The sequence below is a fragment of the Ureibacillus chungkukjangi genome (assembly GCF_044795995.1).
GTDB lineage: Bacteria > Bacillota > Bacilli > Bacillales_A > Planococcaceae > Ureibacillus > Ureibacillus chungkukjangi.
In genome coordinates this window covers 418,357-533,699 of sequence record NZ_CP085009.1, presented here as the reverse complement: position 1 = coordinate 533,699, position 115,343 = coordinate 418,357, and the positions used below count along the sequence as shown (strand labels likewise).

108 protein-coding genes, 4 pseudogenes and 1 riboswitch (2 of these 113 only partly in view) are annotated in these 115,343 nt (G+C 37.9%); of the genes and pseudogenes, 29 read left to right on the top strand and 83 right to left on the bottom strand.

Annotation, left to right across the window (positions count from 1 at the left end):
* On the bottom strand, window positions 1-150 hold the start of the coding sequence (locus LG296_RS02690) for a response regulator transcription factor (protein ID WP_404427406.1). It extends 537 nt beyond the left edge of the window; 150 of the gene's 687 nt are visible here — the first part of the coding sequence; its start codon is at window positions 148-150; its stop codon lies off the left edge, out of view.
* A gap of 13 nt (window positions 151-163) precedes the next feature.
* Complete coding sequence (locus tag LG296_RS02685; protein ID WP_404427405.1) at window positions 164-736, bottom strand: VanZ family protein; 573 nt, start codon at window positions 734-736, stop codon at window positions 164-166.
* A 274-nt stretch (window positions 737-1,010) separates the two neighbouring features.
* Here LG296_RS02685 and LG296_RS02680 point away from each other — a divergent pair, with 274 nt between their 5' ends.
* Window positions 1,011-1,865, top strand: coding sequence for a hypothetical protein (locus LG296_RS02680; protein ID WP_404427404.1), 855 nt, complete (start codon window positions 1,011-1,013; stop codon window positions 1,863-1,865).
* 381 nt (window positions 1,866-2,246) lie between these two features.
* On the opposite strand, the gene LG296_RS02675 is transcribed toward LG296_RS02680, so the two are convergent.
* The 20 genes from LG296_RS02675 to LG296_RS02580 form a co-directional block, all read right to left on the bottom strand.
* Window positions 2,247-2,804, bottom strand: coding sequence for an AAA family ATPase (locus LG296_RS02675; RefSeq protein WP_404427403.1), 558 nt, complete (start codon window positions 2,802-2,804; stop codon window positions 2,247-2,249).
* Between the two features lie 41 nt (window positions 2,805-2,845).
* Window positions 2,846-3,190 (bottom strand): DUF6176 family protein, encoded by a 345-nt coding sequence (locus LG296_RS02670; RefSeq protein WP_404427402.1) that lies wholly within the window; start codon window positions 3,188-3,190, stop codon window positions 2,846-2,848.
* 163 nt (window positions 3,191-3,353) lie between these two features.
* Window positions 3,354-3,527: a hypothetical protein gene (locus tag LG296_RS02665; RefSeq protein ID WP_404427401.1), complete on the bottom strand. Its 174-nt coding sequence runs from the start codon at window positions 3,525-3,527 to the stop codon at window positions 3,354-3,356.
* Window positions 3,528-3,919: 392 nt separating this feature from the next.
* Window positions 3,920-6,013, bottom strand: a complete 2,094-nt coding sequence (locus tag LG296_RS02660; protein ID WP_404427400.1) for a methyl-accepting chemotaxis protein — start codon at window positions 6,011-6,013, stop codon at window positions 3,920-3,922.
* 257 nt (window positions 6,014-6,270) lie between these two features.
* Window positions 6,271-7,836, bottom strand: coding sequence for a diguanylate cyclase (locus tag LG296_RS02655; RefSeq protein ID WP_404427399.1), 1,566 nt, complete (start codon window positions 7,834-7,836; stop codon window positions 6,271-6,273).
* A 153-nt stretch (window positions 7,837-7,989) separates the two neighbouring features.
* Window positions 7,990-8,394 carry a general stress protein gene (locus tag LG296_RS02650; RefSeq protein ID WP_404427398.1) on the bottom strand — a complete coding sequence of 135 codons (405 nt, stop codon included), beginning with the start codon at window positions 8,392-8,394 and terminating at the stop codon, window positions 7,990-7,992.
* A 192-nt stretch (window positions 8,395-8,586) separates the two neighbouring features.
* Window positions 8,587-9,003 (bottom strand): general stress protein, encoded by a 417-nt coding sequence (locus tag LG296_RS02645; protein ID WP_251399655.1) that lies wholly within the window; start codon window positions 9,001-9,003, stop codon window positions 8,587-8,589.
* Window positions 9,004-9,952: 949 nt separating this feature from the next.
* Entirely contained in the window at window positions 9,953-10,396 is a 444-nt protein-coding gene (locus LG296_RS02640; protein WP_404427397.1) for a general stress protein, read from the bottom strand.
* 102 nt (window positions 10,397-10,498) lie between these two features.
* Window positions 10,499-11,275, bottom strand: a complete 777-nt coding sequence (locus LG296_RS02635) for an IclR family transcriptional regulator (protein ID WP_404427396.1) — start codon at window positions 11,273-11,275, stop codon at window positions 10,499-10,501.
* A gap of 56 nt (window positions 11,276-11,331) precedes the next feature.
* Window positions 11,332-12,477, bottom strand: a complete 1,146-nt coding sequence (locus LG296_RS02630) for a CaiB/BaiF CoA transferase family protein (RefSeq protein WP_404427395.1) — start codon at window positions 12,475-12,477, stop codon at window positions 11,332-11,334.
* A gap of 12 nt (window positions 12,478-12,489) precedes the next feature.
* Complete coding sequence (locus tag LG296_RS02625; protein ID WP_404427394.1) at window positions 12,490-14,505, bottom strand: TRAP transporter permease; 2,016 nt, start codon at window positions 14,503-14,505, stop codon at window positions 12,490-12,492.
* A gap of 12 nt (window positions 14,506-14,517) precedes the next feature.
* On the bottom strand, window positions 14,518-15,477 hold the full coding sequence (locus LG296_RS02620) for a TAXI family TRAP transporter solute-binding subunit (protein WP_404427393.1): 960 nt from the start codon (window positions 15,475-15,477) through the stop codon (window positions 14,518-14,520).
* Between the two features lie 21 nt (window positions 15,478-15,498).
* Window positions 15,499-16,305: an enoyl-CoA hydratase/isomerase family protein gene (locus LG296_RS02615; protein WP_404427392.1), complete on the bottom strand. Its 807-nt coding sequence runs from the start codon at window positions 16,303-16,305 to the stop codon at window positions 15,499-15,501.
* A 13-nt stretch (window positions 16,306-16,318) separates the two neighbouring features.
* Window positions 16,319-17,371, bottom strand: coding sequence for an acyl-CoA dehydrogenase family protein (locus LG296_RS02610; RefSeq protein ID WP_404427391.1), 1,053 nt, complete (start codon window positions 17,369-17,371; stop codon window positions 16,319-16,321).
* Entirely contained in the window at window positions 17,368-18,510 is a 1,143-nt protein-coding gene (locus LG296_RS02605; protein ID WP_404427390.1) for an acyl-CoA dehydrogenase family protein, read from the bottom strand. The genes LG296_RS02610 and LG296_RS02605 overlap by 4 nt, the downstream gene beginning before the upstream one ends.
* 1,140 nt (window positions 18,511-19,650) lie before the next feature.
* Entirely contained in the window at window positions 19,651-20,034 is a 384-nt protein-coding gene (locus LG296_RS02600) for a VOC family protein (protein WP_404427957.1), read from the bottom strand.
* A gap of 59 nt (window positions 20,035-20,093) precedes the next feature.
* The gene (locus LG296_RS02595) at window positions 20,094-20,366 is read right to left on the bottom strand and encodes a helix-turn-helix transcriptional regulator (RefSeq protein WP_251399893.1); all 273 of its coding nucleotides are present in this window, start codon (window positions 20,364-20,366) and stop codon (window positions 20,094-20,096) included.
* Window positions 20,367-20,482: 116 nt separating this feature from the next.
* Window positions 20,483-20,917 (bottom strand): DUF4362 domain-containing protein, encoded by a 435-nt coding sequence (locus LG296_RS02590; protein ID WP_251399627.1) that lies wholly within the window; start codon window positions 20,915-20,917, stop codon window positions 20,483-20,485.
* Between the two features lie 65 nt (window positions 20,918-20,982).
* Window positions 20,983-21,489 (bottom strand): GNAT family N-acetyltransferase, encoded by a 507-nt coding sequence (locus tag LG296_RS02585; protein WP_404427389.1) that lies wholly within the window; start codon window positions 21,487-21,489, stop codon window positions 20,983-20,985.
* A gap of 299 nt (window positions 21,490-21,788) precedes the next feature.
* Window positions 21,789-22,061 carry a hypothetical protein gene (locus LG296_RS02580; protein ID WP_404427388.1) on the bottom strand — a complete coding sequence of 91 codons (273 nt, stop codon included), beginning with the start codon at window positions 22,059-22,061 and terminating at the stop codon, window positions 21,789-21,791.
* Between the two features lie 175 nt (window positions 22,062-22,236).
* On the opposite strand from LG296_RS02580, the gene LG296_RS02575 reads away from it, so the two are divergent.
* The gene (locus tag LG296_RS02575) at window positions 22,237-22,980 is read left to right on the top strand and encodes a nuclease-related domain-containing protein (protein WP_404427387.1); all 744 of its coding nucleotides are present in this window, start codon (window positions 22,237-22,239) and stop codon (window positions 22,978-22,980) included.
* Window positions 22,981-23,085: 105 nt separating this feature from the next.
* On the opposite strand, the gene LG296_RS02570 is transcribed toward LG296_RS02575, so the two are convergent.
* A complete protein-coding gene (locus LG296_RS02570; RefSeq protein WP_404427386.1) occupies window positions 23,086-23,604 on the bottom strand; it encodes a general stress protein in 519 nt (172 codons plus the stop codon).
* Window positions 23,605-23,782: 178 nt separating this feature from the next.
* Between LG296_RS02570 and mutT the strand changes: the two genes are divergently transcribed.
* The 4 genes from mutT to LG296_RS02550 all read left to right on the top strand — a co-directional run bounded on the left by mutT (window position 23,783) and on the right by LG296_RS02550 (window position 30,430).
* On the top strand, window positions 23,783-24,178 hold the full coding sequence (gene mutT, locus LG296_RS02565; protein ID WP_404427385.1) for an 8-oxo-dGTP diphosphatase MutT: 396 nt from the start codon (window positions 23,783-23,785) through the stop codon (window positions 24,176-24,178).
* Window positions 24,179-24,204: 26 nt separating this feature from the next.
* A complete protein-coding gene (locus LG296_RS02560; protein WP_404427384.1) occupies window positions 24,205-27,084 on the top strand; it encodes a DUF3427 domain-containing protein in 2,880 nt (959 codons plus the stop codon).
* 81 nt (window positions 27,085-27,165) lie between these two features.
* Entirely contained in the window at window positions 27,166-28,005 is an 840-nt protein-coding gene (locus tag LG296_RS02555; RefSeq protein ID WP_404427383.1) for an NERD domain-containing protein, read from the top strand.
* A 736-nt stretch (window positions 28,006-28,741) separates the two neighbouring features.
* On the top strand, window positions 28,742-30,430 hold the full coding sequence (locus LG296_RS02550) for a methyl-accepting chemotaxis protein (protein WP_404427382.1): 1,689 nt from the start codon (window positions 28,742-28,744) through the stop codon (window positions 30,428-30,430).
* Between the two features lie 234 nt (window positions 30,431-30,664).
* Here the strand turns inward: LG296_RS02550 and LG296_RS02545 are convergent, their stop codons facing one another.
* The 4 genes and pseudogenes from LG296_RS02545 to LG296_RS02530 form a co-directional block, all read right to left on the bottom strand.
* Complete coding sequence (locus LG296_RS02545) at window positions 30,665-31,651, bottom strand: GGDEF domain-containing protein (protein ID WP_404427381.1); 987 nt, start codon at window positions 31,649-31,651, stop codon at window positions 30,665-30,667.
* Window positions 31,652-31,924: 273 nt separating this feature from the next.
* Window positions 31,925-32,197 (bottom strand): hypothetical protein, encoded by a 273-nt coding sequence (locus LG296_RS02540; RefSeq protein ID WP_107931685.1) that lies wholly within the window; start codon window positions 32,195-32,197, stop codon window positions 31,925-31,927.
* Window positions 32,198-32,337: 140 nt separating this feature from the next.
* Window positions 32,338-33,663 carry a sensor histidine kinase gene (locus LG296_RS02535; protein WP_404427380.1) on the bottom strand — a complete coding sequence of 442 codons (1,326 nt, stop codon included), beginning with the start codon at window positions 33,661-33,663 and terminating at the stop codon, window positions 32,338-32,340.
* A gap of 1 nt (window position 33,664) precedes the next feature.
* Window positions 33,665-34,351, bottom strand: a pseudogene (locus LG296_RS02530) (response regulator transcription factor).
* A gap of 208 nt (window positions 34,352-34,559) precedes the next feature.
* Between LG296_RS02530 and LG296_RS02525 the strand changes: the two are divergent.
* Window positions 34,560-35,564 carry a DJ-1/PfpI family protein gene (locus tag LG296_RS02525; RefSeq protein WP_404427379.1) on the top strand — a complete coding sequence of 335 codons (1,005 nt, stop codon included), beginning with the start codon at window positions 34,560-34,562 and terminating at the stop codon, window positions 35,562-35,564.
* Window positions 35,565-35,636: 72 nt separating this feature from the next.
* Window positions 35,637-36,251 carry a DUF2306 domain-containing protein gene (locus tag LG296_RS02520; protein WP_404427378.1) on the top strand — a complete coding sequence of 205 codons (615 nt, stop codon included), beginning with the start codon at window positions 35,637-35,639 and terminating at the stop codon, window positions 36,249-36,251.
* Window positions 36,252-36,330: 79 nt separating this feature from the next.
* On the opposite strand, the gene LG296_RS02515 is transcribed toward LG296_RS02520, so the two are convergent.
* Window positions 36,331-37,260, bottom strand: a complete 930-nt coding sequence (locus LG296_RS02515) for a ketopantoate reductase family protein (protein WP_404427377.1) — start codon at window positions 37,258-37,260, stop codon at window positions 36,331-36,333.
* Window positions 37,261-37,517: 257 nt separating this feature from the next.
* Between LG296_RS02515 and LG296_RS02510 the strand changes: the two genes are divergently transcribed.
* A complete protein-coding gene (locus LG296_RS02510; RefSeq protein ID WP_404427376.1) occupies window positions 37,518-38,372 on the top strand; it encodes a dimethylarginine dimethylaminohydrolase family protein in 855 nt (284 codons plus the stop codon).
* Between the two features lie 139 nt (window positions 38,373-38,511).
* Here the strand turns inward: LG296_RS02510 and LG296_RS02505 are convergent, their stop codons facing one another.
* The 4 genes from LG296_RS02505 to LG296_RS02490 all read right to left on the bottom strand — a co-directional run bounded on the left by LG296_RS02505 (window position 38,512) and on the right by LG296_RS02490 (window position 44,374).
* The gene (locus tag LG296_RS02505) at window positions 38,512-41,676 is read right to left on the bottom strand and encodes an ATP-binding cassette domain-containing protein (protein WP_404427375.1); all 3,165 of its coding nucleotides are present in this window, start codon (window positions 41,674-41,676) and stop codon (window positions 38,512-38,514) included.
* 129 nt (window positions 41,677-41,805) lie between these two features.
* Window positions 41,806-42,189: an SRPBCC domain-containing protein gene (locus tag LG296_RS02500; protein ID WP_251400848.1), complete on the bottom strand. Its 384-nt coding sequence runs from the start codon at window positions 42,187-42,189 to the stop codon at window positions 41,806-41,808.
* A 3-nt stretch (window positions 42,190-42,192) separates the two neighbouring features.
* Complete coding sequence (locus LG296_RS02495) at window positions 42,193-42,525, bottom strand: ArsR/SmtB family transcription factor (protein ID WP_404427374.1); 333 nt, start codon at window positions 42,523-42,525, stop codon at window positions 42,193-42,195.
* Between the two features lie 280 nt (window positions 42,526-42,805).
* Window positions 42,806-44,374, bottom strand: coding sequence for an IS1182 family transposase (locus LG296_RS02490; protein WP_404427373.1), 1,569 nt, complete (start codon window positions 44,372-44,374; stop codon window positions 42,806-42,808).
* Between the two features lie 239 nt (window positions 44,375-44,613).
* Between LG296_RS02490 and LG296_RS02485 the strand changes: the two genes are divergently transcribed.
* Window positions 44,614-45,201, top strand: a complete 588-nt coding sequence (locus tag LG296_RS02485; protein ID WP_404427372.1) for a hypothetical protein — start codon at window positions 44,614-44,616, stop codon at window positions 45,199-45,201.
* Between the two features lie 50 nt (window positions 45,202-45,251).
* Here the strand turns inward: LG296_RS02485 and LG296_RS02480 are convergent, their stop codons facing one another.
* The 3 genes and pseudogenes from LG296_RS02480 to LG296_RS02470 all read right to left on the bottom strand — a co-directional run bounded on the left by LG296_RS02480 (window position 45,252) and on the right by LG296_RS02470 (window position 46,619).
* Complete coding sequence (locus LG296_RS02480; protein ID WP_251400845.1) at window positions 45,252-45,977, bottom strand: 3-ketoacyl-ACP reductase; 726 nt, start codon at window positions 45,975-45,977, stop codon at window positions 45,252-45,254.
* 123 nt (window positions 45,978-46,100) lie between these two features.
* Window positions 46,101-46,184: pseudogene (locus LG296_RS02475) on the bottom strand (DUF3885 domain-containing protein); the annotation flags it as partial.
* 15 nt (window positions 46,185-46,199) lie between these two features.
* The gene (locus LG296_RS02470) at window positions 46,200-46,619 is read right to left on the bottom strand and encodes a hypothetical protein (protein WP_404427371.1); all 420 of its coding nucleotides are present in this window, start codon (window positions 46,617-46,619) and stop codon (window positions 46,200-46,202) included.
* A 253-nt stretch (window positions 46,620-46,872) separates the two neighbouring features.
* Between LG296_RS02470 and LG296_RS02465 the strand changes: the two genes are divergently transcribed.
* Window positions 46,873-47,349, top strand: coding sequence for a DUF4188 domain-containing protein (locus LG296_RS02465; RefSeq protein WP_404427370.1), 477 nt, complete (start codon window positions 46,873-46,875; stop codon window positions 47,347-47,349).
* Between the two features lie 42 nt (window positions 47,350-47,391).
* Here LG296_RS02465 and LG296_RS02460 read toward each other — a convergent pair whose 3' ends face one another.
* The 4 genes from LG296_RS02460 to LG296_RS02445 all read right to left on the bottom strand — a co-directional run bounded on the left by LG296_RS02460 (window position 47,392) and on the right by LG296_RS02445 (window position 50,388).
* A complete protein-coding gene (locus LG296_RS02460; RefSeq protein WP_404427369.1) occupies window positions 47,392-48,252 on the bottom strand; it encodes an aminoglycoside phosphotransferase family protein in 861 nt (286 codons plus the stop codon).
* Window positions 48,253-48,385: 133 nt separating this feature from the next.
* The gene (locus tag LG296_RS02455) at window positions 48,386-48,535 is read right to left on the bottom strand and encodes a hypothetical protein (protein WP_251400841.1); all 150 of its coding nucleotides are present in this window, start codon (window positions 48,533-48,535) and stop codon (window positions 48,386-48,388) included.
* Between the two features lie 126 nt (window positions 48,536-48,661).
* Window positions 48,662-48,946, bottom strand: coding sequence for a hypothetical protein (locus LG296_RS02450; protein WP_404427368.1), 285 nt, complete (start codon window positions 48,944-48,946; stop codon window positions 48,662-48,664).
* A 143-nt stretch (window positions 48,947-49,089) separates the two neighbouring features.
* Window positions 49,090-50,388, bottom strand: coding sequence for an S-layer homology domain-containing protein (locus LG296_RS02445; protein WP_404427367.1), 1,299 nt, complete (start codon window positions 50,386-50,388; stop codon window positions 49,090-49,092).
* A gap of 249 nt (window positions 50,389-50,637) precedes the next feature.
* Between LG296_RS02445 and LG296_RS02440 the strand changes: the two genes are divergently transcribed.
* The 3 genes from LG296_RS02440 to LG296_RS02430 all read left to right on the top strand — a co-directional run bounded on the left by LG296_RS02440 (window position 50,638) and on the right by LG296_RS02430 (window position 53,889).
* Window positions 50,638-52,008 carry a VWA domain-containing protein gene (locus tag LG296_RS02440; RefSeq protein ID WP_404427366.1) on the top strand — a complete coding sequence of 457 codons (1,371 nt, stop codon included), beginning with the start codon at window positions 50,638-50,640 and terminating at the stop codon, window positions 52,006-52,008.
* Window positions 52,009-52,071: 63 nt separating this feature from the next.
* Complete coding sequence (locus LG296_RS02435) at window positions 52,072-52,737, top strand: vWA domain-containing protein (protein WP_404427365.1); 666 nt, start codon at window positions 52,072-52,074, stop codon at window positions 52,735-52,737.
* A gap of 522 nt (window positions 52,738-53,259) precedes the next feature.
* On the top strand, window positions 53,260-53,889 hold the full coding sequence (locus LG296_RS02430; protein ID WP_251400836.1) for a CAP domain-containing protein: 630 nt from the start codon (window positions 53,260-53,262) through the stop codon (window positions 53,887-53,889).
* Between the two features lie 43 nt (window positions 53,890-53,932).
* On the opposite strand, the pseudogene LG296_RS02425 reads toward LG296_RS02430, so the two are convergent.
* The 13 genes and pseudogenes from LG296_RS02425 to LG296_RS02365 form a co-directional block, all read right to left on the bottom strand.
* Window positions 53,933-54,556: pseudogene (locus tag LG296_RS02425) on the bottom strand (TerD family protein); the annotation flags it as partial.
* Between the two features lie 103 nt (window positions 54,557-54,659).
* Complete coding sequence (locus tag LG296_RS02420; protein ID WP_251400835.1) at window positions 54,660-55,463, bottom strand: HAD family hydrolase; 804 nt, start codon at window positions 55,461-55,463, stop codon at window positions 54,660-54,662.
* A gap of 12 nt (window positions 55,464-55,475) precedes the next feature.
* Window positions 55,476-56,585: a cysteine protease StiP family protein gene (locus LG296_RS02415; protein WP_404427364.1), complete on the bottom strand. Its 1,110-nt coding sequence runs from the start codon at window positions 56,583-56,585 to the stop codon at window positions 55,476-55,478.
* A 41-nt stretch (window positions 56,586-56,626) separates the two neighbouring features.
* Window positions 56,627-57,943 carry a phosphoribosyltransferase family protein gene (locus LG296_RS02410; protein WP_404427363.1) on the bottom strand — a complete coding sequence of 439 codons (1,317 nt, stop codon included), beginning with the start codon at window positions 57,941-57,943 and terminating at the stop codon, window positions 56,627-56,629.
* Between the two features lie 70 nt (window positions 57,944-58,013).
* Window positions 58,014-59,207 (bottom strand): HpcH/HpaI aldolase/citrate lyase family protein, encoded by a 1,194-nt coding sequence (locus LG296_RS02405; protein ID WP_404427362.1) that lies wholly within the window; start codon window positions 59,205-59,207, stop codon window positions 58,014-58,016.
* A gap of 170 nt (window positions 59,208-59,377) precedes the next feature.
* The gene (locus tag LG296_RS02400; RefSeq protein ID WP_404427361.1) at window positions 59,378-60,142 is read right to left on the bottom strand and encodes a TerC family protein; all 765 of its coding nucleotides are present in this window, start codon (window positions 60,140-60,142) and stop codon (window positions 59,378-59,380) included.
* A 58-nt stretch (window positions 60,143-60,200) separates the two neighbouring features.
* Window positions 60,201-60,779: a TerD family protein gene (locus LG296_RS02395; RefSeq protein ID WP_404427360.1), complete on the bottom strand. Its 579-nt coding sequence runs from the start codon at window positions 60,777-60,779 to the stop codon at window positions 60,201-60,203.
* Window positions 60,780-60,876: 97 nt separating this feature from the next.
* Window positions 60,877-61,458, bottom strand: a complete 582-nt coding sequence (locus tag LG296_RS02390) for a TerD family protein (protein ID WP_251400829.1) — start codon at window positions 61,456-61,458, stop codon at window positions 60,877-60,879.
* A gap of 45 nt (window positions 61,459-61,503) precedes the next feature.
* Window positions 61,504-62,097 carry a TerD family protein gene (locus LG296_RS02385; protein WP_251400828.1) on the bottom strand — a complete coding sequence of 198 codons (594 nt, stop codon included), beginning with the start codon at window positions 62,095-62,097 and terminating at the stop codon, window positions 61,504-61,506.
* A 593-nt stretch (window positions 62,098-62,690) separates the two neighbouring features.
* Window positions 62,691-64,271: a diguanylate cyclase gene (locus LG296_RS02380; protein WP_404427359.1), complete on the bottom strand. Its 1,581-nt coding sequence runs from the start codon at window positions 64,269-64,271 to the stop codon at window positions 62,691-62,693.
* Window positions 64,272-64,380: 109 nt separating this feature from the next.
* Window positions 64,381-64,548: a hypothetical protein gene (locus tag LG296_RS02375; RefSeq protein WP_251400826.1), complete on the bottom strand. Its 168-nt coding sequence runs from the start codon at window positions 64,546-64,548 to the stop codon at window positions 64,381-64,383.
* A 578-nt stretch (window positions 64,549-65,126) separates the two neighbouring features.
* Window positions 65,127-65,624, bottom strand: coding sequence for a hypothetical protein (locus LG296_RS02370; protein ID WP_404427358.1), 498 nt, complete (start codon window positions 65,622-65,624; stop codon window positions 65,127-65,129).
* A gap of 46 nt (window positions 65,625-65,670) precedes the next feature.
* Window positions 65,671-66,126 (bottom strand): hypothetical protein, encoded by a 456-nt coding sequence (locus LG296_RS02365; protein WP_404427357.1) that lies wholly within the window; start codon window positions 66,124-66,126, stop codon window positions 65,671-65,673.
* A 365-nt stretch (window positions 66,127-66,491) separates the two neighbouring features.
* On the opposite strand from LG296_RS02365, the gene LG296_RS02360 reads away from it, so the two are divergent.
* A protein-coding gene (locus LG296_RS02360) for an IS3 family transposase (protein ID WP_235867716.1) occupies window positions 66,492-67,822 on the top strand; the annotation gives its coding sequence in 2 pieces (ribosomal slippage) (window positions 66,492-66,873 and window positions 66,873-67,822; 1,332 coding nt in all).
* Between the two features lie 59 nt (window positions 67,823-67,881).
* Here the strand turns inward: LG296_RS02360 and LG296_RS02355 are convergent.
* The 6 genes from LG296_RS02355 to allC all read right to left on the bottom strand — a co-directional run bounded on the left by LG296_RS02355 (window position 67,882) and on the right by allC (window position 75,324).
* Entirely contained in the window at window positions 67,882-69,192 is a 1,311-nt protein-coding gene (locus tag LG296_RS02355; RefSeq protein ID WP_404427356.1) for a Spo0B domain-containing protein, read from the bottom strand.
* A 152-nt stretch (window positions 69,193-69,344) separates the two neighbouring features.
* Window positions 69,345-69,581, bottom strand: coding sequence for a hypothetical protein (locus LG296_RS02350; protein WP_404427355.1), 237 nt, complete (start codon window positions 69,579-69,581; stop codon window positions 69,345-69,347).
* Window positions 69,582-69,736: 155 nt separating this feature from the next.
* Entirely contained in the window at window positions 69,737-70,588 is an 852-nt protein-coding gene (locus tag LG296_RS02345; protein WP_404427354.1) for a ParA family protein, read from the bottom strand.
* Between the two features lie 767 nt (window positions 70,589-71,355).
* The gene (allB, locus tag LG296_RS02340) at window positions 71,356-72,681 is read right to left on the bottom strand and encodes an allantoinase AllB (RefSeq protein WP_404427353.1); all 1,326 of its coding nucleotides are present in this window, start codon (window positions 72,679-72,681) and stop codon (window positions 71,356-71,358) included.
* A 2-nt stretch (window positions 72,682-72,683) separates the two neighbouring features.
* The gene (locus LG296_RS02335) at window positions 72,684-73,934 is read right to left on the bottom strand and encodes a pyridoxal-phosphate-dependent aminotransferase family protein (RefSeq protein ID WP_404427352.1); all 1,251 of its coding nucleotides are present in this window, start codon (window positions 73,932-73,934) and stop codon (window positions 72,684-72,686) included.
* 13 nt (window positions 73,935-73,947) lie between these two features.
* On the bottom strand, window positions 73,948-75,324 hold the full coding sequence (allC, locus tag LG296_RS02330) for an allantoate deiminase (RefSeq protein WP_404427351.1): 1,377 nt from the start codon (window positions 75,322-75,324) through the stop codon (window positions 73,948-73,950).
* 126 nt (window positions 75,325-75,450) lie between these two features.
* On the opposite strand from allC, the gene LG296_RS02325 reads away from it, so the two are divergent.
* The 5 genes from LG296_RS02325 to LG296_RS02305 all read left to right on the top strand — a co-directional run bounded on the left by LG296_RS02325 (window position 75,451) and on the right by LG296_RS02305 (window position 80,929).
* Window positions 75,451-77,067: a PucR family transcriptional regulator gene (locus LG296_RS02325; protein ID WP_404427350.1), complete on the top strand. Its 1,617-nt coding sequence runs from the start codon at window positions 75,451-75,453 to the stop codon at window positions 77,065-77,067.
* 144 nt (window positions 77,068-77,211) lie between these two features.
* Window positions 77,212-78,537, top strand: a complete 1,326-nt coding sequence (locus LG296_RS02320) for a nucleobase:cation symporter-2 family protein (protein ID WP_404427349.1) — start codon at window positions 77,212-77,214, stop codon at window positions 78,535-78,537.
* Between the two features lie 2 nt (window positions 78,538-78,539).
* Window positions 78,540-79,046: a 2-oxo-4-hydroxy-4-carboxy-5-ureidoimidazoline decarboxylase gene (gene uraD / locus LG296_RS02315; RefSeq protein WP_404427348.1), complete on the top strand. Its 507-nt coding sequence runs from the start codon at window positions 78,540-78,542 to the stop codon at window positions 79,044-79,046.
* A 19-nt stretch (window positions 79,047-79,065) separates the two neighbouring features.
* A complete protein-coding gene (uraH, locus tag LG296_RS02310) occupies window positions 79,066-79,422 on the top strand; it encodes a hydroxyisourate hydrolase (RefSeq protein ID WP_404427347.1) in 357 nt (118 codons plus the stop codon).
* 79 nt (window positions 79,423-79,501) lie between these two features.
* On the top strand, window positions 79,502-80,929 hold the full coding sequence (locus LG296_RS02305) for an NAD(P)-binding domain-containing protein (RefSeq protein ID WP_404427346.1): 1,428 nt from the start codon (window positions 79,502-79,504) through the stop codon (window positions 80,927-80,929).
* Between the two features lie 323 nt (window positions 80,930-81,252).
* Here the strand turns inward: LG296_RS02305 and LG296_RS02300 are convergent, their stop codons facing one another.
* The 11 genes from LG296_RS02300 to LG296_RS02250 form a co-directional block, all read right to left on the bottom strand.
* Window positions 81,253-81,780 (bottom strand): chromate transporter, encoded by a 528-nt coding sequence (locus tag LG296_RS02300; protein ID WP_404427956.1) that lies wholly within the window; start codon window positions 81,778-81,780, stop codon window positions 81,253-81,255.
* Entirely contained in the window at window positions 81,780-82,379 is a 600-nt protein-coding gene (locus LG296_RS02295) for a chromate transporter (protein ID WP_404427345.1), read from the bottom strand. Before LG296_RS02295 ends, LG296_RS02300 begins: the two co-directional genes overlap by 1 nt.
* Complete coding sequence (gene ggt / locus LG296_RS02290; protein WP_404427344.1) at window positions 82,369-84,009, bottom strand: gamma-glutamyltransferase; 1,641 nt, start codon at window positions 84,007-84,009, stop codon at window positions 82,369-82,371. Before ggt ends, LG296_RS02295 begins: the two co-directional genes overlap by 11 nt.
* Before the next feature lie 25 nt (window positions 84,010-84,034).
* Window positions 84,035-84,892, bottom strand: a complete 858-nt coding sequence (locus tag LG296_RS02285; protein WP_404427343.1) for a fumarylacetoacetate hydrolase family protein — start codon at window positions 84,890-84,892, stop codon at window positions 84,035-84,037.
* Window positions 84,873-86,045: an amidase gene (locus LG296_RS02280; protein WP_404427342.1), complete on the bottom strand. Its 1,173-nt coding sequence runs from the start codon at window positions 86,043-86,045 to the stop codon at window positions 84,873-84,875. Before LG296_RS02280 ends, LG296_RS02285 begins: the two co-directional genes overlap by 20 nt.
* A gap of 214 nt (window positions 86,046-86,259) precedes the next feature.
* The gene (locus tag LG296_RS02275) at window positions 86,260-87,303 is read right to left on the bottom strand and encodes an ABC transporter substrate-binding protein (RefSeq protein ID WP_404427341.1); all 1,044 of its coding nucleotides are present in this window, start codon (window positions 87,301-87,303) and stop codon (window positions 86,260-86,262) included.
* A gap of 63 nt (window positions 87,304-87,366) precedes the next feature.
* Complete coding sequence (locus tag LG296_RS02270) at window positions 87,367-88,227, bottom strand: ABC transporter permease (RefSeq protein WP_404427340.1); 861 nt, start codon at window positions 88,225-88,227, stop codon at window positions 87,367-87,369.
* Window positions 88,228-89,007: an ABC transporter ATP-binding protein gene (locus LG296_RS02265; RefSeq protein WP_404427955.1), complete on the bottom strand. Its 780-nt coding sequence runs from the start codon at window positions 89,005-89,007 to the stop codon at window positions 88,228-88,230.
* 297 nt (window positions 89,008-89,304) lie between these two features.
* Window positions 89,305-89,868 carry an NUDIX hydrolase gene (locus LG296_RS02260; protein ID WP_404427339.1) on the bottom strand — a complete coding sequence of 188 codons (564 nt, stop codon included), beginning with the start codon at window positions 89,866-89,868 and terminating at the stop codon, window positions 89,305-89,307.
* A gap of 26 nt (window positions 89,869-89,894) precedes the next feature.
* Entirely contained in the window at window positions 89,895-90,521 is a 627-nt protein-coding gene (locus LG296_RS02255) for a hypothetical protein (RefSeq protein ID WP_404427338.1), read from the bottom strand.
* A gap of 159 nt (window positions 90,522-90,680) precedes the next feature.
* Window positions 90,681-91,034, bottom strand: coding sequence for a GNAT family N-acetyltransferase (locus LG296_RS02250; RefSeq protein ID WP_404427337.1), 354 nt, complete (start codon window positions 91,032-91,034; stop codon window positions 90,681-90,683).
* Between the two features lie 395 nt (window positions 91,035-91,429).
* Between LG296_RS02250 and LG296_RS02245 the strand changes: the two genes are divergently transcribed.
* Window positions 91,430-92,104: an HAD family hydrolase gene (locus LG296_RS02245; protein ID WP_404427336.1), complete on the top strand. Its 675-nt coding sequence runs from the start codon at window positions 91,430-91,432 to the stop codon at window positions 92,102-92,104.
* Between the two features lie 179 nt (window positions 92,105-92,283).
* Window positions 92,284-93,483 (top strand): mannitol-1-phosphate 5-dehydrogenase, encoded by a 1,200-nt coding sequence (locus LG296_RS02240; RefSeq protein WP_235867554.1) that lies wholly within the window; start codon window positions 92,284-92,286, stop codon window positions 93,481-93,483.
* Between the two features lie 455 nt (window positions 93,484-93,938).
* Here the strand turns inward: LG296_RS02240 and LG296_RS02235 are convergent, their stop codons facing one another.
* The 6 genes from LG296_RS02235 to LG296_RS02210 form a co-directional block, all read right to left on the bottom strand.
* Window positions 93,939-95,297, bottom strand: coding sequence for an aspartate aminotransferase family protein (locus tag LG296_RS02235; protein ID WP_107931594.1), 1,359 nt, complete (start codon window positions 95,295-95,297; stop codon window positions 93,939-93,941).
* A gap of 170 nt (window positions 95,298-95,467) precedes the next feature.
* On the bottom strand, window positions 95,468-97,030 hold the full coding sequence (locus LG296_RS02230) for a PucR family transcriptional regulator (protein ID WP_107931592.1): 1,563 nt from the start codon (window positions 97,028-97,030) through the stop codon (window positions 95,468-95,470).
* A gap of 174 nt (window positions 97,031-97,204) precedes the next feature.
* Window positions 97,205-98,731 (bottom strand): CoA-acylating methylmalonate-semialdehyde dehydrogenase, encoded by a 1,527-nt coding sequence (locus LG296_RS02225; protein ID WP_107931590.1) that lies wholly within the window; start codon window positions 98,729-98,731, stop codon window positions 97,205-97,207.
* Between the two features lie 263 nt (window positions 98,732-98,994).
* Complete coding sequence (locus LG296_RS02220; RefSeq protein ID WP_107931588.1) at window positions 98,995-99,513, bottom strand: GNAT family N-acetyltransferase; 519 nt, start codon at window positions 99,511-99,513, stop codon at window positions 98,995-98,997.
* 104 nt (window positions 99,514-99,617) lie between these two features.
* Window positions 99,618-100,214 carry a nitroreductase gene (locus tag LG296_RS02215; protein WP_107931586.1) on the bottom strand — a complete coding sequence of 199 codons (597 nt, stop codon included), beginning with the start codon at window positions 100,212-100,214 and terminating at the stop codon, window positions 99,618-99,620.
* A 143-nt stretch (window positions 100,215-100,357) separates the two neighbouring features.
* Window positions 100,358-100,894, bottom strand: coding sequence for an amidase domain-containing protein (locus LG296_RS02210; RefSeq protein WP_107931584.1), 537 nt, complete (start codon window positions 100,892-100,894; stop codon window positions 100,358-100,360).
* 286 nt (window positions 100,895-101,180) lie between these two features.
* On the opposite strand from LG296_RS02210, the gene LG296_RS02205 reads away from it, so the two are divergent.
* Complete coding sequence (locus tag LG296_RS02205; protein ID WP_107931582.1) at window positions 101,181-102,209, top strand: DUF2804 domain-containing protein; 1,029 nt, start codon at window positions 101,181-101,183, stop codon at window positions 102,207-102,209.
* Window positions 102,210-102,260: 51 nt separating this feature from the next.
* On the opposite strand, the gene LG296_RS02200 is transcribed toward LG296_RS02205, so the two are convergent.
* Entirely contained in the window at window positions 102,261-102,995 is a 735-nt protein-coding gene (locus LG296_RS02200) for a glycerophosphodiester phosphodiesterase (RefSeq protein WP_107931580.1), read from the bottom strand.
* Between the two features lie 319 nt (window positions 102,996-103,314).
* Here LG296_RS02200 and LG296_RS02195 point away from each other — a divergent pair, with 319 nt between their 5' ends.
* From LG296_RS02195 to helD, 3 genes are all read left to right on the top strand, one after another.
* On the top strand, window positions 103,315-103,890 hold the full coding sequence (locus LG296_RS02195; protein ID WP_181417945.1) for a copper resistance CopC family protein: 576 nt from the start codon (window positions 103,315-103,317) through the stop codon (window positions 103,888-103,890).
* A gap of 2 nt (window positions 103,891-103,892) precedes the next feature.
* Complete coding sequence (locus tag LG296_RS02190; RefSeq protein ID WP_107931576.1) at window positions 103,893-104,978, top strand: copper resistance D family protein; 1,086 nt, start codon at window positions 103,893-103,895, stop codon at window positions 104,976-104,978.
* Between the two features lie 259 nt (window positions 104,979-105,237).
* Window positions 105,238-107,433, top strand: coding sequence for an RNA polymerase recycling motor HelD (gene helD / locus LG296_RS02185; protein WP_181417949.1), 2,196 nt, complete (start codon window positions 105,238-105,240; stop codon window positions 107,431-107,433).
* Between the two features lie 362 nt (window positions 107,434-107,795).
* Here helD and LG296_RS02180 read toward each other — a convergent pair whose 3' ends face one another.
* From LG296_RS02180 to LG296_RS02160, 5 genes are all read right to left on the bottom strand, one after another.
* On the bottom strand, window positions 107,796-108,092 hold the full coding sequence (locus LG296_RS02180) for a rhodanese-like domain-containing protein (RefSeq protein WP_107931574.1): 297 nt from the start codon (window positions 108,090-108,092) through the stop codon (window positions 107,796-107,798).
* 1 nt (window position 108,093) lies between these two features.
* Window positions 108,094-108,453 (bottom strand): rhodanese-like domain-containing protein, encoded by a 360-nt coding sequence (locus tag LG296_RS02175; RefSeq protein WP_107931572.1) that lies wholly within the window; start codon window positions 108,451-108,453, stop codon window positions 108,094-108,096.
* 137 nt (window positions 108,454-108,590) lie between these two features.
* A complete protein-coding gene (gene thpR, locus LG296_RS02170; protein ID WP_235867555.1) occupies window positions 108,591-109,151 on the bottom strand; it encodes an RNA 2',3'-cyclic phosphodiesterase in 561 nt (186 codons plus the stop codon).
* Between the two features lie 76 nt (window positions 109,152-109,227).
* On the bottom strand, window positions 109,228-109,542 hold the full coding sequence (locus LG296_RS02165; RefSeq protein WP_107931569.1) for a multidrug efflux SMR transporter: 315 nt from the start codon (window positions 109,540-109,542) through the stop codon (window positions 109,228-109,230).
* Window positions 109,542-109,883, bottom strand: coding sequence for a multidrug efflux SMR transporter (locus tag LG296_RS02160; protein ID WP_107931567.1), 342 nt, complete (start codon window positions 109,881-109,883; stop codon window positions 109,542-109,544). The genes LG296_RS02165 and LG296_RS02160 overlap by 1 nt, the downstream gene beginning before the upstream one ends.
* Window positions 109,884-109,937: 54 nt before the next feature.
* A riboswitch (guanidine-I (ykkC/yxkD leader) is annotated at window positions 109,938-110,033 on the bottom strand.
* A 137-nt stretch (window positions 110,034-110,170) separates the two neighbouring features.
* Between LG296_RS02160 and LG296_RS02155 the strand changes: the two genes are divergently transcribed.
* Complete coding sequence (locus tag LG296_RS02155) at window positions 110,171-110,980, top strand: S1C family serine protease (RefSeq protein ID WP_107931565.1); 810 nt, start codon at window positions 110,171-110,173, stop codon at window positions 110,978-110,980.
* A 161-nt stretch (window positions 110,981-111,141) separates the two neighbouring features.
* On the opposite strand, the pseudogene LG296_RS02150 reads toward LG296_RS02155, so the two are convergent.
* Window positions 111,142-112,134, bottom strand: a pseudogene (locus tag LG296_RS02150) (ABC transporter substrate-binding protein).
* Window positions 112,135-112,264: 130 nt separating this feature from the next.
* Here LG296_RS02150 and LG296_RS02145 point away from each other — a divergent pair.
* Together LG296_RS02145 and LG296_RS02140 are read left to right on the top strand one after the other, a co-directional pair.
* A complete protein-coding gene (locus LG296_RS02145; protein ID WP_107931561.1) occupies window positions 112,265-113,311 on the top strand; it encodes an iron ABC transporter permease in 1,047 nt (348 codons plus the stop codon).
* A 38-nt stretch (window positions 113,312-113,349) separates the two neighbouring features.
* Window positions 113,350-114,330 carry an iron ABC transporter permease gene (locus LG296_RS02140; protein ID WP_107931983.1) on the top strand — a complete coding sequence of 327 codons (981 nt, stop codon included), beginning with the start codon at window positions 113,350-113,352 and terminating at the stop codon, window positions 114,328-114,330.
* A 612-nt stretch (window positions 114,331-114,942) separates the two neighbouring features.
* Here LG296_RS02140 and LG296_RS02135 read toward each other — a convergent pair.
* A protein-coding gene (locus LG296_RS02135; protein WP_107931559.1) for a hypothetical protein crosses the window boundary here: on the bottom strand, window positions 114,943-115,343 show its 3' portion. It continues 10 nt past the right edge of the window; the window shows 401 of its 411 coding nt (coding positions 11-411); its start codon lies off the right edge, out of view; the stop codon is at window positions 114,943-114,945.

The window sequence follows — 115,343 nt, the reverse complement described above, 5'->3', positions numbered from 1 at the left end:
AATGAGGTCAAAAGAAGAGGTTTGCTCCAAGATTTGATAAGCCTCCATACCATCCGAGGCTTTCTCTATTACGTATCCCTCGTTTTTTAAATACACCTCTATTAACTCGGCAATTTGTTGATCATCATCTACAACTAAGATTTTAGTCATTTTTATTGACTCCTCACTTTGGATAGAGCTGTAACCTCTGTAAAATACTTTTAAATAGCTGTATTTTAAACAATTTACTTACAATGAGAAAACCAGTAACAGCACCAGCAGTATTGGCTAATAAGTCATTAATATCTGTACTTCTGCCACTTCCTAACACCATTCGAAAAAGAAGTTGCACTAATTCAAAGGAAAGACTCAAACTAAACCCTATTTTAGCAATTTTCTTAACAGAAGGTTCAACCTTGTTTAGAAAAGGGATATACATGCCTAATGGAATAAGCATAATGACATTTAGTAAGAACGTCTTAAAATCTATTGTTAAGATAGGGATAAAGTTAATTGTTTTATACCAAGGCGTTTGGTTGGCAAAGCGTCCTATATTCACATCAATTGGGAAAAATACTAGGTGAATAACACAAAGTAAGTATATCCCAAATGATGTCAGAACAACAAATTGAGCTGCATTTAACATTCGTTTTTTACGCTTTGTCCAACCTACCATCCATATCAGTCCTAATAGTCCTAGGGGAACTAATACATACCATGATTCTATCGTAAACATAATTGACATTGTCTCTTCCATATAAGTACCTCCTATTCTTTTAAAACAAGAATCAGTTTAGATGGAAATTATAAAGTTTTTATAAAGAGGAAATAAAGGATTTCTAAATTATTCAAAAGAATTTCTTACTTTCCCAAATGAATCATTATCATTAATAAATTTAGAGAACCTTAAAACAATTTTTAACAAATCTTTAGAACTCCTCTATATGCTAAAGACATTCAACTAAGTAACATTTAATCTTAGCTTGAATCGGAAGATGACATCTTCTACTAATTAAAATGGAGGAATGTTTATGCAAAACAAAAATGTGAAGAAAAATGTGAAAGGAAGATTGTTTAAAAGAAGTTTATTAGCTGCGTCCACTGTGTTGGTCATCGGAGCTTCTACGGTGGCAGCTCAAGGTAGTGAATATTTTTCGATGTTTCTTGGACATGAAGGTCAGGATTTAATTGAAAGCCAAAATTCCACTCAAGTATCTAAGATTGTTTCGGGTATAGAGATGGAAGTAGAAGAAACTATCATTGGAGGTAAGAGCGCGCTCATCATTGTGTCATTTGAAAAGGAAGATGGAACAGCCTTCTCTGGCGATATCAAAATTCCTGCACTAGAGTTGGATTGGAAGCAGAATGCAAGTTATATGGTTGAGCAAAAAATGTCAGAAGATAACAAAAAGCTCATTACTATGTTTGACATTGATACAACTAAAAACCTCGATGGGGAGGAAATCACGATTATGGCTGATAGTCTTGTAGAATATAGCACAGATAAGGTGATAGCGAATGGTCCCTTCCTCATTTCCTTTGAAGCAAGTGAAAGCAAAACCTCTAAGAATATAGAAACAGACATAAATTTAACTTCATCCAATGAAAAGTTAGCACTAAAAACTATTAATATTTCAGCAAATGGTATAGGTGTCGAGGGAACACATCAAGATGGGAAGAAGAACGAGTTGCCAGAATATACGCCAAAACTAAAGGTAATAACATTCGATAATACCACGTTTGAACTAAAACCAGGTTCAACGAGCACAACCGAATTAGGCTTTAAGTGGCAATACAATTTAGATGAAACTGGAGAGAGATTCCTATTAAACGACGAAAACATTAAAGGTATTGTGATTGATGGCCATACCATTGATGTTCAATAAAAGTAATAGGTGTAGAGTTCGGAATGCGCATTTACTAGGTTAAATAATATTCAACATAAAAGTCGATTTCCCATTTTAGGAATCGACTTTTCAAATGGTCTATTCATACTTCGCCGAATTGCATCTTTATACAATAAGCAAAAGCAGTTTTTATTGATATTTCACTCCTGTTAGCAGAAGAATATAACTCTTAATCAAAAAAATCCATATATTTTTTCTTGTTTGTAGTAATCAAATCTATCCTATAAAGTACCTGTATGATATTTCGAACTTGTAACCATCTGGATCAGTAAAGTAAATAATTTCTTATCAATTTCATCTCTTGGACGAACTGACAGTATTTTTACATATTTATTGGGCAAGTTCAACGTATTAATAGCGTCACGAAGATTCAGTAATTCGGACAATTTCCTTTATAATAATATACACCTCTGCACTTTCTTTTATGACAAACAAACGATCCGCCTCACCATCGATTGGAGGTGATGCACTTTTTGATGCTTGCTGCCGCTTTAGCACTTCTTCAAAAGAAGTCGCAGCTCCTCTTAAAATATTGGTACTTCGCTTACTTTCAGTCACTCTTTTTAGAAGAACTTCATTCGGGATATCCAGATGAACTAGAATACGATAAAAATCATTTTTCTGAAATAACTCTTCTAGCAAATATTCGCGATCCTTTCGACTTCGATTTGAGTTGCAGATAATAATGTGAAGATTTGTATGTTCTTTTGCATAGTCAACGATTTGCTTTGATAGTGCGTGCTTTAGTATATTCGGCCCTTGGTTGGGCTGAAGATTCTTATAATATGTATTGATAAATTCAGCCTGATTGTCTTGATCCATCACAAAGGAATTAGTCAGCTGTTTTTCTAAAGCTTTTGCAAAAATCGTTTTGCCACTATGGGTTTTCCCTATCGTAATAACCACAAGCCTTTGCATAACCTCAACTCCATTACTTGTTTCAGTCTCAAATTCCTAACTTATTTCATAGAAGCTTTTACTTTGTTTGGTATCATCACTACCTCAATTTTTAAATCTACTGGACGATATGTTTTATCGATACATTCATCCCAATACTCCAGATGTTTTTTGTCAATCCAGTGTTCGGATGCTTCTACGTCTACTCCCCCTGTACCTTGGACTGAATACCAATATAGAAACTCGTCCCCATTTAAGACTTCTCGAAAGATGGTTTCAACAAACATCTTCTCACCTTCTAAAGTAACCAATACATCGTCCAAATGCTCATTTAAGAAGGCTAACCATTCATTTACCTTCATTGTTTTTCCTTGCTTCACGCGAAATCTAGTACATTCAATATTCATACAAGCACTTCCAATCCTTTAATAGTTTGCTACTATCCCCACCACCAAATCAAAACAAATAACGACCAACAAATCGTAAGTAATGCCACGAAACAGCCCATGACATATAGAAATGTCATTAAATTCATATCTATCAGTTTTTGTTTTCTATACAAACGCGTGACTAAAATAAAATACAGATATTTAAACTGATACTTACAAATGTTACAACCGCTAAATAAAATATCGGTGCTACTTCAAAGAAATTTTCATTTAAAAAATAAGCCATATTCTGACCGAATATTCCGATAATAGTTGCTATAGTAAAGCTCAATAATAGCATCACATGATTCTTCACAAAAAACTCCTCCCTTAATTATACAATATTACGCTTTCTAATAGGAAAAAGTTTCCTTAAATGAGAAAAGGCCTCCAAAATTGGAGACCTCTCTACTAATCCTTGCTACCGCATGTAAACCATTGATACATCTTGCATTGATATCTGGTTAGTTTGAGCTTGTGGTCGCGGCGGCAACTTAGGCTCTATAAACATTGTTGAATAATATGCATCCGAAATAGTAACAAAGTAGACTAAAAATAATAGCTTTTTCAGTCAATGATCCAAAGTAAAATCTTTTCTCCTTCTTACACATAAACTCCGGTGAAATCTCACCGTGATTGTACACTTAATATATACGAATGGTAGCTAAATAAGTTTCATGTACATTCGAGTCTACCTGACTTTTTGAATTACGAAAGTTTAAATTTAGATACCTCTTCATTTAATTCCTCTGACATTTTGGCAAGTAAGTTCGAGCTTGAAGTAATTTCTTGAACTGTTGCAGATTGTTGAACAGCTGCTGCTGCTACCTCTTGTGAGGATGCCGCTGATTCCTCAATAATACTTGATATTTCTTCAATCGAAGACAATACTGTTTGTGTATTATTATAAACAGAGCCTAAAATCTCCTTCATATTTTCACTCTTCATTTCCGTATCATGTGTGTTCGTTACAATCTCATTTAAGGATTGCCCCACTAATTCGATATAGCTCATTTGCTTTCTGACAGACTCAAGATTTTGTTCAATAATTTGAACAATCCCTTTTGTTTCATTTTGAATTCCTTCGATTAGGAATGTAATGTTATTTGCAGAATGCGCTGATTGTTCTGCTAGCTTACGCACCTCATCAGCTACTACTGCAAATCCTTTTCCTTGCTCCCCTGCTCTTGCCGCTTCAATAGCAGCATTTAATGCTAGCAGGTTTGTTTGGTTGGCAATATCCGAGATAGCTGTTGTAATACTGCCAATTTCTTCAGAACGTTTTCCTAAGGCTTTTACAGATTCAGCAGAAGATTTCACTTGATCGTTTAATATTCTTAAATGATTAATCGTTGTTTCTGTGACTTTTTGACCTTCTTTAGCAGATGAATTCGATTTCTTAGCTAGCTCCACTGCCTGTAAAGAAGCCTCTTGTCCTTCTTCCACGATTCCCACTGTAGCTTTCATATTATCGAGAATTGTATTTGCATATTCAGATTGACTGACTGTACCGTCTGCAATTTCATTAATTGTCATACTAATCTGCTGTGCTGTTTCACCTGTTTGTGATGCACTACTTGCAAGCTCTTCAGAAGCTGCTGCACCTTGCTCAGAATTCTCTAGAATTTTATATAACATGCTTGATAAACTCGTTTTCATCGTTTCAAAGTTTCTAGCAATATCTCCAATTTCATCTTTGCGGTTTAGGAAATTTGCAGGAACTTCACGTGTAAAGTCACCTTTAGCTAAATCTGTTCCTACTTCCGTGATTGCTTTAATAGGCTTTGTAAAACGATTTGCTAGAACAAGAATGGAAATTGAGATTAGCAATAAGCCGACAATGATTGAAAAGATTGTTATGTTTTGTAAATCGTTTGCATCCTTCATTACTTCTTTTTCAGGTACTACTGCCATCGCATACCATGCGTTTGCACTGTCTCCAAAAGTAATTGGTGAGAATTCATATAAAAGACCCTGCTTTTCATCCATATATGGCTCGCCATTATCAACTAATTTTAAAACTTCTTCGATTGAGCCAATATCATTAAATATCGTGTCTATACCCTGACCAATAACCTCTGCATTAGGATGGGCAACAATTTGCCCTTCAGCAGAAACAATCACGGCATAGCCTGTATCAAAAATTTTATAATCGTTAATGTAATCTTGAATGGCATCTAAATTAGAATCTACCCCAACCACTCCAGATACTGTGTTGTTAACTTTTATGGGAACGACAACTGAGAGATAGGTACTCACTTTCCCATCTACTTCATATGGATATGGCTCTAACACCATTTCCTCTCCGGTTTCTTTCGGAAGTAAGTAGTAAGTTCCTAAAGTGGGGTCATCATAGCCCTCATCGGCATCTATCGTTACTTGACCTGCATCATTTCGATATACGTAAGGGACATAACGCCCCGTGCTGTCATAGAAGTTTGTATTTGCAAATTCTGCATCCTTGTTATCAAATGCATTTGGCTCCCAAATTGTCCAGATTCCTTGAAATGAGTCATTTTTCTCAATAATTGAAACCAGCATCGAGTTTACTTGATCACGGTCTGTTGAATTTGTTTCTTTTAAACCTTGCATAGCATTTACCATCACTCTCGCACTATCAAGTGATTCTTCGATATTAGACCTCACATTTAAGCTTAATTTGTTTGCTTCAGCCTCGAGTATGAGATTCGCATTACCTTCAGACATTGTTTTTGTTTTTAGTATATTAAAGGTGAAAACAATACCAAATATTAGAAAAACAGTTATTAATATAGTTACTAGCATCCTTGCTCTTAATTTCATTTTGTTCCTCCTATTGTAAATCTTGATGTATTTAACATTATAATTTACAAGTAGGGGGAAATTTAGTGGTAATTAACGGGAGAAAGATTTTAATCCAAATCCTGGTCTTCACTTCCCCAAATACCACACTACTAGGCTTTTCTTTCTCCAAGGACATGTATTCTTGGCATATATTCCCGACATCATCTTAGGCTTCTAAGCTATTTCATAAACTTTCTAATTTAGTTAATAATCATCAAATCCAACTAAATTCGCCATTATCCTTGCTTATAAACCGTTACCCGATTCTTCCCTGCCTGTTTTGATTGATAAAGGGCATTGTCCGCTCTTTCGATAATGACTTTTGGTGTGTCATCATTTGGTTGAAGTGTTGTCAAGCCAAGAGATACTGTGATTGGTCTTCCAGTTGGGCTTTCAGTACTGGCAATTTTCACTCTGAATTGTTCGGCAATGTCTCGAGCTTCCTCTTCCTCTTTCTCTCTGAGCAATAACCCGAATTCTTCTCCACCATATCTAAAGCAAAGGTCTCCTTCTCTCGAAAAACTAATGAGGATGGAGGTTAAAAATTTTAGCACATCATCCCCTACTAGATGTCCATAGGTGTCATTGATTTGCTTGAAATTATCAATATCTAGAATGACAAGGGAGAACGGCTGCTTTTGCTCCATCCATTCATTGATAACGATATCGAAAGCTTTTCGATTCGCTACACCGGTTAATCCATCCAGTTGAATTTCTTTGTTTAACCTCAATAATTGAATTCGCATTCGACGGTATAGTTGATTGATTTCGTAAATATTGGAATTAATGATTAGCTCATCATTTGGATGATTTAATTTATTGGTCGTAATTAATCTTTCGGAGTACTCCGCTAATCGTGTTAATGGATTGGTTAATCGCTTTACTAGGAACATTGCAACGACTAATATTATGAGTAAAATCAGTAGTGACTGAGTAATGATTTTAAAAACTAGATTATTTAAGGGTTCATGGATGATTGACGTAGGAGTAAGTAAAACCACTCCCCAGCCTAAAGTTTTAATATGATAATAGCCTGCAAAATACTCATTACCTGCTTCAACTGTTACTTTAGAGCCACTTTCCCCACCTCTTACAGTCTTCACAATTGAATTTCCACTAACATTTTCATAAACTTTATTGGTATCTGGATGGCAGATAATTCGCCCATTTTGATCGACTGCATAGACAAAAGAACCGTCATGATATTTATTTGAGCTTATAACGGTTTTAATAGCATTTTCCTTCTCTAAATAGATTGTCCCTACCATCATTCCTTCAAATATGCCACTCTCATTTAATAATGGTGCTGTAATGAGAATTAGTACTGTTCCCGATGTTGTGATATATGGTTCAGAGATAAACGGCTTTTTAGTTGTTAAAGATTTCTCAACCACATCCGGGTTGATTTTTCTGCCTGCCTGTATTATTACGGGCGTTTCCCTTTCCTTGAAATCGATTACTTCGGGACTCATTAGCTGGATAACACCCTTTTCGTCGGTAATGAAGATGGAATTAAAGTGCCCGTTTTCAGATTTCTTTAAGATATCTAATTGGTTTTGGTCAAAATGTGGCGATTTGGAAAGCTCAGCCATGCCGATGATAGTTTTTTGAAAGTCCCTTGTTACATATTGAATACCTTCAGCCAACTTATTTGCGTAATTGTAATTGTTCTCGAGATAATTGGTTGCTAAGGAATTTTTTAGTGCATTGGTGGAAGAAACTAATTCGATTACAGTTGCAATCATCACAGCAATGACAACTAAAATACTAATAGCAACATTGAGTTTTATTTCCTTTTTCATGATTTAATCTCTCTCATTTTTTAGTTATTCTTGTTCAAATAGGCTACCATACAGACATAATAATAGGAAGTAATATGAGAAGGGTTTGGAGAACCCTAAAAAAGCAGCGCATCCCCATTGGGTTAACGCTACTTTTTTTTAGGTATTTTTAAACTAATAATAGTCACGGCGATTTAAATAAATGTGCTCAGCTTTTAGATCAGCCTCAACCGTTTTTGTTTCTAAATAATCATTTGTTTCATCATCTGCATAAATCAAGATGCCACCGTTTTCTACAACCTCTTTATAGTGATCAAGGTCTGCTTCAGGTATTTCTCGTCCTTTTAGTCCTTCTATAACAGCATCATCACCAGTGAAAAGCGACTTAAATTTGTCCATCATATTCCCCGGACGATGCATATCCACATCGGCATCCCATTTCAGGATTGTAAAGTCATCTAAATTTTTACCAACTAAATGTATTTGACCCATCGGAGTTCCACCTGTCTTCAATCTCTCGACAATTCCCATGGCTTCGTCAACCGTATAAGCCACCTCAATCTTGTTCGATGAATACATGCCTGAATCCCTCCTTTTACTAGTCTATTAACTTACTTCCCAATATGTGATTTTTTAAACCTGTTCCATAGGAAAAAGAGACGCCAACCCCCTCTGGGATCAACGCCTCCTTTTATATCAATAAAGGCTTCAGCCCTCATTAATTATTTGGATACTTCTATTAGAGCCTAATTCCAGCTCTTTTTTATAATTTTAAATTAATGGGTTACGATCATTTGAGTACGTATCCATACCTGTATTCAGGTCACGTTCTACGACTGTCGTATCCATATAGTCATCTCTATAAATTAGGACTCCACCATTTTCAACTACATCTTTATAGTGAATTAGCTGGCTTTCTGGTAGATCCGCATCGCGTAAGCCCTCCATCACGGCATCCTCACCAGTAAAGAGCGATTTAAATTTGTCAGCAAAATTGCCGGCATTGTGGACATCCACATCTGCATCCCATTTTAAATCTGCAAATCCAGATAAATCTTTCCCGATAATATTAATTTGACCCTTTGGAATCCCATCATTTTTCAATCTGTCAATAATCGCCAGTGCTTCATTCCTACTGTGTGCAACTTCAATTTTGTAATTGCTTTCGTTCATATTGTTTGAATACATGTTTGAATTCCTCCTTTTAATAGGTTATTAGTTTTATACCCTGGTGGGATGGTGGTAAACATTTTTTGTGGTGGAAGTTGAGTGGGATGTAAGGTTCGAGCTGGCGGAATCGGCTTTGGCCGAGTTGAAATGAATTCTAGTATTCCTGTTGCTTTTCTCCGAAGTGGCTTTCTTTCACCTGATGAACGCATTTCCACTTATGCTTTTCTCAAAAGTGGCTTTCTTTCACCGGATGAACGCCATTTCACCTCATGCATTTTTCCAAAGTGGCTTTCTTTCACCTGATGAACGCATTTCCACTTATGCTTTTCTCAAAAGTGGCTTTCTTTCACCTGATGAACCCCATTTCACCTCATGCATTTTTCCAAAGTGGCTTTCTTTCACCTGATGAACCCCATTTCCACTTATGCTTTTCTCAAAAGTGGCTTTCTTTCACCTGATGAACGCCATTTCCTCTCATGCTTTTCTCTGAAGTGGCTTTCTTTCACCTGATGAACCCCATTTCCACTTATGCTTTTCTCCGAAGTGGCTTTCATTCCACCCATGAACGCCACTTCACCTCATGCATTTTTCCAAAATGGCTTTCATTCACCTGATGAACGCCATTTCCACTTATGCTTTTCTCCGAAGTGGCTTTCATTCACCTGATGAACTCCATTTCTTCTCTTGCATTTATCCAAAGTGGCTTTCATTCCACCGATGAACGCCATTTCTTCTCTTGCTTTTTCACGAAGTGGCTTTCATTCCACCGATGAACGCCATTTCACCTCATGCATTTTCCCAAAGTGGCTTTCATTCACCTGATGAACGCCATTTCCTCTCATGCATTTCTCCGAAGTGGCTTTCATTCCACTGATGACCGCCATTCCCCCACCAACCCATAACCAAACTGGCTTTCATCACATGAATCCTTTATACTTCCTCTTTTTCATCACTTAGCTTGCTTTCTTTAAGTTCGATTCTCATATCCAGTACCATCATCATAGGTAGTCGGATCATCAATAACATTTGGATCACGCTCCATTTCCTTCACGATTTTGGTTGTGTGCAGGTATTCGTCAGTATAGATTAGGACGCCGCCCTTATCTATAATTTCTTTAAATTGTTGCAGCTTGTCTTCAGGGAGCTTTGAATGCTTTAACCCCTCGATTTCAGAGTCTTCTCCTGTAAAGAAGGATTTAATTTTGTCCCCTGGATTTCCAATTCGGTGGAGATTGATTTCTGCATCCCACTTCAAATTCGCAAACTCATATAATTCCTTCCCTACTACATGGATATCTCCCTTTGGAATACCATCTGCCTTCAAACGCTCAATGATCGCCATTGCCTCCTGTTTTTCGAAGGTCACTGCTATATTTGCTCTACCCGGTGTTCCATTATCTATTGGATTCATGTCGTCTCCTCCTAATGTAAATTAGTAATTTGTACCCTAGAGAATCATCAAATAAACATAAAAAAAACTGCCAGAGCTTATTACCCAGCAGTTAAATTAATCCTATTTCATCGAAAGCTGTCTTTCAATTTCTCTTTTGGCTTCTAATATATACTCAGCATACATTCCTGTTTGTTCATCCTTGAAACGAACGTCCGGGATAATGATGGCGATGGAGGCAATGGGTCTGCCAAGAGACATAATCGGTGTGCTTATTGAGCATGCCCCGATAATTCTTTCGCTCTTTGTTGTCACGTAGCCCTGAAGACGAATTTGCTCTAGTTCAGCCAGGAGCTTCTCCCGATCAACCACCGTGGATTTTGTAATCGGAACTCTTTTCACTCGGTCTAGATATTCCTCAATTTCCGCTTGCGGAAGATAAGCGAGTAACGCCTTTGCCGAAGCCCCTGCATATAAAGGCGAGGTATCCCCTACCTGATTTCGAGCCGTTAGTGAATGTACACTTTCATAATTCAGGATGCATCTCCGTTGGTCGCCATCAAAAATGCTCATCGAAACACTTTCGCCGATTTTCTCGCTTAACGCTTTTAAAATTGGCTCAGCAACTGCTAAAATCGTCGACTCCTGCTCCACCAGCTTACCGAGATAAAACAAGGATAGCCCTAGCTGATACTGTTTTGTTCGTTCATCTTTAATAAGAAACCCTTCATGCACCAAGGTTGCGACAAATCGCTGAAGGCTGGAGATTCCGATGCCTGTCATTTTGTTCAGGTCCGTTAATGTAAGCTTCGGTTCTTCCCTTGTGAACGCCCGTAATATTAAAACTGTTTTTTGAACTGTATTCATCAAATAATTTTTTTCAAATGTTGTTTGATCCATGCAGCATCCCCCTTACAACCATAATAGCAAACCCCTCTATTTTTCGTTAAGTAGTTTCATAGATTGACCTTTAAAGGATTAATGATGTCTGCTGTATGCTCGCCTAATAGTGGTGGGGCCTGGTCATAGGAAATATTCAACCCTGAGTGCTGTAATGGATTTTTTACAAACTTCACCCTTCCGTAGCTCGGATGCTCCATCTCGCCGATCAAATCTCTCGCCTTCGCTTGTGGCTGCTCCAGAGCTTCTGCGATTGTATTTACCCGACCACCAGGGATTTTATATTGTTGCAATAAAGTCAGCCACTCGTCCCGAGTTTTCGTTACAGTTATTTCTTCAAGCAACTCCGTAAGCTCCTGCTCATTTTTCTTTCTTGCTGAATTTGTTTTGAAGCGTTGATCTGTTGCCCATTCCTCTCGTTTAATCATCTGACAGAACCTTTCAAACTGGGCATCCGTACCGACACAAAACATTAAAGGACCATCTGAACAAGGGAATACCTGATATGGCGCTACATTATTATGCTTGTTTCCTAAACGCCTTGATGCAAAGTCTGCATTCAAATAGGCACTTGATACATTTGCTAAGGAGCTCAGCTGCACATCCAATAGTGCAAGATCGATAAATTGACCTTCATTTGTCTGGTCGCGCAAGCGTAACGCTGCCAGAATCCCGATTACTACATAATTAGAGGTTAGAATATCCGCGATCGGAACCCCTACTTTTGTAGCCTCTCCATTCGGATCTCCCGTCACATCCATAAGACCGCTCATTGCTTGAATGACTGGGTCAAAGCCAGGTTCATGTGCAAGTGGTCCTGTTTGACCAAAACCAGTAACAGCACAATGAATAGTCCGAGGATTCACCTTTTTTAGTACTTCATAGCCTAATCCCATTCTTGTCATATCACCGGTTTTAAAGTTTTCTAAAACAACATCTGCATCCTCAACCAAGGCTAGGAATTTCTTTTTATCCTCTTCTTTTTTCAAATCAAGCAAGATCGATTTTTTGTTACGGTTGGCACATAGATAGTAGGTGCTTTGATCATTCACAAATGGACCCCACTCCCGCATGCTATCTGACCCATTTGGATGCTCGATGCGGATGACCTCAGCTCCTAAATCTGCCAACAGCATCGAACCAGCTGGTGCAGCATACACTCTTGATAAATCTAAAACTCGAATCCCATCTAATGGGCGCATAGCTCACCCTCCTTAGTCTTTTACTAATGCCGTTTCCTTTTCACGTTCTTCTTCTTTTTCCAATACTTCCATTTCACTTACCTCTACTTCTGCTGCAATCGCCTTATCTCTAATTAAAGCTTGAGAAGCGACTACTAATCCGACAACAATTAGTGAAATGATATTCACAAGAAGAGTTGTATCCATCAAGCTGATACCAGCTATTAATAATAAAATCCGCTCGACCAAATAAGTCTTCCTAACTAGATAGCCCTTCAACCCAGCAGCTAAAGCTACCCCACCAATGATTGCTGTTATCCCAGCATAGATGTACTCTCCAATAGTTCCACCTGTTAGTAACAAAGTCGGGTTAAAGATGAAGAAGAATGGAACGATAAAGCCGATTAACCCTAGCCGTACCGATTCAACTGCTACTTTATTTGGCGACTCCCCTGCAATTCCAGCCGCGGCATAGGCAGCTAAAGCAACAGGTGGTGTAATACTTGATAAGGCGGCAAAATAGAAGGCAAACATGTGGGCAGCTACTGGTGCGACGCCCAGCTTAGTTAAGATTGGAACAGAAATCGTGGCAACGATAATATAAGCAGCTGTAGCCGGAACCCCCATTCCAAGCACAATGCTGATAAAGGCCGTTAAAACTGCAGCCAGAAGAATACTTTCTCCAGCAAAGCTCAATACGTTGTTCCCAATCAATAAGCCGACACTAGTTAATGTAATCGTAGCAATAACAATTCCTACAACTGCACACGCTATCCCTACACTAATCGCACCTTTTACACCTTCAACAATTGACTCGATGACTACTGTTAAACTCATTCGTGTACTCTTTCGAATCGCAGCAGCAGGTACAACGGTAATCAACGAAATAATTGCCGCATAAATCGGAGAAAAGCCACTAAACAGCATGATCAGTAATATGATCAATGGGATAAACAGGTGCCCTCCATCTTTTAATACCTTTTTGGCATTAGGGATATTTTCCTTTGCAATACCTGATAGACCCATTTTCTTGGCTTCAAAATGTACTATCATAAATAAAGATAAATAATACAACATGGCCGGAATGATAGCAGCAAGTAACACAACAGAATAAGAGACTCCTAGATACTCCGCCATGATAAACGCCGCCGCACCCATAACTGGTGGCGCAATCAAACCTCCTGTAGATGCGACCGATTCAACAGCACCAGCGAATTTCTTAGAATAGCCCGCCTTCTTCATCATCGGAATTGTAACTGTCCCCGTGGTCACAACATTACTGACAGCACTTCCACTAACAGTTGCCATTAAAGCGCTTGCAAAAACGGCTACCTTTGCTGGTCCACCGGCAGTTCTTCCTGCTATTGTCAGCGCCAGGTCATTAATGAAATTTGAAAACCCGCTATTTTTAAGGAACGCTCCGAATAATACAAAGACAAAAATGTAGGTTGCCGAAACACCTAATGCTGTACCAAATACTCCTTGACCACCCCAATACATCAGGTTCACGACACGTTCAATGCTAAATCCGTAGTGTCCTAACAAGCCGGGTATATAAGCACCAAAGAAGTTATAAGTTAAGAAGAACAAGGCAATCAGTGTTAAACCAATTCCAACTACTCGACGGCTCGCTTCAAATAAGAGAATTAAGGCTAAAGATCCTACGTAAATGTCCATTGTTGTGTTTTCACCAGCTCGTTCACGTACAAATGTGTCATACGTAAAGAGGAAGTAGAAAATAACAAATGCCGATAACCCAATGCAAAGGATATCTAGTATCGTCGGCAGTTTACGAGTGCCTACACTCTTTTTAGTAGCAGGATAGAATATAAAGCTAAATAATAGAAGAAATCCTAAATGCCAAGCACGGAACTTCACAGCATCCATGACACCAATACTACTCATATACAGCTGAAATACGGTCCAAATGATTGCGAGAAGCACTACAACTTTCCCAAAAATGCCGATATACTTTCTTGAGTTAAGTGTTTTCTCCTCTATTTCCACTAATCCCTGTACATCAACATCCACACTGTTTTTTGTCGTCATTTGAATCGCCCCCTATTCCAATACGCCGATTTCTTTATAGTACTTTTCTGCCCCTGGATGCAGTGGCACTCCAGCAGTTCCTTCAATGGCTTTTTTAGGATCAAACTGTTTAGCAATGCTGAAGGATTTTTCAAGTTCCTTTACATTTTCCCAAAGCAGCTTTGTCAGCTCATAGGCAGCTTCCTCTGACACACTTTCGTCGATTACAATCGTGCTGTATTGACCAACTGTTATAATCGGTTCAGGCTGCTTATCATAGGTATTGGCTTCAATGACATATTCAAAATTCCATGGATATTCTTCCGTCATTTTCTTAATGGCTTCAGGTGAAAAATTTAAAACCTTTGTATCCAGCGTTGAGATTAGCTCGGTTGTGGCTGCAGCAGGTACACCAGAATAGATATTTACTGCATGGACCTGGCCATTTCTCATTAAATCCGTGGCTTCAGTAAACCCAACATAGTTCCCCTTTACTTCATCTGCTGCAATTCCATGTGCTTCTAGTACGAGCTTTGATTCCATTTCAGTGGAGCTTCCTGCCGCCCCATATACAAAGCTTTTTCCTTTTAAGTCTTCAATGGATTGAATCTTGCCATCATTCACAGCCACAATATGGCTAACATTTGGATAGAGGTTGCCTAATATGCGAACTTCTTTGTATGGCTTCTCTTTAAAAGTCCCCTCACCGTTATAGGCTTCATATGCAATATTTACCGTTGTAAAGGCAATATTGGCTTCTCCTTTACTCATTAGCTTCAAATTTTCAACACTACCGTTGGATGCTTGGGATGCCACTCGCTTTCCCATCTCTTTCGTCCATAACGTTGAAAGACCTGCACCTAATGAGTAAAACACCCCCGTTGTCGTTCCCGTAGTGAAGATAAGCGGTTCCCCATACCGCTCTGCATTACTTTGACATCCTATGAGAAGACCAACACATAACAAAATTGTGATGATAAACCTACCTTTCATCCCCCATCCCCCTTGGTTTGTTTAGTTAAATTTTGGTTTCCTCTTTTCTAGCACAGCTGCTACACCTTCCTTGTAATCTGGTAATTCCGTCACTAGGCCCATTTTAGAAGAAATATAGTCTAGTGAAGAACGTAGACTCATTGTCTGGCTTTGGTACACTGCACGTTTTATAATTCGGATGGCTTCCTGTGGACCGTTGCTTAGCTTCTCTACATATGCTTGAACAAAAGCATCCAGTTCCTCATCTGGAATTACAAATGTTACCAGTCCCTTTTCCTTGGCCTCCTCTGCTGTTAAAACGCGTGCAGTCCATAGCATATCCAGCGCCTGATCGATGCCCACTAATTTTGGTAAAAAGTAAGCGCCTCCATCTCCAGGTACAATTCCTACATTAATGTAGCTTTCAGAGAACTTAGCCGAGCTTGCAGCGATTCGAATATCACACATTAGAGCCATATCAAGTCCTGCTCCCATAGCATAGCCATGCATTTGGCATACAACAGGTTTATCGATTTCCTCTAGTAATAGTGGAACACGCTGCACTTTTTTCCATAAGGAATGTTTTCTAGCAAGGGCTGTTGATGTAATATCCTCCTGACTTTCAAAGAAGCCTTTTCCTGCTACCATCGCCTTTACATCCCCACCGGCACAGAAGGACTTTCCATTTCCTTTCACAAGGAGTACGCGAATCGAATCATTATCCCTCACCTCTTCTAAAGAAGAAATCCAAAGCTGAATCATTTCCTCGCTGAAGGCATTAAAGCTCTCCGGTCGATTTAATGTAATTGTCGCAATCCCGTTATTCACTTCAAATAGTAAATCTGCCACTGATTCATCCCCCTTAAATGTGTTCCACCTGTTTTTTCTTCGTTAAGACATCCCAAATTGTATTTGATGAAATCAGCCAGTTTTTGGCTAGCTGCTTTTTCCAATACTTTTCATGGAAGTCCTCATCTCGCCATGCCCATAATCTACGTGTGTAGTGGTGTAATCGGTGCTCGTGTGTAACACCAATGGCTGCATGTACCTGATGTGCACTTGTAGCAACAATGCGGCTTGCATCATCTAGCTTCAACCTTGAAAAGGCGATTTCGTCTCCTGCCTCATCTTTTTGAAGCAAGGCAATAATGTTTTCAAGTGCTGCTGCTGAAATTGCTTGCTCGCCAGCTAAAACAGCAAGATGCTGCTGCACTAATTGGAAACGGTGAATTGGACGACCAAACTGCTCTCGTTCTTTACTAAATTGAACGGATAGCTCATAGGCACGGTCGATTGCTCCAGCCATTTTACTTACCGTGGCTGCTGTCTGTAGTTTTGTAAGGAATTCATGCTGTTCTTCTGTGAGGGGGTGACTTGCAATAATTTTGTACTCTGTAAACTGAAGGCTATCTCTAGGCTCTGCTGCTAGGTTGGTGTGGTTTTCAATTTGTGCTTCCTTCAAATCTACTAATATTAAGGATTGGGTCCCTTTTTCAGTCGCAAGTGTTACGAGTTTTTGTGCGTATCTTGCCCATGGAACATGGTCTAAACTGCCTGAAACCTTTCCAGCTGTAAGTTCTAAAGGCTTTGCTGCTAGGTGCACTGTGGATAATTCTGTTTGTGGTTTTATATTGGTGAATTCTAAGATGAGATTTGCCAATGTATGTTCGATGAATGGAATCGGTACTGCGTATTTGCCAACTAATCGATAGAGATGAAATAGATCCTCATAATCGCCACCAGCACCGCCATTTTCTTCTTTAACGGCAACCTGATGGATTTCATTTTCAAGGATTAATTTCCAAACATCCTCTGCCCATTGGTTTGCTTCTAATAGGTCTACTGTTTCTTTTTCTACCTTTTCCTTAAAAATTCGTTCTACGGTTTCGATAATCATGTCCTTCATTTCACTCATCCTGCCAGCACTCCCTTCGCGATAATGCCATATAACACTTCTGACGTCCCGCCTCGAATCGTAAAGCCAGGAGCATGAAGTGTGGATTCTGCTAAGTAACGGTCTACTGCACGGTCAGCATGAAGCTGTGGATAAACATCCAAGAGTAAACGAACAATCTCAGGGATTTTCTGTTCAAATTTCGTACCAACACTCTTTACTAATGCTGCTGAGACACCTACTTCTCCGCCATCTTCTAGCACTTTTGCAACGCCAATTGATAGATTTCTAAGACTCCATAATTCTGCTATTAGCTTTGAGATTTGTGCTAAGCCTTCGATATCCTGCTGGCGTTTGAGCTCCTCCATCGCTTCATTTAGCAATGGGAAGGTGCTTAAAATACGCTCTGGACCACTGCGTTCGAAGGCTAACTCTGCTAACCCTTGGGCCCACCCGTTTCCTAATGTCCCAACGACCATTTCATCAGGCACGAAAACGTTATCAAAAAATACGTCATTGAAGTGATGCTCCCCTGTTAAATAACGGATCGGCGTAATTGTTACACCTTCTGACTTCAAATTAATAATTAATTGGCTTAGGCCTTGGTGTTTCTTTTCTGTCACTGGTTCTGTTCGAACAAGTGTGACCATATAATGAGCATCTTGTGCGTTACTAGTCCACGTCTTTGCGCCATTTACAATCCAGCCACCCTCTACTTTTTCAGCCTTTGTTTTTACAGAGGCCATATCCGAGCCGCTATTTGGCTCACTTAGCCCAATGGCAAAGAAGCATTCTCCTTTAACGATCTTCGGTAGGAAGAAATTCTTTTGATAATCCGTCCCAAATCGCAGTAGAAGCGGTCCAGTTTGTCGATCAGCAAACCAATGCGCTGCAACCGGTGCCCCAATTGCCAAAAATTCCTCCGTCAAAATATATCGGTCAATAGAGCTGCGTTCAGCCCCTCCATATTCTTTCGGCCACGTCATCCCAATCCAGCCCTGTTCAGCGATTATCCTTGAAAATGCCGGGTCACTCCCACTCAGCCAGGAATCACATTTCGTTTGAAACGTCCCCTTTTGTAGCTCCTGTTGCAGGAAAGTACGAACCTCTTCTCTGAATAATTCTTGCTCCTTTGTAAATTGAACAGTAGGTAAATTCAATCTATCCACCCCTTTTACGCATATGCGGTAATCATTACCTTATATAAATAGTGTATATTTTCTGAATAATAAAAGTCAATGGGTTTTTGACAAATAAATTGATTATAAAAGAGGAATATTGCTTTAAAGAGAAAATGTTGTTTTTCGCATGTGTTGGAGGAGTTATTCAAGAATAACAATAGAGGTAGTAAATAAGATTGAGGGATAAAAGATTGGCGTAGCTATTGGAATTGAGGGTTATTCTTTTAGAAAAATGATTAAGGGATTTGGGGTTTTGGAATTTGTTTTCGGGAGAACTTAAAAATAATCGATCAGATGACAGACACTTTTTGGGGAATTCTGTTCATATTGTCTTTCATCTATGTTCTGAAAGACACTTTCTGGGGATAGCCTGTTCATAGTGTCTTTCATCTGCCTTATGAAAGACACTTTTTGTGTATATCTTGTTCACACTGTCTTTCATCGTCCTTACGAAAGACACTTTCTGGGGATATCTTGCTCATAGTGTATTTCATCACACTTATAAAGAACTTTCGATTGACCTGTTGTTCATACTGTCCTTCATCACCCTTATGAAAGACACTTTCGATTGATCTCTTGTTCATACTGTCCTTCATCACACTTATGAAAGGCACTTCTTGGGGATATCTTGTTCATACTGGTCTTCATCACACTTATGAAAGACACTTCCAGGGGATATCTTGTTCGTACTGTCTTTCATCACACTTATGAAAGACACTTCCTGTGCATATCCTGTTCATATCGTCCTTCATCACACTTATGAAAGACACTTTCAGAGGATATCTTGTTCGTACTGTCCTTCATCTCACTTATGAAAGACACTTTCTGGGGATATCTTGTTCATACTGTCTTTCATCAAACTTATGAAAGACACTTCCTATGCATATCTTGTTCATATCGTCTTTCATCACACTTATGAAAGACACTTCCAGGGATATCTTGTTCGTACTGTCCTTCATCTCACTTATGAAAGACACTTCCAGAGGATATCTTGTTCGTACTGTCCTTCATCACTTAAATAACACAAAAACCCCTGCCTAGATTTAGTGCAGGGTTAACACAAACATATTCAATTACTAAAGTAACCTTTGCCGTTCCTATTCAGGCACCCTCACCTTATTACTGCTGAATCATTTGAATGAGGTTGCCGCATGTGTCATCGAAGACCGCGATAGTGATGTCGCCCATTTTTGTTGGCTTCATAGTAAACGCGACGCCTTTTTCTGCCAAGTCTTTGTATTCTTTTTCAATATCAGAAACCCCAAACATTGTTACGGGAATCCCATCAGCAAATAGCTTTTGTTGATATTCCTTGGCAGCAGGGTGAACATTTGGCTCAAGTAAAAGCTCGGTACCATTTTCTTCACCAGAAGAGACAAGCGTTAACCATCTGTGTGCACCACTTGGAACGTCATGCTTTTTTACAAAGCCCAGCGTATTAGTATAAAACTCTAAGGCTTTCTCTTGATCTTCAACGAATATACTCGTAATAATAATTTTCATCATGATTTGTGCTCCCTTATAATTTTGATGTCTAGTGTTTGCCTACACTCTTACTTAAATTAATCTATCCAGCCTTTCAGTAAATCTTCTAGCGGTTCTTTATTAAATAATAGTACTCGATACTTGCCCTTACGTTCGGAGGTTACAAGCCCCGCCTCCTCCAAAATATTAAGATGCTTCGTGATTGCCTGCCTCGTGATTGAAAGCTGGTATTTCATAATGAGACGTGCCGTAAGCTCATACAGCGTCAGCTCGTTCCGTTCAGAAAGCTCGTCCAGCATCAGTCGCCGAGTAGAGTCAGCAAGGGCTTTAAATATAGCGTCTTTGTTCATGAATTGATTATATGCAACTAATCAGTTGCTCGTCAAGTATAAACAACTAGATGGTTGCATTTTGTCCCCAATGAAATCAAGAGAAAATTAGACATACGAAACCAGTGGGCACCTAATTATTTTTTCCATTTTACTAAAATTATATTATCCATTTCTTCTTCACAATCTACCAGAACGTATTCCGTTGCATCGCTTCTTTCAACAACTTCTATTGCAATACAAGTATTATGATAGATTTCTCCAGCACCATATTCATCTCTACTCGTATCTTTTGTTGACTTTATAACGACTCCATCATAGTCGAGCTGGTGAAATATAGGATCCCCTTCAGTTGTATATTGTACAATCGTCAATTTGTCCTGAATGCCCTTTTCCGTATTGCTTTTAAACTCTTCAAATCTTTCCAGGTTTTCAATTTCACCAAACCGTGCCACTACATCTCCAGAGGGTGTACTATCACTTGCAACATTAACTTTCTCAGATGTTTGGCCATCTGTATTTTGACAGCCTGAGATTAAGAGAATAGCTAATAATAAAACCAGTTTCCTCATAGCATTCCTCCATAATTTAATAAAGCCATCCCATACAATGCACAGTTGAGACGGCCCTTTTCACCCTATTTCAATATCAAAATCATCAAATCTTCATCAAAATATTCATCGCCCTCTTTTAATCCCCTCGGTTCAATACCATATGTTGTAAACCCAAGAGATTGATAGAGCTTCTTTGCCGATTCGTTTTTCGAAACTACCTGAAGATGAATCTGCTCAACTCCATCGAAATCTTTAGCACGTATGATTGCCTCTTGCATTAGCTTCTTGCCAACACCATGACCGCGCACTTCTGGAGCCACATACATCCCATAGATATTTCCCTTGTGCTTTGATTTTCGAGCAGTGTCTCGCATAAAACGAACTACTCCAACCAGAGCTCCACCTTCTTCAAACGCTCCCAGCACATAACGATCTTCGGCTTGACGAATTCGCTCCTCCACCGCTTCTATCGGAAAATTGACTTCCCTTTCATATGTAGACCCAAAGCTTTCCGGGTCTGTTTGCAGTGCTCTTAGTCTAAGTTCGTGATAAATTTGTGCATCTGCTACATTTAAAACTCGTATGTTCATGTTAGTCCTCCTAAAGATTACTTCTCACCTGGAAATAATATTGCTAGGATATAAAAGTTATGTTGGTCCTTTTTATAATAAATCCGGAATTTTTTTACTACTATACGGGAGATACCTGCATACTTTCCAAATTCCTCAGTGTATATAGTTGACCAATCACACCATTTTTCAATATCTCATCAATTTCTAATATTAAATGTGTTATAAATACTAAAGTCTCTTCTCTTGTAAACCTTTCACTTCTAAATCCTAGTAGCTTCTCTCGAACAGTAATTGACCAGATTACGTTCCGATTCGTTTTATTTAAAATCCTCCACAGATAAAGACTTTATCAATTCTGAAGTAGGGATTCTCTCCCCTTTATCATATTGATTTTGGCTCTCTTGAATCATTTGACCAAGCTGTGGATTTGCTTCTACATCATTTTCAATTGAATCCACTTCTTTTATTTCTTCTTGTAAAACGATAGCAAATTTACCCTTACCTGGTATCGTAAATTGCAAAACTGAATTATTGTGATCCATTTTTGAGATATAGTTCATTAATTCTTCTGAAGTATTGATTTTACTCACAAAATCACCCCCTATTATAAATTTATCTATCATTATTATACCTATAAAATAGAATTATCTACTGAATCTTTTCCGCTCATATAAGTCATTTTATATTTATTCGTATTCATTTTAGAAAATCCCTTCTTCTACTTCAACCAAAATATAACTTACAATTCTACCATTATTTAGTAAAATGGAATTACTGATTATGCGAAAGGCAGTGGAGATTTTGTTTAAGACACTAATTAATACCGTTGTAAATTTACTAACCCCTCCTCCTTCAACGAAACCAACAGACAAACCAAGTTCAAAGTCCGTTATCTCTACATACAAGGAACAAACGGGAAATGGCTTTTTAAGTACAATGTTCAACAAAGGCAATTACGGGGAGTTCTCCTCCTATGGAAAAATGGCGAAATTACCAGGCTATCATAAGGCACTATTCAATATCTATATTCCAAACGGTAATAACCAAACGACTGAAATTGACCTCGTCTATATCCATGAGACTGGCGTTTACGTGATCGAATCCAAAAATTATAGCGGCTGGATATTTGGCGATGAAAAATCTCAAAAGTGGATGCAAACCTTTCCGAACGGTCAAAAGTATCCCTTTTACAATCCTATCAAGCAAAATATCGGTCATATCAAAGCATTACAAAAAATCCTTCCCTCTATTGAAAAGGAGCACTATAAATCGGTCATCGTCTTCAGTGAAAGATGCGAGCTAAAAAAAATCTCCTTCGAGGCAGCAAATACATTTGTCCTCAAACGCTATCATCTAGCTAAGCTAATGACCATACAAATCGAAAGCTCTCCAAAAATTCTGGAGCCCGACTTCATCGACCGAATCTATAACTTCCTGGCACAATACCAAAAAGCTGACCAAGCCGTAAAGCAGGAGCATATTGAGAAGATTAAGGAGAAGCAAGGATAGATGGAGAAAGGACTACAAAATGATGAATAACTTCGTTGAATAATTGAAAACTGGTTAAGAATAGCTTTTGTCGGCTACGAGGATTGGTTGGGGTTGGAGATTTAATCATAAAAATCGTTTAAAATCTTTATTCAAGCTGGATCTCTTCAACCTTCTACTCTTCATCAAGTATTTGATATCAAAACGATTATCATATGAGAGCTGCTTATAGAAATAGTTGATAAACTCTAAAATTGCAAAAATATAAATAAAGAATGCAGTTAATAGCCCACCTATCGGCAAAGATGGATACCATCTAACAAAATCAATAATAAATGCAAGGATTGCCAAAAGAATTATAAATTTATTCAGCCCTTTGAAACGGTGCAGTAGACGAACAATCTTAATCGGTGTAATCGATGTATTCTCTACCCTCAATCTTTTAAGCTTGGCATGCCAATAAATCGTCCCTTGTATCAATAGACACTCTAAAAGTATGAATGCTACCCAAAATGAAAAAAGTGAATATAGATGTAGGTTCGGCATCGCATAATTAACTATATAACTGACAAAAACAAACATAATCACAGAGGTTAACTCACCTGTATACAAATATGCCAGCCTTCTTTCTATAATTCCCTTCATTTTCCAAACACCTCCCTCTTTAGTATATTGAGAGTACTAGAGTGTTTCAATGTATAAAGGAAGAATTGCCATATCGAATTTGTATTTGCTCCAAAAACCTTTTAACTATAGAAAATAAATGCTCAAATACTGGAAATCAGCTAAAATTAAACTATTAACAGTAAAAAAGGTGATAAAGATGAAAAAGCAAGTTCACGTAGTTGGAGCAATTATAGAAAATGATCAAAATGAAATTTTCTGTGCAAAAAGAAGCGCAGAAATGGTTCTCCCAAACTATTGGGAATTCCCTGGTGGGAAGATTGAATCCGGCGAAACACCTGAACAAGCACTTGCACGAGAAATTCAAGAAGAATTCAGCTGTAGCATCAGTGTGGGAGAAAAAGTAGAAGACACAACCTACGAATATGAAAAATTCATCGTTCGACTCGAAACGTATAAAGCAAAAATGGAAAACGGACACCCTATCGCTATCGAGCATGCCGAAACAAAATGGGTAAAGCGAGATACACTTGCTCAGCTAGATTTTGCTCCTGCAGATATTCCAGCTGTAGAAAAAATAGCGAGAGAAAAATAAAACATTGAAGAGACGGTGGAAATAGTTTGGAACAGCTTATTCGTAAAATTGAGAGCTCCTTATATAAAGGATTTATTGATCAAAACAAACCAGTTTCGGCACAATTTAAACCCAAGCTTTTAACAAATAAAAATCATGAATCAGTTTTATCAACATTACTTCAGGAATTAAAAACATGTAACACTTTCACTTTTTCCGTAGCTTTCATAACTGAGGGTGGTCTAGCATCCTTAAAAACGATGCTCTATGACTTAAAGCTTAAAGGCATTAAAGGAAGAATACTTACATCCACTTTCTTGAACTTCAATCAACCAAAGATGTTTAAGGAGCTTCTTAAACTAGAAAATATTGAAGTTGGTCTAACCGGCGAAAAAGGCTTCCATTCAAAAGGTTATATTTTTGAGCATACAGATTATTATTCTTTAATTGTAGGAAGCTCGAATTTAACCGACAGTGCATTAAAGGCGAACTATGAGTGGAATGTATTTTTAACTTCATTAGAAAACGGCGAAATTATTAATCACTTTAAGAATCAATTTGAGGATGCTTGGAACGCAGCAATTCCATTAACTGAAGAGTGGATAAACAGTTATAATCAACACTTCGAGCTGCAGCCATTCATTAAACGACTTACCGGCAATACCTTTCAAATCAATGAAAAGTACCTTACCAATCAATTAGCAGAGAGCTTATCCGTCCAACCAAACAAAATGCAATCAGTAGCATTACAGCAAATAAAAGAACTAAGAGAAACTGGAGCAAATAAAGGGCTAATAATTTCTGCTACGGGTACAGGTAAAACCTATTTATCTGCCTTTGATGTAAGAAACTTCGCACCAAAGAAGATGCTGTTTGTAGTCCATCGAGAGCAAATTTTAAAGAAGGCAATGCAAGATTATCGCAAGATCCTAGGTGGAAATGAAGATGATTACGGCATTCTTTCAGGCAATTCAAAAGCTGTTGATGCTAAATACTTGTTTGCAACCATTCAAACACTTTCCAGAGATCAGTATCTTCAAGAGTTTACTAAAGATCATTTTGATTATGTTTTAGTAGATGAAGTTCATAAGGCTGGTGCAGATTCGTATCTTAAGGTGATGAATTATTTTGAACCTGAATTCTTACTTGGTATGACTGCTACACCTGAACGGACTGATGGATTTAATATCTATGAATTGTTTGATTACAACATTGCTTATGAAATAAGACTTCAAGCTGCTCTTGAAGAAGACATGCTTTGTCCATTCCATTATTTTGGTGTAACAGACTTTGAAAAAGATGGTGAAATAGTAGATGATGCTACCGAGCTTAGGAACTTAGTTTCAAATGAACGAGTAAGGCATATAATCGAGAAAGTAAATTATTACGGTCACTCTGGAGATCAGGTGAAAGGTCTAATGTTCTGTAGTTCTAAAGATGAAGCGAAAAATCTTTCTATTTCATTAAATAATGCTGGGCTTAAAACTACAGCGCTAACTGGAGATAATACTCAAGATGAGCGCGAAGATGCTATTCAAAAGTTAGAAAAAGGAAAACTTGAGTATATTCTAACAGTCGATATTTTTAATGAAGGAATTGATATCCCCTTCTTAAACCAAATTGTTATGCTACGCCAAACACAATCGAGCATTATCTTTATTCAACAGCTTGGTCGTGGGTTACGTAAACATGATTCAAAGGACTACGTAACAATCATAGATTTTATCGGAAACTATAAAAACAACTATCTCATTCCCATCGCTTTATCCGGAGATCAGTCTATGAATAAGGATAACGTTCGTCGGAGAACTGTAAACACTGATTACATTCAAGGGGTTTCAACTATTAACTTTGAAGAGATTGCGAAGAAGAAAATTTTCGATGCTATTAACAATACCAATTTATCAACATTGAAAACATTAAAAGATGCATATCTAGAAGTAAAGAATCGTTTAGGTAGAATCCCTACCCTATTTGATTTTATAGAACAAAACTCTCTAGATCCCGAGGTCATTGTTGGCTATTCAGAGAACTATTATAATTTCCTTGTAAAAATGAAAGAAGAAATCCCTTCCCTTTCAGATTATGAGCAAGCTGTACTAACAATGATTTCAAAGGAATTTTTAAATGGGAAACGTATGCATGAAGTTATTTTGATCCAAGAATTACTTAAAGAGCAAGCTATTTCGAAAGAATCTTATTTAGCTAAATTAAATGATTATGGTACTTATGTGGATGAGGCAACAATTCAATCTGTTGAAAACATATTTGCCTTAAACTTCTTTGTTCAAAATGATGTGAAGAAGTACGGAGGAAAAGCGATTATAGAACTAATAAATGGCACCTATCAATTTAATGAAGAACTACAGGAAAGTCTGAGAGATTCCAATTTCAGTGGCTATTTAGAGGACATTGTTAAATGTGCATATATTAAAAAGGAAAAGTACGAGAAATCGTTGCCTTTTACATTATACGAAAAATATTCAAGGCGAGATGTCTGTAGGCTCTTTAATTGGGAAAAGAACGAAGAAGGTACATTAAATGGTGGTCGAATTAAAAACGGAACATGTCCAATATTTGTTAACTATCATAAAAATGAAGAAGACTCTGACACAAATTATTTAGATGAATTTTTATCTAACGATTTATTCCAATGGTGCTCTACTAAAAATCGAACAGTAATGGCAAAAGATATCAATCCTATTATCCACTCCACTGAAAATGGCGTAGATGTTCATTTATTTGTTAAAAAACACAATGGAGAAGGAAAAGACTTCTATTACCTCGGCCCAGTAAATGTCGAGAGCGAATCAGCATCAAACCAAAAAATAGAAGATGGTGGCGTTCAGTATGGCGTCGTCACTATGAACATGGTTCTTGAATCCCCCGTACAGTATGATATTTATCATTATTTGGTGGAGGAATAGAAATAACAAAGTATAAGGAGTATAACAGCTTCTTATACTTTATTATTTATTAAGAAGATATAAGTGATTACGACAATTTAATTGAATCGAGGTAGCAATATGTTCTCTTTTTTTAAAAAGAAACAACAACCAAAAGAAACTTCTAAAGCAATTCCACCCCAAACTGCAGCTTTTCCAAAAAATAATGAACAACTGGCAAATCGAAAAGGAGAACTTGGAGAATATAAGATAAATATTCAACTAGATCAGTTTCCGAAGAACTATAAGCATATAAGTGATTTGATGATTAAAAATGCGAAATCGTCTACTGGATTCTCACAAATCGATCATATTATTATCACTCCATACGGTTTATTTGTCATTGAAACAAAGAATTATCAGGGGACGATTTATGGAGGAAAAGACAGAAAAACCTGGTTAGTAAATGGTAAGTTTAAAATGATGAGTCCGCTTGTACAAAACTTTGGACATATTCAGGCTATAAAAAATGTTCTCGAGCCTTCATATCAAGATTATTTTATCTCAATGGTTTCTTTCACAAAACGATGTACCTTTAAAATTGATGAAGAACTTAGGCAGATTTCTTCCAATGAACTGGTTGTCTATGATATCGAATTATCGGAGTTTATCAACCGTAAAATTGCAATACGTAAGCTGCAAAATGAAGAACCGTTCCTATCGGACATTGAGATAGATTTAATTTATCAAACATTAAACAATCTTAATATCTCTGATTCTACACTCAGAAAGCAACATGTCGAAAATATCAAAATTACAAAATCTAATGATAATAAGGAAATTAAAAATACTTGTTGTATCTGCCAGAAACCCGTTTCAGAAAAAGTAAAATCATTTTGCCTTTCCAATAAAAAATTCAATGGACAGATTTATTGTTTTGAGCATCAAAGGGTTGTTAAATAACAGGCATTGATTATTCAGATACATATTTTATGGGGATTGTTAACAGTCCCCTTACAGTTTATTTAAAATTAATCTTCTAAAAATATCTATCTATACTTATCCATTCAATCCCCTCCCCCAACCTCCCACCATAACAAAATTACCATCCACATAATAGAGAAAAAACTACCTAACTCTTAAGCTAATTCCGTTTGTTATGCTGTAGTTTAACGGTTCCATCAAATGGTAAAATACAGGGAATATAAGCGCTTATATTGTAAAAAGAGTTTGAGCTAATTTAAAAGCATCATGAAGGAATCGACAGAAGAATATTTTATTAGCATAACTTTTAATTTATTGAAGCTTAACCTGACCGCCCCGCATAACTGAGAAATCTCTTTATCCTAAAAGGGTTTCAAGCTGCCCCTTCGAGACAATAAAGTTCTTTCAACACTTGTTGCTTCCCCCGATGCTAGAAGTTGTAAAAACGACACTGTTTTTTTCTTAGTAGTTGTATGTCTCTTTAGATTGCTGTTCCGTGTTTATCTTAATCAACCTAATTTCATTTTAAGAAATAATACGTTTTAGAATTAAAAGAATTTTAAGCTCCTTACCGTTTTGCACAAATAGATAGTAACCTTTCCTAGTAATTTTAATCCATAATAGGAAAATACTTATTGTGCAAATCAATTTATAATAAACCGATATTAAATTTGGGATTAGTTTTATACAAAAGTATTTTGAAAAGGAGCATATGATGAACATAAAAAATAAATTATTTTTGGGATTTGGAATTGTATTGTTAATTTCCGTTGTTGCATTTGGAAGTATGTTTAGTTCATTAAAAAGTATTGGAGAATCTTATACAAACCTGGCGAATAATGAGGTTCTAAAGTTAAATTTGGCTCAAGAAATTCAATATAATGACCTGATGCTAGCTACTTCATTGAAAGGAATTATCATTGACCCCAATGATCAGGAAGAAATAGAGAATTACAATACATATGCAGAACAACTTGCTAACAATATTACAGAAGTACGTTCTTTAATAAAGATTGAACGCGCAATAGAGATTTTTGAGGAACTGGATGAGTATAATCAGGAATTGGTAACTTTAGAGAGTCAAATGATGGAACTTGCTAAAACTGACCGCGAAAAAACTTTAGAAATCTATAAGAGTGATTATGCTGCAATAAGAGAAGTATTCTCAAGTAATCTAGAAGAGTTCAAACAGATCCAACTACAAAATATCTCTACAAAAGCAACGCAAGATGAAAGTCTCATTAGCAATAGCTCGACTTTCGGAATCATTGCCATTGTTATTTCAATCCTGGCAAGTGTTCTTGTTGCGATGATTGTTGCAAGATTTATTACAAGACCCATTAATACAGTCGTTGATAAGCTAACAGAATTATCCAATAATGATGGGGATTTAACTGCTCGACTCACTATCAAGAGCAAGGACGAAATTGGGAAACTAGCGCAATCGTTTAACACGATGATTGAGAATATCCAAAGAGTCATTAAGCACGTGCAAACTTCTACAGTGGAAGTGGCTACTTCGGCAGAGGAACTCTATGCTAGTGCGGAACAAAATACCTCCGCAACTGAACAGGTGACGACGTCCATTCAACAAATCGCTTCTGGTACAGAGAGACAGCTTAAAGGAACAGAAGACAGTTCCATTGCAATGGGTGAAATTGCACTAGGGATTCAACGCGTTGCGGAGTCATCCACTAAATTGGCGGAAGCTGCTCTTAACACAACGCAAGAAGCAGAAGAAGGCAATGTGTCCATTTCAAAATCGATTACACAAATGAAGCAAATTCAAAGCTCTGTTACAAAAGCAGAAGGCAAAGTGAGTGAACTGAGTCAGCTATCAATTCAAATCGGTCAAATTCTAGATGTCATTACAGGAATTGCCGATCAAACAAACCTTCTTGCTTTAAACGCTGCCATTGAAGCAGCTAGAGCAGGAGAACAAGGAAAAGGATTTGCCGTTGTAGCAGATGAAGTGAGAAAATTAGCAGAAGAGTCAAAGTCTTCTGCATCTGAGATTACATCACTCATTACTCAAATTCAACTAAACACAAAAGAAGCTGTAGATTTTATCAATAATGGTTCAAAAGATGTGAACACAGGCCTTTATATCGTAAACGAAGCAGGAAATGCGTTTGAATCGATTCTTTCATCCATTCAACTCGTAACTGAGCAAATTCAAGAAGTCTCTGCCTCTGCAGAAGAAATCTCCGCAAGCACTGAGCTCGTAGCGAGTTCTTTAGAAGAGTTAACAATGGTTTCAAAAGAATCATCGTCCAATTCACAAAGTGTGGCAGCCTCTTCTGAGGAGCAATTAGCTTCAATCGAAGAAATTTCTCTCTCAGCAGAAAACTTAACTAAAAATGCAGAACAATTACAAGTTCTTGTAGGAAAATTTAAGGCCTAACCTGTAAGGGTGCTCTAAAAGTTTTGTCCATAATTTAATTTGAAATAAACGTAAAGGGAAGGAGAGCCACTATCAGCTCATCTCCCCTTTTCTACTTTGCATTTGACCTATCCTTGGCTAAGCACTACTACCGCCTTCGTAGTTCGAAAACCTGCACCTATAGCTCACATACATGGTTTGGGCACAGCAAAAGGAGCTAGAAGTCCCCTTCCAGTCCTTTCCATTCAAATCAACTCAACTCTCTATAAGCTCCAAATCACAGCCCTTTTCCTTATACATCGCTTTGTCTGCTTCTTTAATGATTTTATCTAAGTCTGCATTAGCAACTTCTGTTGTGTAGGAGCTTCCGATGCTTGCTGAAGCTTTTATCGTTTGGTGATTGATAGTCAACGGTTTTTCGAGAGCAGATTGAATTTCTGCCGTTAGACTTGCTAGCATTTGATTATTTTTATTGGATAATAGAATCACAAATTCATCTCCGCCTAATCGACACAGTAAATCTGTTGCTCTAACACCATTTAACCTAGATACAACTCCCTTTAACAATAGATCTCCTACTTCATGTCCATATGTATCATTGATTTGTTTAAATCCGTTCATATCAATAAATAAAAGTGCGATGGAATCTACTTTTGAATCTTTGAGTGAATCAAACTTTTTCTTTAGTAATAATCGATTGGCAGCCCCGGTTAAAGTATCGTAATACGCTAATTCCTCGAGCTTGGCGTTTGCCTCTCTTATCTTGTGAATGAAAATTAATAAAAAGACTGTAGTAAAAACACCAAACATAATCAGATAAATAAAGTCTTCATTTCCGACATTCGGGAAAATTTCATCGTGAAGAATAAAAAAAGCATAAACCGTAAGCAGGCTTGAAAGACTCCCTGCCACTACAACCAATTGATAGACATGGTAGATGGCACATAGAGGAAGCACTAGCCACATAAATAGATAATTTACTAAATATGGAGAATCATTTAGTAGAAAATAAAAATAAATATACATGCAACTGACCATTCCATACATCGTAATCTGTGGATATACTTTTTTGTGAATCAATAATGTCAGGATTATCCCAACTATAATAAACATGAATGCAGGTGGGAATACACTTGCTAATCCTTCTATGAAAATATTAGTCGTTGCTTGTATGATATAAAAAATACTAATTAAACTAAATAACAGTGCATTTCGCCGATGCATCACTTTATTACCATTCATAGCTGATCTTCCTATTCCTGTAGTAATGGGGTAGAGTTCGTTCGTTATGTACCCCTATAAATATAGCGTTCGTCCACTTAATTATAACTTATGAAACTTCCATATGTTTGAAAAGGTTCTCGACTGCCTCACTTACCACGGCTACTTTACTAGATAAGCTAGCCGATAGGACCCAACAGAAAAAGCCCACACCTTTAAACCAAGGCATGGACTTCATCCGTTCGAGTAATTTATCATTTTATTTTTTGTTCTCCATTTTTCTTAAGTTCCCTTTTAGTTATAGGCTTGTAGCTCATAGGAAACTTTTAATCCATCTTGTCTGTTTCTAAATGATAGGATTAGGGCGTCATTTGATAGCTGTTCGATACGCATGGTTGCTGGATTGTTGATAATTGGGTCTAATCTTTCACTTGCCTGTGTTATAGCATTATCAAGGTTGTCTGCGTTTAGTTTTAGCTCAATTAGTTGAATCGGGACAAAAAATGGCCTGTCCACCTTGCCAAGCAGTACCTCACTCTTATTTTCGATTAATTTCGCTACGTACATCGAGCTCCCTCCTTTCCTTCACCCTATGTGTTATTTATTCACTCGATTATAAAATATAAACATATTACAATAAAAATGGCCTCCTTTTGAGTAAGGAGACCACCTTTATACCGCTATTATTAGCACTTTATAATTAGAACTCAATTTCCGGTTTTAGCCAACGGGACCTGCCCTGTAATCATTGCACCACCTTCTGAGGCATTCCCTGCAACCAGTTCCCCGCCATGCTGTCGAATAACACGTTGTGAAATAGTTAAGCCTAATCCAGCCCCACCTGTTGAACGATTTCTTGATGCATCTCCCCTATATAATGGTTCGAACACTTTTGGGAGATCCTCTGAAGAAAAGCCCCTTCCTGTATCTTGAATTGAGAAGGTAACAAGCTCTTCATCCTTCTTGCACTTAATTATAATTTGGCCATTAGTAGGTGTATGCCTGACCGCATTATCGATTAAGTTATTCATGGCCCTCTCTAATAAATGTGGGTCCCCTTTCACCATGCAGCCCTTTTCCAAGCCTTCAGCAATAACCGTGATATTCCTTTCTAGAGCTTGTGGATTAAGGCTATCAATTGATTTCTTCAAAATAAGCCTCAGGTCAACTATAGTAGTGTTCAGCCCCACTTCCTGATACTCCGTCTTTGCAAACGTGAAAAGCTCCTCTACTAGTCGGTCCAATTGCGCTGACTTCTCTATACAAACTGCCAGATATTTCGCCTGTTTTTCAGGAGTACCTGCAATGCCCTGCTTCAGCCCGTTTAAATAACCCCGCAAAGCAAAGAGAGGTGTCCGTAAATCATGTGCAACAGCAGCAATTACAAAACGTCGTTCATCCTCCAATTGGATTTGCTTTTGAACGGATTTTTTTAAACTATCTACCATAACCCTAAATCCATCATGGACTTCCGCAATTTCAAAAATTCGAGAGGAAGGTAACTGGATATCCAAATCTCCTTCTGCAATTTGCCGCGCAGAGCGACCCATTTTCTCCAGAGGAATGAGAATATATTTTCGAATGGCATAAGCAACAATCAAAAACGCCACTATAACCCCTATAATTATCGCTACGATTTGAGTGGTTTTTGAATCAGCTTGATAGATTGCTACCCTTCCTAGTACTTTCCCGTCCTGTACAATCGAGAACTGCTCTTTTCTCGAAAATGAAGGCTCACGATTAGCGTCCGTTTGTAAAATTACCTGATCTCCTTCTGTCAAAATGGATACTTCCATATTCATTTGTTCTATCTGTCTTTTAAATTGATGCTGCCAATCCGGATCAGTCCATTTATCAGCTTTTTTTTCAATTAGATCCTTCGTTGCTTCCAAATCCAGTTGCTGTGCTTCATCCATATCAAAATTGAAGGATTTGGTTTCAGCAAAATGCGCCCCTACATAAAATATCCAAGGAAAAAGTAGGAGGATAAATAAACAGAGAACGGTGAACTTACGAATTCGAATGGTTTTCATCTTATTCTCCTTTGAAACGATAGCCAACACCCCATATGTTCACTATCAATTGCGGATCATTTGGATCAGCTTCAATTTTCTCCCTCAGCCTGCTTAGATGGACACGAATGGTATGCTTGTCACCGATTCCTTCCCAAAACTTTTCAAGTAATTGGTCATATGTAAAAACTTGCTTGGGATGTTTTGCAAACAATAGCAACAATTCGTACTCTTTTGGTGTAAGTGAGATGGACTGCCCTTCTATAAGCACTTCCCTTGTAGTTAAATCCAGCTCAAGTCACCCGTAATCCAGCACCTTACTTTGTGGGGCCTGCAAGGTATTAGAACGCCGTAAAACTGCCTTTACTCTTGCTACAATTTCTCCTGGCGATGCGGTTTTGACAATATAATCATCTCCTCCAAGTGCTAGGCCTCGAATCTTGTCCACATCATCACTTAAAGCACTCAAAAATAGGATCGGCACATTGTTTGTCATGCGAATTTGTCGACATAGCTCAAACCCGTTTTGTCCTGGCATCATAACATCAAGCACGATGCAATCTATTGTATTTTTATTTAACTCGGCAAGAGTCTCGGTAGTATTAAAAGCTGTTTTCACAGAAAAGCCATCGTTCTCTAAAAAATCCCTCATTAATTCCACAATGCTAATGTCATCATCCACAACTAGAATCGTATGTACTTCCTTCACGAAAATCCCACCCTTCTTTAGATGATTCTCTTTAAAATTTCAACCTTAGTTTATCATTTTTTCATTCAAGTTAACGGTGAACACTGGATTGTGATACTTTTGTGATTGTTTTGTACCACCCTTTGAGATATTAAAGGGATATTCTTCATTAATAGAGTGGTCATTAGGTTTCACCCCACTATTAAAAAGCTTAGATGGAGGAGTAAAAATGCACATCCAAATAGTATTGTTTGACGGATTTGATTTATTAGATGCGATTGCCCCTTATGAGGTGTTTACTGCTGCTGCCATGTATACAAATGAGGCAATTACCGTTAAGCTCGTGTCTGCTGAAGGTGCACGAATGGTGCCTAGTGGCGTAAATGATTTAAAAATACAAGCAAGTGAAAAACTCGACCTTAACTATAAAGGAATCATTCTTGTTCCAGGTGCCTCAGGTTCTGTTGATGGCAACGGACCAGATTCGGTACCTGTGAAGCTAAAAAATGCAACCGAAACGGAATTAAGTAATCTATTAAAAGAAGCCCTTCAAAAGCCCGATATATTACTTTCAACTGTGTGTGGCGGTTCTCTCATTCTAGCAATGGATGGTTTATTAGAAGGACGTCATGCTGTGACACATCATATGGGGATGGGGCTATTGAGTGCCACAAATGCTATTCCTATTCAGGCTCGTATTGTTGATGACGGTGATCTTGTAACGGGTGGCGGTGTGCCATCAGGACTTGATGTTGCCCTGTATTTAGTTGAACGAGAATTAGGTCCTCGTATAGCACATGAGGTAGAAAAGCTATTTGAATACGAACGTAGAGGCACTGTTTGGAAGGCTGAAGGAAGCGTGCCGAAAGTAACACAACAAGAAGTGCCAGAGGAAGAGTCAAGCAATGCTAGCATGGTGCAAATTCATAGGATTGTTGATGTTCTAGGTAAATGGGATACGACCATTGCTACTCCTATCGGAAAACTTTCCGTTTTACTTGATTTGGTCTCTGAGGATGGACGAATTGTAGGAACTGCTAAGCAAGGAAATGAAATTGTCCCTTTAAATCATCCGGTTCAAGAAGGCAATCAATTAAAATGGTCCATGAAGGTAACTAAGCCTATGCGTCTTACTTTAAAATTTACAGTTAACGTAGACGGGAATAACATGACTGGTGAAGCAAAGGCTGGTATGCTTCCTGCCTCAAAATTAAGTGGCCATCGCATATTATAGATAGGATAAAGGCTACATTTATAAGAGCAATCGCAGCTTCTTTCCCTAAGCATTATCGGAGGATTTCACTTTATGAAACAAAAAATAGGAATAATATTATTAGTCATCTCAATGATGTGGGTATTACACACATTTTCAAAGAATTATATAGTTGACCCTTCTTTTGAAAAATTTATTTCTAGGAAGGACCAAATTCTTACAGATGAACGTTTATGGATTTTGATGATTCGTATTCATATCTTACTTGCGATTATTTCGCTTATTACCGGGCCACTAGGAATTATTAAAGCACTTCGAGATAAATCAAGAAGCTTTCACCGATGGAACGGGAGATTATATGTATTGTCCATCCTTTTAAATTTCATTCCTGGTGTCTATGTCTCGTTCTTTGCAACGGGAGGATGGATAAGTGTTATAGGATTTCTTATTTTAAATACATTATGGCTAGGAACAACACTTCTCGGCTTTTATTACATTAAAAGAAAAAAAGTTATACTGCATAGCCAATGGATTACCAGGAGTTTCTTTCTTTCCTTTGCCAACATGACAATCTATGTAATTGTAGTTAGTGCACATAATCTTATGAATTTTGCTTATGAAAATTCCTACACAATAGCAGTCTGGTTAAGCTGGCCTCTTAATCTACTTATAGCGGAATTTATGATTCGTAAGAAGGTATTCATTTAATCATGTCAGACATATAAAAATTCGCACATGATAAAAAAAGGCTTAATTGTGTAAGCCTTTTTTCTATTTAAAGATTGCTTCAGTTTTTCACTCTGCCCAATTCATATGGTTTCAGGATGCCATAAAGCGTCTCGATAACCGGAATCGAGACATCATGCTTTGTAGCCAACCGCAGTGCCCCACCCTGCAAATGCTCGAGTTCGATTGGGAGACCCTTTCTTAGATCTTGATGCATGGAGGACGTTGCCTCTTTTTTGAAGCCAAGTAGCATATTTACGACACCTTCTACTTCACTATCTGTTAGATGAACCCCCTCTTTTTCGGCAAGCAAGCTCATTTCATGGATGACGTTTTTTGCTACATTAAGAGTCGCAGGTGTATCTGAGATAAAGCCTGATGGTAATTGCATTGCTGAAGTGATACCAGAGAGCGCTGTGATGAATGCATACTTAATCCAGAGGTGTTTTAGGATGTTTTCTTCTCTTATGAAATTGGATTTCAGCTGTTGTTGGATTTCTTCGATTTCATTACAGAGTGGCGTTTGTTCACTGTGAAGCGCTCCGTATTTTAAAATACTGGTTGGATTCGTATGCTCGACATGACCTTGTTCATTTAAGGTTGCAACAATTGTGGCAAGCCCGCCCATTACCTTATCTTCACCAACTACCTGCTGTAGCTTTTCGATATGCTCAATTCCATTTAGTAAAGGTAGAACGACAGCACCAGTTTGCTGTGCAATCGTTTGAATTTGCGGAATAACTGAATCGAGATGATAGCCTTTGACAGTGAGTATAATTAAATCTGCATTTTTCACTTGTTCAGGTGACGTATAAGTTGTGATGTCTTTCCTTTCAAAGTCACCTTCTGGACTGCTGATTTTCAGCCCTTCATTTTTCAGCTGCTGTGCACGTTTTTCTCTCACAAAAAAAGAAACATTTTGACCGACCTCAAGCAGCCTTCCCCCAAAGTAAACCCCTAGCGCTCCTGCACCAAATACTACAATATTCATAAAACAGCCTCCATCCCGAAAAATTACTAGATTATTAATATCTCTAAATATAACATATCTGATCTAGCATCCGCTTATAACTTTCTGTTTTTTCAGATAACATTTGCTTGGCGGATATAATGTGCAACTTGGCGGATATCTTCGAAAAATTGGCGGAAATATCAACAAAACTGGCGGATAAAGTACTAATTTCAGCGGATAAAATCCATTAACAATAGGAGAAACTAATACAAAGTAAAGGAATAGGATGGGGATTAATGAAGGAACATACAAACACAAACAAAGTTTTTTGTAGGAGTGAGTATGACACATTAAAACGGGTAGTTCTTTGTCAGCCTCAATATATGACGATTCGGCAGGTCATCAATAGTACGCAGGAACACTTTAAGAAGCAAGGGCTTCATATCGAACGGGCCTTGCAGCAGCACGAAGAGTTTGTAAATACACTTAAAAAGTACGATATCGATGTTGTTTTTTTACCGTATCATAAAAAATATCCTGAGCAGGTTTTTACAAGGGATATTGGCTTTACAATAGGCGAAACCATTTTTGTGGCGAATATGGCTACTGATGCTCGTTCTGGTGAGGAGAACGTTTTGAAGCAGTGGCTGGAGGATGAAGAAATCTCTTATTTTAATTTGGTGAAGGAAAAAATTGAAGGCGGCGATGTAATTATTGACCAGGATACCGTTTATGTTGGTCTAAGTAGTCGCACTACCCAAAAGGTGGCGGATCACCTGCAGCGTCTTTATAGTAATTTGAATGTGATTACGATTCCGTTCAAGGAGAAGTATTTGCATCTAGACTGTGTCTTTAATGTCGTCTCGCCCGATGTGGCAATTATTTATCCAGACGGTTTGACAAAAAAAGAAATCGACCTCTTTGCTTCACGCTATGATTTGATTAGTGTTTCAGAGCTAGAGCAATTTCAATTAGGCACCAATGTGCTAAGTATCGGCAACAAACGCATCATCAGCCTGCCGATTAATAACAATGTTAACGACCAACTTCGAAAACGAGGCTTTGAGGTCATCGAAATCGACTTTTCAGAAATCATCAAATCCGGCGGCTCCTTCCGCTGCTGTACATTACCATTATTGCGGGAAAACTAAAAAAACAGGCCAGGTCCACACCTAAAAGAGCACGTGTGAACCTGGCCTTCCATTATTCTGAATTGTTCTGGAATTGTGTGTGTACCTGACACCCGTACTATTCAGAATTGTGTGTGTACCTGGTACACACACAATTCTCCTAATTATTCTCTTCAAGACTTTGGTAAACCGCCATCATATCTCGTTTATTCAGCTCTCGAATACGATTGAAAATAGGGATAGCTGCAACAGTTCCCTGAGCTTCATGCACAACATCACAAACTTTGCCAGATAGCCATGTTTGTACGTCTATGCCTTCGACGATTTCCTTTCGCCCTTCTTCATTAATCCCACTTGCCTCGCAACTTACACAAGGAATTGTCAATTTAAACACGCCATCATGGAGGTTATCCTCAGAGATCACTTTCTTCCCTTTACAGAATGGACACGGATGGCTTTTTTTAATTTTATTTATTTCGGTTACTAATTTTTTGTAACCAAATGCCTCGTAAACATAGGTTAGTTTTTTGTATTTTCCATTCGTGAAATACTTATCTATGATGGTTTCTCTTGTTTCATTGATATCCGGAAAATCACAGATGGTCACTTGATTATTTTCGCTAATAGATTCAATACTGTGTTTGATTTTGTCCCAGAATGGTAAAACATTTTGCAAGACCATTTCATAACCCGAAAAGCTTGCTAGTTCTAGCTCAAGCAATTTTAGCGCAACCTGTGTTTCTCTAGGTAATAGTGAGACATCTTGCGTCAAGGTCATATCACCGCCAACAACCGATTTTAAATTTACAAGTTCTGGTAATTCCCCGACTGTTTTTATCACTTCACTAAGTGGCTGATGAATAATTTCGCGAATATCTGTGTCACCATACTCTAGACGTTTTTGATGGTTTAGCACGGTTCCCTGACAAATTGGACACATAATCATTTCTTTTGATACTTTCATTTGTTCCTTAATAGCCGACTTCGAAATGAACATGTAGGTCCCGATAATCGTATTAAACCCTACCCAAGTTCTACGTGCCTTGCTTTTCTTATCATAAAATGACTGATCAAAATACCCGTACCAAAATGTATGCTTTTCTTCCTCAGACATTTCATTATAGCTTTTCGTCAGGTCATGCCCTAGTTCATTCTTAATTTCTTCAAATAGAAACTCTAGCTTTGAATATTGATAAAACTTTAGAACTTCCATAACATCTGGATGGAATAGCCCCTCCCAGAACGGAACATTTTTGTTTTGGATAATCAATTCTTTATCAAAGATTTGAATTTCGAGACGCCCTGAGCAGGATGGACAATGATTGTCCTGAGAAAAGAAATCAAAGCTTCTTGTATCCTTGTTGACTGGATGAGATGCAATAATATGGTTAATCACGCCACCCATTTCATAGAGGAAGCTATACTGACTATACAAATGTCTCTCTAAATCAATTGCAATGACTGGAGCAATCGTATTAGAATCATATTCACTGTAAATAAGCCGTGCCATTGATGATAAGCTTTTTAAAATGCCGCCCTTATAGATGTTTTCCGCATTTTTAAAATAGTCGATATGATTTTCTTTTAAATAATTAATACCAATTTGCTGCTTAAGTTTGGAAGAAATAGGCGAAGGAACACCGATATCATCCCTATTTTTAAGTCGATAGTAATCTTCATAGCTGACAATATCTAGATGCTCCACAGCTCCAATTCTTCTCTTACCAAAATCAACGATAAAATCAGAGCTTTCCAGCATATATGCATTATGTTCAATCATAATAATCGATACTGATTCGTCTTTCAAAATGCCTCTAATGCTATCAATGATTTGGTTTAAAATATTTTGTGATAAACCCTTTGATGGCTCGTCAAAAATAAATAGCGTATGTGGGTTTCTTGAGTTGGTAAACAACTCGGACACTAAATGCACACATTGGAATTCACCGGTTGATAACGTTTGCGTCTTTCTTTCTAATGTCAAATAACCTAGACCAAGCTTGATTAAAAGACTTAGACGTTTATGAACAATGTCTTCGTTTGGAATTTCATCGATAATATCTTCAATCGATCGCTGGAAAATATCATCAATGTCTTCACTATATTTTGTCAGTTTCTTTTTAATATCAAGGAAGGTCGCAACAGTTGACCGACTTGTAATGGATTGATTTCGATCCTGTCCTACCATCACGAGTTTATCTTTTGGATATCTCTTTAGAAAATTCTTCACTATACATTCATTTACTAGTGTAGATTTTCCACAGCCAGACTCACCAGTAACAGTTACAAGTCTATTTTTAGGTATTTGAAATTCAGATATTTGAATATTACGGCAATACAAATCATGGAATTCATAGTATTCTGCTGGCTCTGTTTGATTTCGTTCGCAATGGATTGGTGCAGGACGAGGTGATTTTTCTACAATTTTACCGCCATACTTACCACTACCTGGTCCAAAAAACAGCTGGTTATCCGTTGTATCGAGTACTGTATCAGAATGGTCTATAAGCCAAACCTGATTTTTATAGCCTAAATGTTTAATTTGCTCTAAAATTTGCACGAGTGTTTCGTGATCAAGTCCAACAGAGATCTCATCAATGATGATTACTGTATTTTCACTCGCCGCCATGAATTCTGCCAGGTAAAGTCTTGTAATCTCACCACCTGATAATGTACCCATTATGCGATTTAAGGTTAGGTAGCCTATATTCATATTAATGATATTTTGAAGAATATGTTGCTTTGCTTCACTAATATGTAACTCTTCAGCTAGTGAAAGAATGGATTCAATACTCAATTCGTTAATATCGGAAATACTATGTGGTCGCTTCGATAGCTCTATGGTATATTGCAAAACTTCCGAGTTATAACGTCTGCCTGCACACTTTTTACATTCAACATTTTTGGTCGTACCCCGCCCTTTACATGAAGGGCACCAACCTAATTCATTATTAAAGGAAAATACCTCTGGAGATAGATTATATTTTTCAGCAAGACAGGTACGAATCTCAGTAAACACTCCCGTATGGGTACCGATTGTTGAACGTGGATTAGAAGATATTGATGATTTTCCTAGAAAAAGCACTAAAGGCATTTCTTCCATTTTAATGGCACTGAAATTCGTTTCCATAATATTAGGAAACAAATATTGATATTCGGCCTTAGGCAATAAGGAAACTAGGCGCTTCTTGGATTCTTCACCAATCGTTTGACAAAAAGTTGTTTTACCAGACCCAGACAAACCAGCAATTCCTAAAGACTGATCTTCCGGCAAGAAGGCATCTAAACGATTAATATTATTGGCAATTAAATGATTGATTTTCATCGGCTAACCTCTCCATTCTTTTGTGTACCAGGTACATAAACAATTCTCACACAATTAAAAAGCAAACGACTTAGCACTTTACTAAAACGTTTGCTTATTTAACGATGCAGGTTCAAAGGAATCCTACATTTACCCAATAACTTTTTTAAGCTCTTCAACCATATTCGCCCAACCGTATTTCGCACCATTGAACGCTTGGTCTTCCTGTTCGAATCCTGTTTGTTCAAGATGTAAGTAAGTTGTTCCATTTTCTTCTCTTAGTGTCCAGGTAACGATCGTGTTAATCGGTCCACCTACCCAAGTGTATGATAGCTTATTAGGCTCGTCCACAACTAATACTTCACTATCGACGATTAAATTCCACTGTGGATTTCTAAACTGGCATTTATGACCCACGATCGGTTTAAAGTCATTTTCCATAATCCATTTTGCTAGCGTTTCTGAATCTGTTAATGCATCCCAGACCTTGTTAATAGGATTATTAAACTGAAAATCTAATGATAATTCTGCCATTTATTATTCCTCCTCTAATAAGTTTTTTAGAAGTGTCACTCTATCAATCCAAAGTTCCTCGTAAAAGGATACCCAATCTTTAACTTCCTGCAGGGGAGCTGCATTTAGTCGATACCTTGTTTCTCTACCAACTTTACGGTCAGAAACCACACCAGCCTCTTTTAGTATAGCCAAATGCTTTGAAACAGCAGTACGCCCCATTTGAAAATGAGGGGTCAATTCGTGAAGAGGCAGCTCTTCTGCGTCTGCCAACAAACGCAGCAATTCACGTCTCGTTGGGTCAGCTATCGCTACAAAAACATCACGCTCTTGATTTTTCCCTTTCAAAAGCAACATCCCCTTAATAATTGGACACCATTTAGTGTTATTATTATAGGACACTTTTCGGTGTCACGTCAATTTAGAATTTCCTAATTCCCTGACTCCTATTCCAATTTTTATTAATAAACTACCCCAACTTCAATATTCAGAATCGTGTAAGAGTTGTTTATGTACCTGGCACCGGTACAATTCAGAAGAGGCTGGGACATAACTAGCTTCAAATAAAGAGAAAGGTGAATTTGAGTACGCTCAAATTCACCTTTCTCAATTTTGTCGTTTCAATTCTACTATTACCTTAGTTAATGGCAGTGAATTTTCTTAAATTCACTGCCATTAATGCAAGACCCATTTCGTTTTCCACCTTTGATTTTCCTCGAACGGAAAATCGAGCGAAACGCAAATTAGCCTTCAAGAATCCAAAAACTGGTTCCACATCGATTTTTCTTTTTCGATAGATGGCACTCGTTTTCTCTTCTGAAAGCTTCGCTCTCACATATTCTTTTTGTTGTTCCCACTTCTCATTTACCATTAACTTTCGATTATTACCTTCTTTTGCTTTCGTACATAACGAACGAAATGGGCATCCTGAACAGTCTTCACTTTCGTAGATTTTAAACTTTCTTGTGAAACCAGCTTTATCTGTACGTACTGAATGATATTTAAATACAAGGTGTTGCTGATTTGGGCAATTGTATGTATCGTTTTCTTCATTATACTTCCAGTTGTCTGGATGGAATTCATTTTGTTTGTACTTCTTCTTTTGCTCCTTCAAATACATGTTATACGTAATGAGTGCTTCTCGTTTTCTGTTCGAAAGGATATCATTATAGTTTTGCTCACTACCATACCCTGCATCTGCGACAATATGTTTCGGTAGCTCAAAATAGTGCTTTTCAATCTCGTCTAAAAATGGAATTAACGTACGTGTATCTGTTGGGTTAGAAAATAAACTATAGGCAAGTGCGTATTGACCTTCCGTTGCGATTTGTACATTGTAACCAGCTTTCAATTGTCCATTTTGCATATAATCATCTTTCATTCTCATAAATGTCGCATCGAAATCAGTTTTAGAATAGCTATTACGTGTGCCGAAAATTTCAAGGTCGCGTAGATATTTTTGTTTGCGTAAGACAAAATCAATCAACTGTTTACGCACTTGTTTCGGATATTTCCGTTCACTTCGTAAGTTTTTTCGCTCTGGCACATCTGATGAGGCTTCAATTTCCTTATCATATTCGCTTACGATATCGTCCACTTTTTGAACCATTTGAGCGAGTTCTTCTACCGATAACTGTTCATCGCTTTCACGTTCGATTTCAGGGATGATTTCATTCTCAAGCAGTTCATTGTATAGCTGGTTTGACTTTTCAATTAAACTTTCATGATACTTCTCAATCGATTTCTTCCAAACGAACGTAAACTTGTTCGCGTTCGCTTCAATCTTTGTGCCATCGATAAAAATAGCTTCTTGATCGATTAGTTTTTCTTCAACTAATTGACAACGGAATTGGATGAAACATTGGCGAATTAGATCTTTTACTTCAGATTGAACACGGAATCGGTTAATTGTACGGTAGCTTGGTTCATAGCCTTGAGCTAACCACATCATGCGGATACTATCTTTTAAAAGGGCTTCAATTTTGCGCCCAGAAAATACAGATTGTGTGTAGGCACATAAAATAATTTTAAGCATCATTCGAGGGTGATAGGCAGGACAACCCTCGTTTCGAAGAAATGGGTCAAACGCTTCGTGGGGTATACTTTCAACTAAATGATGAACATGGAAGGCAATATCATTCTTTTGTAATTTCACTTCTAATTCTAAAGGCAAAACGATTTGATTCATGTTATAATTTTTAAACATAAGGATCCTTCTTTCGATATGGTTTTGTGTGGTAACTTAATTTTATCAGAAGTGGTCCTTATTTTTTTATTCAAAAATAATCAAAGCCGGTGAAATTTTACTTGTTGTAAAATTTCACCGGCTTTTTCATTTCAGAGATGGGTTTTGTCCCAGCCTCTTCTATTTTTCTATGATTAATCACATTCATTTTGGGTATCTAGAGGTTAATCTACGTGCAATTGATTAGGATGTGTTGATGTATGTTTGGACTATCAAATCTTGTTTCTCTTATTGTTTCGGCATTTATCATCCTGCCTGTTGTTTTATTCCTTCGGGAGATGAGCTACTTAATTGTCAGTGGTATGTTTGGGGTTATTAAGCCTAGGATCACAATCGGTTCTGGCCCGCGTGTTATTAAACTAGGAATTATCGATATCCGAAAATATTATCATTTTTATAGCTGGTTTTCGTATGATGATTTAAAAAGTAATAGTAAGCTTGCGTATATTTTGATTTACTCGAGTCCCATTGTTTTCAACCTGGCCATCGCACTTCTCATCAATGCTTTAATAGCCAACGGAGTGCTCGATGAATACAAGGTTTTCTGGGATCGCTTTGTTTTTTATGTGTTCTATTTCATGTTATTTGATATCATTCCGATGTTTACAATAAATGGTAAAACAAACAATGGCATGATTATTTATGAAATGATTCGGTATGGAAAACGGGTGGATTATAATCCGGAGTCCTTCTTTCCCACTACGTCGGATATGGAAAAGCAACATAAGGAATACATGAAACGAATAGAAGAAATAAAAAGGGAACGCGAAGAGGAAGATTGCGATTAAAAAAAGCCAGCTCTCCAATTTAAAATGGAGGGATGGCTTTAAAATTTAATTTAGAAAGGATTTGTAGCAATAAATCCTGCCGTTTTCACGTAGATACGTGGGTTAAGCTTTAATTGATTAACGATAAATTCAGCAATGTCCTCTGGCTGCATCATTTTCGATTCATCGTTTTCTTTAATTAGGTTCGTTTCTACTGCTAGATCAGTAGCTACAGTACTTGGTGTTAAAGCAGATACACGAATATTATTGCGACGAACCTCTTGTGCTAATGATTCAGTAAAACCGATAACGCCGAACTTCGATGCACTATAAGCACTTGAAGTTGCCGCCCCACTTAAGCCACTTGTTGAAGAGATATTGATGATGTCACCAGCTTCTTTATCTAATAATTGAGGTAAAACTGCACGAGTAACATAATATGTCCCCATTAAGTTTACATCAACAATTTTTTTCCATTCTTCAGGCTCCATATCTAAAACTGAGCCAAATGTTGCAATTCCGGCATTATTGATTAAAATGTCAGCATTGCCTAATTCTTTTGCTAGTAGAGTAACAGCTACTTCCACCTGTTCTTGAGATGAAACATCCGCCATCGCATAGGCAACTTTAACGCCTAAGCCTTCGATTTGAGTTGCCACTTCTTTTAAGCCTGATTCAGAGCGTGCAATTAAACCCACAGTTACGCCTTCTTTAGCTAAAGCGATTGCTGTTGCTCTACCAATCCCTCTTGCTCCACCTGTGATAATTGCAACTTTTCCTTGTAACGATTGCGCCATAAAATCGGCTCCCTTCCATACAATTTAATACCTTCGCCATCATTATACTATCTCGGCATAATTGTCGCATGGAATTAGCTTAGGGGAAATTGTGTGTTGGTAAATGCTCTTGTACACTACCGACTACTTAAATAATCTATCAATTTTCTCACGATTGTAGTCTAAAATCCATTCATTGTATCGTGGATAGATATCTTCAATCGAGTCCCTATTTGCTGCAGCCTACTCTGGTAGTAACCCTTCTATCTCCAATACTTCTCCATTTATAAGCCTTTCTAACTTTCTCAAAAGATCATCCAATTGCCCGACAAAAGTTACAATGCAGAAATTCGCTTTAATCCTTTCATGTGAATCTAATTTATTGTCGGCTAGCACCTCTACTCCTACATAGCCTCTGTAATTTATTTTAAAATGACGTAAGGATAAAAAATGCGTTGCATCACTTTTGTCTTCTCCCGCTATCCAAGTGAACTCGTCAAACGATTGGGAAAAACCAATAATACCTTGTCTTAAATTATTAAGTTCCTCATTGTTAGAATAGATGTTAATGTCCAGTGAACATGCAGTTGTTTTAAAATTAAACCGAAGCTCAAAAAAATCAATATCCTCCCATATTTTTGTAATTCTTATAGCTGGCTCCATTTTTAACTCCTTTTAAATCTAGAATTTCTTTCATTTTTAATATAAATGCTTTTTGGTTTAATTTATTGTAAATTCCAAAAATTTCGTTGTCATTACTTTTATTATCCATCATTATAGAATTAAATGTTACAAGAAAATGCAGAAGATGCGGATTCAACTTACTATTATGTTGAATTAGGAAAGGGAACAATCAAATCAGCAATTGACTGATGTGAATTTGCACTTAATTAAATTTTTCAATGGGGTGTTTAAGATGGGTAATCCAATTAATACAGGGCGTTTTACTGTTGATAATTCGGACGATATTGTCGTTTTCATTATCGGAATGAGAATCAACAAGCGACTTGCAGTTCACAAATGGCTACCAGTTTTCAATGCTATGCCAGGTATGATTAAAGAACTTTATATAAATAAGGATGAACTGGGCTTCTTATCTATGGAGAGCTTTTTCGGATTAAAAACAACCGTCATGATTCAATATTGGCGCTCAACAGATGATTTGCTTTCATATGCTAAAAATGAAAAACACTTAACTGCATGGAAGAAATTCAACCAAAAAGCAGGCAACAACGATGCTGTAGGAATTTACCATGAAACCTATCAAATATGTAAAGGCAACTATGAATCAATTTATGTCAATATGCCAAAATACGGTTTAGGAAAAGCAGTAAACCATGTTCCTGTTACAAAAGAGAAGAATTTTGCAAGTCAAAGACTTAATGTTAAGTAAATTGTGTGAGAATTGTTTGTGTACCTGGTACACAAACAATTCCTAAACGCTCCCCATCAAATACGCCAACACCTCATTCATCTCCTGTGCTTCCTCTGCTCCATCTTCTACCGCCCAAATTACTTGTACTGTCAGTAGTGCGATGGCTGCTTTTCTTAATCGTTGCTCTTCTAATGCTTGTTTTGATGTAATCTGTTTCAGCCGTGTTTCCAGCAATACTAAGTCACCATTTATTTCATTAAATAAAAACGAGATGTAATCGTAGTAGATGTCTCCCTGTACCCCTTTTGGATCGATGGCAACCCAGCCTTGTTCCTCGTCAAACAGGATGTTTTCATGATGCAAATCTCCATGTAGGTGTACATTCCCTCTAGAAGACTCTTCAATTTCCTTTTTATAAAGAAGTGCCGTCTCGATTTGCTCGTCTGTTACAAAATCGTTCGAGACAGGATTCACCAATGCATTAAACCAATTATGTATATGAGGTAAATCCTCTGAATACTGCCTGTTAAATCTGTTCCAAACCGTCAAATAAATGTCGATTTGCTCGTCCTTTTCCACCTCTTTTAGCATCTTACCCGGTGTTAGTCGTTCAAGTAAAAGGCATCCTAGCTTTTCGTCATAGTTATATAGTTTTACGAAGCCCTCTCCCTGAAACTCTTTTGTCGCCTTGATTTCATTTGAAAAATCATATCCTGGAATACCGATTTTCAAAACAAGCGAGCGATTCATGGCGTCCTTTACGTATGCTACATAGTTATACGATAAATTAGCAGGCTCTCCCTCTACTGTTAACCCCCACTTGTAACAAATTACTTCAAGTGTCTCAGGGAATTGCTCAAGCCACAGCTCACCCCTTTCACCAAAAGCTGCTTTTATTTTCTCTTTGAATCTTTTATTCATGCTATCCCTCCTTTGACATCCACTATTAGGCTTCAATATCCATTAAATAAATCCCTGCAAAAATAAAACCCCTAACACTAATAAATAGCGTTAAAGGCTTCGCGCTAGAGAGAACTAACTCTGGCTTTTATTTTTACTCATCATCGATTTCACCATCACCGATTTCATCTTCCTCTTCAATATCTTCAATGTGCTCCCCTTCTTCAGGTGCTTCATCGTTACCACAAGCTACTAAAGAGAACATTGAAAACGTTAAAAACATCATCATAAGTAATTTCTTCATAAATAGGAAAACCTCCTTTTTATTAAGTTTTCCCCAATTGTCCTAAACAAAACCCTTGCACTAACAAAATCTGAATTGTTCTAAATTGTGTGTGTACCTGGTACACACACAGTACACACACAATTCTTATCTAAACAAATTAAAGAACGACCCAATTTGTCTTACCATGTTAATGCCTTCTGATAGTTTTCCGGCATGGTTCATCATCATGTTGAGATTTTCAGGGAGACCTCTTCTTTGGCCCTGCTGTGGGAATCCGTAAGGCTGTTGCTGGTTGTACATGTATGGATTGTCTGGTCTTCTTCTCTCTAATGTTGGGCCAAAATTTTGTCTTGGTCCAGGTGGCATAGCTCTTCTTCTAGGATCCTCCGAAAATGCTCTTCTTCTATTATCTGGTGGATAAAACGGCATCAATCTAATCACCCCCTATTAGGATTAAACTTTATCTCTAATATATGTTTGAGTTTTTTAGCGGCTTAGACTTTATTAATAATTAGTTTTCACAAGAAAAAAACAACCCAACAAAGCTATTACTTTGATGGATTGCTCTAATTTTATTTTAATAATTCATCTGGCACTACAAACAAATGCCCTGAGTTATCTGCGTAAACACCTATAATTGTTTTGTCTTCAATATATTTTACGATATAAAGTTTTTTTCCATCGTGCTTTGTTGTATTCAGAAGCTCTACCTTCTTACCGTCTCGTTCCATATTGGCCTTTACTTCTTCCCATGTTAAGTTAATCGGTTCTTCCTGAAGAGTGACCCATCTATAATTCTCCATAAACCACTCTCCATTTTGTTTAACTAGCGTAAAGTAAACCGTACTTCCTCCTGAAACCATTTGATCGAATACAATGGAAGAAGCTACAACTCGGTCACTTGTGTTTTCTAGCACATTAAAACGGATATCTAAAGCGGCATAAGGATATGGAGGCACATCACATGAGCAATAAAATTCATCCTTCACATCTTTCAAGAATCCATCCGTAAAGGTAGGAGTGGCATATTTTAATAATTCCGGTCTTAAAATAGTAAAGTCTGGATGATTTTCAAAAGACCAATTATGTTCTTCTCCTAATCGCTTAAATGTATCTACAATTCCGGATAGCTTCTCTTTTACAACGTTCTTTGCTTCAATATTGGAAAGCACGCTTAACTCGCCATCCACTCTTTCTTTTGACTGTTTGACTAGCTCATCTAGTGCAAGACCTTTTTCAGCTGTATTTGAAGCAGCTTCACTGACTTTACCGAAACCACTTTGATTCATCTTATATAAAAATGTAACTACTTGAGCTCTCGTAAGTTCATTTTTGTAACCAAAAAATTCAAATACATTTTCTTTTTTATCATGATTTTGACCAGTAGAGATTTCATGGTCCAGCAAAAATTGAATTGAATTTTTCAAATCTAGATCATCATGCCCTAAATATACTAGAGCCTGCGCCACTAATCCGCGTTTTGCTGGTTGGTTTCGAATCGTATGATCTAAATACCCATTTAAAGGTACGCCATACGAAGCTAGTGAATTATATACATCATCTGCCCAATGTTTCGAAGGAGTATCTTTCGTAATCTCTCCCTCCACCTTGTTTAACTTGTATAGATTATTTAACATAACCACTAATTGAGCTTCACTTACTTTATTATTAGGGCCAAAGCTTCCATCCTCATAACCACTTACAATTCCATTCTCCTTTGCCCAAGCAACCGCCTCATATGCATAATAATCACTTTTCACATCAGGAAAACTTGAACTCTTGACCGGGGCAGCTGCTAAAGCATTAGACTGGATGCCCACAGCAACACAAAGACACAATATCGAAACTAGTATACTCAAAAGCTTTTTCATAGAGCCCTCCTACTTATTTGTATATTTTTGGTAAAAATCCACATAATAGTATTTTATGTATCATCAAAGACAAAAATTCTCCCAAATTTAAATGTTTAGAATCTATTTTTTGTTGCTTCCAAAAGATATGTCTACTAGTAAACTCTATTTTTAATTTCTTTTCCCTAATCAGAGTGTATTAAACCTATCATCTCTTCATATGGGATATAATGGGTATATGATTTTATTTTAATTTTAAATGGAGGGTCTATGAAAACTTTAATTCGTGGTGAAAAAGTAAATGTATCTGATTTTACTTCTGCAACTCAATTAGAGGTAGAGGTAAATGTATCTTCAAGCTTTGAAATTGATATTACGTGTTTTGGGCTAGACCAGAAAAAACAGCTTACAGACGATCGGTATATGATTTTTTACAATCAGTTAAATTCCCCATCCAACGAAATTCAACTTAGAAACCTCGGGAATGGCAGTGGCAATTTTTTTATCGACTTAGCCAAAATTCCGAATTCCATTCAATACCTCGTTTTCACAGCAACAATCGATGGAAATGGAACAATGGGTATGATTCAAAATGGCTCCCTGAAATTAAAAACAGGCACCCAGACTCTTCTTGACTATTCCTTTAACGGAACTGACTTCAAAAATGAAAAAGCCGTGATTATTACAGAAGTTTATAATTATAAATCCCTTTGGAAGGTTTCATCAGTCGGGAGTGGCTTTGACGGAGGTCTTTCTGCTTTATTATCAAGCTTCGGTGGTACTGCTTCAGAAGAACCAGCTCCAGCTAATACACCTACACCTGTAACAGCAGCCGTGTCAGAAGCGCAAGCCGCTCCAGTGCTCGATAAAAAAATACTGTTAGAGAAGAAGATGGAGCAAACAGCACCAAAATTACTGGACCTTTCAAAGAAAGCCAAAATCTCACTAGAAAAAGCCGGACTGCAAAATCATACGGCGAAGGTAGCCCTTTGTTTGGATATCTCTGGATCTATGTCAAAAATGTACCGCACAGGCAAAATCCAAGAATTTGTTGAGCGTATTTTGGCATTAGGAACTCGCTTTGACGATGACGGCTCCATTGATGTGTTTTTATTCGGCAAAAATGCCTATGATGCAGGCGAAATCACGATTGATAACTTTGGCGGCTCTGTGGATCGCTTAATTAAGCAGCATCCGTTAGAAGGTAACACTTACTACGGCAAAGCAATGAAAATTATTCGAAAGCATTATTTTGGTCATGGGGGAAAACGCGACAAACCCTATTCGCAAAATCATCCTGTTTACGTCATGTTTGTAACAGATGGCGCCCCATTCGATAAAGCTGACGCAACGAACCATATTCAGCATTCTTCCTATGAGCCGATGTTCTGGCAGTTCATGGCGATTGGTAAGTCAAACAAAAGCGCCAAAAAGAAAGGCGGCTTCTTCAATAGTCTTATCCAATCTGATTTCACCTTCCTAGAGCAGCTAGATAATCTAAGTGGTCGCTATTTGGATAACGCCAACTTCTTTAGTGTCGAGGATCCGTTAGAGCTATCAGACACAGAGCTCTACGATTTACTAATGACCGAATACCCAGGCTGGGTCAAATCAGCCTCGCAAAAGGGATTAATTCAGTAGCCTCATGAATAAGTAACCTTTGAAATGCAACACTAATACAACTTTCTTGCTAGGAGGAGCAACATGTCCACTATATCTTTAAGAAAAGACAAAGTAAAAATCGTACTGACTAAGAAAAAATTAACTGGTGTTAAAGCAAAAGTCGGTCTCGTCCTGGATATTTCGGGTTCTATGAGACGCCTTTATAAAATCGGTGAAGTTCAGGAAGCCGTTGAGCGTGTTGCTGCAGTGGCTTCCCAGTTCGATGATGATGGCTCCTTGGACGTTTGGGTATATGACAACGAATTTTCCAGACTACCTGAAGTAACCGAGCATAACCTACTTGGCTATGTTGAAAAGAATATTCTAGGAAATAACGCTATTCACAAATTCGGTCGTAATGACGAGCCTCAGGTTATGGCAGACATTATCAACAAATACACTGTTGAAGAACCAAGTGATGAACCTGTTTTCTTAATCTTTATCAATGATGGTGGCTGCAAACCGGGCATTAAAAGATTTATCGTAGAGTCTTCAAACAAGCCAATTTTTTGGCAATTCGTCGGCATTGGTGACTCAAACTTTGACGTCCTACGCAAATTGGACACAATGGAAGGCCGCTTTATCGACAACGCGAACTTCTTCCATTTCGAAGACATCGAAAAAATCACAGACGAGCAGCTTTACGAAAACCTATTAGACGAATTCCCCTCCTGGCTTGAAGAGGCAAAGGAAAAAGGTATTTTGTAGTAGAATGAAATGAAATGTAATGTAATGAACCCTTGAACCCTTGTTAAGCAGATTTTGCTTGGCAAGGGTTTTTATTATTGTCTACAAGTAATTGGGCAAGCTTATTATATACAGGTTTTGATAAATTTCATTAATTATTAGTATTTTTTTGAAGTTTGATTTTGAAGTGTCGGTATTATTGATGAAAGTGTCGGGATTTTTTTAAAAAGTGACTGAATTTCGACAAAAAGTGTCGGGAATATAAGCAAAAGTGGTTGGATTAATTCTCTGCAATCACTTCTTCTAAAAATTTATATAACGTATATTTACTTCTAACTGGGATTTATCACAAAAGTTGGCGGATAAACGAGCAGAATCCACAGATATAATTTGCCAAACAGCACTTATCAATTCGATTCTCTCCCATCACAGTTTTCGCAACTTTATTTTATGGCTTTTCACCTAACAAATAACAATTATATGTCGTATAAAAAGACTATCCAAAATCAAAAATAAGAGAAATCAAAAGGAGGTGTAATGTAAATGAAAAAGTTTTCGAGCGTCCTTCTGTTTTGTGCCTTACTCCTGTTCTCTTCTAGTTATTCTGTACAGGGGCAAGAAATCAAAATGTTCAAGGAACCACCATTTGAGTATTATAAGGTCTCTAAAGGGGATTCATTCTGGTTCATTGCCAAACGATATGGGTTAGATTATAAGGAACTTATGAGACTAAACCCTTCAGTTGATCCACTGAACATGCAGGTTGGTTCAACTATCCGATTAAAGGATTCGGGTAGCCCGGTGGCAAGCTTTGAAGAAGAAGTCGTTCGTTTGGTGAATGCAGAAAGACAAAAAGCTGGATTAGGTACTGTCCAACATCGAGCTGATGTGAAAAACGTTGCTCAAAAGAAAGCAATGGATATGATCAACAGTAACTACTTCAGCCATACCAGCCCGAACTATGGTAGTCCTTTTGATATGTTGAAAACCTTCGGCGTATCTTATCGAGCTGCAGGTGAAAACATTGCCAAAGGACAGAAGACTCCACAAGAGGTTATGAATTCTTGGATGAACTCATCAGGACATAGAGCCAATATTTTAAATGGTCAATACAACGCTATTGGTGTTGGTTACTATAACGGTGCATGGGTTCAAATGTTTATTCAATCATAATAAAAAGTAGCCGTCTCAAATATGAGATTGGCTACTTTTTCGTTTATTTTCTTCCAGCTACCCAGTTCATGCCCCAGTTATAGGCTTGGTCCATATTTTTGTGGCCATTAAAGTACTCTACAAGACGCTCCACTTTAAATGTTTCGTCATTCACATTTTCAATCATGGCGATAGCACACATAATTTGCCCGTTTTTGTGCTCATCCAGCCTTACTTCAATGTCTGGGCCTGCAGGGTATTTTAATGTCACAACGCCATCTGCTTGCGACCAATTGGCTGCACCTTCATAGATAAAGGCATACACTAATACACGTTTTATTTCAGAAAGCTTACTTCCATTTATGCGAAGATTTTCTCCACCTGTAGCAGAGCCAGTGCGATCATCTGCATCTAATTGCATATATGGATAGCTCTCGTAGGAGCCAAATGCATTTCCCAATGCTTGCACACAGCCCTTTTCGCCATTTTTCAGTTCATATAAACAGCCTAAATCAAGATCTACATTATTTGACTTACCTAGTAAAGAAGAAAGGAAGCCCCCTGATTTTTTCCCAGTATTTTGCTGATTCCAATTCAGATTGACTAAAATTTCACCTATTGCTTGATTGTTTTTAGTCAGATTAATGGATTGTCCTTTTTTCTTTAACTCGATTTTGTTTAAATTCACCATTTAATGTAGCCTCCCATTTTTTATAGGTACTTTCATTTCAACCGATTTACCGAAATTTATTTAATCCCGAATACCTTATGCTCACAGGCACGTCCACCTACTACTTCACCACATTCAGCTCCAAAATGTTCTGAAGCAGCTCCTCTGTTGAGGTAGCACCCATACCGTTTAGCCACTTTACTTTTTCATCATTAGGCTGCATTTCGTATAGCTCTCCGTGTGTTGGGCTATAGCCATAGTCAGCTTCGATAATCATATCGTAGTCCATCATGGAATCACCTGCAGCTACGTGAAGGTCATAGTCTACAAAGTTTTGTAAATATTGAACCGCGTAAGCTTTGTTTAAGCTTGTTGGCAGGACATATAGTTTTCTTCCATGCAGGAAGATACTCCAGCCCATTGTCATTAGCTCTCGTTGGAATTCTGCAAGCTCGCCTCTTGGCACAAGCTCTCTATTGACATGGAACATATAAAACAAATCATCGATGTAAAATTCACGTGCTACCCAGGACTCATGGCGAATCTTAGAAAACACCCGAATCATTTCTTCCTTTGGCTGAGATTGATCAGCTAAACGATTACGCACAATTTTATTCCACTCTAAATCCGATTTACCATCGATCAAGAGCGTTCCTCCATTGCTTGTTATCGCATATTTCGGATTGATATCCTTTGCGAGGGCGTGAATTCTTTCATATTGATAAACCGCTCTAGTTGTAACCGGTACAAATAGATGCTCTTTGCTAAATTGCTTTAGCAAATCGATGGAATCCTGAGACATGTAAGAAATCTCAAGAGCCTCTTTATGTTCAACCGGAATCACGTCTCCAGCAACGGGATATGTCTGCATCATCGTATTTGAATAAATTAAAGTACGATCTAAATCGGATGTAAATAAAATCAAGCTATATCCCCCTTATAATTCCTTAATTATTCCACAACATGAGTAAGACATGTCCGTAAATTCTTCAATTGGCACATTACGCTCTTTAGCAAGCATCAGGATATGGGTTAAATCATTCGAGTGCTCAGGATTCACAAGAATCTTCCAAGGTACACGACGCAGTAACACACGCGTTGTTTCACCAACACCAGGTTTAATAAAATGCGTATTATTTATCCCGAATTTTTCTTGAATTACTTCGACAGATCGCATGCCCTTCCATGAAGGTGTTGTATCCTCTTTTCTCAGCTCCTCAAGCTTTTCTATCACTTCGTTTTGCACATGCTCGAATTCACTTGTTAACGTATCTACGTAAAGGTTGGACACATCCACATCAGTTAATTCCCTATAATACTTCGCCCCGTGGAAGTCACTTTCCTCCATGAAATCATAATTCAATACAGTCCGGCTAACTAAGCCTGAAACTGTTGAATTTAGACAAGCCGATGGAATTAAAAAATCGTCGCGTGTTCCGTAAATACTTACACAATGACCTGGGTCTGCTAAAACACTTAAAGAAGAATCAAGTTTGTCCTCACGCGTCTCATTGTAAGCCTTACATGCCTCATCTAACTCGTATGTAATGGCTCCTTTTCCTGTCCAGCCATCAACAAATTGAATTTTTGCTTGTGGGTGTTGGTCAAAGATATAGTCGATGGCTACCTCATCAATTCCTCTGCCACGAATTATCGAGATAGAGTAATGTGGAACCTCCACTTGATATTTAAATGCCAAGTATCGCTTAATTAAGATTCCAATTGGAGTACCTGCCCTTGCCAAGCTTACAAGAACTAGATTTTCAAGACCGTTTATTTCCTTGATTTGCTCTGCAACAACGCCTACTGCAATGGCCACGCGTTTTGAGTACTGCTCTAGCGTATTATGAAATAATGATAAATATTCATCTGTTGGTTGGTATTCTACAGGCAGCATTTCTGAATAATGTGTACCCGATTGGATCAGTTTTTCTCTTTCCTCTGACTTTCTCTCAATCTTAAAATTGCTAATATCCCGTAATAAAAAAACAACATCCTCTTCTTTGTAGCTTCCCATTTTATCCGGTTTCACAATTGGTTTGTTCATACATATTCCCTCCATGCTTTTGTAGTTTGGCGTTTGCTCCTTTACTCCACGATTTCTGTCATATTGACGATATTAATATATGGTAGATTTACTCTTGCTAACTCTTCTATTAACGGACTTGCCGCATCTAAAGAGGACATTCTCTCAAAGATAATAAAGACTTCATCATATTGGTTTGCTTGAATATTGTACAGATAGTTTGTTACCCCTTGGTTCTCAGGACTATCGAAGTTGAATTTTTGCCAAATGGTATAGTCATTTGAGTTCGTATGATAGATTGGGCTACGTGTAGTTGAATGGAAATAAACACCCTCTCCCATCTGAGCAGCAATGTGCATAGGTAAATACATAAATTCACCCGTACCTATGACTAATGTTTTTTTACCCCGTCTTTTTTCTTTCACGTAATTTGCAACTGCTTGGATTTGATTTGAAAACTCTTTTTCCTTTTGTATAGAAAGACCAAATCTTCCTGTTGCATGTAGATAGCTCGATTTGTTTGAAATGCCATTGACACTAGTTGAAGAGCTTTGTTGAAGGCTATCAGATGATAAAAGGTGAGAAACAGGTAGATAAGAAACTTCTGGTTGGAATGTGTGATCTGTTTTCATTTCATACTCATCTGTGGTTGGTGTTCCGCTAATCGAAACGACCCCATCTATCAAAGCAATGGTATGAATTTTAATGTCCAATTCTTCCTCTAATTGACGGTATCGTTCACGGTATTCTGGCGTGCGCCAATCTAATATCGAGACGACTGTAAATTCATTTTTTAATGGATACTCGGCCTTGATCGTCCGAATAATGTTGATGGCTGTTTTTCCAGTTGTAACTTCATCATCCACAAGGACCACTTCACTGCCATCCTTGAAAAATTCCGCATCAAGTGCATAAACTCGATGACTCGTCGCATGAGAATGCTCTTCTTCAAAATTAATAATTGAAGTGAGACTATCAATTTGCTCTCGTGTTGTATGAATGTACTTCGCATTATTGCTAAAGCTGCTAAATACTGCATGACCCAATGCAGTCGCTGTTTCTGCAAAGCCAACAAAAGTAGTGGCCTTCGGTAGTGAAATTGGGGCTTTTTGTAGTGAGCCCCAGATCTCCTCTAACCCTTCATTTGTTTGGATAGCATTTGCAATTTTTTGAGCACGTGGGTCACTTTCCCCATAAACTACTTCTAAATAACGTATTGCAAGTAAGCTTCCTACAAGCAATGGTATTTTAGGATTGACTGCAAGATGCTTTCCTAAAACCTTGCTAACAAATAAGAAGCTTCGATTTTTATTGATTCGTGCTGCCATTTGAAATAACTGACCAAGCTGAAAGTTGTATGGATTATTTAATACATCCACTTCGACAGTTAAGTCATTTAATACTTGATATACTTCTTTATTTTCAACAGGCTTCAGAGTTCATCTCTCCTTATCTCTTAATCTTTACATCTTCTATAATCAAGCTTGTAAAGTCCTGATGCTCATTATATACACCAAAAGCTTTTGCTCTTAGTAAAATGCGTTTCGCCCAATAATAATGCGGCTTCACTTCATTCATTTTATTTTGATACTGACTTTTTAGCACGCCCACATTACCTTCAGCATTATTGATGATACTTAACGCATCCATATACTCCTCATGTGTTACGGTATAAAGTGCATGAACAGGTTTAATATGGGTTGGGTGAATGATTGTTTTACCAACAATGCCATTTAATTTATCTAAAATGACTTCGTTAATCAGTCCATCTAGGAATTCATTAATTAGCTCTCTGCGTTTTTTAAGGCCTGTGCTCCCGTGTCTGAATTCAAACGGGCTGACACGTAGCTGTGGCTTTAAAATCCGTTCTTCTTTTGAAAAATACTCCCACACTGGTCCAGAAATAACATAGCCATCGTCTTGTCGATTAAATATATTTATGATGTTGGCTAAACAATCGCGAATAACCGAAACATCATAGATTGTCGTATCTACATTTCTTCTAATACCATACAATCCGCAAAAATCTGTACAGCCAACTCGGATATTTAAAATATACTTACTATACGAATCTATGATTTTTTTTGTTTCTAATAAAGATTCTAACCGATCTTCCTTATAAATAAATTCACTGGACTCAAGGATTGGCATAGCATATAGAACTGTATCCTCAGTATTAATGTCATCAATAATTTGTAAAAATTCCCGACCATTTTTAGGGGAGAATTTAGGGAAAACATAGCCAGTTAATACTTTATTAAATACGCCAAATTTCGAATTCATTCTCTTCAATTGCTCTGGAGTTCTAACCCTTACAAAAATCAGGGGCAAATCCTCGATTGTGATAATATGATTTTCCAAAGCATAATAAATGGTTTCCAGATGCTTTACTAAAAGCTCTTCTGCCTCTTCTAGCTGGTTATCCCCAACCGCATCCTCTAAATCGATTACCATTGATACTAGCTCTTTAAATTTCTTTGTAATGACATCTTGAGCAATACTTTCCTTTGTCGCCGGCATATAAAGAGTTGCACCTACCATGTAGGAAAGAACCTCTTTTTCTGAATACTTAGTAAAGGACTCTGGCTGTTTATAAAAGATTTTCTCCAATCTTTCAGGTGACTCAAAGCTAAAATGTTTCATCCCATTCCCCCCAACCTTTCGTATTAGAAAAACACAACTCGACCCAAATTGGTCGAGTTGATGTCGTTTCCTTGCGGATATCATTTTTTCAATAGTTCATATCCGTTAAAGAAAAGCTACCGCTTAAATAGCAGTAGCTAAATCTATTGATTTAAACTAAGAGATTACTATTATATATTCTCTTCATCTATCAATTTCTTCTTATTCTTAAAGTGAACAACAAAGGTAGCTGCAAAGGCTGCAATTAATATTAAGAAGAATAACCAGTGCTCTAAGTGGAAACCAAACACACTCGCTAACATTTTTAATGAGATAATACCAATTAAAATAAATGCTGTATTTTCTAATTCAGGGACTTTTTCGATTAATGTAAGGAATACTCCCGCAACTGTACGCATCATGATAATTCCTAGCATACCGCCAAGTAAAAGCACCCAAACCTGATCGGATATGGCAAATGCCGCTAAGATTGAATCTACTGAGAAGGCAATATCCATTAGCTCAACGGAGATTACTGTTGCCCAGAACGTACCAAATAGGCGAACTAATAAAGTACCTTTTTTAAACTCTTTTGCTTCATCTTCCTCTTCTCCACCCTTTTTGCGGAAATGAGAATATACAAGCCACCCTAAATAAAGGGCACCCAGTACTTTAATGAACCAGAATTTGATTAGATATACACCAATACCTATGAATAGGAAACGGAAGAAATATGCACCCAGCATCCCATACATAAGTGCTTTCTTTCTTTGCTTCTCTGGAAGGTGTTTTACTAATACCGCTAAAACAAGGGCATTATCAGCTGATAATAGACCTTCGATTACAACCAGCGATCCAATTAAACCCCATGCTACAGGGTCTGTTAATACTTCACCCCACATCTCCCAGTCAAAAAACATGGCATATGTGCTTAGTATTTGATTAATAATCTCCAAAGTAGTCCCTCACAATTTACATATTCTATTTTTATATTAAATTCATTTAGATAGACAATTATGCATTCAGTCCATAGGCATTTACTAATGCCTGTAAACCGCCTTGGTAGCCAGAACCGACCGCATTAAATTTCCAGTCGTTTCCGTGCTTATAGACCTCACAGAAAACAACTGCTGTTTCAATACTGAAATCTTCGCCTAAATCATAGCGCAACACTTCATTACCGGTATCTTCATTTACTAAACGAACAAATGCATTAGACACCTGACCAAAGTTTTGATGGCGCACCTCTGCATCATGAATCGTTACAGTAATTGCAACCTTTTGTACATCATGAGGAATTTTCGATAGGTCAATTTTAATTTGTTCGTCATCTCCATCGCCTTCACCAGTTCGGTTATCTCCTGTATGAGTTACTGAACCGTCAACACTACGTAGATTATTGTAGAAAATAAAATCAGTTTCTTTTCTACATTTACCACCTGCATCTAAAAGAAATGCAGAAGCATCTAAGTCGAAATCTTGACCACCATCAAATTGTTTGATATCCCAGCCTAATCCAATAATGATTCTTTGTAATGATGGGTCATTTTTGGTTAAATCAATTCGTTGACCTTTACTTAATTGAATTGCCATATTTTAATTCCCCCTAACGATTTTAGAATAATCAATCAATTATATTGAAAGTAACACAGCAACTAGATAAAGATAAGTCACTGTGCTACCTCAAAATTTAACCTACTTGTAAGCCAAAGTCATTACATAATGCTGCTAAGCCGCCTTGGTAGCCAGAACCAATAGCACTGAATTTCCACTCGCCATTATGACGGTATAATTCTCCAACTACTACAGCTGTTTCGATACTGAAGTCTTCACCTAAGTCATAGCGAATAATTTCTTCATTTGTATCATCATTTACTACACGAATAAATGCATTTGTAACCATACCGAAGTTTTGAGTTCTAGTTTCAGCATCATGAATCGTAACTGTGAACGTTACTTTTTGAATGCTTTCCGGGATGTCTTTAAGAGCGATTTTAACTTGCTCATCATCTCCCTCACCCTCACCAGTTAAGTTATCACCAGTATGAACTACTGAACCATTTCCACCTGTTGTTTGGTTGTAAAAGACAAAATCTTGAGGGCCAGAAACTTTATTAGTCGCATCTAGTAAGAATACTGATGAATCTAAGTCGAAATCATGTCCACCATCATACTTATTTGTATCCCATCCAAGTCCAACCGTAATTTTTGATAATCCTGGATTTGTTTTTGTTAAATCAACCTTTTGACCTTTTGCAAGTGATACTACCATTTGAAATCCTCCTAATTATTGATGAATTTTTTTTTACTATAAAAATCATATATAACGGTTACAGATTGCTGATAAGCCAGGATCTGTCGTTCCAGTTCCAATTGCCGCAAACTTCCATTCATCGTTATGACGATAAATTTCACCCGTTATTAATGATGTCTGACCAGAATAGTTATCAGATAAGTTATATCTAACAATTTCTTCATTTGTTTGTGGGTTAACCACGCGAATATAAGCATTTTGAATCATGCCGAAATCTTGCTTTCTTCTTTCGCAATCGTAAATATTTACGACGAAAACTAATTTATTATATTGGGCTGGGATATTTCTTAAATCCAACATAATTGTTTCGTCGTCACCATCGCCTTCACCTGTTAAATTATCCCCAGAGTGAACAACCGAACCATTATTACTACTTTTGTTCCCAAAGTATATGAGATCCTTTTTATCTGTAAAACGGTCATTTTGTAACATAATTACGGACGCATCACAGTCGACATCTGGTCCAGAAGATTTAAAAAAGCTAAATCCTCCTGTTTTCCCTACAGGATCCCAGCCTAGTCCAACCATTATACGGCTTAAATCTGCCTTACCTTTTGTTAAATCGATACGTTGACCTTTTTGCAAGTTAATAGTCATGAGCTTTTAGTCCCTCCTTCAAACACTTATAAATACAAATTTTCAAATTCGCTAAATCAGTATGTACGGTTATGTACTTATTTAAAATCGTTAAATTCAAATACCCATTATTAGTCTAGTAATAAAAAAGTAGTAAGTAAATGATATTCCCTTAATTTTACATTTAATTAACAATTTACGACTGACCTTTTACCATATACATAATCTGGTAAGAACCATGTTACTAATGGGTGATTTTAATTATCGAGAATAAAAATATAGCTAGTTTTAAGCACATAAACGCTACATTAAACGCATTATTCAGATAATTAATACAGTTATCATGTTACCATATGGGGCATATTTTTACAATTAATACACCCACCTATAATTTTCCATATATATGGCATAAAACAAGATTTAAGGTTCATTAACATGAACACTTCATATTTCATTAGAAAAACACACCTCGACCAGAATAGGTTGAGGTGAAGTTTTTTCTTATGCGGATTTCCCTTAGAACCTATACTTTCCTATCCGCTTAGAATAAATGGCTATACGACAAGCGTTTTTGGTCATACAAAAAACCTAACGTTTAGGTGTAGTTCCCAAAGTTAGGTCTGTGTGTTTATGGAATTTACTTTCTCTGAGTAGATTAGTACACGGTTTCGCCCTTCTTCCTTTGCTGCGTAGAGGGCTTTATCTGCATTATTAAGCAGCTGTGTTAGTGTTTCATCTATAGCGTTCGAAAATTGAGCTACACCGAAGCTTGCCGTTATTGAAACAATTAAATCCTCTACAACCAGAGGCTCTGTCCCAATTGCACATCGAAGCTCATTAGCAACCTTAGCTCCATCGTTTGCTGTATACCCCTCTAACGCGATAACAAATTCTTCACCGCCATATCGGGCAAAAAGACCAATCGTATCTAGCTTTGTTTGGCAAATTTGTGCCACATGCTTTAATATCTGGTCTCCAATCATATGGCCATATGTATCATTTACTTTTTTAAAATAATCAATATCAAATAAAATGACAGTCAAGGGTGTTTGAGCAGCTTTGGCATGCTCAAGCTTTTGCCCACACTGCTGAAAAAATGCCCGGCGATTATACACTTGAGTCAGCTCATCGAAATAAGCTTGCTTCTCGAGTTGTGCTTGAAGCCTCTTTAGCTCCGTAATTTCCGTAAGAATGATGAGCAATCCTTTTTTAACTTCCCGATCCTGCAATGTAGAAGTACGAACCTGATAAAAATTCTCCGCAATCTCAATTTCAAGTGTCATCTCCCGCTTAATGTCTACGGATTCTAAATAAAAGCTATCCGAAATACCAGTAACATTTTGCCAAATAACATGAAAATTTTGTCCAATCATGGATTTATTTAGCTGCGGAAACATTCTTCTACTTGCTTCGTTAAATTCAATTAGATGGTATTGCTCATCTAATACGAAAACACCATTACTAATACTGTGAAAAATTGCATCCTTTGCAATGGGCATTACAGTAAATAATCGAGTCGTGCTGATTGACCATAAATATAAAATACTAGTTAGCCAAAGAACCATTGGTACTGGATCAAAGCCAGGAGGTGTAACACCTATTAAATAAATAAATGCTGTCACCATTGGAACTAGCTGACCGATTAATAAAGCAATAATTTGAGGTCGATACATTTTCGCCGTTTCTTTCCAGCGGAAGATTAAAAGCATGAAAGCTACTAGCATGCAGCCAAAGGTAAACATTCCATGAACTAAATACCAAATACCAACTTCAATAGCACTAAACGGAGCACCTAATGATGGATGAACCATATACGATTTATAGTGAAAATGATGAAAATCATTTGTTGCAACCATGATAAAACTAATCAAAGGAATTGCTAATAGTAGAATTACACGTGGCTTCGTTATTTTCACACCTAAGTACTGCATGATAAACAGTAAACCCAGAGGTGAAGAAAATGGCATTCCAATATATTGAATAATGGTCCAAAACTTAATTTCTTCTAGGTTGGATGCTGTTAAACCAAAAGCAGCGGCAAAGCAATAAATCGTTATACTTAGGCAATACACAGCAAAAACATGTTTAATATTGGTAAATTGCTGACGCTTAATAAATACATAAATAAATAAGTACAAGTTCAAAATACCCGATGTGCAAAACAATGTAATATAGGTTGTTAATTGAGAATTCACTTATTTTCCTCTTCAGATCACTTTTTTCTTTAATGTAGCACATTTAATATCTATTGTGGACTATTATATAAATATAACAGTTCATTTGAATCACTTACCTACACGAATCTTACACTTCTTTTAGCAAGGAGTTAATTTTGTTTAAGGATCCACTAGTTTTTATTTCTTTTACCTCGTTCTTCGCCTCTACAGGTGTGTCATCGTGATTATCCGTACAAGCTGCTACAAAGATTAGCGAGCATATTAAACACATGATTAAATAGTAATGTTTTCGCATATTCCACCCTCACTTTTGTCATTTAGTTTATTTTTTACAATAGGTGTTAAAATATGCGAATTATATTTTCCCAGTCTTTAAATTTGTAATAAGTATTGAGCTTTTTTAAACAAAATACTGCCACTGTTCTAATTTTGCTTCTAGCTTGTTCTATAAAATCCAACCTTGTACCCTTACAAAAGCGAACGTATGTGCTATAATTTAGTTGTGATAGTTTAGCTTCCTTTTAAGAATGGTTGGCTTCTCACTTCTTTAGAGAGGTGGTGATGCCATGACTGTTGCTGAAACGCTTATGTTTGCAGTTGGGTTTTCAGCGTTGATAGTGTCCGTTCTATCTTTTAACCACAAAAAATAACCCATCCTTTTGCCGCGCGAACGTCTAGGTGGGTTAATTGTTTGAAATAGCCAATCCTCTCTTAATGGACTAACCTATTGCACTGACTGCTTGATGTTGCAGCATCAAGTAGTCACATTAAATTATGAAATTCTTAACTTTAGTATACCAGACTTGCTACTTCCCTAACAAGATTGGACAGTCTAGAATCTTACTGATTTTGAATTAAATAAATATAGCTTATCTAGCGCATCATCTCACAGAAATTCTTCAACAGAAATTCCTTGCCAACCTGGTTAAATACGACCTTTTGGTATTCTCGACCATTAAAAGTTCGAGTGACACATTCTATTCCATACCCTTCTGATTTATCATTTGTTACCGTGCTACGATGTCCTTGCTCATCGACTTCTTCACTTAAAATACCGAGTTCTTTTAATTTTTTATTAATCAACGTACCAGTAATATTTTTACTAATCGTTCGATCGATTACCTCATTGATGGCTTTAGCAAATTCGTTAATGCCAATACTGCCTGCTGGTAGAGACACTTGCTCCAATTGTTCGTCTGTAATGATAAATTGGGTTGGTTTTCTTCTTGGTTTCTTTGATTTTTCAATTTCATAAGAAATATAGTCTGTAAGGAAAAATAGTGGATGGATAATTTGTGTATTATGTAAAAAGCTATCTTCTTGGATGGGTGTATCGTCTAGAGGATTAATTCCACTTGCAATCTTTATCAATACATTTTTGGATTCTAATAGTTTTTTAGTTTCGTGTACACTACCTTCACCCTCTCCAACGAGGATATTTTGTTTCTATGGCTTGTAAATAGGGTTTATAGATTTCATAGTTTTCTGCATAGATATCTAGAAAATTACTAGGTACCTTCCCATACTTTACGAAAAATGCACCACTAGAGTATTGAGCGATAAAACTATTTTCTGAATCCACCTCAGGTATTTCTAAATATGCAGCAAAATGTGCTAAAACCTTCTCTTCAATATCCGAGTTGAACATGTATACATGGGAGGAGCCATCTTTTTTACCTAAGCTAAATATTCCATAAGCATCCTTATACATTATTCGATAGCTTTGCATTTTACCAGTAACTTCTCTTTTGTCAGAAAAGTCTTTTTCACAGGCTTCACAGCTTCCTGTCACTATACCAGATTTGTAATCATAATATTCAGTTGCTTCACCATTACAATTTGGACAATCGACCCTTGAAATAATAAATTGCATACTTTACACTCCTTCATTTTTAGTTATCGAATAGATAAATTAGGAATAATTAAAGCTGTTTTTATGAGGATATTCTTAGAGGTAGTTTTGAAGTTACCCTTATTTTAATCAATCCCTAAATAATGTCAAACGCCCATAAAATCTACATTCACACGGAAATGACCCAAAATTTGATTTTGCTATGTTTTTTTATTCAAAAATCGAGTTTTGCCCAATGTTTTACCTTCAAAAAAATATTTTCAGGGTTAGAAAAAAGCTCCCCAATCTAGTAAAATGTACCCTATAAGATGGACACTTTAAAAAAAGTCCTTCTTGTAGGGTACTTTTGTTTATAATGAGAAAAAAGATGTTGGAGCGGAATTAGAATGACGAAAAGATTATTAACGAAAAAAGAACAAGAACTGCTAAAAAGAAACCCTTATGTAAAGTCAGTCAGCGAGAAAGCGATTACCTATACCGACGAATTCAAACGTCATTTTATTGCAGAAAATGAACAGGGGAAGCTACCTAGAGATATCTTCGAGGAAGCTGGCTTAAGTGTGGACTTAATTGGAATGGATCGTATTAAAACAGCGGGGAAACGCTGGCGTGCAGCCTATCGTAATTCTGGCATTGTAGGTTTACAAGATACTCGTAAAATGAATTCCGGCCGACCTTCTGAACGGAAATTAACCCCAGAAGAAAAAATCGCCCGTTTAGAAGCGAAAAACCAGTTATTACGTGCAGAAAATGAACTACTAAAAAAGCTCGATCTACTCGAAAGGCAGATGTTGAAGAAGAAATTACAATCGAAACGAAACTAAAATTTGAATTAATCCACCAGACGCTTCAAAAGTATAAACTAAAGCGTATGGTGAGCTATCTATGTAAGGTAATGGGTGTGTCTCGTTCAGGGTTCTATCATCATTTTGATGAAAAATCAGCGCAAAATCGCGCCAAACAAGATGAAGCAGATGAAGTGGTGAAAGACATCATTTTAAAGGCGTATCATTTCCGAGGACGTAAAAAGGGAGCACGCCAAATTAAAATGACGCTTCAAAGCCAATATAGCATCACCTATAACTTAAAGCGGATTCGCCGCATTATGAAGAAATTTAACATCATCTGTCCAATTCGCAAGGCAAATCCTTATCGAAGAATGGTCAAAGCGACGAAAGAACACCGCATTTATGCGAACGAATTAAAACGCAAATTTAAACAAGGTATAGTGGGTAAAGTGTTATTGACAGACATCACATATTTGCCATATCGAAACGGCAAACGTGCATATTTATCAACGATTAAGGACGCTGAAACGAACGAAATTCTAGCTTATGAAGTGTCATCTTCTTTACACTTGGACATCGCTCTGAATACGTTGAAGAAATTAAAAAAACATTCGCATTTAGCAGAAGATGCCTTTATCCATTCCGATCAGGGTTTCCATTATACAAGCCCGATTTACCAGGCATTGGTGAAGAAAATGGGTTTAGGTCAGTCTATGTCACGGCGAGGAAACTGTTGGGATAATGCGCCTCAAGAATCATTCTTTGGGCATTTAAAAGATGAAACAAACTTTAGCAATTGTGAAACGCTTGAAGAAGTAAAACGTGAAATCAAAAGTTACATGACCTATTACAATCATTATCGTGGGCAATGGAATTTAAAAAAGCTGCCGCCTGCAAAATACAGACAGCAGCTTCAACAAGTTGCCTAGGCTCTTTTTCAAAATGTCCTTTACAAAGGGTACACTTTACTAGTTAGGGAGCCTCACATTTATTTAACTGGTATTTTCACTATAGCCGTCGTTATATTATCACCTGAAGATTCAATCGAAATATCACCATTATATTTTCTTACAACCTCTCTGACGATAAACAACCCTTGTCCTCTAACCTTACCTTCTTCAATAGGCTTTGTAGAAAACCCTTGTTTGAAGATCGCTCCACTACTGACAACTTTTGGACCGGTATTTATTACCTTAAATATATATTGCGTTTCGTTGGCATCACAAAAGATTGATACTTTTCGTGATTCTTCTGCTAACTCTCGAGTCGCATCCATTGCATTATCTATTAGATTTGAAAGGATTTTGATCATATCCGTTGTTTTAATACGCTGATAGGAATCCTGTGTTACCTTTGTTTTCATTGCAATTTGGTGATTTTGTGCAGCTATTTTTTTCGATTTTAACAGAATTGCCAGACCTGGATGCTCAATTGTCGAATTTATAGACTCGATTAACTGAACTTCGTTTGACAGTGAATTTACATATTGCCTAGCTTTCTCTGATTCTCCAATTGTAAGTAGACCATGGATAACTTGAATATGGTTTGAGAAATCATGTCTTAGAGAAGAAACAGAGCTTAATAATGTTTGAATTTCCCCTTGATATGTATCTTCTGTATTTTCTATTTCCTTTGTTACTTCCCTTTGATACCAATTTTGAAGGAAGTAAGATAAACAGATAGCAATTAAGAGAAATATCGAGTTAACCAAAAATATAATTACATTATTTTCTTGCACACTTTCATTGATGGTACTAATTTTATCTGTACTAATGTCGATTGCAAGAAATCCAATAATATTATTATACTCATCGAATATTGGAGCACCAACGGACAAATACTTACCATAACGAGTATCATCTATAATGTCCGAGGTGTATGATTCACCATTATAATAAGCATGCCTAACCTCCTTCTCTGGAAGGGTACAAACCGTACCAATTTTGAAAAAATCTTGTTCCATTTTAGGTAATCCTACTATCATCGTATGGGATACTTTCGGATTATCTACTTTTAATGTATAAACAAATAGAGCACCTATGTCTTCTCTAATAGTATTTAACTGATAATTCAGCTTCCAATAATCATCATTCTTTTCAGGATTACTTAGAAATCGTATATACGTAGCCGTATCAAATTTTGCGGAAATCGCTTTGGCTGTTTCTAGCGTTTGATTGGCAATCGCCTCTTCAACCGTGGTTTCTATATTCTGATCTGTTACGTAAAAACTTAGAACATTAAAAACTATCAATAAAGTAGCAGATATTACTAAAATTAGTTTTATTTTATGATTTTTCATTACTAAGTACATCCTTAATTTATTTCATTCAGTATTATAGTACTATAGTAACGACTATTTTTAAACAAATAATTTATGGGACTAAAGAGTTACCTCTTTATGTCCCATATTTTCAAGTATTAGAATAACTTCATCAAATAGCTAAACGTTAACTAATTCCAGGCTGTTCTTTCACTTACCGGCAGCCCCTTACGCTCATTATTTTGATTACCAAACATATTTTTCGATTCATAGTTTTCTAAATTTGCATTTAGATGAATCTCGGAAGCAAACTCCTCATTATCATTATTGGTTTGTTTGTTTTGATTCACATTAAGTTTATCCACTGCACAAACATTCCCTTCCTTATCGGAATTATAATTCGTGTTGTTCGCTTCTACATTTGGCATGATAGCTATCCTCCCTACTTGAATATAGCCATATAGAAAAGAATTTTTTTTAAAAACCATTTCTATATGTTACTTGACTAGTTTGTCCAAAATAGGCTTATTTATTTGAGTAAAAATAGAGAATCCGTTGAAATCTAAAGTGAATTTTTTAAAATTTACCCTTCATATCTTTCTACAATATCCTTTGCTAAATTATAGAAAGCAGTATATTGGCCATCTTCTTCCCACTTTTCCTTGAACGTAGAATATTGCTGATGATAATCTGCTGCCTTAGCTACCTGATTATTTTCTTTAAATATAGATCTAAATACATGAGGAATCACTCCCTTTTTAAGCTTATCTAGAGTTTCTTTATGTACCTTTGAATCTTCTTTAAATTTAGTCACAACAATTCCTAATGCTTCGATTTTAATGTCCATATTATTTGAAAATTCCTCGATACGATCCACAACATAAGGTATTCCATACGTAGAAAGGACATCAGGGATTGCCGGAATGATATACCCGTTAGCGATGCGAAGACCATTCAATGTTATGATCCCCATATTAGGGGGACAGTCGATTAAGATATAGTCGTAATTATATTTGATGGGGCGTATAGCCTTTTTTAAAATTTCAATTGGGTTGTCTGAGTAAAATGGTCCCGTCGGCATTTTAGCCAAAACATCCTGTATATTTATTAAATCTAAGCTTGATGGAAGTAAATCTAAGTTTTTCACTGAGGAAATATTTGAGACATTTTTTTGAAGTGTTTTATCGAGTATAAATTTAGACTCATCAGGATCCAATGCTTCTTCAAACAATGCAGCTAACGTATAACCATTTTTATTTAACTCTTTCCAACGTCGATTACCGATTAACATCGTAGTTGCACTTGTTTGCGGATCTAAATCTATTAGTAAGACTTTCTTTTTAAACTCTGCCGTTAACACTTCCGCAAGACCCACAGTCGTTGTTGTCTTCGCTACGCCGCCTTTTAAATTGATTGTCGGTATAACAATTGCCATTCAATCTCCCCTTTCCCTTGTCAACTAAGCTTTCTATCGTATGAAGTACCTTAAAACGATTTTAAGTGAGACAATTTCCTCAATGTAAATTACCTTATGACAAGGTATGTCTATCGTCCTCATTTCATTAATCATTTAAAGGTTTTTACATATTCCTACCTCAAACGCAAAATAAGACATTTCTCGGGAAATAATTCTCAATATTACTTGGAAATTTGTTGAACGCTGGGGAGATTAAATGATTAGTAGAAGAGCGAAAAATTCAGTAAAAATTCCCTTGTGGATAACCTCTATTCTGTCAACAATTGTGGATGAATTTTAAAGGATTGTGGAAAAGTTTTTTGATGGGGTTAGTTAGAGGCGGTAAGGTGAGGATGCATTTTTAATTCTGGTGGGCTTGGTGGTATCGGTTTTATAGATTGGGAGTGTTAGGTTAGAGATGTGGTGACCCACTCTATAAATAAAAGGAGAATTTCCGTTTATTTGCCCGTTTTGATGCAAAATGAAGAAAATAGCGGAAGAAATTCCGCCTATTAACTTAAAAAACATGAAAATGAGGCGTTTTTCTATGAATAACAGGAAAACCTTCCCTTATTCACACCCGATAAGAGCCTCAGCCTTCATATAACCGGAATTTCTCTGCTTATTCACTAAATTCAGGCACTGTTCATTTATCCACAATAGTCAATTAACAGGTTCACGCACCCAAAACTTATCCACAAAACTAAAAGCCAATACCGAAACTTCCAGCATTGGCTTCATATACCTTATTTACTATGTGATAGATTTTCACTTTCAGCAAAAACCAGTTTCCCCTTGCAGTATGTTGCTGCAATTTGATAAGGAAATTCGTGATTTTCATATAAAGAGTCCTTGTGCTTTGCTTGTATTGTCTCCTTCGTCACGAGATAAGGTATTTCCTCTACAATGGCAAAATCGGCATCATAGCCTACCTCGATACGGCCTTTCCCCGTTAGTCCAAAGCGAAGAGCCGGTGCTTCTGCTGTTAGCTTAGCTACTTCTGTCAAAGGCAATCCGTTCGCTTTTGCCACTTCTAATGTTGCTAACAAGGTAAATTGACCACCGTTAATTCCTCCCCAGGCTTCAAAGAAATTCCGTTTCTTTAAATCCTTCAATTCAGGAGAGCATGGAGAATGATCGGATGTTATAAAGTCTACTTTGCCTGCTACAACTAGCTCGACCAATTCCTGTTGAACACTTGCTGCTCGCAATGGTGGTGCACATTTCGCATAAACGCCATGGGCATCAAAGGCTTCATCATTAAACAATAAATAATGGGCACAGGTTTCCAATGTGACATTAAGCCCACGCACTTTTGCTTCATCTATGATTCTCACAGCTTCTGGGCTACTAATATGGACAAAATGCAAGGCACATCCAGTAACCTCTGCATAAGCAAGGGCTTGCTGTACAGCTTCAACTTCCGCAATGATTGGACGAGATTCACAGTAATCCTTTGGATCCAGTAAACCGTTTGCGATTTTCTCAGCTGCTAAAAGCTGTGTCATTTCATCGCTTTCTGCATGCAGGGCTAAAATTTTACCTAGACGGCTGATTTCCTTCATTCCGTTTAGTAAAGCGAGATTATCCACAGATTTAAATGGCTCAAATCCAGAGTTTGATATAAAGGCCTTAAATCCAATGACCCCTCGCTCTGCTAGACTTTCTAGCTCGCTTATGTTTTCTGGCACAAGGCCGCCCCAGAATCGATAATCTACTATAGATTTTTCAGCGGATAACTGTACCTTCAATTCTAGAGAAGGTACATCAATTGTCGGAGGGTTACTGTTTAAGGGCATATCAAAATACATTGTTGTCCCACCCGCAGCAAGCATTCTAGAGCCAGTTTCAATCCCTTCCCACTCGACGTTTCCCGGTTCGTTAAAGTGAACATGGGCATCGATTGCACCAGGTAGAACGATTTTCCCCTTTAAATCTACCGTTGGAACGTCCTGACTCAAAATTTCTGTTGCTATTTGAACGATTTTGCCATCCTTCACCGCTATATCGCAAACAGTTGCTTGATGAGGCTCGACTACTATTCCACCCTTTAAAATAATATCCAAATTCATGCTTATGCCTCCTTTACCGGTACATATGAAGGAACATCATAATAATCAAGGGCCGCCTGAACTCCTTCGCCACGTTTCGGTTCAAATCCGTTGCGAATTAACGCTGCCTCTAAAGCCTGCAGCACCTTTAAGATATTTTCTTTTCGACAGCTGTACCCCATTGTTCCGATTCGCCAAATTTTCCCTTGGAGAGGACCGAACGAAGAGGCGATCTCTACACCAAATTGCTCTAGCATCACTTTGCGGATATTCTCGCCATCTACGCCATCTGGAATGACCACACAAGTAACCGGTGTTAGCTTGCAAACTGGATTCCCATAAATCGTAAGCCCCATCGCTTCCAAGCCTTTCATAAGTGCTGCTTCATGATAGCTGTGACGAGCAAAACGCTCTTCCAGCCCTTCTTCTAGCACAAGTCGTAGGCCTTCACGCAGTGCATAAATCATCGATGTGGCCTCTGTATGATGATTCAAACGTCGCGGTCCCCAATAATCTTGAATCATTGCAATATCAAAGTAGTTGCTGCGAATCATGTTCGCTCGTTTACTGCCAAACTCTTCTTCAGTTGCAACCCCGTATTCCACTTTTTTACGCCCTTGAATAACGGCCTCAACCCGGTCATTATACGTAATTGGCGCCATCCCTGCTGGAACTGATAAACATTTCTGTGTCCCCCCAATGATGCCATCTATATACCATTCATCTACCGGGATGCTGATGCCACCAATCGAAGCCACAGCATCGACAATAAGCAGCACATCTTGTTCACGACAGGCCTTACCAAGAATATCTAACCCCTGCATACAACCGGTAGAGGTTTCGCCATGAACGACGGCCACTATTTTAGGTTGGACTTCCTTCATCTTGTCGATAATCACTTGCTGCTCAAACACGCTTCCCCACTCTGTTTCTAAAGTATAGACTTCCGCACCATAGCGTTCACAAATCTCAACAAGCAAATGACCGAAGCGACCGAAAATTGGTACTAGCACTTTATCACCCGGTTCAATGACACTCGCTAGAAGTGCTTCATTGCCTGAGCGGGAAGTTCCATCAATCGGAAAGGCCCATTTATTTTTTGTTTGGAATAGCTCTCGAAGCATTTCCATTACTTCATTCATAATATTAGTAAAGGCTGGGTCAAACTGTCCTAGGATTGGTGTACTCATAGCCTGTAATACACGAGGGTCTACCTCGACTGGACCTGGTGTCATTATTGTTCTTGAAGGCGTTTGTAATTGTTTATAGTTCATCACATTTCACTCCTTAGTATGCTAACTCGTATAAATAATCCATTAAAACAGAGACACCAATTTCTAGCTTGGCGCTATCTGTATATTCGAGTGGTGAATGGCTAATGCCGTTCTTACTTGGAACAAAAAGCATCGTCGTTGGGATATGCTGACCAAAGACTTGTGCATCATGTCCGGCTCCACTCACCATCTGCATATAGGTTAACACCTTTGCAGCGAGCTTTTTTTCCATTTCATTGTGCAATTTGGTGTCTAAAGGAACGGGACTAATATCCGTCCATAGGTCAATTTCAATTGCAATGGCACTTTTAGCTGCCAACTTTTGAAGCAACAGAGCTGCTCGTTGACAAAACGCCTCTAAAACTTCTGATTCATGATGACGTATATCTAAAGTGAAATTTACATTTCCTGCGATCACATTGGGGACATTCGGTTTTGCAATTAACTGACCTGTTGTCACGCGTAAAGTGGGGTATTCTGCTTTCGCAATCGCTGTCAGTTCACTAATACAATTCGCCGCGCACACAAGTGCATCCTTCCTCTCCGTCATTGGCGTTGTACCTGCATGATTGCTTTCACCATTTAACGTAACGGTAAATCGCTTTTGGCCTACTATATGACTGACTAGCCCTAAATCCAGCTGGCTTTTCTCTAATACAGAGCCTTGTTCAATATGGATTTCTATAAAATGCTGGATATCGCTTCGTTTTTTTGTTTTATATGCTAAAAACGGAAAGCCCGCTTCGGTCATTGCTTGCTTAAACGGAATTCCGTCCTTGTCTTTCATACCTTCTACTGTCATCGGTGAATAATCACCGACTATATTTTTGGAGCCCCAATACGTGAGCGGGAATCGGCTGCCTTCCTCTTCACAGAGAGAAACAACTTCAATTGTTTTCTTCGGCTTACCATATAGCTCTACTAATCTTTTGGTAGCTAGATAGCTTGCTAGTATGCCATATGCGCCATCATACTTTCCACCTTGAACTACTGTGTCCACATGTGAGCCAGTTAAAATAACATCCTTTTCCGTTCCTTCTATTCGCCCAAAAAGATTTCCGACATTATCAAAGTAAGTAGTATACCCTGTATCTTCCATTTTTTGTTTTAGTGCGCTTTGTGCCTTTACCCAATTTTTTGAATAGAGTAATCTCGTGACTCCACCTTCGCTTGTTATGCCAAAAGCAGCTAGCCAATCGATTAATCCTTGAATTTCACTCACTTTAATCTGTGCCGTTTGAGCCTCACTCATGTGACACACCACCTTCCCTCCTGAAATTCGTAATCTTGGTTTTTTAACCGTATAAATATCCGAATATTCAACCTTTTTATCAGTATAAAGAAAGAAAAGAAGCCACTTCATCAGCATATTTGTTAAAAAAAATCTCATTTTTAGTTAATGTGAACAAAAATCGGTCCTTTGCCTCTTTTTTATGTAACTTTTTATAACACACTATTATTTCTATTGATTTTATGTTAGATTTTGTAACATATAGCGAAAAAGGAGGGTTTGTTTGTGAACATTCTACAAATGCTTTCTCAAAAAGAATTAGCCCCTATTACATTAGTAGCCGGGGAAAAAAGTAGAGGTCGGGAAATCAGTTCCATTACAATGATGGATGCACCGGACATCATTCCATATCTGCGCAAAAACGAACTGATCATCACGACTGCCTATCACCTACAGAATAATCATGCTTTCTTTCAGGAGCTTATACGCGAAATGGCTTCAAAGGGGTGTGCTGGTTTCGGCATTAAAAAGAATCGCTTTTTACACGAAATCCCTCAAGATATTTTGCTGCTAGCAGATCAACTACATTTACCTTTCATCGAGCTACCCGAGCATCTATCACTAGGGCAAATCAATTTTTTAATGACCGAAAAGATATTACAAAGTGAAGCTTCTTTATTAACTCATGCCATGGATATCCATCGACAATTTACACTACTTATATTGAACGGCCAAGGTATCCCGAGACTTGTACGCCAGTTGACATCCTTAATAGGGAGAGAGGTTCAGCTAATCAGCCCATTTTTACGACCGATGTATTCTGCTCAGCAATACATTCCCGAGCTGGCATCGATTCACAAAATGATGCGAAATGATATCAGACATACCCCATCAAATAAAGCATGGACCTTTTCATTAATCGCTGACCGCCAAGCAATTTCTTTGTATCCAATCAACATTAACTCTGAGAAGAATTGCTATTTAATGATTAAAGGCTCGATAGATGAGCAAGATATCCTCTCCCGTTTAACGATTGAGCAGGCCATTAACGTATTATCCTTTGCCATAATGCAGGAACAAGCACTCCTTCAGCAAAAACGCAATATTCGCAATCAGCATTTCCGCGATTTGCTGGAGCAGGAGGGCCACTCACCTATCGCCTTAAAAGCATTGTCACAAGAGCTTTCATTACCTTATCAGCAAGGATATCTTTGCATTATCGGGCACGTAACGACAAAAACAGCTTCTTACTCATACCAACCAAATTTCGTCATCGAGCAAATTCATAAATATTGCGAGGAAGCCCTTCAAACAAGTCGGATTCCTATACACGCCTTCACACAAAATAACGAGTTAATCTTTTTATACGAATTGCACGACCCAAACTCAGACTATACATTATTTTTAACCGAGCTATTCACTGAATTAGAGGCTTCCATTTACCAGTATTTCGATCTTCATATGATGTTCGGTGTCAGCAATCAAACTCATAACTTCTCCGAGATACAACGTGCTTATAAAGAAGCACAAAGCACAGTGCTAACAATAAGAAATCGCAGGAAATTAATTTCCTTTTATAAGAAAAAAGAAATCAATGAGCTATTACAAATGATTCCACAAACAGATTTAATGAATTATCACCGCATGGTATTTAAAGCTTTTTCCTCTCTTCCAGACGAAGAGCAGAAGGTACTTTTTGAAACCTTAAACGAGTTTTTAGAATGCCATTGCCAAATTTCAGAAACAGCAAAGCGACTTTATGTACATCGAAATACAGTGATATATCGGATTGAAAAATGCAGCAGTCTTCTACAGAAGGATTTAAAGGATCCAGAAGTGACCCTTCAGCTTCGCTTAGCACTTCGCATCCAAAATCATCTGCTAATCGAACAATACGCTTAAATTTGCATTCAGTTATAGTAGCTAAAACTTTATAGCTTAATTAGCCAAATTATCCAAAGACAATTAACTGAATATTTTTTATTATGTAATAAATCGTAACATTAATAGTCAGAAAAAGTTACAGATGGATTTGGAGGGAAACATATGATTGAACAGATAAGCAAACCAAAAGCCGCCTCTCTCGGTTTACAGCATGTCTTAGCTATGTATGCCGGAGCCATGCTCGTTCCAATTTTAGTGGGTGGTGCAATCGGGTTAAATTCTACGCAGCTCGCTTATTTAATCGCCATCGATTTAGTGACCTGCGGAATTGCTACCCTATTGCAAATGTGGAAAAACCGCTTCTTCGGGATTGGCCTACCAGTTGTTCTTGGTTCCTCTTTCGTTGCTGTAACACCGATGATTGCAATCGGAACAAAATACGGTATGACTGCTATCTACGGAGCAATTATTGCCACTGGATTGTTTCTCATCCTTTTCGCGAAATATTTTAGCAACATATTAAAGTTTTTCCCTCCAGTCGTTACAGGCACAGTTGTGATGATTATCGGTTTATCCCTTATTCCCACTGGCGTTAAAAATATGGCTGGTGGTGCAAGTAGCGCAGACTTTGGATCGAGTGAAAATTTGATTTTTTCGATTTTGACGCTGTTTATTATTTTACTAGTTCAGTATTTTGGAAGAGGCTATGTTAAATCCCTTGCTGTACTGTTCGGGATAATCGTAGGTACTGTTGCTTATGGCTTTATGAATCCGATTGATTTCTCAACAGTAGGAGATGCTTCTTGGTTCCACTTACCCGCTCCCTTCTATTTTGGGATACCAACCTTTGAAATTGTTCCTGTTATTACAATGATTATCGTTGGGATTGTCGTGATGATTGAGTCAACTGGTGTATTTTTGGCACTCAGCGATATTACAAAACAAAAGATTACTCCAAAGGATATGGAACGAGGCTATCGAGCAGAGGGTATTGCATTTTTATTAGGCGGAATTTTCAACGCATTCCCTTATAACACTTTCGCTCAAAACGTAGGGCTTGTTCAAATGTCTGGCGTTAAATCTAAAAATGTAACGGTTGCTGCAGGAATTATTTTGATTGTTCTCGGCTTAATTCCTAAAATCGCTGCTCTTGCAACGCTAATTCCTACAGCTGTTTTAGGCGGCGCAACGGTTGTGATGTTCGGAATGATCGTTTCTTCTGGCATTAAAATGCTTAGTAAAGTTGATTTTACGGATCAAAACAATTCACTTGTCATAGCCTGCTCAGTTTCCCTTGGATTGGGGGCAACAGTGGTACCAGAGCTTTTCTCTAGCCTCCCAGCTGCATTAAAAATGCTTGTTGGAGACGGTTTAATCACAGGAAGCTTAACTGCCATTATGATGAATCTTGTTTTAAATTTTAAGCGTTCAAAAAAAGAAAAAGTTCAAGTACCCGAGACAACTCTCATCTCTCAAGGAGGGAATTAAAGATGACTAACGAAAAGATTAACGTCTATAGCAACGAGGAATTTGTAGAGGTTTTTGGGGAAATTTTCGAGCATTCACCCTGGATTGCTCAAAAGGCTGTTGCGAAAAGGCCGTTTAATACATTTGAAGAAGCATTTGAAATAATGCGAGCAATCGTGGCAGAAGCAAGCTACGATCAGCAGCTCACATTAATTTTAGAGCACCCGGAGCTTGGCAAACGCATCAAAATGAGCGAGGCATCTGTCCGCGAACAAAACGGGGCCGGTTTGGATTCTTTATCGCCCGAGGAATTTGAGGATTTCTCAGTTACCAATAAAGCCTATATGGCAAAGTTTGAGTTCCCCTTCATTATTGCCGTTGCTGGTAAAGATAAAAACGACATTTTACATGCCATGAAGGAAAGATTAAACAACTCCCGAGAAACGGAATTTGAAACCGCTCTGCGAGAAATCTATAAAATTGCAAGACTACGATTTAACGCGATACTTGCAAATATGACTAGCAACTAAATATCTAGGAGGAAAAGAGATGCCCTCATTATCAACACATGTCTTAGATTTACACCACGGAACCCCTGCTCAAAATGTAAAAATCGAGGTATTTTTTCAATTGGAAAATGAAGCAATGGAGCTCATTAAAACGGTGACAACAAATGCAGACGGCCGCTGCGATGAGCAAATCGTTAAAAACGAAGACTGGAGACAAGGAACCTATGAGCTAGTCTTTCACGTAGCAGATTTCTATCAAGCAAAAGGCGTTACACTCCCTACCCCGAACTTTTTAACAACGGTGCCTGTTCGATTTAGCATGATGGAAACTGGTGGTCATTATCATGTCCCATTATTGGTAACACCATGGGGTTATCAGGTTTACAGAGGTAGCTAATTCCCTTTTACATTGTTGTTCAATCGTTAGAATCAAAACTATAAGAAATCATTACATATAGATAAAGGAGATGTGCTCAATGAGTTTAGAAGCGTTAAATGAGCAAGTAAAAAAGGACCTTTCTTATATCGCCCATCCAGTTTCCACTGTAGATTGGGTCAAGCCGATTTCGCATCCTGAAGGGCATGTATATGAGGCGGTTGTGATTGGCGGCGGTCAAAGCGGCTTAAGTACAGCATTCGGCTTAAAACGAGAACGCATTACGAATATTACCGTTTTAGATGAAAACCCCGCAGGCATCGAAGGTCCTTGGATTACTTATGCACGAATGGTTACATTACGGACTCCAAAACACTTACCTTCTATCGATTTGGGTATCCCCTCTTTAACCTTCCAATCTTGGTGGATTGCACAGCACGGCCAAGAAGCTTGGGACCAGCTCGATAAAATCCCTCGTGATGAATGGATGAACTACTTAAAATGGTACCGAGAAGTATTAGAATTACCTGTACAAAATGAAGTGAAGGTCGATCTAATCGAACCGCTTGGGGATGGAGTACACCGCCTTCAGATTTCAGGCAATGGCGCAAAATCAAATTCTCTTCTCGCTCGCAAAGTCGTATTAGCAACAGGGATTCAAGGGGGCGGCGAATGGCATGTTCCTGATTTCATAATAAACAACTTACCAAAATCACTTTATGCCCACACCTCAGAGGCAATCGATTTCCATGCTTTAAAAGGAAAACGAGTTGGCATTCTAGGCGGCGGTGCTTCTGCTTTTGACAATGCGAACTTCGCCTTATCGAGCGGCGTAAAGGAAGTCCATTCGTTCATTCGACGCAAAGAAATGGTTCGCGTAAACCCTATGCGAATTCTAGAGCAATCTGGCATTATCGAACGCTACCATTCCTTAAATGACGAAGAGAAATACGCAGCCATGCTCCATTTCTTCAAATTCAATCAACCACCAACTAACGATACATTCAATCGTGCCAATGCTTGGGAGGGCTTCCATGTGCACCTCGACTCTCCTTGGTTAGAGGTTAGCGCTTCAGAAGAAGGTGCAGTAGTTCGCACGCCGCACGATACATTTACGTTTGATTACTTGATCATTAGTACAGGATTAATAACCGATCCTAGTTTGCGTCCAGAATTAAAACAGATTGAGCAATTTATTACTCGTTGGGGGGACGTATATAAGGCAAACCCGGATATTGCCAATCCAGTAATCGATGCACACCCTTATCTATCTAAAAGCTTTGCCTTTGTTCCAAATTCCGAAGAAGGCAAAGCCGCTCTCTACGGGTTATTTGCCTTTAACTATTCAGCTCTAATCAGCTGCGGCGTCTCAGCATCAGCCTTATCTGGCATTCGCTACGCAGTTCCAAAGCTAGTGACCGCCATCGCTGACGAGCTCTTCTTAGACGACAAAGCAACCATCTTAAAGAATTACTTCGAATACGATGCAATTGAATTTACAGGCAATCCAAAGATTCCAACTAAATAATCTGCGGATTTCTAATATGACAAACCCCGAGCAGCTTCCCCTCTCTTTGTTGCTCGGGGCTTTTATTGGTTTGAGTTTGGTGGGTATGTTGTTTAGGTGCGAGTTTATACGCTTTACTTGCGACTTTTCCCTCTTTACGTACGACTCGCCCTTTTACTTGCGAGTTCGCATATCTTACTTGCGACTTCCCTCTCAATACTTGTGACTTTCACTACTTTACTTGCGACTCACCCGTATCCGTCCAACTCTCACACCCAAAGCCACACAAAAAAGCCGCTAACTCATTCCATCCTCAGAACAAGTTAACGACCTAAACTTAATTTTTATAAGAAAAATCCACCAACTACTAACCCAGCCATGATCACAAATGCTGGGTGAATTTTGAATCTCTCCAGCGAAAAATATGCAGCGACCATCAGCACTACAGTTATTAGTAAGCCAATCGCATTGTAAGATGTGTTGAAGAAATCAAATGTCATATCAGCTAATAATATTGCTATTGCTGGTAAAACGAAGCTAGATAAACGTTTTACACGAGGCGAATTCCGATAGCGATACAGGATATTCAATAAAATGAGCATCAGTACTAATGATGGTCCAACTGTTGCAAGTAATGCCACAATCGCTCCTGGTACACCTGCCACCTCATAGCCAATAAAGCCCGCCATTTTTGTTGCAATCGGACCAGGTAAAGCATTCCCTAACGCTAATACTTCACTAAATTCACTCGTTGTCATCCAACCGTAGTTATCAACGACCTCATGTTCTATTAGCGGAATCGAAGATGGACCTCCGCCATATCCGAGAATCCCTGGGAAAAAGAATGCTAGAAATAGCTTAAGATAAATGATCATTTATCTGCCCCCTCCTTTTTAATGGGAAGAGCTAAGGCTAATATCAATAAAACCGCAATCACGATTCCTGGATGAATGCCTAATAGAATCATCGCTACAAAGGATGCAGCTAATATAATTGAACCAATTTTCCAGCCCAACGATTTCTTGGATTTCTTTAAAAAATCCCATGTTAATACCCCGAGCATAACTGCAACGACTGGCACCACACCATTCGTCATTCCTTTTACAAAATCAAAATCCTTAAATTCATTCAAGGACGCAAGAAGAATAATCATCAATACAACTGTCGGTAACACCGTTGCAACTAAGGCAGTCACCAGCCCTAGCCACCCTCCAACTCGATAGCCAATATACCCCGCCATTTTCGTTGCGATTGGCCCGGGTAATGTGTTCCCGATGGAGAGCACATCCGAAAAGTCTTCGTCGTTCATCATTTCGAAAATGTCTACTACTTCTTTTTTTACTAACGGAATGGTAGAAGGCCCCCCACCAAAACCTAAAATACCCGATCGGAAGAAGGCGATGAAAATAGCTCGTTGCTTTCCCCAAAACTCCCTCTCTCCAAAGGGTACCGATATTTTTTTAGTAACCAATTGCCACTCCATCTCCTCTTGGGTCCGCACCGCCAAATTTCACATTCGTTTCTTCGTCAATGAAAATTGCCCCCGCATGCCCCATTGTATCCGTAAAATCCTCTAATACTTCAAGCTCATGACCTAAACCAGCAAGCTCATCTCGCACACCTTCATTAATACGATTTTCTACCTTTAAGCTATTGGAGGAAGCTCCCCACGTACGGCCATACAACCATCTCGGCGCTTCAATTGCTTCCTGCATGGACATACCGTAGTCAACAATACGCGTCACAAGGGCAGCCTGGGTTTGCGGCTGACCTTCTCCACCCATCGTTCCATATACTAAAGCTGGTTTCCCGCTCTTTAATAGCATTGCAGGATTCAATGTGTGGAAGCTACGCTTGCGCGGTGCAAGGGCATTTACATGATTTTCGTCTAGAGAGAAGAAGCTCCCTCGATTTTGAAGAACAATCCCCGTCCCCTCTGGAATAAAACCAGAACCAAACTCATGATAAATACTTTGAATGAAAGAAACCGCATTTCCGTATTCATCCACTACACCAAACCACACCGTATCGCCCTTCGCATCTAGAAGCTGCAATTCTTTCGCAAGACGGCTTTCTTTTATTTTCTCAGCTATCTCCAATCCATGTTGCTCGCTCAACAGTTCATCTAAAGGAATTTGCACAAAGGCAGGGTCCGTTAAATAGCGATCACGGTCGACAAAGGCATGTTTAATGGCCTCTACAAGTACATGATAATAAGTTGAAGATCCCTCTTCTAAATGCTGCAAATCTATGTGATTTAAAATATTTAAAATAGATAAAGAGGCCATCCCTTGTGTATTTGGCGGTAAATTGTAGGCTGTGTAATCCCGATACTTTACAGAAATCGGCTCTACCCAATCACTTATATGGGTTTTAAAATCTTCTACAGTTAGTATACCACCATGCTTTTGCAGGTCGGCTACAATTTTTTCAGTCAATTCACTGTTATAAAGATACTCGGCACCATTTTCAGCGATCAGCTTTAACGCTTGCGCTAAATCCTCCTGCTTCATAATTTCGCCAGCTTTGTATGGCTTACCATCCTTTAAGAAGACCCGTGTAAATTCCTCGAAACGCTGCAAAGCTCGGAACTCAGTATCACTTTCATCCAAATTCACCGTTGTCCAATGCTCCTGACTTGGCGTAACCGGAAAACCTTCTTCTGCATAGCCAATTGCTGACTCTAGTAAACTCTCCCAAGATAAAGAACCTTCCATTTCAGCTTGGGCATAGTTATAGGCCTCGCCCCAGCCAGCAACCGCACCTGGAACAGTGTTCGCAGCAAGCGCTCCACGCGAAGGAATTTTCTCAAAGCCTTTCGACCGATAACACTCAATTGTTGCCTTCTCTCCAGAACGACCACTCGAATTAATGGCCTTTAGCTCCGTCGACTTTGCATTGTAAATCAACCAAAAGTTGTCTCCACCGATGCCATTCATATGTGGGTAAACCACCCCAATTGTAGATGCTGCCGCAATCGCAGCCTCTATCGCATTGCCACCTTTTTGCAAAACTGAAAGTGCAGCTTGAGATGCTAGATAATGCGGAGTCGTTACCATTCCTTTTGTTGACATTGTTGTAGCTCGGTATTGCTTTACCATATGAACCATCCCCCTTTTTAATCCCCTATAAAACTCGATTCTTCAAATCTAGCAAACCAGCTATCGTGCACCCAGCTTCATCCCCGCTATGCAATACAAACGAACCAGGAGTCCCCGTCATAATTAAATCTCCCGGCTGTAAAATAACAAATTGTGAAATATAAGAAACGATAAATTCCGGAGTATACATCATGTTACTAACAGAGTTTTCAGCACTAACTTCTCCGTTATGTACGCTTTGTACAATAAGCTCTATTAAGCTTTCATCTCCATCTAATAGCTTAATCTGCGGTCCAAAGCTAAAGAATGATTTAAACACCTTAGAAATTTGAACGAATCTTGGGTTTTGCGCATGAATATCCTTAGCCGTTAAATCCAAGGAAGTCGTATAGCCACTAACATAAGACATTGCTTCTTCAGGACTCACCTCATGACACGTCTTCCCAATGATTAAGCACAGCTCCCCTTCAGCCGTAACAATATTTGAAAACTTTGGTAGCTCAATTAATTCATTCATCCCGATTAAGCTCGATGTAGGCTTCATAAAACACACTGGTGCATCTTCAATTTGCGTTGCCTCTAAATCGATCGCCTTCTCCACATAGTTCATCCCAACTCCGAAAATATGCTGCGGATTACGATAGGGAGCTACAAAGGAGAGCTCTTCGCTTCCAAGCTTGGGAATTTCAATCCAATCTGTTTCCACAAGACCTGCTACAGCTTGTTTTAATGCTGCTACAGCACCCAGCTCAACTAGACCCTCCATCGTTAAAGGAAGCACCATTCCAGTATGCTCATTTATATTTTTAATGAGGACAGCCCCCTTTTCCAAAAGCAAAACCGGCTGCTCACTATTTTCATAGTTAATGGTTGCTAGATTCATGGCTGTTTCCTCCAAAAAACTGACGTACAAATTTAAGCAACGAACGATCTTGACCCTTGCTAGCAATAAAGGACAGACCTATGGCCATACCATCCTCTCTAAAAACTGGTACTGTTACTTGCGGTAAGCCTGCAATTCCCGCAATGCACGTTAATTGCATGGTCATGGCACGAATTGATTCAACTGATTCAGCAGGTGCATTTTTTACAGGAGCAACAGAGGCGGCAGTAGGAAGGACTAGCACGCCAGTATCCTTTAATAATTGATTCATAAATTCAGCAATTTCATACTTGTAACTAACTGCATTTTGATACCCTGAAGCATCAAGCTTACTCGCATCTTTAAATCGTCCATCAATCGCCTGCGAAAAGGTAGGATTTGTTTCCCGAATCCACTCCCCATGTGCCCTCCAAGCCTCAACACCCTGTATATATTTAAATATTTGAGGCCATTTAGTTAACTCCTTTATATCAAAATTAACATTTTCAATCAGAAGCTCCTTTGGTACTGCCGATAGCAATACCTCTCGATCCTCTTGGGCAAGCAGGCTCCACGTTGCTTCTTCCATGAAAAACCTGCTAAATTCGCTCAATTCCGTTTCTGGCAGTAGCACTTCTCCAACCGCTTCAAGGGTTTCGATATCCTTCGCCATCCAACCCACCGTATCAAAGCTTGGCGCTAGTGGTATGACCCCTTCTAAAGAAACCACATCATGAGTTGGCCTTATACCAAACAAGCCACAATAGGATGAAGGAACGCGAACAGATCCCCCAGTATCCGTACCCAATGCAAAGCTTACTAATCCGTTTGCCACAGCAGAAGCTGAGCCACTTGATGAACCACCTGGAATACAATTAGGATTCACCAGGTTAACAGGCGTGCCATAATGTATATTTTCCCCATTCAAGCTATACATGAGCTCATCCGTATGAGTCATCCCTTGTAGAGCTGCTCCATTTTTCAGTAGTTGCTCAATACACGGCGCCGTTGATTCCGAGGCTTCATGAGTTTCAAGCCAGGTAGGATTTCCCGCACTATTCCGATGCCCCTTTACGGCAAATACGTCCTTTACCGCGAAGGTCATTCCACTTAATCTCCCCTCACTTTTTGCTGGCAAAGTCAATGTCCCATCAAAAAACGCATTATTCTCCACAAAACCCCTCCTATCCTGTCGATAATCTTTTTATCAGTATAAAAAAATAAATATCTCGCTTCATCGGTAGAATTACCAAATATCCCAAAACGTTTTAGTTAAATTATATAAAAATTCCATCAATTCAGTTATTTTACCTAAAAGGTTACCCGACAACCCAGTAAATGTAAAGAGGCGCCCGCTATTTAACGGTACGCCTCTTACTCATAAATTATTATTCTGGTAAATAATCATTCGTGAAGATCTCATTTGCATCAAAGACTTCATCTAACAATTTCAAGTCGTTTAATTGTTGAATTAATGTTGCCCAACGCTCTTCTGTCATGTAACCAACACCATTTTCAGCAGCATCCATACCATAAACAAAATCAGCCTGTGATTCTGCTTCGAATTTTAAAGATTCTATTTCAATATCTGGATTGTCTTGTTGGATGATTTTATTAATCTCTTCATAAGAATCCTCGTACAAGTTCCAGCCTTCAACAAACGCCTTTGTAAAAGCACGTACTGTTTCTTCATTTTCCTCTAAGTAATCCTTTGTAACGTACAACACAACATTGTATGGATCGTAGCCCGCTTCAGCAATCAACTTCGTTTCTACTTCCACACCCTCTAGTTCCATGAAGTATGGCTCAGAAGTTAAGAAGGCTTGTGTTACTGCTTCTTCATCTGGAATGAAGTTCACATGTTGACCTGTGTAAGCTAATTCTTCTACTCCACTTAAATCATATTGCGTTTTTAAGTATTCCCAATACGTGATACCTGGTTGAATATAAACTTTACGACCGTTTAAATCCTCGAAGTCCTCAATTCCATGCCCTTTATGGAACATGAATGCTTGCGGACTACCCTGCATCGCAGTAGCAACTGCCACTAACTCAATTCCTTGATTACGCGCCACAACAATTTGGTCAGCGTGAGCTAAGCCGAATTCTGCATTTCCTGAAGCAACCATGTTGATAGAGGATACTTGAGGTCCACCTGGTTCAATTGTTAGATTCAATCCGTTTTCTTCAAACAAACCATTTTCTTGTGCCGCATATACTCCACCATGCTGAGCCTTTGCGAACCAGTTTAGGACAAGCTTTACATCCTTCACCTCAGTAGTCTCTTCACTCACTTCTTCTGTTGTACTAGAGCTAGATTCCGTTTCAGTTCCCGCAGATTCACCACCTGTTTCTGTTTCACTGCAAGCAGCTAGAATTACAAACAGTGCCATCATCATAACTAGAAAAGTTAAGGTTTTTAATGATTTCATTTTGCTTCTCTCCTTCTGAACAATCTCTTTTATTGTAAGTTTGTAAAACTAGGAAGTTCGTTTTTATTTCTCAACCTTCATCGCCGATTCATGCCAAGATTTCAGCACCAGGCGACTTACCATACTTACTATTAAGTAGAAAACGATACCGAATAGTGCACCTGCAATCGCACAAGCGAATAGGTAAGGTGTTTTCAACTGGACAGCGGCTACTGTAATAGCGTAGCCAAGTCCACCCTTTCCTCCGCCAATTCCGGCAATGTATTCACCAGTGATAGAACCGATAATCGCTAAAGTACAGGAAACCTTTAGCCCTGACATGATAATTGGCATGGCGGCTGGAATTCTTAGCTTGACCATCGTTTGCCATTTGCTCGCATTGTACAATTTGAACAAATCGCTCATATTTTTATCGACAGAGTTTAAGCCCATTAATGTATTTGAAACAATTGGGAAAAAACCAATTAAGAATGAAATAATCACTATCGAGTTGAAGCCTGAACCAAACCAAATCACAATGATTGGAGCGATAGCGACAATAGGAATTGTTTGTAAAATTACCGCATAAGGGTAAAGGCTAATCTCTAGCACTCTCGAGCTTGCCAATAATACTGAAATTCCAATCCCTACTACCGCACTTAAAATAAATCCAATTACCGATTCGAAAATCGTAATTTGCATCGCCGGCCATAATAAATGCCAATCCTTAATGGCCGCAGCTACGATATCAGTAGGTTTAGGGAGAATAAAAGGCTTGATGTCTAATAGGGTCGGGATGAATTGCCATAAGGATAGGAAAATCACGAGTGCTAAAATAGGCCCTAAATACTTAAGGTTAAACTTTTGTTTACCCTTCATGACTTTGAGTTTACTAGACTCATTAACTAATTCATCAGCATTCGTAGATACCGTTTTAACAGTCATTTAAACCAGCTCCTTTCGACCCATGCTATGTTCAAGACTTTGAGACGCAGCATCCACATACTCTGTGAATTTCGCCGTAGTTCTTTCCCTGGAATACGGCAAATCAACATCGATTAAATTAGATAATCTTCCTGGACGAGCAGACATCACTGCAATTCGAGAGGATAAGTAAACCGCTTCATAAACGTTATGGGTAACAAATAATACCGTCATCTTATCGCGTTCCCAAATGTTCAATAAATCCATTTGCAAGGTTTGCCTCGTCATTTCATCCAAAGCCGCAAATGGCTCATCCATAAGTAAAAGCTTTGGTTTGGCAGCAAGTGCTCGAGCGATCGAAACACGCATTCTCATCCCACCTGAAAGTTCGCGAGGAAAGGATTTTAAATGATCTTTCAAACCCACTTTTTCCAATACACTGATTGCCATTTCTTTTCGACGCTTTTTATCTGAACCTCTTAATTCAAGAGGAAGCAATACGTTATCTAGCACCGTTCGCCAAGGAAGCAAGTTGGCATCCTGGAAAACAAACGCGACATCATTTGAAGTTTCAATAATATCTTTCGGATTTTTCCCAAAGACCTCAACCGTCCCTCGTGTAGCTTCACCTAAACCAGCAACCATCCTTAGTGCCGTTGACTTCCCACACCCAGAAGGACCTAAAAAACTTATAAACTCTCCTTCTTTAATCGATAAATTCAACTGATTCAAAGCAACAGTTCCCGTATTATAGACCTTATCTACCCCTTGAAACAAAACGACCTCTTTTTCAATTACCATCACTTCAACCCCTCCCTCGATAAAATTTTCACGTTAAATTTTACAGCTCAATATATGTTACATTTCCTGACGTTAGTTTTGTACTTTTCATAACATATGGCTATTGTATAGTTTTCAGAATCGTTTGACATTGTGTAAGATTGACAAATCAATCGCCATATTTTAGCTACTTTAACTAGAAAAAAGCATAAGAAAAGTAAAACTCGACCAGCAAAGGTGCAAGCTCTTATTTTCTTATGCCACAAAAAATGACTCCATCAAAAATGCTGAAGCCATCTCATTTATATAAAATTGCTATTAAATCGTATGTACGCCAAGCTTTTCGTTCAATTTTTGGTACACGACCTTCATTTCTGGTTCTGTACTTATCTCGATTGCTTTTTCTAATTCAAACCAGCCAATATCACTGTTCTCATCAGGTTTAATAAAGGTTAAATCACTTTCGCTTGCTTCCAACAAATACGTGACATTTAAGTGAACATGGGTTGCCACATGTTTGCCTTTTTTCACATGTGCTGGTACACCTAAAATTTCAATTGAATAGATTTGCTCCGATACAGGTCTAACATTTTCTAGGCCTGTCTCTTCCTTCGCCTCTTTTAATGCTACATGTAATAGATCCGTATCTCCATCGGCATGCCCTCCTACCCAAGACCAGGAATTATAAATATTATGGTATGCCATTAACACCTTTGTACGCTCTTCATTTACAAGCCATGCGGATGCTGTGAAATGAGCAAATTCATTTTCTCGAGTAAATAGATTATCAAAAGTGTCCATATAACGAAGAATGATTTCTTGATCCTTCCCTTCCTGCGGATTAGAGGGTTTGTACTGCTCAAGCTGTTGTCTGATATTCATAGTGTAATCCCCTTTCAACCTTTTTGTTATTCTGCTATTTGCCTATATATTTTTTGTATTCTTCTTACCTGAGGCTTGGTCATATATGGCTCACGTTCCCTCAGAGCATTTAAAAGATCTTCTTTAGATGCCTCTGTAATAGCCAATAAAATACTTTCTGCATGCTGAGGGACTACCTTAGTACGACAGTTTTTCAAATGCTCGATTAGAAACGGGAATATCCGCTCGTGATTTTGTTCGTTTAACATGGCTAGTTTAGCTAGAGTGAGGATTCCTTTATCGGTTGTAATTACTGATCCAGTTTTAACAGCCCATTTAATGGTATGTAGATGCTTCATCAATGCAATCGAACTTATTTCTGTGAGAGTAGACAATACTTGCATTGCTCCCCATACTAATCGGTTGTTGGAATCCTTTAACAAATCAATAAAAATCTCTGCGTAGTCATTTATTAATTCTGGTTTAACTCTTCCGATTTCATAGGCAACCTTAATACAATCTGCTTTAATTCGCTTATTAGGATTCGCTAGATTTTCAACTATTTCTTGTATCCCTTCAATATGATTAACTTCCATCAGTTCAATTGCAAGTTCAATATTTGGACGCTCGTCTTTTCTATTTAGTTGTGATGCTAATTTCGTTTGAACAGTCATTTTTTATCCCCCAAAAAATCTAAAGCTTTCCATTCACTACTATTCCCATTATTGTTTCGTTTTCTTATAGCCAATTAAAGTCATTTTATCATTAACAATTTGTTCAAAATCCGTTCGCTCATATCCCAACTTTTCGTATAGATAACAATTCCCTATTTCCTATAAAATCGTATGCAGCTCCCAAGTGTTATAGTTGGTAAAAGATTGTTCAACTTGTTCGATTGCCTGCTGTGCAATTCCTTTCCCTTGATACTCTGGCAGCACGAATATTGGGCTAATCCAATAGCTGGCATTCTTCCTAACTATACGGATGCCACCCACACATTTTTGGTCCACTACGATTTTAAAAAATGAACTATATTGTATTTTTTCAAACAAACGATTAATTGGTTCATTCGCTGGATTCGTCTCAAAATCTAGATACTTTTCTAATAAGGGCTGGAATGCTCTTGTTTGAACATCATGAAGCAACAGTACATCACCTGCAGTTGCTTTTATTAACTTAATCTCCACTTTTCTAACCCCCACCTTACTACTCACAATCTAAATTCGACAAACTTCTCTCTTTTCCCTTTTATAATTTACTGAAAAATCACCATCCAATTTGGGACAGCGATTGGATATTTTCAATTCAAGCCTTGGCTATTAAAACCCCATTCAAACCTTTACATCCTCAAGTAATGACAATAGGTAAAAAGATTCATTCGAAACTTTTTTCCTTTATTAAATAATAGCGTTTTCATTTAGATAAGATTGGGATTTATAGCAAATTTATATTCTAGCAAAATCAGCTCTTTCACTCTAGCAAGCCCTTGAATGATATCTTTATACATGTTAAGGTAATAATCAATATTCTAATATTTCTAATTATTAGGATATATCATGAAAATTCGAGAGGAGAAATGTCCATGATAAAAGCACTTATTTTTGATTTTGATGGAACCATTATTGATACGGAAACTGCCTGGTATATAACCTTTAGAGATGCTTATAAAACCCACGGTGTTAATTTAACCCTAGAGCAATATTCTCAATGTCTCGGAACGAGCCTCCATTCCTTTAACCCGTACACGCATTTAAAAACTCATCACAATCTTCCAATAGATTTAGAGGAATTCAAACAGCTAGTCCAACAACAGCATACTGAAATGATGATTAAGGAACGAGTACGTCCAGGTATTCTTCAATTACTCGAAACAGCCAAATCACAAGGCTTAAAAATTGGGCTAGCAAGCAGCTCCGAACGTACCTGGATCGATAAATTCGTAAAATTACATGGTATCGAAGACTACTTCGAGTGTTATTGTACAGCAGATACTGTTAAAAATGTAAAACCTGACCCTGAATTATACCTACAAGCTTTAGAAAAACTCGGTGTTGAAGCTAGTGAAGCCATCGCCATCGAAGACTCCCCTAATGGTGCACGTGCAGCAGTTGCAGCAGGCATACCTACAGTTGTTATCAAAAATGACATTACAAACCAACTTCCTTTTAGCGAAGGTCATCACACAATAGAATCTCTAACAAACTATGATTTAGAAAAATTAGCTGAGCTTGTACAACAAAAAGTGCATTCAAGTTAAGTTGGATTGTAAATAAACGGATTGGCGGATATTACTACTAATTGGCGGAAATAAAGAAATAGTTGGCGGATAAATTCTGCTTTCTGGCAGATTTCCAACCCAAATTGGCAGATATCCTAGCTAACTCCATAGCCCGTGTCTGTGTGATCAACCTAACCCTAAAAAGGAGAGTGATACACTTGAATGATGTTAATATTGATAGGCCTAAAGCAGTTCACTTTGGTGCTGGCAATATCGGAAGAGGATTTATAGGTCTTATCTTAACTAAATCTGGTTATGACGTTTGTTTTGTCACTCGTAGCCAAACAAAAATTGAACAATTCAATCTTAGAAAAGAGTACCCTATCACCATTGCAAACGAAACAAAAGATCGTATACTCGTTAAAAATGTGGAGGCTGTTTCTACAGACGATACCCTGTCAGTCGTAAAAAAAATTGTCGATGCGAAAATTATTACCACTGCCCTTGGTGTATCGAACCTACCTACAATCGCTGAGAATATTGCCTTAGGAATTAAAGCAAGAATCATTAAAAACAACAAAAATCCCCTCCACATTATCGCTTGCGAGAACATCATTGGCGCAAGCTCCAAGTTAAAAAAATATGTCTATTCATATCTTCCAGCATCAATGCATGAACAGGCTTCACAATTTGTAGCCTTCCCAAATGCCGCAGTAGACCGTATCGTCCCTGTACAGTATCATAAGGATCCGCTTGAAGTTACGGTAGAGCCTTATTTTGAATGGGTAATTGAAAGCTCCCAGCTACAAGAAAAACTCCCAACTATCCAAGACGTCCAATTTGTCGATTCCCTCGATGCCTATATCGAGAGAAAGCTTTTCACCGTAAATACCGCTCATTGTAGTGCAGCCTATTTTGGCTATTTGAAGGGCTACTCTACAATCCAAGAGGTTATGAAGGATCCACAATTATCGATGGAAGTACAAAAAGTAATGAATGAAACAGGTGAGATGCTAATTGAAAAATATGATTTAGATGAACAAGAGCATAAGCGTTATATCCGCAAGATACTGCATCGTTTCGCAAACCCCAATTTGAAGGATAAAATTGTCCGTGTAGGTAGGTCCCCACTTCGAAAACTATCTATCAACGATCGCCTTGTGAAACCAACTGTTCAAGCTTATGAGCTCGGTATGGATATCTCAAATCTAACAAAGGCCATTGCTGCTGCTCTCCACTTCGACTACATCAAAGACCCAGAAGCAGTAAAGCTTAACGAGGAACTAGAAAAATATGATATCCATCTTGTCATCTCCAAATATCTAGGTATCCCAAAAGCACATCCAATTCATGAAAAAGTCGCTGCCAAATATAAAGAAATTAAAAATAGAAATTTAAAAGTAAAAACCTTAAGCTAAGTAGCTTGGATTTCAGACCTTATCAAGTTAAATAAAAACTCATTTTGTCTAAATATTGTTAGGCTTCCCTCATTGTACCCTGCATTCATATGATTTTTTATTTCGCCGTTGTTATAGTTTGTAATAAACTATCTAGTTACTAACTCCATATGTTGACTCTTTATAAGTACAGTGTTTAATACATCTGTACGTACTCAATGTGCAAATTGTGACAGCTGTGAAAGCTTACAATGAATCCGAAATCGACAAATTTTTAGACAATCGCACCAAAATACTTATCATTCCTATCTAAAACATCCATAACTGAATTGAAAAATCGATTTCTATTCGATTCAATTCGCAAAATAAAACATTTCTCGGGAAATAATTCGACATTTGTCATAATAAATCTAAGAATAGTCTTGCCTCACTTAGCTAAAAAAAGCAGAATAGCTTTTTGCCATTCTGCTTTTTCCTTATTTATTTAAATGATAAATTGCTTCTACAATTGTGTTAATGACGATTTCTATATCTTCATCAGGAATACTTAGGGGTGGAGATAATAGAAGCACATTATTGTATCCAGCTACTGTAGCCCCATTTTTCCCTATGATAACTCCCTTTTCCTTGCACATCGCAATTACTTTGTTTACATATTCGAGCTCTAGTGGCTCTTTTGTTGCTTTATCTTTAACTAATTCAATTCCTATTAATAAGCCTTTTCCACGTACATCCCCTACTAATGGGTGTGTGTTTAATTGGGCTTGTAGTGAAATGAACATTTCTTCACCTTTTAGTGCAGAACGTTCAAACAGCTGCTCTTTTTCCATTATTTCGAGGTTTTTCAAGGCTAATGCACATGATGCCGGATGACCCCCAAATGTATTGACGTGTCGGAAATAGTCATAGTCCCCACTCTCCATAAAGGCTTCATAGATTTCTCGTTTCACAGCCGTTGCAGATAGCGGAAGATAAGCGCTTGTAAGGCCTTTCGCCATCGTGATAATGTCTGGTTTCACTCCATAATTCATAAATCCGAAGGGCTTACCAGTTCGACCAAAGCCACAGATTACCTCATCTACAATTAACAATGCACCATGCTTTTTACATACGGCTTCAATTCCTTTTAAATAACCCTCTGGTGGTACCAGCGCTCCTCCACCAGTTATGATGGGCTCTAGAATCATTGCCGCAATCGTCTCACTAAATTCCCAAGTCATCACTCGATCGACCTCTTTTACACTCGGGATTTCAAGGCTATCGGTATAGCTATCTTCATTACTTCGGTAAGAGTCAGGTGGTGCAACATGAAGAAATCCAGGTGATAACGGCTCATACCGGTATTTACGTTCTGCTTGCCCAGTAGCCGCTAATGCTGCTCCTGTATTTCCATGATAAGCACGATAGCGAGAAACAATTTTAAAACGAGATGCAGCTCCCTTTTGTTGGTGGTACTGTCTCGCAATCTTAAAGGCCGTTTCATTTGCTTCAGAGCCACTATTGGAAAAGAAGATAACATAATCTCCACCTAGCATTTCATTTAACTTTTCAGCAAGCTTAATGGATGGCACATGCCCTTGGGACAGTGGCGTATATGGATTGACAACCATTTGCTCGTAAGCAGCCCTTGCAAGCTCCTCCCGCCCATAGCCTACATTTACACAAAACAATCCAGCCATTGCTTCTATATACTCTTTGCCATCTACATCAGTAATTCGGGCACCTTTTGATTTTTCAACTACTAGAGTTGCATTTGGGTTATAGGGCTTCATTGAATGCCAAACGTATTTTTCGTCCTTCTCTAGTAACTCTTTTCCTAAAGTAGTATCCAACATCCCAGTCACTCTCCTATCTTCATTTTGAGGTAAACGTCTCTCCTTACCTCTTTGAAACGCTTAGTTTACAAATATTATGAAGAAAAAAGAGCTCCATTTCATGTAACAAAATGTAAAACAAAACCAGTTTTTTTATACATTTCGTAAAAACTATCATACGACACACCAGTTTATTTTATTTTCCTCGTAAACTTTCGTGCTAGGAGCATAAATTCTAATACAAGACGGTTTTGCCCGTTCATGAAGTCCTTCCCTATTAAGCTTTCAATCCTCCTTAAACGGTGATATAGGGTTTGGCGTACGATAAATAATCGCTTTGCCGTTTCCTGCTTCGATCCATTCGATTGCAAATATACCTCTAACGTTTCAAGTAGCTCTCCCCCATGCTTTTCTTCGAAATCCACTAAGGGCTGAAGATAGTCTCGAATCATTTCCTCTAAATTTGTATGCTTTTGCATTTTATAAATAAGATGAAAAACATATAACTCATCATAAAAACAGGAGGGAGAATCTAGGTTTCTGGAAATATACAAAGTATCTAAAGCAGTTTGATAGCTTTCATGAATCTTTGTTAAGTCTGTGACAAACTTACCTACAGCAAATTCTTGTCCCATCAACAAATCCGATGTTTCAAGTTTTTGAATGCATTCCCGCAGTCTTTCCTTCATAGGAATCCCATCCTGCCGATTTAGTAAGATTAAAATCAAACTATACTTTTTTTGAATTGCGAAGGGATAAAAGCCTTTCTTGTCAAAGGTTGCATGGCAATATAATTTAAAATAAGTGCTATCCAATTGCTTGTTTTTTTCGTTTCTTGGTAGAGAAATAACTAGAACGGCGCTTTCTTTTTGTTTAAAGTTTGGCCACTCAGATAATATAAACTGCTTTACCTCCTCTTCTGAATGGCCCCCTTCCAACCATTCCTCCAACCATTTCGCATCCTCCATGCCCTTCTTTTCTTCTACATATAAATTTCGAAGCAATACTTGGGCCAATGCCGTAACAGTCCTGTCTAAAATTAACATTTCAAACTCTGTAATTTCACGATTTTCACTATGAAGTGTAATTTCACCATAATTATGTTCAAATAAATAAATTGGATAGATTGTAAATTGAGAGGAGGTAGCAACGCATTTCTTCTTTTCTAAAAGAAGCTCTCTTTGCTTTTTCGTCATATTAGGATAGAAAATAGCAACTTGTCCTTCAACCTCAAAAATGATTTGAATTTGCAAAAAGTTATAAAGGATTTTTAAGAGCTGCTCGGCATTTTGTGTAGATAATATTTCTTTGTTTAAAAGTTGGGAGTAATTTTCTAGTTGAGTCATCTTAGAATATTGATGATTAATGATGAGGGTATGTAAATCTTGTGTAATTTCTACAAAGCGTACTTCTTCATGAAAGACGATAATCGGGAAATGATGTAGATTTGCCAGTGCAAGGATTTCGGTCGGGATACTTTGTATGTAATCTCCATATTCAATACAAAGACCAGAGCAATTTGTTTCAATTAGCCCCTGTACAAATTGCAGGAAAATTTCTGAATTTTGCTTAAAGCTAACACCAGTCGTTAAAATAAGCTCCTGCCCCTTCAATAGCTTCTGAGCATTCGTTACCTCCAGTACATGCACCCATTTAATTGGATTTTGAGCTCCATTAAATCCGGCTACTAACTCGGCCTGTTTAAAGTGTATATTGGTGAGAATATCATTGATTTGCAATGAAGTTTTGTTCATCTTATCCCTCCTCTAGCAAAATACCTGCCATACGCTATTTATACGTTTTTTAAATTAACTATATTTTAATAGAACTCAAGCAGTTTAGCTATAAATATCTGATAATTCAAAATAAGAGCAAAAAAAAAGATATCTAAAAAGTTGATAGGACAACCTTCTAGACATCTTAGGACATTATTGGTCTTTTTCGTTACTTGGAAAGGCAAAGGATGTAGTTGTTTCATCATCTACACTTAGCCATTTTTCTGAAATGGTTTTTACTTTAGTAAAGAAACGCGCCTGATCTGGGCCGAACATATAGCCTTCTCCAAATTTCGAACGCTTCCATCCACCAAAGTTATAATAGCCAACCGGGATTGGAATTGGTACGTTTACACCGACCATCCCAACTTCAATTTCCTCTTGGAATTTACGAGCTGCTGCACCATTATTCGTGAAAATAGTAACCCCATTTCCTAATTCATGGTCATTTATAAGCTCAATCGCTTCCTGTAAGGTTTCCACTCGCACTACAATTCGAGCAGGTCCAAACACCTCTTGCTGGTACACTTCCATCGCAGGAGTCACCTCATCTAACAAGGTTGGCCCTAAATAGAATCCGTTTGAGGTTTCGCAAATGCTAGGGTTACGTCCATCGACAACAACCTTCGCACCTTCTTCAATACTTCGATTTATATATCCCTCAACCATTTCCTTTGACTGATTTGTAATAACAGGTCCAAAATCCACATCATCCTCTGTATATGGACCCACCTTCAACTTTTCAACCTTTTCTTTTAGGACTGCGACAAAGTTATCTGCCGTCTCTTTCCCAACTGTAATCGCTCCAGAGATCGCCATACAACGCTGGGAGGCTGCCCCATATGCAGCTCCAATAAAAGCATTGGCCGTTTTTTCCAAGTCTGCATCTGGCATAACAATCATAAAGTTTTTCCCGCCACCTAAGGCTGCAACCCGTTTGTTATAATTCGTTCCTGTTTGATAAATATATTCAGCAATTGTTGTTGAACCAACAAAAGATACAGCTTGAACAGTTGGATTTGCTAACAATTCATCAACCGTTTCCTTATCTCCATTGATCACTGTCCAAACGCCATCTGGAAGCCCTGCTTTTTTCCAAAGCTCTGAATAGAAAAGAGCAGACATGGGGACTTTTTCAGAAGGCTTAAGAATAACAGAATTCCCTACAGCGACTGCCATGCTTGTTTGAGCAAAGGGCACCATCACAGGGAAGTTAAATGGAGAAATTGCTGCAACTACACCTAAAGGAGCCTTTGTTGAAAAGGCATTGATATTACCTCCAACATTGACTGAATACTCCCCTTTTAATAAATGTGGTGCATTAATGGCAAGATCAACTGATTCTAAGCCACGCGTGATTTCTCCCTTTGCATCCTCACGCGTCTTTCCGCTTTCAGTGCAAATAATCTCAACTAACTCCGCCTCATTATCCTTCACAAGCTGCCTGAACTTCATAACTATTTCCGCACGCTTTCCAACGGACATGTTTTTCCAAGCAGGAAAAGCTTTTTGGGCCACTTCGATGGCTTTCTGAACTTCCTCTTTTGTCGCTAAAGGAACCTGTGCAATCACTTCCCCGGTAGAGGGATTATACACATTAGAAAATCGTCCACTTGCACCCTCTACTAATTCGCCACTTATAAAATGATGTAACTCTTTTACCTTTTGTTCAACTGTCACACTACAGCACCCCTTTGTGTGGAATAAACTTATTTAAAAGCTAGACTTCTTGAATTACTATTAATTTACATGAATTATTGTCCTACCGAAATGGACACTTAGTAAACAATGAACCAACAGTGTTTAACAATCTGTATAAACTAAGGGCTTCCTCTCTTTACAATACATATTCTCCCGCTCTTAAATAGATTCTCATAAACGAATAAACTAAAAAAACTACAAGCTTTCTAACTTAATAGAAGAGTTTATAGTTTTTATATCTGCTAGCTTAACAGGTCAATAAGCTGATTTACTTCTTTTTTCATCGAGACCACTATAGTATCATCGCCATTTATAAGCTTAGTAGTTTCTTCTTCAAATATTTGATAGCCCTGATTTGTATATAATCGGATATTTCGTTCCACATTTTTCCTTACCTTACAGCGCACTTCTCGTACTGTATTTTGTTTTGCATATACCTCAAGCGCCTTTAATAATTGTTTTGCAAAGCCCTTTCCCCTGCATTCAGGCAGTACAGATAATCGATAAAAGTGCATGACATTTTCAATTACTTGAAATCGTACAGCTGCAACGGGTTTCCCATTCTGATCATAGCCAATAAATGCTGTTGCGCCGTTTTCTAAATCCTGTTGAACAGTATCAATAGTTTCCTTTGACGCACTTGAGGGTACTCCAGCTTGTTCGTATTCTAGATATGCTTGTAACATGATGTTGTGAATAACTAGTGCATTTTTCGAAAGCTCGATTTGCATATTAATCACCTTTTTATCATAAATATACATACAATAGAATGAAAATACAAGTTAAATAAACTGAAATTTCTATAAATTATCCAAAAGAAAAAGCTTACCCAAAGCATACTCTGGATAAGCTTTACCATTATATTTTATAAGCCTTCGATTTCACTTTCACTTTCTCCAAAAAACGAGACAATCTCATCGCTCTTTTTGCGTTCTGCTGCTTTAGGAATATCATCGTAATATCCCATTTGAAGCATAGAAATAATTCGCTCGCCAGATTTTACACCAAGTGCTTCACGAAATTCTGGAGCATCAAGGAAATCTGGAGTTTTCCAGCAGGAGCCGATTCCATAATCCCAAGCAAGTAATTGAATGTTTTGAATAAACATACTTGCTGCAGCATAATCCTCTAGTCTTTGCTTTTGACGGACATCTTCTGGAACAATCACAAATGCATATGCCCCCGGTAAAGTGAATTTTTGCATTTGTTTTTCTAGTACATCCTCAGAAAGCTCTTTCCATTTAGGAATGGCCGTATCTCGTAGAAGCTTGTGTAATTCTAAAATCTCTTTGCCGCATGCTGCTACTAGTCGCCACGGTTCTCTATTTTTATGATTTGGTGCCCAAACTGCATCATCGATAATTTGTAGTAATACTTCGCGATCAACTGGTTGACCATTGAACTTTTTAATCGAACGTCTCCCAATTATTGCTTCGCGAATAGATAAAGAATGTTGGTCCATTTGTTTCTCTCCTTAAAGAAATTAACTAAATATAGAACTATAGTAATGTTAACCTCTCAATTAACCTTAACATATATTTCGTACATTTAAAATATACTTAGCAATTCCCATTTTTATACAACGGAGAATTCAAAGTAAACCTTTTAGTTAAACATATCATCTATTCTAAAGAAGTAGTACCGAATATTAGGCGTATAAGCTAATGAGTTGGAATAGTCATAATGACGATCCGCACTGTCAGCAGTATGGGCATGGATGTATGGAACACCGTCTATCATACTCGTCACAATCGTTGTATGATCCACAACACCATTGCCTTGAAAATCGTAGCAAATAACATCACCAATTTGCAGGTCTGAAGGGTTTTCTACTCGCTTTGCCGTAAGACCTGACCTCGCATTTTCCAAATACCAACGAAAACTATGTGCAACAGACCAGCTATAGCTCCACGTTTCTTTTGAAAAGTGACCATCCGTATTATGACCACTTCTCCACCCATCTGTAATCCACCAACCGCTTCCACGGTTTGGTGCCCCTGTCATCGGCGCGCCACCTGCAAGCAAGCATTGTGAAACAAAGTTTGTGCAATCCACTAAGAATGCGGGAAATTCCGGGTTTTTCTTATCCCACCACGCTCTTGCGTACTCAACAACAGCATTACGATTATAATAAGTCGGAATTTGATAAACCTCCTTTTTTTCATTCTATGCAGTTTTTTGCGCATCTTTCGTATTTTTGAATACTCAGTGGATAATTGTGACAATTATTTAATAATTTGCTATGTCTAAAGAAATGCTGCTTAGATTTTGCTACAATAAAACTAATTCACATTTTTGGAGAGAGAAATTTTATATTAAAAATATTACAAATACTTGAGGGTTGATATATTTACTAGATAAAAATCATATTTTACTTTCAATGGAACAGATACTTATACTAGATAACTTGATTGAGAGGATGTTGGAATTGACGCAGCACGCTGAAAGAGAAATAACTGAACTAACAAGGCTTTGTGATAAAAAAGGCAATTTGAATCCAGAGGCTATTGGTTTTGCTCGTAAACCTATCATCGATTGCAACTTATCTGGTCATTATTTACGAAAGAAAAAGTGGAATAATTGGTACATCTATGGAGAAGAAATCTTGTTCTCTATATCAATTTGTCATTTAGATTATGCTGCGGTTTGCTTTGTGAACTTCTTAGAGTACGAAACACAGCGCTTCTTTGAAAAAATCATAACAATTCCTCTTGGTATCGGAAGCAAGTTAAAAATGCCAACTAGAGTATTAGAGCCTATTGAGTTCAAAAATAATGAGATTCATATTAATATAACGTATTTTCAAAACCAAACCTATTTAAAGGTTACCTCTGACAATTTTGATAGTGAGCCCCTTCTAGCAGAATTGAACATCCATCATCCACAGGAGGATGATACATTAAACGTTGTCGTTCCTTGGAATCGTCAAACCTTCCAATTTACCGCAAAACACCATACTTTACCGACATCAGGCTTTGTGAAGCTCGGAAATCGACTCTATCATTTTAATGAGGAAGATTGCTATGGAGTTCTTGATTACGGTCGAGGTGTTTGGCCACGCGAAGCTAAGTGGAATAGAGCCATGGCCTCTCAGCGTGTCCGCGATCAACGAATCGGCTTAAACTTCGGTGGACAATGGACTGATGGAACAGGGATGACGGAAAATGCCGTTTTCGTCAATGGACATATGACGAAAATCCATGAAGATGTGCTATTTAACTATGATTCTTCCAATCTCTTGAAGCCTTGGTATATCACATCAAAATTCTCAGATACCGCCATGCTAACCTTCCATCCATTCTTTGAGCACTATGGAGAAATGGATAAAAAACTAGTGAAATCCAATAACCAGCAATTGGTAGGCTATTTTAACGGCCAAATCAAACTTGACGATGGCTCTACACTGTTAATTCAGCAAATGCTCGGGTGTGTCGAGGCACATCAGGCAAAGTGGTGAAAAAAGGCGACCTTCATCTATATGGAATGGTCGCTTTTTTTCGTGGATATCTTACACGTTTACACTATTCTCTTTTATAAACACCATCATCTTCTCTGGTTCATCAGTAAAAATAGCTTCTACACCACTGTTTACAAGCAATATCACATGCTCCACCTCATTAATTGTCCAAACACGTACTACAGAGCCCCTTTGGATAGCCTCTTGTACAGGTCGACGAAGTGCAGAGGGTAATGAAACATGCAAAGCCTTGGCAGGGAGTTTTTCTTGATATTCAACTATCTCTAATATTGTGTTAACAAATAGTGCAGCATTCTCAATATTTGGAGCAAGTTCAGCTACTCGAGCTACTGCTTCGTGGTCAAAGGATGAGATTACAACCTGCTCCTGCATTCCTAGTGCTTCAACCTCTTTCAGTACTAGTTCCTCCATTCCAGCATAAGCAAAAATATCGGATTTCAGCTCAATATTTACTCGAAGGTTCGTATCACGGAAAATAGTTAATACTTCACTAAGAGTAGGAATGGTTTCACCGGCAAATTCCTTACTAAACCAGCCACCATAGTCAAATCCGCGTAACGCTTGTAGTGTCATATCTTTTACAAAGCCCTGGCCGTTAGAGGTACGGTTAATGGATTCATCATGAATAACAACAACCTGCTGATCCTTTGTTAAATGCACATCGAACTCTACCCCATCAATTGGTAAGTCAGCTGCAGCTCGAAAAGCAGCTAAAGTATTTTCAGGATACTTCGCAGAATATCCGCGGTGAGCATATATTTTCATAACAAGACCTTCCTTTAACCTGAATTTTTACAATAACCATTCTTGATAACACTCTATCTAAGTTCTATAGTATCAGTTCAAAATTAACAAACCACACTCAAATAATTAAATTCATGTAAAGATTCTTGGCAATTTATAGTCTTATTTTAAAGTTCCATATTCATATACTTTCAACCTCTAATCTCCTTTGCTGCTAAAAAAGTTCATAGGATTGTTGGAAAGCCCTATACAAGTCCCTAACCTTAAACCCTTCTTAAAGGCTTTTATCAAAGGAAATATGCTACAATTTAACCGAATTTATAAATTTGGAGGTTTTTTTGTGCTAAAAAAATTCCTAATCGTTTCTTTTATCTTTTTATTTACTTTTGTAAATAATGCATTTGCGCATACACATATTGAAAGCTCCTCCCCACAATCTGGTGAAGTAATAACTGAGGAATTAAATGAAATTCAATTAACCTTTGAAGGAAAAATTGAACAAAATAGTTCCTTCACACTTCAAAATACGGCAGGCGAATCTATATCAATCGATCATATTTCAGCAACTAACACTATATTGACTGGTACCCTTTCTACTCCTTTAGAAAATGAAGAATACGTTATTAACTGGACTATTATCGGTGCTGATGGCCATGTCATGGAGGGAGAAGTACCCTTTAAAATGGACTTACCTACAGCACAAACAAACGAAAATACTGAAGATGGCGCAGTAGATGTCGAAGTGACCGATGCAGACCTTAGTATAGCTACAAGTGAATCAGAGTCTGCTGCTGAAGTGGATTTAGCTGAGAGTGAACCTGTTGAAAAAAAGTCCTATCTAGCACCATCACTTATTGGCGTGCTTATTCTGATTGTTATCGGTAGCTTCATCTTTTTCGCCAAGAGGAAGCAATAATTATGGATATGTTAGGTATGTTAAGTCAGACAATCGTATATCTTTGCTTTGCTATTTTAATGGGGAGCTTCATTTTAGCAATAGTACCTGAATCAGCACGGCCTTCTATTTTTGTACCGAAATGGGCATTGCTTCTTTCTACAATTGGACTCGCCCTCTTTTCTTTTTTTCCAGTACTACAAATTCTGTTCTACCTAGTGCCGAACATGGGCTTAGCCGATACACTGCAATCTGTTTTATTTACATTTGAGGTAGGTAAAGCCTGGTTATTTACGTTTATTGTTTCGATTATTTTATTCCTTTTCATCGCTCTTTTCGATGATCGGGCTAACAGGTTTTACTGTGCGATAGCTATAGCGCTCACTTTTCTTTTGATACTAGCTTTAGGCTGGTCGAGTCACGCTAGCTCTTACAATCAATTACTGGGATTTGTAAGTGATACCATTCATTTTACTGCTGTAGCTGTTTGGGTTGGTGTACTGATTATCGTTAGTTGGTTTTCAAAAAATCATTCCAACTGGGCAAGCTTTTTAAAATGGTTCACGCCTGTTGCGTTACTATGCTTTACGGCGACAATTGTAAGCGGTCTTCTTTTGATGGACATCATTGTGGAGGACTATACAAATTCCTGGCCAATTTCCTATGGGCAAATGCTGTTAATGAAGCATTTATTAATCATTCCATTAGTAGTTTTTGCTGCGATTAATAGTCTATTTATTAAAAAGAAGGTTCAAAGAGAAGCAAGCTTCAATCCCCTGCCTTGGACAAAGGCCGAAAGTATTTTTATGCTGCTCATTTTTTCTGTAACTGCTGCATTAGGACAACAGCCGCCACCGAGAGAAACAGCTATTTCGGGCAACAATGTATCACCATTATTCAGCTACATTTACCAGGGGCAGATTCAACAAAATATGAGTGTACAATTTGCTCCAAATGCAACAGCGATTATGCTAGGAGTTCTAACTCTTCTATTCTTAGTACTGATGATTTTTTCCTTTTTAAAGAAGATGCCAGCAATCATGACTTTTATGATGGGTATATTCATTGTTTTAAGTGGCTATCTTTGCTTGATTTTAAGTATTAAATAAAACAAGCCGTTTCCATGTTTTTGAAGATGGAAGTGGCTTTTGTTATTTCAACATTTATTTTTAAATTATCTGAAAAAACATTATACAAAACTTCACTTCAGTAGGAAAATTTAGTAAGATAAATATCTAGCTTTTTTTGTACGTTATTACACAATGAATGGGGGTTTGACCTAAAGTGGCAGAACAAGGTGAACAAAACACAATCCAGCATCCTGATTTTCAAAAAGAAAGTGAACGATTAGAGTACACAAAGCATTATATGAGCGAGCTTCTTGAGGCTTCACAGAGAGATTTAAAGGCTGTGCAAGATAAGATTAAGGAATCGATGGCCAATCTTGAATATATTGATTCCAGTGATAGCTATATCAATATTTTAACGAATTCTCGTTTTTTTGAATTAGCCTTAAATCAAAAAGAAAGTTTGGAAGCCGTTAAGAAAAAACCTTATTTTGCTCGGATACATTTCCAACGAACTGGAGAGCTTGAGGAGCTTTTATATATCGGTAAAACCTCTCTTTTTCATAACGAAACCTTCGAGCCTATTATTGTGGACTGGCGTTCTCCAGTGGCCAATGTGTATTATGACGGTCGACTTGGCGAAATTTCCTACCCTGTCCGTGATGAGGTTTTTACAGGGCACTTATTTTCAAAACGACAATATAAAATTGAAGATGGTGAACTGTTAAGCTTCCAGGATGTTGATTTAACAACGAATGATGACCTCCTTCAGGAAGCACTTTCGGGGAAAGCCGATGTACGATTGACCGAGATTGTAGCAACCATTCAAAAAGAACAAAATGAAATTATTCGCGCCCATTTAAAACAACCGATACTTGTACAGGGAGCTGCAGGAAGTGGAAAAACCACCATTGCTCTTCACCGAATTTCTTACTTCCTATATACAATGGGCGAACATTTTAACCCTGAGCAGCTAATGATTTTAGCACCCAATAAATTGTTTATCGAGTATATTGGAGACGTCTTACCAGAGCTAGGTGTGGAGCAAATTTGCCAAACAACCTATGCTGAATACGTCCAAAATGCTACAGGCACCAAATTAAAATTACAAAACCCGAATGAACAGCTTGAAACAATCGTTGAAGAAGGCCTTGATGCACTTCCCGCTTTCAACATCCCTCAAATAAAGGGCTCCTTATTTTACCGGGAATTGTTAAACCGTTATATCAAAACACATGAACACGATCTAGCAGATTTATTTAATGAGGATGTGTTTATAGAAAAATATCGGATAATGCGTGGCAGTCATTTGAAGAAGCTGTTCCTAGAGGAATTTGCTTACATGCCGATCGAAAAACGTATTGAACGCATTAAGAAGATTGTTCAAACCGAAGTAAAACGAAAAGCAAAAGCTGTTCTTACATCTCTAAATACCCGTTATGAGGATATGATTGGAAAAGCATTAAGCGGTTTACGAGATCCCGACAAAAGACGTGAAACAGTTACAAAATTCATCGACGAACGGGATGAACGCATTCCTAAAATTACAGCTGAAGCTAAATCTACTGCAACTACTTATATGAAGCGGTTTGAAAAAGCGAAGATCAAACAGATGTATCGCAAGCTTTTGACTGACCGTCAGCTTTTACAAGAGCTTGCACCTGAATGGACCTTTGAGCAGCAAGAGAAATTTTTGCAAACCCACGCAAAGGAAAAATGGGCATTAGAGGATCTAGCGGCCATTTATTATTTACAGGCCAAAGTCAAAGGCATTGCTGATCAGTGGAAAATGCGAGTTGTCTTTATTGACGAGGTACAGGATTATAGTTTATTTCAGTTAGCTGCTCTACAGGATGGTCTGGAGACAGACATGTTTACAATGGTTGGTGACTTAGCACAGGGAATTCACAGCTATCGTTCTTTAACAGAATGGGATTCTTTACTTGAACTGTTTCCCCGTGCAAACTACTTTACCCTGCAAAAAAGCTATCGAACGACCATTGAGATTATGGAGGTAGCAAACAAAATTCTCATGAAAATGGACGAGGATTTACCATTAGTTGAGCCCGTTGTTCGACACGGCCAGGAACCAACCTTTGTACAGGGCGATACATTTGCCCCTGAGAAAATCAGTGAAATCTATCAATCAATTGGTCAAAATGGACACAAATCCATTGCTCTTATTTGTAAAACTACAGCTGAGGCAGCTAACTATACACGGCTATTAAATAACGCTGGAGTTCCTGCTGAAATGCTGAATGAAGAATCCGCGCTAGGCGATGCAAAGCTTCTCATTGTGCCTAGTCACTTGGCAAAGGGGCTGGAGTTTGATGCGGTAATTATCGCAGCTTTCGATATCCCCTATTTCGATACAGCGATCGACCGAAAGCTTTTGTATGTTGCCTTGACCCGCGCTATGCATGAGCTATATTTAGTTGGACCTGGATTAGATGTCTTTTTACTTAATGAAGTATCTGAAACAGTGAACAAAGCGTAGTAATATAGAAGATAATCTAGGGATGAAGCTGTTCAAAGTCTTTAGACTTAAGAACAGCTTTTATTTTCTTGGTGGAATTCGAACGAAGGGTTTCTTTTTAACAGCTCTTTTTGAAAGTATTTGTCGAAGCAGCCTGAACAACAGTCTTCTTCTTTTAAACTCAATATCCTTTGTTTGAGGTAAGGCAGGAATTCTCATAATTTCATCACTCCTTTATTTTAAATATATTAAAAAAAGAACTATATTATTCACCGTAAGTGATAGTTTTCAAAATTTCTTTTGTAGAATATAAATAAGGCCTAATCCAAAAGAACTTTGAATTAGACCTTCTAAAAACTACTTTGTATGCGAAAAGAAAGATACTATTCTACATTACCTTCCCAGGCAAGCATGCCACCACTCATATTCGTTACATCAAAGCCTTGGTTTTGTAGAAATTCCGTTGCCTTGCCACTGCGTCCACCTGAACGGCAAACCATAATATATGGTTTGTTTTTATCTAATTCATGTGTGCGAAATTCGAGTAACCCTAGTGGAATATGCGTTATACCAGAAATATGACCAGCTTGTACTTCATCAACTTCACGTACATCGATTAGGTTTAGAGCCTCTCCATTTTCTAAGCGCTGTTGCACTTCTTGTGGTGTAATCTCTTTCATGTTATTTTCCTCCTTTAAAATTCCAGTTACTTAAGCCGCCACGAACATTTGTAATATTCGTATGGCCACGTCGTTTTAATTTTTTACAAGCCTGATTACTTCTTATACCCGTTTGGCAAATCACAATGATTTCTTTATCCCTTGGTAAATCCTTAAATTTCGATTTTAGTGGGATATTTTGAAACTGTTGAATATGCTGCGCATTATATTCAAGCGGGGACCTTACGTCTACAAATACCTTATCCGGATCATTTATAATTGTTTTTAGCTCCTGTGCCGTGATTGTTTTAACTCCCCTTGCTGGTGTTAAACGGTACACGAGAAACGCGACAAGAATTATGATTAAAATCCATTCTAACATCGGTGCCTTCACTCCTATTTTTGCCTATTAAAATCAATGCAATTTCAATCTACTTATACCTATTATACACGAGAGCGAGCTAGTTAAAAAAGGTATGGTTCTTTTGTTAACCATACCTCTTAATGTTTTTTTCGTTTTTAAAGCCCTTCACCTAAGGAAAAGCGAGCATATTCATAATATTTAGGTGTTCTATCTAAATGTGTCTCATAAAGAATAACTTCATCGATCGTAAATGAAAGTCGTTCATCGAAGTTAGTAAGCGTTGCGATATCAAAGTCTTCCTCGCCCTGCCATTTGCGAGCTAATGTAATATGGGGACGGAACGGTTTTTTATCTAATTGAAAGCCGATATTCGTACACTGGCGATAGACCTTTTTTTGAACTTCGTTTAATTCCTCGGATTGTTCTACATCTGCCCAAAATATACGGGGTTTTTTATGCGGCCCAAAGGTACCAATTTTATTTAGTGTTAAAGTAAGTGGATTTTCATTTATTAAAACCTGTGCCATAGTTTCAATAACTTCTTGTTTCATGTTTTCTTCAGCAAAGCCTAAAAATGCTAAGGTTATATGAAAATCCTCATGATGTACCCATCTCGCAAATGGAAAATCTATTTTATTTGCCTCAACCCACTCTTTTAAAAACTCTTTTACTTCTTTTGGTAGCTTGGCTGCTAGAAAGTAATGATGCTTACTCAACGTTTTCCACTCCTTAAGAAATCTGACTACCATTTATAGTTCTCATATCCTTCAAAACTATAACGTATTTTTATTCTTATGAAACAATTTTCAACCCAATACTAGCACAGAGAATAATAAAGATACATAGAACCCTTTTCCAATCCTTGGATTCCCCGTAAAAAAGCATGCCTACGATTGTTCCTCCGACTACTCCAATACCAGTCCAGATGGCATAAGCTGTTCCCATTGAAATCGTGTGCATCGCGTAGTCTAGAAGGAATAAGCTAATACAAAATCCAAGTATTAATAACGCTAACGGTTTCCAGCTTCGGCTTACGCTATATTGATTCATCATTGCCACTCCAAAGGTTTCAAATACCCCCGCTACGATTAAAGCTACCCATGCCATTATTCAGCTGCCCCCTTTTCCTCTTGACCATTGTCCGTTACAAGCTTTAAGCCAATAACACCTATCAGTAACAAAATAATTAGTAGAATTTTTACTATGTTAAAGGGCTCACCAAAGAACATAATCTCCGAAAGAACTGCCCCCGCAGTCCCCAATCCAACAAATACCGCATAAACGGTACCTGTAGGAAGCTCTGAGGTTGCCTTTATCAATAAATAATTACAAATTCCGATTGCTAGTATTGTACCTGCCCATTCCCAAAACTCATCTGCATGAGCAAGACCTATCACCCAAAATACCTCAAGCAATGATGCTAGTAAAACCTTTAACCAAGCTTTCATGTAAACTTTCCTCCTCCATTCAAATAAAAAAAAGCCTTGAGAGATATTAAAAATATCTCCCAGGCTTTTGTCCTTCCGTGTCACGCTTTGCGTAGTTCTCTCTCGGACCAGACTATCAAAATACGATACGGAACCCTAGAAAACCTTTCTCTTAATCTAATTGTCTAGAATTATGTCACATTTTTTAGGGGGATTCAAGCGTTACTGTCATGCTATCAAAAATTTCCAAAGAACATCGATTTCAGCTATCATAGAGGAAATGATTCCATGTGAAGGGAGGGGCGAGAATGGATAAAGAAAAACAAAACGAGCCTGAGCCAATTAGTGAGGAAGAATTGATAGAGTTAGTCCTTGAAGAACAAAGAAAAGCCCTTGAAAAGGACCGAGAAAATCGATTATCCGGCGTGAAAGTAACTAAGAAACGCTCAAAGCCAGTTCGCCTTTTTGCTTGGATCATGGCTGCCATGCTTGCCTTTAGTACATTTGCGATGATTTTTGAAATCTTCTCAATTCCTGCTATTGAATTTTTGAAGGTTTCTGCAAAGCTTTCAAGTCAGGAAGACATTCAAACCTATAAACAATCTGTTGTTGAAATACAAACTAACGATGGTAAAGGAACTGGTTTTTCTATTACTGAGGACGGTTATATCGTGACGAATGATCACGTCATTGAAGACGCCCTGACCATCACTGTTATTTTTCCTGATGATAGCCTGTATAAAGGTGAAGTGATAGAAACTTATCCAGACATTGATTTAGCTATTCTTAAAGTAGAAGGTGAGCAGCTCCCCTACTTAACCTTAGCTGATTCATATACACCAACCGAACAGGAGGCTATTTACTTTATCGGAAATCCTTTATATTTTACCGGGATAGCCAATGAAGGTCAGGTAATTGATTACATGCAGCTATCTGATTGGAATGAAGAGGTTTTAATGTTAGATGCGCCGGTCTATCGAGGAAATAGCGGAAGTCCAGTTATTAATCTAGATGGTAAGGTCATCGGAATAATCTTCGCTACAATTAAAGACGAGACGCATGGACGTGTAGGATTATTTATTCCCGTTGACCTACTACATGACAAAACTCAATTTTAATATAATAAAATTCATTCTCCCTTTTTCAACAGACCGTTTATGAGGATTGCTAATATAAGTCGGTATGCTTAAATTTTTGTCAACTTAGGTTACGAAATTGCTTTATCGGCAAAATAAAAAGTACTTGTCCAGATAATATCCAGCAAGTACTTTTTCGTTTACTATTTTGCTACACTTTCTAAAACATCATCAATAATTTGACCATTTGCAATAGCACCTGTGTATAACCAGCTTGTATCTGGTCCGAATTCATACACATTGCCCGCTTTTACGGCAGGAATGCTTTTCCATAATGCATCACTTAAAGTTGTACTCTCGCTACCATCGCTGTTTACTAGGAATAGGTAGTCTGCATCAAGCTCAACTAATTTCTCAAGAGAAACGGCATTCCAGTTGTTTTCACCGCTAGCTGAAATTTCTTCTACTACTGCTGGCGCTTCAAATCCTAAATCATTATAAAGTACATCTCCACTTGATAATTCTTTATTTACAACAAAGAAACTTCCCCCAACTAACCAAACCGCAGCAGCAGACTTTTTACCAACTTTTTCTTCAATCTGCGCCTTTGCTTCTTCTGCTTTTGTTTCATAATCAGAGATTACTTCTACAGCTTTATCTTCCATTCCGAAGATACCACCTACTGTTTTAAGCTCTTCTCTCCAATCATTATTTAACTCTGCCCCGATAACGTATGTTGGTGCGATTGCATTGTATTGTTCATACTTTCCACCCTATACCATGCTAGGTGAATCCATAATAATTAAATCTGGCTCAAAGCTTTGAACTTCTTCGAAAGGAAGATCATAATTGATTAGATCAATATCTTTTAAATTATCTTGTAGATAGCCTTGAATACTTGCGCCTTCATTTAATGACCATTGAGCAATCGGTGTAATCCCAAGCGCTACTAGTGGATCCTCTAAATAAGATGCAATAACACGTTTTGGCTCAGCAGGTACTGCTACTTTGTTTCCTAAAGCATCTGTAAGTGTGCGAGCTTCAGTTGAATCTTCTCCTGTTGTAACTTCACTTGTAGCTGAATCATCTGTTTTAGGTGTATCTTCAGCCTTATCTCCACATGCTATTAATGCTAAAGCTAAAAACCCTAAAGATGCTATTTTTAATGGCTTTGTTGATTTAAAGAAAATGCCCATTTTAATCCTCCTGATTATGTGTTAAAATTTACTTTAGTTGATAATGATTATCATTTATATTAAATGCTAAATATTCAATATAGTCAACATTTATTTTTAATATAGGTTTAAAGAAAGTAGGCTTTATAGTATGGGTCAGCCCAAAAAGATATCTCAACATTTACATAACTCCTTTAAAGGAAAACCTTATATCTCGCTGATACTTGGATGTGTGGGTATCTTTTTACTTATATTTCTTGGTATTATTTCAATCCTTTATGGTGCTACCTCAATTGATGTAGCAACCATTATTCAAAGTCTCTTACATTTTGATGATGAAAATAGCCAGCACGTGATTATTAGAGAGCTAAGAATTCCTCGTGCTATTGCAGCCGTTGCCGTAGGAGCAGCTTTAGCAGTTTCGGGTGCCATTATGCAAGGTATGACGAAAAATCCACTTGCTTCTCCATCAATCATGGGGGTTACAGCTGGTTCTTCTTTTGTACTTGCTCTAGCAATGGCTATCCTGCCTTCTTTACCTTATCAATCACTTATATTCTTCTCATTTATAGGTGCTGGTGTAGGTGCATTCCTTGTGTTCGGTATGGTCGCTTTAGCAAAAGGCGGAATTACACCGATTCGTTTAGTATTAGCTGGTTCTGCCATCACATCCTTACTAACATCTTTATCGACCATTATTAGTATTCGCTTTGATATCGCAAAAGATATCAGCTTTTTCTATGCGGGTGGTGTATCCAGTATCCAAAAGCACCACTTATCCATTGCTATACCTGCAATTGTCATTGGTTTAGTATTTGCAATTCTTTTGTCACGATCCATAACAGTGTTGAGCTTAGGTGAGGATATCGCGAAGGGTTTGGGGCAAAATACTAGACGCATCCAATTATTCGGCACAATTACAGTACTGATTTTAACTGGAGCAGCCGTTTCAATCGCTGGGATGATTGGCTTTGTCGGCTTAGTTATTCCGCATATCACTCGCTTCTTTGTCGGATTGGATTACCGTTATATCATTCCATGCTCGGCCATCTTGGGTGGCCTGCTACTTTTAGGAGCAGATATTGTTGGCCGTATGGTAAATCCTCCATTTGAAACACCTGTAGGAGCTATCACAGCCTTAGTCGGTGTACCTTTCTTTCTTTATTTAGCTAGAAAAGAAGGGAGAACAATGAATTGAACTCGCAACTAGTCAACTTACGAAAATTTGTAGGTTTCATGGTTTTATTTCTCATTTTAATAATTGCCCTTGTATTAGTTAGCATTAATGCTGGGTATATACATATTCCCTTTTCTGATGTGTACACAACTTTAACTGGGAACGGTACTGCGGCAAATCAGCTGACTATCTTACAATTCCGCTTACCGAGAATTGTCATCGCCTTATTAGTAGGTGCTGGAATTGCAGTGTCTGGTGCGATTTTACAGGGGGTTACGAAAAACCCAATCGCAGATCCAGGTATCCTTGGAATCAATGCCGGGGCAGGTTTAGCTGTCGTGCTTTACATGTTCTTTTTACAGGGCTCAGCATTCTTTTCAGGACCATTATCAATTTTCATCATGCCACTTACAGCTTTAGCTGGAGCGTTTTTAGCAGCGATTTTCATCTATTTCTTCTCAATGAAAAATCGTACTGTGACGATTACCCGCTTACTTTTAGTTGGAATTGGCGTAAATGCTGCTTTCAATGCTGGATTAATCATCTTCCAAATGAAAATGGAGCCGGCTGATTTTACAGCTGCATTGGTTTGGATTTCCGGCAGCATTTGGGGAACAAATTGGACGTACGTTTTGGCCTTATGTCCATGGATTTTCATCTTCATTCCACTGGCAATTTATAAATCAAACTATTTAAATATCCTAAATCTAAACGACTCTGTCGGTATTGGGTTAGGTATGAGAATCGAACGCGAACGTCGAATTCTATTATGCATTGCCGTAATTTTAGCTGGTACCTGCGTGGCAGTTGGTGGAGGGATTACATTCTTAGGTTTAATCATTCCACAAATCGTACGCAGACTTATTGGCGCAAATCACAAAAGACTCATTCCACTAACAGCTCTAGCCGGCGCATTATTCTTGCTCCTTGCAGATACATTAGGAAGAATGTTCATGGCGCCAGCGGAAATTCCCGTAGGCTTGATTGTATCGCTTATCGGCGCACCTTACTTTATGTATTTGTTGATAAAGGGAAGATAAACCACAAAAGCATCTCCTATTTGTTAGTTTTGACGCTAACTGGTGGAGATGCTTTTTAGATTTCATTATATAGAGCTGTTTTGAACATTATTATTTATCCTTTTCATTTTCACAAGCATAGCTAATATCATAAATTTTTACTTTTAATCAATTTTAGCATAAGTATCCAATTTATTTTAAAAGCAACTCTGTTAATTTGACGAGTACATCTCACTTCTATATCCAAATAACAAAAAATATTACTCAAATATTTTGTTACCCGCTTTCATCATTAATCTAATAAGCCCACCATGTAGAATCTTTGTCAACCCAGTTTACGAAATCACTTTCCCTCTATAACTAGGGCTTCCTGTAATTACGTTAAAATTTCTGTAAAGAGACGTTTTATTACTAAAACAATATCAAATGAGCGATTTTCAAGTTGTACCCCTTCAGCTTTGACAGCATCACTCCACCCCACGAAATTTTTGTCAACCTAGTTCACGAAATGAGTTTCCTTATATATTAAATTGAAGAAAAAAATAGGACACCACCAATTTTGGTGGTGTCCTATTTTCATTCATAATCTCTCATGGAATACGCTTTTTTCAGGGGTTAATAATTTAATTGTATCTATTTGGAATATTCTTCTGTGTAGTATTCTACTCCATTTGAATCTTTAATTATTCGTTCTCCTGTTTTTTCAAACTCTAATGAAATATTATCATCAAGAGTTACATAGTATTTTGAACCCTTTGTTTCAATCTTTCCTTGGTTATAAATTTTTAAAAAGCTTGGCCCAGATTCAGCATTTTCTTTCTCAAGAACTTCATCTATATCGCTCATTTTAGGCTCTTCATACAATAGATGAACAGTACCACTACTAACTAATATTCCATCCTCAACTAAAATGATTAGTTGATTATTATTATTTCTAAATCCTGAATCCTCAAAATCTGTTACTTTTGCCTCTAATTTAACGTCATTATTTACACAAGCGGTTAAGAGCAAAGTTGTTAAAACAAACAAGATTA

Bases quoted from the DNA above. Each gene is read 5' to 3' on its own strand.
- LG296_RS02255 (WP_404427338.1), bottom strand. From the start codon at position 90,521: ATGACTGTTCAAACGAAATTAGCATCACAACTAAATAGAAAAGACGAG.
- allB (WP_404427353.1), bottom strand. From the start codon at position 72,681: ATGAATTTGGATATTATTTTAAAGGGTGGAATAGTAGTCGAGCCTCAT.
- LG296_RS02505 (WP_404427375.1), bottom strand. From the start codon at position 41,676: ATGAAAATCAATCATTTAATTGCCAATAATATTAATCGTTTAGATGCC.
- LG296_RS02140 (WP_107931983.1), top strand. From the start codon at position 113,350: ATGGTTTTATTTCTCATTTTAATAATTGCCCTTGTATTAGTTAGCATT.
- LG296_RS02645 (WP_251399655.1), bottom strand. From the start codon at position 9,003: ATGTATTCAAACAATATGAACGAAAGCAATTACAAAATTGAAGTTGCA.
- LG296_RS02230 (WP_107931592.1), bottom strand. From the start codon at position 97,030: ATGAACAAAACTTCATTGCAAATCAATGATATTCTCACCAATATACAC.
- LG296_RS02625 (WP_404427394.1), bottom strand. From the start codon at position 14,505: ATGACGACAAAAAACAGTGTGGATGTTGATGTACAGGGATTAGTGGAA.
- LG296_RS02270 (WP_404427340.1), bottom strand. From the start codon at position 88,227: ATGACTGTTAAAACGGTATCTACGAATGCTGATGAATTAGTTAATGAG.
- LG296_RS02220 (WP_107931588.1), bottom strand. From the start codon at position 99,513: ATGTATATTTATGATAAAAAGGTGATTAATATGCAAATCGAGCTTTCG.
- LG296_RS02440 (WP_404427366.1), top strand. From the start codon at position 50,638: ATGAAAACTTTAATTCGTGGTGAAAAAGTAAATGTATCTGATTTTACT.
- LG296_RS02520 (WP_404427378.1), top strand. From the start codon at position 35,637: ATGAAACAAAAAATAGGAATAATATTATTAGTCATCTCAATGATGTGG.
- LG296_RS02620 (WP_404427393.1), bottom strand. From the start codon at position 15,477: ATGAAAGGTAGGTTTATCATCACAATTTTGTTATGTGTTGGTCTTCTC.
- LG296_RS02575 (WP_404427387.1), top strand. From the start codon at position 22,237: ATGGAATTACTGATTATGCGAAAGGCAGTGGAGATTTTGTTTAAGACA.
- LG296_RS02660 (WP_404427400.1), bottom strand. From the start codon at position 6,013: ATGAAATTAAGAGCAAGGATGCTAGTAACTATATTAATAACTGTTTTT.
- LG296_RS02590 (WP_251399627.1), bottom strand. From the start codon at position 20,917: ATGAGGAAACTGGTTTTATTATTAGCTATTCTCTTAATCTCAGGCTGT.
- LG296_RS02260 (WP_404427339.1), bottom strand. From the start codon at position 89,868: ATGAATATCAGACAACAGCTTGAGCAGTACAAACCCTCTAATCCGCAG.
- LG296_RS02335 (WP_404427352.1), bottom strand. From the start codon at position 73,934: ATGAACTATAAACAATTACAAACGCCTTCAAGAACAATAATGACACCA.
- LG296_RS02395 (WP_404427360.1), bottom strand. From the start codon at position 60,779: ATGGCAATTCAATTAAGTAAAGGTCAACGAATTGATTTAACCAAAAAT.
- LG296_RS02305 (WP_404427346.1), top strand. From the start codon at position 79,502: ATGAGTTTAGAAGCGTTAAATGAGCAAGTAAAAAAGGACCTTTCTTAT.
- LG296_RS02675 (WP_404427403.1), bottom strand. From the start codon at position 2,804: ATGCAAAGGCTTGTGGTTATTACGATAGGGAAAACCCATAGTGGCAAA.
- mutT (WP_404427385.1), top strand. From the start codon at position 23,783: ATGAAAAAGCAAGTTCACGTAGTTGGAGCAATTATAGAAAATGATCAA.
- LG296_RS02465 (WP_404427370.1), top strand. From the start codon at position 46,873: ATGGGTAATCCAATTAATACAGGGCGTTTTACTGTTGATAATTCGGAC.
- LG296_RS02165 (WP_107931569.1), bottom strand. From the start codon at position 109,542: ATGGCATGGGTAGCTTTAATCGTAGCGGGGGTATTTGAAACCTTTGGA.
- ggt (WP_404427344.1), bottom strand. From the start codon at position 84,009: ATGGTAAAGCAATACCGAGCTACAACAATGTCAACAAAAGGAATGGTA.
- LG296_RS02460 (WP_404427369.1), bottom strand. From the start codon at position 48,252: ATGAATAAAAGATTCAAAGAGAAAATAAAAGCAGCTTTTGGTGAAAGG.
- LG296_RS02200 (WP_107931580.1), bottom strand. From the start codon at position 102,995: ATGAAAATATATGCTCACCGCGGATATTCTGCGAAGTATCCTGAAAAT.
- LG296_RS02470 (WP_404427371.1), bottom strand. From the start codon at position 46,619: ATGGAGCCAGCTATAAGAATTACAAAAATATGGGAGGATATTGATTTT.
- LG296_RS02415 (WP_404427364.1), bottom strand. From the start codon at position 56,585: ATGAACAAACCAATTGTGAAACCGGATAAAATGGGAAGCTACAAAGAA.
- LG296_RS02535 (WP_404427380.1), bottom strand. From the start codon at position 33,663: ATGAAAACCATTCGAATTCGTAAGTTCACCGTTCTCTGTTTATTTATC.
- LG296_RS02350 (WP_404427355.1), bottom strand. From the start codon at position 69,581: ATGCCAAATGTAGAAGCGAACAACACGAATTATAATTCCGATAAGGAA.
- LG296_RS02685 (WP_404427405.1), bottom strand. From the start codon at position 736: ATGGAAGAGACAATGTCAATTATGTTTACGATAGAATCATGGTATGTA.
- LG296_RS02490 (WP_404427373.1), bottom strand. From the start codon at position 44,374: ATGTTTAAAAATTATAACATGAATCAAATCGTTTTGCCTTTAGAATTA.
- LG296_RS02235 (WP_107931594.1), bottom strand. From the start codon at position 95,297: ATGTTGGATACTACTTTAGGAAAAGAGTTACTAGAGAAGGACGAAAAA.
- LG296_RS02655 (WP_404427399.1), bottom strand. From the start codon at position 7,836: ATGAAAAAGGAAATAAAACTCAATGTTGCTATTAGTATTTTAGTTGTC.
- LG296_RS02175 (WP_107931572.1), bottom strand. From the start codon at position 108,453: ATGTTAGAATGGATTTTAATCATAATTCTTGTCGCGTTTCTCGTGTAC.
- LG296_RS02215 (WP_107931586.1), bottom strand. From the start codon at position 100,214: ATGGACCAACATTCTTTATCTATTCGCGAAGCAATAATTGGGAGACGT.
- LG296_RS02435 (WP_404427365.1), top strand. From the start codon at position 52,072: ATGTCCACTATATCTTTAAGAAAAGACAAAGTAAAAATCGTACTGACT.
- LG296_RS02650 (WP_404427398.1), bottom strand. From the start codon at position 8,394: ATGTATTCATCGAACAAGATTGAGGTGGCTTATACGGTTGACGAAGCC.
- LG296_RS02355 (WP_404427356.1), bottom strand. From the start codon at position 69,192: ATGAAAAATCATAAAATAAAACTAATTTTAGTAATATCTGCTACTTTA.
- LG296_RS02285 (WP_404427343.1), bottom strand. From the start codon at position 84,892: ATGAATCTAGCAACCATTAACTATGAAAATAGTGAGCAGCCGGTTTTG.
- LG296_RS02455 (WP_251400841.1), bottom strand. From the start codon at position 48,535: ATGAAGAAATTACTTATGATGATGTTTTTAACGTTTTCAATGTTCTCT.
- LG296_RS02385 (WP_251400828.1), bottom strand. From the start codon at position 62,097: ATGACTATTAACTTGCAAAAAGGTCAACGTATCGATTTAACAAAAGGT.
- LG296_RS02275 (WP_404427341.1), bottom strand. From the start codon at position 87,303: ATGAAATCATTAAAAACCTTAACTTTTCTAGTTATGATGATGGCACTG.
- LG296_RS02450 (WP_404427368.1), bottom strand. From the start codon at position 48,946: ATGCCGTTTTATCCACCAGATAATAGAAGAAGAGCATTTTCGGAGGAT.
- uraD (WP_404427348.1), top strand. From the start codon at position 78,540: ATGACTAACGAAAAGATTAACGTCTATAGCAACGAGGAATTTGTAGAG.
- LG296_RS02365 (WP_404427357.1), bottom strand. From the start codon at position 66,126: ATGCAATTTATTATTTCAAGGGTCGATTGTCCAAATTGTAATGGTGAA.
- LG296_RS02595 (WP_251399893.1), bottom strand. From the start codon at position 20,366: ATGAACAAAGACGCTATATTTAAAGCCCTTGCTGACTCTACTCGGCGA.
- helD (WP_181417949.1), top strand. From the start codon at position 105,238: ATGAGCGAGCTTCTTGAGGCTTCACAGAGAGATTTAAAGGCTGTGCAA.
- LG296_RS02640 (WP_404427397.1), bottom strand. From the start codon at position 10,396: ATGAATCCAATAGATAATGGAACACCGGGTAGAGCAAATATAGCAGTG.
- LG296_RS02635 (WP_404427396.1), bottom strand. From the start codon at position 11,275: ATGGATCAAACAACATTTGAAAAAAATTATTTGATGAATACAGTTCAA.
- LG296_RS02525 (WP_404427379.1), top strand. From the start codon at position 34,560: ATGCACATCCAAATAGTATTGTTTGACGGATTTGATTTATTAGATGCG.
- LG296_RS02145 (WP_107931561.1), top strand. From the start codon at position 112,265: ATGGGTCAGCCCAAAAAGATATCTCAACATTTACATAACTCCTTTAAA.
- LG296_RS02485 (WP_404427372.1), top strand. From the start codon at position 44,614: ATGTTTGGACTATCAAATCTTGTTTCTCTTATTGTTTCGGCATTTATC.
- LG296_RS02495 (WP_404427374.1), bottom strand. From the start codon at position 42,525: ATGTTGCTTTTGAAAGGGAAAAATCAAGAGCGTGATGTTTTTGTAGCG.
- LG296_RS02630 (WP_404427395.1), bottom strand. From the start codon at position 12,477: ATGCGCCCATTAGATGGGATTCGAGTTTTAGATTTATCAAGAGTGTAT.
- LG296_RS02160 (WP_107931567.1), bottom strand. From the start codon at position 109,883: ATGAAAGCTTGGTTAAAGGTTTTACTAGCATCATTGCTTGAGGTATTT.
- LG296_RS02550 (WP_404427382.1), top strand. From the start codon at position 28,742: ATGAACATAAAAAATAAATTATTTTTGGGATTTGGAATTGTATTGTTA.
- LG296_RS02570 (WP_404427386.1), bottom strand. From the start codon at position 23,604: ATGAAGGGAATTATAGAAAGAAGGCTGGCATATTTGTATACAGGTGAG.
- LG296_RS02545 (WP_404427381.1), bottom strand. From the start codon at position 31,651: ATGAATGGTAATAAAGTGATGCATCGGCGAAATGCACTGTTATTTAGT.
- LG296_RS02445 (WP_404427367.1), bottom strand. From the start codon at position 50,388: ATGAAAAAGCTTTTGAGTATACTAGTTTCGATATTGTGTCTTTGTGTT.
- LG296_RS02510 (WP_404427376.1), top strand. From the start codon at position 37,518: ATGAAGGAACATACAAACACAAACAAAGTTTTTTGTAGGAGTGAGTAT.
- LG296_RS02405 (WP_404427362.1), bottom strand. From the start codon at position 59,207: ATGAAACATTTTAGCTTTGAGTCACCTGAAAGATTGGAGAAAATCTTT.
- LG296_RS02600 (WP_404427957.1), bottom strand. From the start codon at position 20,034: ATGAAAATTATTATTACGAGTATATTCGTTGAAGATCAAGAGAAAGCC.
- LG296_RS02680 (WP_404427404.1), top strand. From the start codon at position 1,011: ATGCAAAACAAAAATGTGAAGAAAAATGTGAAAGGAAGATTGTTTAAA.
- LG296_RS02585 (WP_404427389.1), bottom strand. From the start codon at position 21,489: ATGAACATACGAGTTTTAAATGTAGCAGATGCACAAATTTATCACGAA.
- LG296_RS02375 (WP_251400826.1), bottom strand. From the start codon at position 64,548: ATGCGAAAACATTACTATTTAATCATGTGTTTAATATGCTCGCTAATC.
- LG296_RS02245 (WP_404427336.1), top strand. From the start codon at position 91,430: ATGATAAAAGCACTTATTTTTGATTTTGATGGAACCATTATTGATACG.
- LG296_RS02345 (WP_404427354.1), bottom strand. From the start codon at position 70,588: ATGGCAATTGTTATACCGACAATCAATTTAAAAGGCGGCGTAGCGAAG.
- LG296_RS02390 (WP_251400829.1), bottom strand. From the start codon at position 61,458: ATGGTAGTATCACTTGCAAAAGGTCAAAAGGTTGATTTAACAAAAACA.
- uraH (WP_404427347.1), top strand. From the start codon at position 79,066: ATGCCCTCATTATCAACACATGTCTTAGATTTACACCACGGAACCCCT.
- LG296_RS02155 (WP_107931565.1), top strand. From the start codon at position 110,171: ATGGATAAAGAAAAACAAAACGAGCCTGAGCCAATTAGTGAGGAAGAA.
- LG296_RS02500 (WP_251400848.1), bottom strand. From the start codon at position 42,189: ATGGCAGAATTATCATTAGATTTTCAGTTTAATAATCCTATTAACAAG.
- LG296_RS02610 (WP_404427391.1), bottom strand. From the start codon at position 17,371: ATGAGTGAAATGAAGGACATGATTATCGAAACCGTAGAACGAATTTTT.
- LG296_RS02265 (WP_404427955.1), bottom strand. From the start codon at position 89,007: ATGGTAATTGAAAAAGAGGTCGTTTTGTTTCAAGGGGTAGATAAGGTC.
- allC (WP_404427351.1), bottom strand. From the start codon at position 75,324: ATGAGATTTTTTTTAACAAATATGCTGATGAAGTGGCTTCTTTTCTTT.
- LG296_RS02480 (WP_251400845.1), bottom strand. From the start codon at position 45,977: ATGGCGCAATCGTTACAAGGAAAAGTTGCAATTATCACAGGTGGAGCA.
- LG296_RS02180 (WP_107931574.1), bottom strand. From the start codon at position 108,092: ATGAAAGAGATTACACCACAAGAAGTGCAACAGCGCTTAGAAAATGGA.
- LG296_RS02515 (WP_404427377.1), bottom strand. From the start codon at position 37,260: ATGAATATTGTAGTATTTGGTGCAGGAGCGCTAGGGGTTTACTTTGGG.
- LG296_RS02540 (WP_107931685.1), bottom strand. From the start codon at position 32,197: ATGTACGTAGCGAAATTAATCGAAAATAAGAGTGAGGTACTGCTTGGC.
- LG296_RS02670 (WP_404427402.1), bottom strand. From the start codon at position 3,190: ATGAATATTGAATGTACTAGATTTCGCGTGAAGCAAGGAAAAACAATG.
- LG296_RS02320 (WP_404427349.1), top strand. From the start codon at position 77,212: ATGATTGAACAGATAAGCAAACCAAAAGCCGCCTCTCTCGGTTTACAG.
- LG296_RS02430 (WP_251400836.1), top strand. From the start codon at position 53,260: ATGAAAAAGTTTTCGAGCGTCCTTCTGTTTTGTGCCTTACTCCTGTTC.
- LG296_RS02190 (WP_107931576.1), top strand. From the start codon at position 103,893: ATGGATATGTTAGGTATGTTAAGTCAGACAATCGTATATCTTTGCTTT.